The organism is Frigoribacterium sp. ME-P-080 (assembly GCF_030209595.1).
Taxonomy (GTDB): domain Bacteria; phylum Actinomycetota; class Actinomycetes; order Actinomycetales; family Microbacteriaceae; genus Frigoribacterium.
Genome location: NZ_JARVRR010000010.1, coordinates 56,842 through 170,259, shown reverse-complemented (window position 1 = coordinate 170,259; position 113,418 = coordinate 56,842). Strand labels below are relative to the sequence as shown.

Here is a 113,418-nt window from a genome sequence, read left to right as displayed (position 1 = left end):
AAATCACCCCCCGAACGAGAGGGTGAGCCCGTGCAGCGCCGAAGGGTTGAGGGCGGCTCACTCTTGCGGATGACTTCTCGTCACGGCCTGGTCACGGCGTGAGGATCCGTCGCCCCCAGTGGCTAACGTCGTGCTCGTCGGACCGGATCACCGGGACGGCGACCGGTCGCCCCGGGGTGGGTCAGGGCGACCGGTCCACCCTGACTCACTGAAGAGGACACCACTCATGAAGAAGACCGTGTCGACCGCCACCGCGCTGTCGACGGCCATCGTCATCGCCCTGGGGGGCATCGCGCTGAGCGGACAGGCGGCGTCTGCGGCGTCGGTTCCCGGGAGCGTCGAGGCGCAAGTCGCGACCGCCTCGCCCCGATCGGTGGGGGAACCCCAGGACGGACAGGGAAGCACGGAGCAGCCCGTTGCCACGGCCGGGCCATCGGCCGAGCCGGTCGACCAGGCCGCTCCGGTAGAGGGAGCCGCTCCGGTGGACGAGGCCGCTCCGGTGGACGAGGCCGCTCCGGTGGACGAGGCCGCTCCGGTGGATGAGACCGCTCCGGTGGACGAGGCCGCTCCGGTGGATGACGGGGCGCCCCTTGCTGCGCAGGCCGAGGCGTTTTCGCTCGTGAGCCCGGTCGAAGGCGCGGTGTACCCGACGCTCGGCTACGAACTGGTCATCGACACGACGGAGGACTCGATCGCCGTCGTCGTGTACGACGGGGCCGGACAGCCGATCGTCAACGAGCCCACGGTCGCGGGACCGCGTATGACGCAGACGATCTACCTGCCCGACGAGGCGCCGGCCGATCAGGCGATCACGGTCGTGGTGTCGGACGCGCGAGGGGCCCTGCTCGGATACGAGACACGGAACTTCCGGATCGACGTCCCGACGTCCCCGGCCGTGACGGTGAGCACGCCCCGAACCGGTGCGATCGTGACGGCAGACTCCGAGTACCCGGGTCTGGGTATGTTCGCGATCGCCGGAACGGGCGTCCCCGGATCGGCCATCGCCTTCACGGTCGAAGCCTTGAGCGGTCAAGAGGGGTGGGGTCACGACTACGACCCACCCCGCGTCGGCGCCGACGGTACCTACCGCTTCTTGGAGGTCCTGCCTCACGGGTCGTGGCGGCTGCTCGTGAGTCAGTACGTGCCTCGCGGTGACGGCCTGGCCGGTCTCGAGGGTCCGCCGTTCAGCCGCATGTCCGTACCCGTCGTGGTGGAATTCGCACTGGTCGCTCCGGCTGCGACGGCTCCGGAGGTGCCACCGGTCGCTCCCGCCGTCATCCCGGTCGTCTCGCGGCCCGTGAACCCGGTCGGCGTGGATGTCGTCCCCGTGGCGCACCGCTCCGACCTCGCCTACACGGGCTCCTCCGAGACGACTCCGTGGGCGGGTCTCGCCGGCATGGTCCTCGTGGGTCTGGGGGCGGCGACCGTCCTCGTCACGCGGCGCCGCGCCTCCCGGGGCTGATCCGCAGCGCGGCCGTCAGCGACGAGCCGGGTCGGACGCCCTCCGGGGCGTCAGGCTCGGCTCGTCCGGCGTCGAGAGGGTGAGCACGGCCTCCTCGACGGCGTCGTGGTCCTCGAGCTGCCGCTCGACGCGGCGCAGGGCGACGGCGACGTGCTCTTCGCGGTCGTCGCCCGTCATGTCGACGGCGGCGACCAGGTAGAGCCGGCCCGGACCGACGAACTCGGTGTGCAGGTAGGTGACCCGCTCGATCTCGGGGCGCGCGAGCAGACGTTCGAGCACGGTCGACTCGAGCTCGTCCGAGGGGCTCTCGCCGACGAGGAACCGCCGGTTGCGGTCGATCAGCACCAACGCGACCACCCCCAGGAGCACGCCGACGGCGATGGACCCGATCGCGTCGAACACCGCCGAGCCGGTGACCTGGTGCAGGAAGATCCCGAGGAAGGCGATCAGCAGGCCGATCAGGGCCGCCGCGTCCTCGGCGAACACCGCCCGCAGGGTCGAGTTCGAACTGCGCAGCACGTGCCGCAGCGTCGGCACCTGCCGTTCGGCCGCCGATCCGCGGGCCTGACGGAACGCCTGCAGGAAGGACGTGCCCTCGAGCACGAAGGCGATGGCCAGCACGACGTAGTTGATCAGGTAGTTCTCGGCCTCCTCGTCGGCGGTCAGCTGGGAGATGCCGTGCTGGATGGACACGACGGCGCCGACGGTGAACAGGCCGAACGCGGCGAACATCGACCAGACGTAGGTCTCCTTCCCGTAGCCGAGGGGATGCGCGTCGTCCCGTCGCTTGACGCCCCGTTTGTCGGCGACGAAGAGGAAGATCTCGTTGCCCGTGTCCGCCCACGAGTGCGCGGACTCCGCCACCATCGACGCGGAACCGGTGAGGAAGGCGGCGACCGTCTTGGCGACGGCGATCAGCAGGTTGGCGACGAACGCCACGATCACGGTGACCGTGCTCTCTGGCTTGACCGGGGGGTCGGACGGGGTGGAGGACATGGCCTCGATCCTGCTCCTCGGGACGGCCTCGCGCCTCCTCGGCTCTGACGGTAGGATCGAGCACGCATCGATCCGGCCATCACCGGGGAGCACCCGGAAGAAAGCGAGCGGCGGGCCCAGGCCCGGTGGTCGTCGGTAGAACCGGGCGGGGCAGGCCCGTCACAGCCGCAGCAGAGCGGTCGCGGTCGCCGTCCGAGAGGACGACGACGGCGGCAAGCGGGGTGGTACCGCGCCACCCGGGTCAGGCACCCGGACGGCGTCCTCGTGGTCAGAAGGTCCCTCGGCCAGCGCAGCGGGGGCGACCCACCGCACGACCTGGAGAACCGATGACCTACCCCAAGGGTTCCGACGCCACCGGCGTCCCCGCCTCCCCGCGATTCCCCGAGATCGAGACCGGCGTCCTCGCCTTCTGGAAGCGCGACGACACCTTCGCCGAGTCGATCCGTGCACGCGAGGGTTGCGACGAGTGGGTCTTCTACGACGGCCCGCCGTTCGCCAACGGCCTGCCGCACTACGGACACCTCCTGACGGGCTACGCCAAGGACGTCTTCCCGCGGTACCAGACCATGCGCGGCAAGCAGGTGCACCGCCGCTTCGGCTGGGACACCCACGGCCTGCCCGCCGAGCTCGAGGCGATGCGTCAGCTCGGGCTGACCGAGAAGCACGAGATCGACGACATGGGCATCGACGTGTTCAACGCCGCCGCCCGCCGATCGGTGCTGCAGTACACCGACGAATGGCAGCGGTACGTCACCCGCCAGGCGCGCTGGGTCGACTTCGACCACGACTACAAGACCCTCGACGTCGACTACATGGAGAGCGTCGTCTGGGCCTTCAAGCAGCTGCACGACAAGGGACTCGCCTACGAGGGCTTCCGTGTGCTGCCCTATTGCTGGCACGACCAGACCCCCTTGTCCAACCACGAACTGCGCATGGACGACGACGTCTACAAGAACCGTCAGGACCAGACGGTCACCGTCGCCTTCCCCCTCGTCGGCGCCAAGGCCGAGGCGCTCGGCCTGACCGGCGTCGAGGCGCTGGCCTGGACGACCACCCCGTGGACCCTCCCGACCAACATGGCGCTGGCCGTGGGACCGGCCATCGACTACGTCACCGTGCCCCACGCCCTCCTGCCGGGCGAGCGCACCGGCGACCAAGAGCTGTTGACCGGCAGCGTGTTCCTGCTCGCGGCCGACACGCTCGGCGCCTACGCGCGCGACCTGGGCTACGAGTCCGCCGAGTCCGCCCAGGCCGCCGTCACCGCGACCTTCACCGGCGCCGAGCTCGAGGGCGTCGAGTACGACCGCATCTGGGACGTCTACGCCGACACCGAGGCCTGGGGCACCGAGAACGCCTGGCGCGTGCTGGTCGCCGACTACGTCGCCACCGGCGAGGGCACCGGCATCGTGCACCAGGCCCCTGCCTACGGCGAGGACGACCAGCTGGTCTGCGCCGCCGCGGGCATCCCCGTGATCGTCTCGGTCGACGACGGTGGGCGCTTCCTGCCGATGTTCGACGAGCTGGGGGTCGCCGGTCTCCAGGTCTTCGAGGCCAACAAGCCGTTGGTGCAGCGCCTCCGCGCCGACGGTCGCCTGGTGCGCCTCGCCAGCTACGAGCACAGCTACCCGCACTGCTGGCGCTGCCGCAACCCCCTGATCTACAAGGCGGTGTCGAGCTGGTTCGTGCGCGTCACCGAGTTCCGCGACCGCATGGGCGAGCTGAACCAGCAGATCACCTGGGTGCCCGACAACGTCAAGGACGGCCAGTTCGGCAAGTGGGTCGGCAACGCCCGCGACTGGTCGATCTCGCGCAACCGCTACTGGGGTTCACCGATCCCGGTGTGGAAGAGCGACGACCCCGCCTACCCGCGCGTCGACGTCTACGGCTCGCTGGCCGAGATGGAGGCCGACTTCGGCCGCCTGCCGCTCAACGCCGACGGCGAGCCCGACCTGCACCGCCCCTACATCGACGAGCTCACCCGACCGAACCCCGACGACCCGACCGGGCAGAGCACGATGCGCCGCATCGAGGACGTCCTCGACGTCTGGTTCGACAGCGGCTCGATGCCGTTCGCACAGGTGCACTACCCGTTCGAGAACCAGCAGTGGTTCGACGAGCACAGCCCTGCCGACTTCATCGTCGAGTACATCGGCCAGACCCGTGGCTGGTTCTACACGCTGCACACGCTCTCCACCGCGTTGTTCGACCGCCCGGCCTTCTCGAACGTGGTCAGCCACGGCATCGTGCTCGGCTCCGACGGTCAGAAGATGTCGAAGAGCCTGCGCAACTACCCCGACGTCAGCGAGGTCTTCGACCGCGACGGGGCCGACGCCATGCGCTGGTTCCTCATGTCGAGTTCGGTGATCCGCGGCGGCAACCTCGTCGTCACCGAGGAGGGCATCCGCGAGGGCGTCCGGCAGTTCCTGCTGCCGCTCTGGAGCACCTGGTACTTCTTCTCGCTCTACGCCAACGCGGCGTCCGGAGGCGCGGGTCGTCACGCCGCCCCCGGTTACGACGCGCAGTGGCGAACCGACTCGGGCGACGTCCTCGACCGCTACCTGCTGGCGAAGACGCGCCTCCTGGTCACGGACGTCGAGGCGGCCCTCGACGCCCTCGACACGCCGCGGGCCACCGCGACGCTGCGCGACTTCGCCGACGTCCTGACCAACTGGTACGTCCGACGCTCGCGTGACCGGTTCTGGTCGGGCGACGACGTCGACGCCTTCGACACCCTCTTCACGGTGCTCGAGACCCTCACCCGGGTCGCGGCCCCGCTCGCGCCCCTCGTCGCGGACGAGATCTACAAGGGACTCACCGGGGGTCGCTCGGTGCACCTGACCGACTGGCCCGACGCCTCGGCGTTCCCGGCCGACGACGCCCTCGTGGCCGCGATGGACGCCGTTCGCGCGGTCGCGTCGAGCGGCCTGGCGCTGCGCAAGGCCCAGGGGCTGCGCGTCCGCCTGCCGTTGGCCCGTCTGACCGTCGTCACGCCCGACCCCGCGGGCCTTGAGGCGTTCGCCGACATCGTGCGCGACGAGCTCAACGTCAAGCAGGTCGTCGTGACCCGCCTGACCGAGGAGAGCCTCGGAGAATACGGCGTCACCCGCAAGCTCACCGTCAACGCCCGGGCGGCCGGTCCGCGCATCGGGAAGCAGGTGCAGCAGGTCATCCCGGCGGCGAAGAGGGGCGACTGGCAGCCCGCGGGCGAGAACGTCGTCGTCGGCGGCGTCGAGTTGCTGCCCGGCGAGTTCACGCTCGAGCTGGCCGTCGCCGACGCGTCGAGCGCTCTCGCCTTCGTCGGCGACGGCGGCTTCGTGCTGCTCGACACCGCGACCACGCCCGAGCTCGAGGCCGAGGGCCTGGCCCGCGACGTCGTGCGTGCCGTGCAGCAGGCCCGGAAGACCGCCGACCTCGACGTGTCCGACCGCATCGTGACGACGCTCACGACCGACGCCGTCGCGGCGGTCGCCGTCGAGGCCCACCGTGAGCTGATCTCCCGCGAGACCCTGACCACCGAGCTGATCGTCGACGTCCAGGAGGGCGTCGGCGAGCGGCCCGAGAAGACCGTCGTCGGATCGGGCTCCGGCTCGGCCGTCGTCGTGGAGGTACGACGCGCATGACCCCGAAGAAGAACGACCGTCAGGGCGACCCCGCCGACGAGCAGGGAGGCGAGTTCTCGGCCGGCGCGCAGCGCGTCCACGACGAGCTGCTGGCACGCATCGGCGAGCAGGCGCCGCAGCCGCGGCTCGAGCCGACCCGGCGGGCCGTCGAGCTGTTGGGCGACCCGCAGCGGGCCTACCCGGTGATCCACCTCACCGGCACGAACGGCAAGACGTCGACCAGCCGGATGATCGAGAGCATCCTGCGGGCGCACGGCCTGCGCACCGGGCTCATGACGAGCCCGCACCTCGTGCACCTCAACGAGCGCATCGTGGTCGACGGCGAGCCGATCAGCGACGAGCGCCTGGTCGCCAACTGGGACGACATCCAGCCCTACCTGACCATGGTCGACACCGATCTCGAAGCGTCGGGGGAGCCCACCCTGACCTTCTTCGAGGCCCTGACGGTGCTCGCCTTCGCCTGCTTCGCCGACGCTCCCGCCGACGTGGTCGTGCTGGAGGTCGGCATGGGGGGCGAATGGGACAGCACGAACGTGGCCGACGGCCAGGTCGCCGTCTTCACCCCCATCGCCCTCGACCACCAGAACCGTCTCGGCTCGACCGTGGCCGAGATCGCCCGCACCAAGGCCGGGATCGTCAAGCCCACGGCCGCCGTGGTCTCGGCGTCGCAGACCCCCGAGGCCCTGGTCGAACTCGAACGCGCCGTCGAGTTGAGCGAGGGGTCGCTCGCGGTCGAGGGCACCGCCTTCGGCGTCGAGTCCACCACCGTCGCCGTCGGCGGCCAGGTCGTCACGATCCGCGGGCTCGCGGGCCGGTACGACGACCTGCTCCTGCCGCAGTTCGGTGACCACCAGGCCCAGAACGCCGCCGTCGCGGTCGCGGCCGTCGAGTCCTTCCTCGGCGGCGGGTCGCAGCCGCTCGACCACGAGGTGCTCGCCGAGGGACTCGCGAGTGCGACGTCGCCCGGCCGCCTGCAGATCGTCGCCAACGAGCCGACGATCCTGGTCGACGCGGCGCACAACCCGCACGGCGCCCGCGCCCTGGCCAAGGCCCTCGACGACTACTTCCAGTTCGGCGGCGTCGTCGCGGTGCTCAGCGTGTTGGCCGACAAGGACGCCGCGGGCATCGTCCGCGCCCTGGCGCCCACGGTCACCCAGTTCGTCGTGACGAGCTCGAAGTCCGACCGGGCGATCGACGCCGACGAGCTCGCCGCCATCGCGGTGGGCGTCGTGGGTGCCGACCGCGTCGTCGTCGAGACCGACCTCGTGGCGGCCCTGCGCACGGCGCGCGACCTGGCCGACGAGGTCGAGGGCGACGAGCCCGGCGGCGTCGTCGTGACGGGGTCGATCACGCTGGTCGGCGACGTCATCGCCCTCTCGCAGCAGCCCGAGGGGCTCTCGTGACGACGCCACCGCCTCCCGCCGGAGCCGGAGCCGGAGCCGGAGCCGGCGGGCGCGCGCCGCGCCCCCGTCGACGTCGTGGGGCGGCCGAGAGCCTGCTCTCGATCGTCCTCGTGCTCGAGGCCATGACGCTGTTCTTCGTCACCCTCGTGGTCTTCGGGCGGCAGTTGCTGCCGGCCGGCGTCGCCTGGGGCGGAGGCCTCGCCGCGATCGTCCTGACGCTGCTGATCTCGCAGACCCTGCGCTGGCGGTGGGGCGTCGCCCTCGGCTGGCTCGTCCAGCTGGGTCTCGTGGCCTGTGGGTTCCTCGATCCGGTCATGTTCGTCGTGGCCGCCTTGTTCGTGGCCATCTGGACCTACTGCCTCGTCAAGGGCACACAGCTCGACCGCATGAACGCCGCCCGGCTGCGCGACGCGCCCGGTGACGTGGCCTGAGCCGACACCCACCGACCCGTCCTCCGGGCGCCCGCCCGCGAGCCATCCGCCACCCACCGAGCCATCCGCCACCCACCGAAAGAGGAGCAATGTCCGATCTCGAAGAAACCCTCGTCCTCGTCAAGCCCGACGGCGTCGCCCGCGGCCTGACCGGCGAGATCCTGCGCCGCATCGAGGCCAAGGGGTACTCGCTCGTCGACGTCCGCCTCGTGCAGGCCGACCGCGACCTGCTCGCGAAGCACTACGAGGAGCACGTGGGCAAGCCGTTCTACGAGCCCCTCGTCGAGTTCATGCAGAGCGGCCCGACCGTCGCGCTGCGCATCGCGGGCGACGCCGTCATCGCGGGCTTCCGCTCGCTCGCCGGCACGACCGACCCGACGACCGCGGCCCCCGGAACGATCCGTGGCGACCTCGGCCGCGACTGGGGCCTGAAGGTCCAGCAGAACCTGGTGCACGGCAGCGACAGCCCCGAGAGCGCCACGCGCGAGCTGGCCCTCTGGTTCTGAGCCGCCGACCGGCGTGACGCCGGAGACCACCGAGCCCGCGCCTCCTGAGTCCATCAGGAGGCGCGGGCTCGGTCGTGTCGACGGGTCGCGTCGTCAGGGGGCCGGCGTCGCCGTCGAGCCCTCGGTGTCGCCCGTGCTGGTGTCACCGGTCGGGGCGCCGTTCTGCACCTCGGCGACGAACTGCGCGAAGGTGCTCGCGTCGGTCAACGAGCCCTGGTACTGCTGGCCGTTCACCAGGACGAGCGGGGTGCTCGCGAGCTTGTCGAGCGACGAGTTCGGGATCGGGTCGTTCAACGCCCGCTGGGTGGCCGAGGCGACCCAGTCCTCGAAGTCGCCCGCCTTGATGCACGACGGGATCTGGTCGTCGGTCGCCCCGGCACCCTGCACCAGGGTGACGAGCTCGTCGTTCGTCAGGCCCCGGGTGTTCTCCTCGGGTTGCTGCGCGAACAGGGCGGTGTTGACGTCGAGCGCCTTGTCGGGCTCGTGGTTCGCGACGCAGGCGAAGGCGTTGGCGGCCCGCGTCGAGTACCGGCTGCCCTGCGAGGCGTTGTCGAGGAACCCGATGGGGTGGATCGCCAAGGTGGCGGCACCGCTCGAGACGGCTTCGTCGAGCTGCTGGGCGTTCGTCGTGTCGAACTGGCCGCAGAACGGGCACATGTAGTCGAGGTAGACCACGATCGACGGCACGTCGCCCGAGGCGCTCGGGGCCGGGGTCGGGGTCGCGTCGGCGGCGAGGGCGCCACTCGGCACGGCGGTCACCGCCCCGTTCGAGCCCTCGAGCACCAGGCCGTCGCTCGCCATGTTCGCAGGGCCGGGACCGGCCGGCTTGATCGACTGCGTGATGACGAGCGCGACGATCGCGAGCACCGCCACGACGCCCACGACCAGGCCGCCCTGCAGGAGCCACTTGTTGCGTCGTCGACGTCGGGCCTCGGCCTCGCGCGTGACGCGGGCCTTCTCGCGGGCTGCTTCTCGGCGTTCCTTCTTGCTGGCGGGGGAGTCGGTGGGTGGCGTCATCAGTCCTCGTCGTGGCTCGGGGGTCGTCGGTCAAGACTGGCGAGGCCGACCCTGATTCGGCTGGGAGCGACCTGAGTGCGACTGACGGGGCGGGTGGGCCCGAGCCGGGGACGCGAGGAGGCGCGGCTCACCCGAACAGCGTCGGCAGCAGCAACGGGAACACGACGACGATGGTCGTGGCGACGACGATGTAGTTGAGCACCGGCAGCACCCACGAGTAGGGGAGGAAGCGTGCCGCCGCACGTCGGAGCGGCCCGTCGGGGACGGTTACGCCGCGAGCCGCGCCCCACACCGTGAAGACCCAGAACAGCGGGATGGTGAAGAGCCAGACGAGCATGCACCACGGGCAGAGCGCGCCGATGACGAACACGGTCTGGGTGAAGAGCCAGGTGATGAAGATCCAGGCGAGCAGCAGCCCGAGGTTGAAGGCCAGCCAGAACCACCGGGCGAAGCGCGCACCGGCGAGCAGGCCCAGGCCCACCGCCACGGGGGCCGCGAAGCCGATCAGGCCGAGGATCGGGTTGGGGAAGCCGAAGAGCGAGGCCTGCCAGCTGTTGATGACGGGTGAGCAGCCCACGAACGGGTTGACGTCGCAGCCGAGCGCCGCGCCCGGGTTCTCGAGCAGTCGGAACTTGTCGAGGGTCAGGGCGAAGGCCCCCACGAGTCCGCCGAGACCGGCGACGACGAGCAGCACGGCCGCGACGAACGGGGTGCGGCCGGTGGGCAGGGTCACGGCCCGAGGCGTCTCGACGGTCACGTCCAGCAGTATCGCACGGGCCGTCGGGGCGTCCGCTTTGACCCCGGACCGACGTGGGCGTGCGATAATCGAGCCAGTCGTGGGGCCCAGGCCCCGAGATCCAGGCTTACCGGGCAGTGCCGGCCGTCGTCGTCACGCGAGAGATCGCGTGGTCGACCAGGTCGAGCGGAATCCGGGCCAGAGCGCAGGCGCTCATCGTCGGATGGCCAGTTCCGAACCAGCAAGGCGACACGAAGAACAGCACGTCGACGAACGACATCGAGGGCGACGACCGCAGGTCGGTCGACACCCCCGGGTGACCGAACGTGACGTGTCCGACAAGGCGCGCCGTGAGAGGGCGCGGTGGTCAGGGGCAGGTGCCACGTCACCGCCCGGCCACGACACGAGAATTCCTGCCGACGGCATGGCCTCGGCGGGGCGAGGAGCGCACCGCAAGTGGTGAACGACAACACAGACAACGACGGACGTCCGAAGAAGAGAAGGGGATTGTTCGCAGGCCTCAGGGCTCGCCAGGCGGCGGTCGACGCCGCCCCGGCGACGGCCCCCGCCAGGCAGCAGGCAGCACTCCCTTCACCCGTCCGGACGACAGACGACGCCCAGGAGGCATCACCCGTGACCCACGAGACCGAGACCACCGACGAGCAGGTCGCGGCCCAGGCCCCGACCTCCCAGCAGAGCGAGACCGACGCCGTCGCCGAGGCGTTCGTCGCCGCGGCGACCCAGCCGTCACGGGCCGCCGACGCGACGGCCGACGACGAGACGACCGACGGGGCGTCGCCGATCCCGGCGAACCTCACGACGACGTCGTTGATCTTCCACGCACCCGAGATCACCGTCCTTCCGGCCCGCCCCGGTCGACGACAGCGCGACGACCGTGACGACCGGTACGACCGCGACGACTCGTGGGACGACGACCCCGAGGGCGACGACGACGACCGCGACGACCGTGACGACCGCGACGACCGCGAGCAGCAGCCCGCCTCGCGTCGCCGCCAGCGCGGCCGCTCGCAGGACCGCGAGGAGCGCGACTCCGAGCCCCGTGGTCGCGACCGCGACCGTGCCCCGCGTCAGGCCGAGCTCATCACCGAGCCGCAGCGCATCAAGGGCTCCACGCGTCTCGAGGCGAAGAAGCAGCGTCGTCGCGACGGCCGGGACGCCGGACGCCGTCGCACCGTCATCACCGAGGCCGAGTTCCTCGCCCGTCGCGAGAGCGTCGACCGCAAGATGATCGTCCGCTCGTCGGGCGACCGCATCGAGATCGGCGTCATGGAGGACGGCACCCTGGCCGAGCACTACGTCGCCAAGGCGCAGAACGTGTCGTTGATCGGCAACGTCTACCTCGGTCGCGTCCAGAACGTGCTGCCCAGCATGGAGGCCGCCTTCGTCGACATCGGACGCGGTCGGAACGCCGTGCTCTACTCGGGCGAGGTCGACTGGGACTCCCTGTCGACGGGCAACCAGCCCCGTCGCATCGAGCTGGCCCTCAAGCCCGGTGACCGCGTGCTCGTCCAGGTCACCAAGGACCCCGTCGGCCACAAGGGCGCCCGTCTCACGAGCCAGATCTCGCTGCCGGGCCGCTACCTCGTCTACGTGCCCAACGGCTCGATGAACGGCATCAGCCGCAAGCTGCCCGACACCGAGCGCGCGCGTCTGAAGAAGATCCTCAAAGAGGCCCTGCCGGAGAACACCGGTGTCATCGTGCGCACGGCGGCCGAGGGCGCGACCGAAGAGCAGCTGACCCTCGACGTCAAGCGCCTCACCAACCAGTGGGCCGACATCGAGAAGAAGGTCGCGGCGGGCAACGCCCCGAACCAGCTGCACTCCGAGCCCGACCTGCTGATCAAGATCGTGCGCGACGTCTTCAACGAGGACTTCCACGAGATGGTCATCGACGGCGACGAGGCGTTCGAGACGCTGCAGTCGTACCTCTCGGCCGTGGCGCCCGACCTCATGGACCGCGTCAAGCGCTACGAGGGCGACAAGGACGCGTTCGACGAGTACCGCCTCAACGAGCAGATCGAGAAGGCGCTCGACCGCAAGGTCTGGCTGCCCTCGGGCGGTTCCCTCGTCATCGACCGCACCGAGGCGATGACCGTCGTCGACGTCAACACCGGCAAGTTCGTCGGTTCCGGCGGAAACCTCGAAGAGACGGTCACGAAGAACAACCTCGAGGCCGCCGAAGAGATCGTCCGTCAGCTGCGCCTCCGCGACATCGGCGGCATCATCGTCGTCGACTTCATCGACATGGTGCTCGAGTCCAACCGTGACCTCGTGCTGCGTCGCCTGGTCGAGTGCCTCAGCCGCGACCGCACCAAGCACCAGGTGGCCGAGGTCACGTCGCTCGGGCTCGTCCAGATGACGCGCAAGAAGCTGGGCCTCGGCCTGGCCGAGTCGTTCTCCGAGGCCGGCAGCGCCGCGCGCGTCCAAGAACAGCAGCCCCGCAAGGGCGGCCAGCAGGGCGACCGCCGACGTGGCGGCCAGGCCGGCGGGTCCGGCAAGTCGGGCGGCAACGGCCACAACACGGGCGCCGGTGCCGGCACCGCGCCGCAGTCCGGTCGCGGCGGCCCCTCGGCGCCGACCGGTGGGGCTCACCCCACGACGGGTACGCACGCCATCACCGACGACGTGAAGAACGCCCTCTCGCGCATCGCGGCGAGCACCATCGCCCATGCCGAAGAAGGCGGCGCCAAGGACGACGGCGCGGCCAGCCAGGCCGCCGCGGCGGTCGAGGCCGCCATCGACGCCGCCGCCGCGAGTGCCACGAAGGCCGAGCCGGCCGCCGAGGCAGCCGGTGACCAGGCCGACGAAGGCCGTCGCGGGCGTTCGGGCCGCAAGGGCCGCCGTGGATCGTCACGTGCCGCGCGCGAGACCGGCGAGGACGCCGCCGAGTCGGCTCCTGCCGAGTCGTCGCCCGCCGAGTCCGCTCCTGCCGACTCGACCGCCGGTGTGATCGAGGTCCCCGCGGCCGCCCCGGCCGAGCGGTCGGCTCCGGCCGCCGCCGTGGCCGCACCCGTCGACGAGCCCACGGAGGCGCCGGTCGCCAAGGCCACGGAGCGTCGCCGGTCGTCGGCCACGGTCTCGACCCCGGACGCCACGGTCGCGATCCTCGACATCCCCGTCGCGACCACGCGTCGCGAGCCGCGTCGCATCAGCAGCCAGGACGCCGAGCAGCTGCTCGACTCGGTGCTGGGTGCGCTGCCCGAGCCGAAGCAGCCCGGGCAGGGGCGTTCGCGTTCGCGCCGCGCCTCCAGCCAGGGCACGACCGCAGCGGCTCCGGCCGAGCCGACGACGACCGGCGAGTCCGGTCCGTTCATCCTCGGCGTGGGGGTCAGCTCCGACGATCTGTAGGTCGTCTAGGGTGACTGCGTGCCTCTGACCCAGCCCGGACCCCCGACCGTCAGGTCGAGGCTCCGGGCTGCGTCCGTCTCGGCCTCCGGGCCGGAGGGACGCGAGCGCCTGCTCGTGGCGGCCACGGCCCTGGTCGTCGTGCTGGTGGCGCGTTTCGCCCTCGGCCTCGTCGCGCTCGTCGGTTCGGCGGTCGGCTTCTCGGTGACGGCGTTCCCCAGCGGGTTCGTCGCGACGCCGGTCGGGCAGTTCCTCGGCAGCTTCGTGCTCTACCCGTTCCCGTTCTACGTCGCCTCGTTCGTCGTGCTCGCCACGATCAGGCCGCTGACGCCGCGGTCCGACCTCCGGACGGTCGTCCGCCACGCCGTGGTCGCGGGCGGCGCGGGCACCCTCGCGCTGGCCGTGGTCGGGATCGTGCCGGGCATCGTGCTCTCGATCGACGGCGGCACGTGGGTGAACCTCGCGCTCTACCTGACGACCATCCCGCTGTCGGCGGGCATCGTCGACACCGCCCTGCTCGTGGCCGGGGCCGTCCTCGCCCGGCTGTGGCTGGGCGGCGGCCACGGCGACGAGGTCTGGGCGGTCGAGCCCACGCCCCGGGTCGCCGAGGCCGGGGAGGGTGACGACGCGGGCGACGTCGAGGACGACGTCGCGCCTCCTGCCGTCCGGGGCGATCGCTCCACCCGCCTCCCGACGACCGTCGCCGCGGCGCCGTCGGCCCCCGTCGTCCCGCCCGAGCGCCCCGTCGTGCCGTCGCACCCGGCCCCCGCACCGGACGACTGGTCGCGCTTCGCGCCCCCGGCCGGTCCGAACGAGGACGACCGGTGAGCGCTCCCGTCCGGGAGCGCACCGACCACGCCGGGCACGGCGCGGGACGGCGTGCGCGTCGGGCACCGTCGCGCGTCCCGCTGCTCGTGGCCGGTGGGCTCGTGCTCGCCGTGCTCGTGGCGGTCCGCCTCGCCTCGCCCCTCCTCGGCCCGGGCCTGCTGCCGAACGCGCTGCAGGACTTCGTCACGCTGACCATCAGCGTCATCGTCGAGTCGATGCCGTTCGTCCTGCTCGGCATCGTCCTGTCGATCATCGTGCAGGAGTGGCTGCCGCAGGCGTTCTTCTCGTCGTGGCTGCCGAAGCGGGGGCTGCCCCGTCGCGCGGTCATCTCGTTCCTCGGCATGTTCCTGCCCGTCTGCGAGTGCGGCAACGTGCCCTTGGCGCGGGGGCTCGTGCTCAAGGGCTTCACGGTGTCCGAGTCGATGACCTTCCTGCTCGCGGCGCCGATCCTCAACCCGATCACCATCATCACCACGCACCAGGCGTTCGGGTGGGACGACGGCATCCTCGTGGCCCGGTTGATCGGCGGGTTCGTCATCGCGAACCTGATCGGCTGGCTGTTCAGCAAGCACCCGAACCAGCAGAGCCTGCTGACCTCCTCGTTCGCGGCCGAGTGCCGGGTCGACGACGGCCATGCGCACGGCCGGGGTCGCACGGCGAAGAGCGTCGACCTGTTCCGCCGCGAGATGTCGACCATGATGCCCGCGCTGTTCATCGGCGCGGCCATCGCGGGCGCGATCCAGACGATCGTTCCGCGGTCGGTGCTCGTCGCGCTCGGCAGCAACCCGGTCTGGTCGGTGCTGGCGATGATGGTGCTGGCCTTCGTCATCTCGATCTGCTCGAACGTCGACGCGTTCTTCGTGCTGCCGTTCGCCTCGACGTTCATGCCCGGCGGCATCGCCGCCTTCCTCGTCTTCGGCCCCATCATCGACGTCAAGATGCTGGCCCTGCTGCGGACGACCTACACACCCAAGGTGCTCGGGCAGGTCACCCTCGTGGTGGCCCTGACCAGTGCCGCGATCGGACTGGTGGTCAACTATGTCGCCTAGCCCTGCTCCTCGCCCCTGGCGCCGACTGCTCGACCGGTGGCAAGGGGTGCTGCTGACGCTCGTCGTCGGCGTCGCCACCCTCTGGCTCGCCGCGACCGGGCAGCTCGTGCTGTACATCCACCCCCGGTACGACGTCTTCACGGTCGTGATGATCCTGATCGGCATGACGCTGTCGTTGGCCACGCTGGCGTTCTCACCCGTCCGGGGCGACGACGCGCACGACGGCCACGACCACGATCCCGGGCACGACCACGACCACGACCACGACGGCCGCCTCGACGCGGCCGAGGTGCCCGCGGTCGAGGACGGCCTCCGGCCGCGCCGGCGTCGGCCGGTCGCCACCGGCGCCCGACGTCTCGCCTTCTCGGTGGGCGTCGCCGTCACCGCCGCCATCGCGATCGCCGTCGTCGCCCTGCCCCCGGCCACCCTCACCAGCGCCACGGCCGGCCAGCGCGACGTGAACTCGTCGACCGCGGCGCTCGACCGTACGACCGTGGCCGACGCGACCAGCGCCTCCTCGGACGCCTACCGGTCGTTCAGCGTCCTCGACTGGGCCGGCCTGCTGAGGCAGACGACCGACCTCGCCTTCTACGAGGGCAAGACCGCCGACGTCGTCGGGTTCGTCACGCCGTCCGACACCGACCCCGACGACGTGTTCTACGTGTCGCGCTTCGTGATCACGTGCTGCGCGGTCGACGCCCAGCCCGTCGGCGTGCCCGTCTACCTGCCGGGGTGGCAGGACCAGGTAGCCGCCGACGACTGGGTCGAGGTCACGGGCGGCTTCGACACCAACCGCAGCAGCTCGAGCCAGGACCCCGTCGCCCTCGTGCCCGACGACGTCACCACCGTGGGACAGCCCAGTGACCCGTACCTCTACTGAGGGCGGACGGGGCCGGGGCGCGACGGGAGGGGCTGCCACGCCCGATCCGTTCGCGTCCGACCCCGTGTTCCTCACCGAGCAGGACGCCCGTGAGGCCGGTGCCCGCTGGCGCACGCGATGGGTCGCCGTCGTCACCGTCCTCGCGGTGGTCTGTGCCGCCTTCGTGGGCCTGACCTACTTCCAGGGCCCCAAGGCGGGCGAGACGCAGGTCGACACGACGGCCGTGGTCGAGCGTCCCGGTCAGCAGCTGCGGGTGTTCGCCAACCAGGCGCTCGCGCACGTCGACGCCTCGCAGGTGGTCGTGACGCCCGCGGCCGCCTTCACGGTGCAGACGTCGGGTGACGTGGTCGCCGTGACCTTCACCGGCCGGCTCGCGTACGACACCGACTACCACGTCCGCGTCGACGGGGTCTCGAGCGTCTACCAGCGACAGACCTCGACCCTGGAGGCGCGGTTCAGCACGCCCCCGGCGACGGCGTACCGGCTCGTGCGCGGCACGTCCGGGGCCGACGACCGCATCGAACGGGCCGGGCTCCGGGGCTCGGACAGGACGACCGTCTGGTCCGCGCCGCGCATCCAGGCCTACGAGGTGTTCGACTCGGCCGTCGCGGTCGTGACGGACGACGGGACGCAGAGCAGCCTCAGCCTCGTGTCGCTCGACGGGGCCGCCGTCGAGACCCTGCCCGTGCCCGAGGCCCCCGGCCTGATCACCCGCTTCGCGGCCGACCGTGCCACGACCACGCTGGCGTTCTCGTTCCGTCCGACCGGTTCGGACGTCGAGACGTTGTACACGCTGCCGCTGCAGGGGGAGCGGGCGGTGGCCCCGGTCCTCGGCCTGTCCGGGCAGCCCGTCGAACCCACCGACTGGGCCTTCGTGCCGGGTGAGGACGACGTCGTCGTCCAGGCCGTCGACGACTCGGTGAGCGTCATCGACCTCTCGGGAGTGGACCCCGTGCGGCCCGTGGGGACGTACTCGCTGTTGCAGGGGGTGTCGCTCGACGGCACCACGCTGATCGCCGCGTCGGCGATCGCCTCCATGGTCGTCGACCTCGCCACGGGGGACGAGCGCCCCCGTGCCCCCGCCCCGGTCGACGGCGTCCTCCCGTTCGCCGGACCGCTGGTGGCCCTCGACCCAGGCCACGTCGTGCAGCAGGTGTCGGTCCCGTCCGACGACGGGCTCACGTACCGGACGCTCGTCGTCGCCGACGACGGTGCCACGTCACGGACGCTCTGGCAACCCCCGAGCGCGTCCGGTGTGATCGAGGGCTTCGACGTCTCCCCGAACGGGCAGTACCTGGCGGTCCAGTCGGTCGGGGACGCGACGACGCCGACCGACTACTCGTACACGATCGACCCCGTGGCCGACGGGGTCACGACCACCATCGTCGAGATCGCCTCGGGCGCGGTCGTGGCCAGTTACGAGGGCTTCGACACGAGTTGGTGACCGCGCCTGCGGCCGGGGCGGACGGAACCGGTCAGGCCGTGAGGCCGCGTTTCACCCGCTGGGACACCCGCAGCCCGCTGCGTTCGAGACGGCGGGCGAGGTCGAGGCCGGTCACGGCGACGGCCCCACCGGCGATCAACTCCGCCCGTCGGGACTCGGGCACGTCGTAGTGGTCGTGGTCGAACCCGCGGCGGGGGATGCCGTGACGGGCGGCGAAGGCGTGCAACTCGTCGTACGAGTCGTCGCTCACCAGGTGTGCCCACAACGTGTCGTGGGCCGGCCACACGGCCTCGTCGATCAGGATCACGCCCTGGATGCTAGTCGTCGGTCCGCCTGCCGGTGCGGGGGTCGTGGACGGAGGAGGCGCGGCGCCCGTCGGAGGACGCGTTGACGGCCCCAGCGGCCCCCTGTACGATGGGCGGTTGGTGCGCGCTGGCTCGAGGCCGCGTCGTGCCGGACACCCCAACTCTTAAGGAACAGACATGGTCTACGCAGTCGTGCGCGCCGGTGGTCGGCAGGAGAAGGTCGAGGTCGGCACGATCGTCACCCTCGACCGCCTCAAGGCCGCCGAAGGCGACTCCATCACCCTCCCCGCCGTGCTGCACGTCGACGGTGACACCGTCACCTCCGCCGCCGACGCCCTGGCAGGGATCACCGTGACCGCCGAGGTGCTGAACGACCTGCGCGGCCCGAAGATCGTCATCCAGAACTACAAGAACAAGACCGGCTACAAGCGTCGCATGGGCTTCCGTGCCGACCTGACCCGCGTCAAGATCACCTCGATCAACTGAACCAGGGGCTGAGAACACATGGCACACAAAAAGGGCGCATCGTCCACCCGCAACGGTCGTGACTCGAACGCACAGCGCCTCGGCGTGAAGCGCTTCGGCGGCCAGGTCGTCCTCGCCGGCGAGATCATCGTCCGCCAGCGCGGCACCCACTTCCACCCCGGCGTCAACGTCGGCCGCGGCGGAGACGACACCCTCTTCGCCCTCGCCCCCGGTTCGGTCGAGTTCGGCGCCAAGGGCGGCCGCAAGGTCGTCAACATCGTCGCCTCCGCGACGGCGACGGTCTAGCACCACCACGCGGCGTCGGCACACGACCCGCATCGGCGGCCCCTCGCGGGTCGCACCGTCTGGGGCGAGCATCCTGCTCGCCCCAGACGTGTTTGACCCGGGCAGCTCGCACCGGCACGCACAGACAAAGAGATCAAGCACCTCATGGCCACATTCGTCGACCAAGTGACCCTCCACCTCCGCGCCGGCAACGGCGGCAACGGCTGCGTGTCCGTCAAGCGCGAGAAGTTCAAGCCGCTGGCCGGCCCCGACGGCGGCAACGGCGGTCACGGCGGCGACGTCGTCATCGTCAGCGACAGTGGCGTCACGACGCTGCTCGGGTTCCACCGCGCACCGCATCGCTCCAGCGACAACGGCGGCTTCGGCATGGGCGACCACCGAGCCGGCACCAACGGCGAGACCCTCGAGCTCGTCGTGCCGGTCGGCACCGTCGTGAAGTCCGCCGACGGCGTCGAGTTGATCGACATGGTCGAACCGGGCATGCGCTACGTCGCCGCCGAGGGCGGCATCGGGGGCCTCGGCAACGCGGCCCTCTCGTCGACCAAGCGCAAGGCGCCCGGCTTCGCCCTGCTGGGCACCCCCGGCTGGGCCGGAGACGTCCTGCTCGAACTCAAGGTCGTCGCCGACATCGCCCTCGTGGGCTACCCGTCGGCCGGCAAGTCGAGCCTCGTCGCCGCCCTCTCGGCCGCCAAGCCGAAGATCGCCGACTACCCCTTCACGACGCTGCACCCCAACCTCGGCGTCGTCGAGTCGGGTGACACGCGCTACACGGTCGCCGACGTGCCCGGGCTGATCGAGGGAGCCAGCGAGGGCAAGGGCCTCGGGCTCGAGTTCCTCCGCCACGTCGAGCGCTGCTCGGCCCTGCTGCACGTGCTCGACTGCGCGACGCTCGACCCGGGCCGCGACCCGTTGACCGACCTCGACGTCATCCTCCGCGAGCTCGAGGCGTACCCCGTCCCCGACGGTCAGAAGCCGCTGCTCGACCGCCCGCAGCTGATCGCGCTCAACAAGGTCGACGTGCCCGACGGTCGCGAGCTGGCCGACTTCGTCACGCCCGAGCTCGAGGCCCGCGGCTACCGCGTCTTCGAGATCTCCGCCGTGAGCCACGAGGGCCTGCGGAACCTGTCCTTCGCCCTGGCCGAGGTCGTCGAGGCCAGCCGCGCCGAGATCGCGGCGCGACCCGCGCCTCCTCGCATCGTCATGCGCCCCCGCGCCGTCAACGAGAAGCCCTTCGTCATCAGGGTCGAGGGCGGCACCTACGGCAATGTGTACCGCATCCTGGGCCAGAAACCCGAGCGGTGGGTCGTGCAGACCGACTTCAACAACGAGGAGGCCGTGGGCTACCTCGCCGACCGGCTCAACGCCATCGGCGTCGAGGACGCCCTGTTCAAGGCCGGTGCGCAGGCCGGTTCGACGGTCGTCATCGGCCCCGAGGGCGGCATCGTCTTCGACTGGGAGCCCACCCTCACCTCGACGGCCGAGCTGATGACCAGCGCCCGCGGCACCGACCCGCGCCTGATCCAGAACGACCGCCCGACCCGCAACCAGCGCCGCGAGGAGTACTTCGAGCGCATGGACGCCAAGGCCGAGGCCCGCGCCGAACTGCAGCGCGAACGCGCCGCCGGCCTGTGGACCGACGACGAAGGGTTCCTCGTGAAAGAGGGCGACGACGTCGAAGGCGACGAGCGGGCGTGACCGGGGGCGTCGTCGACCGCGCCGGCCTCGGCACGGCCCGCCGCATCGTGGTCAAGGTCGGCTCGTCGTCGATCAGCGGTGAGAACGCCGGACAGATCGAGCCGCTGGTCGACGCCCTCGCCGCGACCTACGGGCGGGGTGCCCAGGTCGTGCTCGTCTCGTCCGGGGCCATCGCCACGGGCCTGCCGCACCTGCGCGTCGACTCCCGCCCGACCGACCTCGCGACCCAGCAGGCGGCCGCCGCCGTCGGGCAGAACGTCCTGATCTACCGGTACCAGCAGAGCCTGCGCCGCTACGGCATCGTGGCGGGGCAGGTGTTGCTGACCGCCGGGGACATGCAGAACCCGACGCACCGCAGCAACGCCCAGCGCGCCATGGAGCGCCTGCTCGAGCTGCGCATCCTGCCGATTGTCAACGAGAACGACACGGTCGCCACCCACGAGATCCGCTTCGGCGACAACGACCGGCTCGCGGCGCTGGTGTCGCAGCTGGTCGGTGCCGACGCCCTCGTCCTGCTCAGCGACGTCGACGCCCTGTACACCCGCCCGCCGCACGAACCCGGCGCCGTCGCCCTCGTCGACGTGCCCTTCGGCGACGACCTCGCCGGGGTCACCTTCGGCGCGGCCGGTGCGGCCGGCGTCGGCACCGGAGGCGCGGGCACGAAGGTCGCGGCCGCCCGGTTCGCGGCCGAGGCCGGCACCCCCGTCCTCGTGACGAGCGCCGCCAACGTCGCCCGGGCCCTCGCGGGCGAGCAGGTCGGCACCTTCTTCGAGGCGGCGGGAGCCGCGGGGTCGGGACCTGCGGCGGGGGACTCCGGGAGCGCGGGCGGGCGACCGGACTGACCCGCGCCTCGTCGGGGGCGTCCGCGCCGCCGCGGTGACCGCCGGAGCGGTCTCGCGGGACGGGGGAGCGGCGCATAGGCTTCGTGCATGTCGCTCATCGATGCCCCGGCCCCGTCGCTCACCGACAAGCTGACCGCCGCGAAGGCCGCCTCCCGCGTGCTCGCCACCGCGACGGCCGACCGCAAGGACGCGGGTCTGCGCGCCGTCGCCGCCGCCCTGCTGGCCAACGTCGACCGGATCGTCGCGGCGAACGAGCTCGACCTGGCGAACGCGCGCGAGAACGGCGTCGGCGCCTCGCTCCAGGACCGCCTGAGGCTCGACTCCGGACGACTGGCCGGGCTCGCGGCCGCCACCGAGCTGGTGGCCTCGCTGGTCGACCCGGTCGGCGAGTCGGTGCGGGGCAAGGTGCTGCCGAACGGGCTGCGCCTCGACCAGGTCCGCGTGCCGTTCGGCGTGGTGGGAGCCATCTACGAGGCCCGGCCCAACGTGACGGTCGACATCGCCGCGCTCGCCCTGAAGAGCGGCAACGCGGCCGTCCTGCGCGGCGGCAGCGCGGCACAGCAGTCCAACCGCGTGCTGGTCGAGGTGATGCGCGAGGCCCTCGCCGAGGTGGGGCTGCCGGCCGACGCCGTCGTCACCATCGACGAGTTCGGCCGCGAGGGGGCCGCCGACCTCATGCGGGCCCGAGGGCTGGTCGACGTCCTGATCCCCCGGGGCAGCGCCGAGCTGATCGACACCGTGGTCCGCGAGTCGACGGTCCCCGTCATCGAGACCGGTGCCGGGGTCGTGCACGTCTTCCTCGACGCGAGCGCCGACGAGGGCTGGGCCGTCGACATCGTCCAGAACGCCAAGGTGCAGCGTCCGAGCGTGTGCAACGCCCTCGAGACGTTGCTCGTCCACCGCGAGGCGGCGGAACGCCTGCTGCCGCCGGTGCTGGGTGCCCTGCGAGCCTCGGGGGTGACGATCCACGGCGACGAACGGACGCTCGAGGTCTTCCCCGACGGGGTCCCGGCGACCGACGACGACTGGGCGACCGAGTACATGGGGCTCGACCTCGCCGTCCGGGTGGTGGCCGACGTCGACGAGGCCATGGCGCACATCGCCCGGTGGTCGACGCACCACACCGAGTCGATCGTGACCAACGACCTGGTGACCGCCGAGCGGTTCCTGGCCGAGGTGGACAGCGCCGTCGTCATGGTCAACGCCTCGACCCGCTTCACCGACGGCGGCGAGTTCGGCTTCGGGGCCGAGGTCGGCATCTCGACCCAGAAGCTCCACGCCCGCGGACCGATGGGGCTCGCCGAACTCACGAGCACCAAATGGGTCGTGCGGGGTCAGGGACAGGTCCGCGGGTAGACTTACCGACGATCGTCACCGCCTGAACGGGAGAACCCATGCTCGACGCCTCGCTGCTGCTCGCCGAAGCCCACGAAGAACTCGCACCGCTGATCGCGCCGGCACCCGTCATCGCCGGTGTCTTCGCCGTCGCGTTCCTCGTCCTCGGCTACGTGGTGTTCAGCTACCGCGACGTCGCCAACCGTTCGCTGCGCAAGGCGAACAAGCTCGACCACCACGACGGTCCGATCGACGAGTTCGGTCACCCCGAGAACCACTGACCGCCGAGGTCGGCGAGATGGTCGTGGCGGGCGCCACCGTGCCCGACGGCGAGGGCGTCAGGCGACCCCGCGTCGGCATCATGGGCGGCACGTTCGACCCGATCCACCACGGGCACCTGGTCGCGGCCAGCGAGGTCGCGCAGTCGTTCCACCTCGACGAGGTCGTCTTCGTGCCGACCGGTCAACCGTGGATGAAACCCGAGGTCAGCGAGGCGGAGCACCGCTACCTCATGACGGTCATCGCCACGGCGTCGAACCCGACCTTCACGGTCAGCCGCGTCGACGTCGACCGCGAGGGGCCGACCTACACGATCGACACCCTGCGCGACATCCGACGCCTCCGTCCGACGGCCGAGCTCTTCTTCATCACCGGCGCCGACGCCGTCGCCCAGATCCTCGACTGGAAAGACGTCCAAGAGCTCTGGGACCTCGCCCACTTCGTCGCCGTGTCCCGGCCGGGGCACGACCTCAGCGTTAGCGGTTTGCCCGAGAGCGACGTAAGCTTGCTCGAAGTCCCCGCACTGGCCATCTCGTCGACCGATTGCCGCGCCCGGGTGGGTCGAGACTTTCCGGTGTGGTACTTGGTCCCCGACGGCGTCGTCCAGTACATCTCCAAGCACCATCTGTATCGGAGCGTTTCATGAGCACGTCCGACGGTCAGCCGCCCCTCACCCGGCGACAGATCCGCGACCTCGAGCGAGCCCGCGAGGCCGGTCAGGCCATCACCGGTGCCGTGCCCGTGGTGCCGGCCTCGACGTCCGCTCCCGCCCCGCGGCCCGCGACCACCCCCACGGGTGACGTGTCGATGCCGACTCCCGTGCCGTCGGCTGCCGCCCTGCGCGACGTGCCGCCCCCCGCACCCGGCTCGGTCGTCGACCCCGGCACCGGCCTGACCCGCCGCCAGATGCGCGCCCTGCGCGACGCGAGCCAGAGCCGCGACGCCTCCCCGGTGCCTCTGCAGGCACCAGCTCCCGAACCCCGTCGTCCGTTGGCCGACGCGCTCAACACCGTCGACGAGATCGCCCCGGCCGCCGACCGGCCGGCCTCTGCGCCCGGTGCGTCCGCGCCGGCCTCGGCGGCCCTCCGTCCCGCCTCGGCCCCGGTGCCGTCCGCCGTGTCGGACGTCACCCCGTCGGACGACGACGACGACTCGTCGGACGACGTCCCCGGGCCCCGACGCACGGGTGCGACCGGCGCGGCGACCCCGGTGTCCTCGACCCCCACCCCGACGTCGACGCCGACGGTGTTCCCGTTCGCCCTGTCCGACGAGCAGGACCGCAGCGGACAGGACTCGCCGAGTGCGCCTCCTGCCCCGTCCCGTCCCGTGTCGTCGGCGCCGCGACCGTCCGGCGTCGGTCCGTCACGCGACCAGCGCGACGACTCGTCCGACGCCGCGCCCGTCGTCCCGTCCGGCCACTGGTCCACCCAGTCCGACGAGCCCGACGCCGAGTCCGTCCCGGGCCGCCAGCTCGGCACCAGCACCGGTCAGCAGAACGCCTTGATCCTCACCGACGCGCAGGTCGCCGACGTGACCGGTGCGCTGAACGCGACCGGCGAGATCATCATCACGGGCTCGATCGACCTGCCGCGCAGCCTGGCGTCGACCGGCTCGCAGGCACGCATCGACAACTCCGACATGGACCGCATCCTCGAGCAGGGCGACGCCGAGCAGGCGTCGAGCGACGCCGAGCCCGTGCGCGCCAGCCGGGCCATCAGCACGCACACGTCCACCCGTGCGGTCGTGCTGGCCGCGTCGCAGCCCAAGGGCAACCACCTGCCGCTGATCCTCGGCATCTCGGGCGGCGTCGTGGGCCTCGGTATCATCGGCTTGATCATCGGTGGCTTCGCCACCGGGGTGCTGGGCTGAGGCCCGACCCACCCGAACCGACCCCGGTCGGCCCGCATCACCACCTACCCCCTAAGGAACACGTGACAGCCACCCCTCGTGCCATCGAGCTGCTGCAGATCGCCGCACGCGCGGCCGACGACAAGCAGGCCGACGACCTCGTCGCCCTCGACGTGTCCGGCCCCCTGCCCCTGACCGACGTGTTCCTGCTGGCCACCGGCCGCAGCGAACGCAACGTGGTCGCCATCGCCGGCGAGATCGAGGACAAGATGCTCGAGGCCGGCGTCAAGACCCTCCGTCGTGAGGGTCGTGCCGAGGGCCGCTGGGTCCTCCTCGACTTCGGTGACGTCGTCGCCCACGTCTTCCACGACGAGGACCGTCAGTACTACGCGCTCGAGCGCCTCTGGAGCGATTGCCCGACCATCCCGCTCGACGTGCTGACCGAGTCGGCCACCGCTCCGGCCGAGGTCGGAGCCGACGCACCGGCCGAGGCCTAGCCTCCCTGCGCCTCCTGGGCCCCGCCGTGTCGGCGGGGCCTCATGACATGCCGCTCACCTCCCGAGGTGAGCGGCATGTCGTGTCTTCTCGGCCGCGCTCGAGCAGGGTCGAGGGCGGGTGAACGTGCGCGGTCGAAAAGTGTAGTAATATAGACGAGTTGCTTCGGACGGGGTGAAAACCTCCGAAGGGCAACAGTTCTGGGTCTGTGGCGCAGCTGGTAGCGCACCTGCATGGCATGCAGGGGGTCAGGGGTTCGAGTCCCCTCAGATCCACCAGAACCACCGAAAGCCCCTCCTCGCGAGGGGCTTTCGTCGTTGTCGGGCCGTCTGTTCGAAGGCCATGGCCCCGAAGCCGCCACGAAGTAAACACTCCGCCACGAGATGTCGTGGCGGAGTGTTTACTTCGTGGCGGGTCGCGCGGGTCGTGCCCTCACGCCGACGGGCACAAGAGGCGCAGGAGGCGCGGGTCGCGTCAGACTCGGGCGCGCAGCTCCGCCGACGCCCGGGCCGCGCCCTCGGCGAGCAGACCCTGGTCCGCGTGGACGAGTTCGCCGTCCGCCACGACCGCGACGCCGCCGACCCAGAGCCGGGCCAGCGGCGGCATCGAGGCGAGCCCCAGGGCGGCCACCGGGTCGGCGATGCCCGCGAACTCGACCCCGTCGACGCGCCAGAGGGCGAGGTCGGCGAGCTTCCCGACCTCGATCGAGCCGAGGTCCGCGTCGCGTCCGAGCACGCGGGCACCGCCGATCGTCGCCAGGCGCAGGCCCTGCCGGACCGAGAACGTATCCGCCCCGGAGCGCAGGCGCCCGAACAGCACCGCCTGCCGGATCTCGGTGCCGAGCTGGCCGGACTCGTTCGACGCGGCACCGTCGACCCCGAGCCCGACGGGCGCCCCCGCGCGCAGCAACGACGCGATCGGGGCGATGCCCGCGGCGAGACGACCGTTCGACGACGGGCAGTGCGCCACACCGGTCCCGGTCGCGGCGAACCGTCCGATCGCGTGGTCGTCGAGGTGGACGCAGTGGGCCATCCAGACGTCGTCGCCGAGCCAGCCGAGGTCCTCCAGGTACTGGGTCGGCGTGCGGCCGAACCGCTCGAGGCAGAACGCGTCCTCCTCCACGGTCTCGGAGCCGTGGGTGTGCAGCCGGACCCCGAGCTGCCGCCCGAGGACGGCGGCCTCGCGCAGCAGGTCGGGCGTCACCGAGAACGGCGAGCAGGGCGCGATCGCGATCTGCACCCGCGCGTCACCGGACGGGTCGTGGAACCGCGCCACCGCCTCCTGGCTGGCGCGCAGCGCGGCGTCCGTGGTCTCGACGGCGAAGTCCGGGGGCAGGCCGCCCTGCGACCGACCGAGGTCCATCGAGCCGCGCGTGGCGTGCAGACGGACGCCGACGGTCCCGGCGGCCCGGACGATGCCGCCCAGCAGGTCGCCGGCACCGGCCGGGAAGACGTAGTGGTGGTCGCCGACGGTCGTGCACCCCGACCGGGCGAGCACGGCGATCGCGGCGGCGGCCCCGGCCTCGACGAGCGGCTCGTCGATGCGCGCCCAGGTCGGGTAGAGCGCGACGAGCCAGTCGAACAGGATGGAGTCCTGCGCGATGCCACGGGTCAGCCACTGGTAGAGGTGGTGGTGCGTGTTGACCAGGCCGGGGGTCAGCAGGTGTCCCCGGCCGTCGACGCGCTCGACCGCGATCGGTGCGGCATTCGGCCCGGCTGGCTCAGAAGCAGGCCCGCCCGCCCCGGGAACCGACCCGGCCGCCGGGCCGGGCGGGGCCAGCCCGGCGGTGCACCACGCGGGGGCGGGTCCCGGCCCGACGGCGACGATGCGCGATCCGTCGACGACGACGTGCCCGCCGGCGTGCTCGGTGTCCTGGGAGTCGACCGTCGCGACGTGGGCGCCCTCGACGACCAGGCGCCGGATGGGCGGGGTCACGCCGCCAGCCACGCCGCGATCTCGCCGGCCGCCCGCTCCTTGAGCCCGTCGCTCGCCCCCGAGCACTCGATCGAGCTCAGCGCGCACGCGGCGAGCTGCTCGTCGGAGAGGCCGAGGGTGGTCCGGGCCAACTCGTACTCGGCGAGCACGCCCGGCCCGAACAGGATGGGGTCGTCGGCGTTGATCGAGCACCGCACGCCGGCCTCGACGAGGCGCTTCAGCGGGTGGTCCTCGATGGTGGGGATCACCGAGAGCAACACGTTCGAGGTGAGGCACACGTCGAGGCAGACGCCCTCGGCGGCCAGCCGGGCCATCAGCGGTGCGCTCTGTACGGCCGTCACGCCGTGCAGCACACGGTCGGCACCGAGGACGTCCAGCGCCTCCTCGATCTGGTCCGGGCCGGCGAGCTCGCCGGCGTGCGGCGTCGAGAGCAGGCCCGCGTGCTTGGCGATGCGGAACGCCTCCTCGTAGCGCGCCGCCGGGTTGCCGCGCTCGTCGTTGGCGAGGCCGAGCGAGACGACGCCGCGGTCGGCGTAGGCGGCGGCCAGGTGGGCCAGCTCGTTCGCGGCCTCGACGCTCTCGGTGCGGTCGACCGTGATCATCAGGCCGACCTCGACGCCCCACCGCTCGCCGCTCTCGGCGCATGCCGCGAGCATCGCCCGCAGCGAGGCGTCGAGGGACCCGAAGGTGGCGACGTAGAACTGCGGGCTCGCCCCGAACTCGACGTAGGCGACGCCCTCGACGGCGCAGTCCTCGACCGCCTCGTCGATCAGGCGGAAGAGGTTCTCCCTCTCGGCCAGGACCACGAGCATGCCCTGGTACGTCGCACTGAACTCGCTGAAGTCGCCGAAGCTGGTCGGCATCGGCACGACGACGCCCGACGCCGCCGCCATGTCGGCCAGCGAGTCGGGGCGGATCGCCGCCTCCATGTGCAGGTGCAGGTGGCCCTTGGGCAGGGCGCGCAGGTCGCGCACGACGGCGCCGGCGGGTGAGGGGGCGGCAGCCGAGGAGGCGCGGGTCGCGTCGGCGGGGGAGGTGGTGGTCACGAGCGGGCTCCGTGGATCAGGGCGTCGACGAACGACGGGAGGAAGAGGTCGGTGTGGACGGCGGTGACCGCCGTCGTGGGGGTCGACGGGTCACCGGTCGGCACGGGGCCGTCCGGGTGCCAGTCGACCTCGGCACCGTCGGCCGTGCGCAGCACCCGGCCGCGGGTCGCGAAGCCGTCGTTCGTGATGCCGACGGGGCCGGTGACGCTGTCGGCGATCCACTCGGGGTGGACCATCAGCGCGGCGGCGAGTCCGTCGTGCACGGGGCTGACGCGGCGGCCCCAGGCGTTCCGGTAGAAGTCCAGGTAGGTCGCCAGGACGTCGGCGGCGAACGTGCCGGTCGGCGTGCCCGAGTCCCGGAGCGCCGCGACGTGCGACTCGTCGGTGATCACCTGCGACGTCGCGTTCACGCCGACCATGAGGCGCGAGGTCGCCGGGGCGGCGAAGACCTCCCGCGCGGCCACGCCGTCGTTCTGCACGTTCGCGTCGACCATGTCCGTGCGGCCGAGGGGAGGGAACGGCCCGCTGCCGCCCATGATCGTCACCGACCGGAAGAGGGTCAGGAGGCGCGGCTCGGCCCTCAGCGCCAGGGCCACGTTGGTCAGCGGCCCGAGGGTGAGCAGGTCGATCTCGCCCGGGGACTCCCGGGCGACCTCGACGAGGCGTCCGGCGGCCGGGGTGTCGAGCAGCACGCGCGGGAGCGGCCGGTCGGCGACGACGTCACCGAGACCGTCGTGACCGTGGACGTAGTGCGCGATGTGCGCCTCCGCCTCGAGGGGGCCCTCCGCGCCCCGGGCGACCGGGACGTCCTCGAGCCCGACGAGCCGCAGCACGTGTCCGACGTTCCGCAGGGCGTCGTCGACGGCGCAGTTGCCGTAGACGGCGGTGATGCCGACGATCTCGACGTCGGGTTGTGCGGCGAGCCAGAGCAGCGCGAGGGCGTCGTCGATGCCGGTGTCGGTGTCGACCAGCACGCGGCGCGTCACGAGGCGGTCGCCTTGCCGGCGTTGGGGCCCCACTTCGCGAGCACCGCCGTCTCGACGAACGTCGTGACCGTGTAGAGCACGATCGAGACGAGGGTGATCAGCACGACGATCGCCCAGATCTCGCCGTACTGCGACTGCGACTTGGCGGCCGTGATGGCGGCACCGAGGCCCTCGTAGGTGAACAGCCACTCGTAGAGCATCGCGCCGGTGATGGCTCCCGGCACGGCGATGCGCATCGAGGCGAAGAAGTACGGCAGGGCGGTGGGGAACGCGACCTTGCGCATGATCGTCCACCGGCTCCCGCCGTAGACCCGGATGAGGTCGACCGACTGGGCGCTGACCGAGCGGAAGCCGAGGGTCAGGTTCACCAACAGCGGGAAGAACACGACCACCCCGCCGATGAAGCCGGCGGTGACGATGCCGTTGCCCAGCACGAGGTAGATCACGGGCGCCATCGCGAGCAGCGGGACGGTGCGCAGCAGCATGGCGATCGGCATGAACATGAACTCGACCGGGCGGATCAGGGTGAACACGATCGCCACGACGAGGGACCCGCCGACGCCGAAGACGAAGCCGATCGCGGCGTGCCACAGGGTCACGCCGAGCAGGCCGGCGATGTGCACGCGGTTCTCGGCGGCCGTGGTCCGACTGAGTTCGGAGTCGACGAAGAACCAGCGGAACACGTCGGCCGGGGTCTTCGCGATGAACGCGTTGGCCTGCAGCACGACGATGGCGAGGTTCCACAGGATGCCGAGGATGATCGCCGAGATCGCGATCGTCAGCACGGTGCGGCCGATGCGCCGCAGGACGAACCGGGCGGTCGAGGAGGCGCTGGTCGAGACCGCGGGGGCGGTGACGCGGGTGCCGGTGCCCGTGGGCAGGGTCGTGGCCATCAGAACCCCTCTCCGGCGCGGCTGTCGCCCGCCGACCAGGGCGTGACCAGTCGGCTGATCCGCCCGATGACGAAGTAGGCGATCCCGGCGATGCCGCCCGAGATCAGGGCCAGCGCCCAGAGCTTGACCGACGCCGCCGTGGCCTGCGCTGCGAGCAGCAGGATGCCGAGGCCCTGGTCGACGCCGATGAGGAAATACTCGCCGAGCACCGCCCCGAGGAACGCCGCGGGGGCCGCCAGCTTCAGCGCCGCGAGGATGCTGGGGAGGGCGGCGATCAGACGGACCTTGACCAGCTGCGTCCAGCGCGAGCCGCCGTAGGCCGTGATCACGTCGAGCTGGGTCTCGCTCGCGGCCCGCAGGCCGAGCAGGGTGCCGATGACGGTGGTGAAGATCACGCTGAGCGCGGCCAGGAAGATCGACGTCGTCCGGCCGCCGGCGGGCGACATGAGCGTGACGATCGGCGCGATCGCCGTCAGCGGGATGCACGAGCAGACCACCGCGAGCTGGGTCGAGAGGCCCTCGAACCACGGCACGAGCAGCACGGCGAAGGCCAGCGCGAACGCGATGAGGTTGCCCCAGAGGAAGCCCCACGCCGCGCTGCCGGCGGTCGCGCCGATGGCACGCCAGTAGACGAGGTCGCTGAGGTCGGTGACGAGCTGGACGAGCACCTGGCCGGGTGGGGGCACCGAGCCCGTCACCGAGAAGAGCGTGACGGCCACGACCTGCCAGATCGCGACGATGAGCACGATGCCGACTAGGGCGCCGACCCACGGCGGGGCAGCGGCCATCGAGCCGAGCACCGACCGTCGCTCGCGACCCCGGACGGTCTCGGCCTGGAGCGCCACGCTCTGGCCCAGCTCCGCCTCGACCTCGCGCTCGGCCGTCTCGCGGGGCGAGGTGTGCAGATCAGTCATCGGCGGCCGCCCCGTGCGAGCCGAACAGGATCTCGGAGATGCGGTCGACGTACGCGTGGAACTCCGGCGTGCGGGTCAGCTCGGGCAGGCGCGGTCGGGGCAGGTCGATCTCGACCACCTCGGCGATGCGGCCGGGCCGGGCGCTCATCACGGCGACGACGTCGGACAGGAACACGGCCTCGGCGATGCCGTGCGTCACCATGAGCGTCGTGGCGGGCTTCTCGCCCCAGATGCGCAGCAGCTCCACGTTCATGCGCTGCCGCGTCATGTCGTCGAGCGCGCCGAAGGGCTCGTCGAGCAGCATGATGGTCGGCTGCACGGCGAGGCAGCGGGCGATCGAGACGCGCTGGCGCATGCCGCCCGACAGCTGCGCCGGCTTGGCCTTCTCGAAGCCCTTCAGGCCGACGAGGTCGATCAGGTCGTCGATCAGGCCGGCCGGGGGAGTCAGCCCGGCGACTTCGAGCGGCAACCGGATGTTGTTCTCCACGCTGCGCCAGGGCAGCAGGGCCGAGTCCTGGAACGCGATGCCCGTCTCGTGCCCGCGCTGCACCTCGGCCGCGGTCTTGCCGTTGATCACGACGCTGCCCGAGGTGGGCGTCTCGAGCCCGGCCAGGATGCGCAGGATGGTCGACTTGCCGCAGCCCGAGGGGCCGAGCAGGCTGAGGAACGAGTCCTTCTTCGTGCCCAGGTCGATCTGCGTCAGGGCCTGCACGCTCTTCCGGCCGAGCTGGAACGACTTGGTCAGCCCCTGGATGTTGATGCCCGTGGCGAGTTCGGGTCGGCCGGCGGGGTCGCCCGTGGCCGTCGTGAGCGGCAGCGTGGTGCGCGCGGTCGTGGTGCCGTCCGTCATGGTCATGCCGTGGGGATCTCGAAGGTCGTGACGAGGTCGGGGTTCTCCTCGTAGACCTCCTTGATGATGCTGAGGTCGAAGAGGTCGTCGGCCGACACGTCGGTGCCCATGGCCTTGAGCGAGGCGATGTTCTCGGCGACCAGCTCGTCGGTCATCGTGAACAGGCCGTTGGCGTTGACGTCCTCGGTGAGGATCAGCGTGTTCTGCGCCTCGGCCTCGGCCGTCTGCTCCTCGACGTCGAGGTCCTGGTCCTTGCCGTACTTCTCGGCGGCGTACTTCGCGCTCTGCTCCGGGTCCTTCACCGCGTCGGTCCAGCCCTTGATCTCGGCGACCAGGAAGGCCTTGAGCATGTCGCGCTCGTTGTCGATGGTGTCCTGCGTGACGGTGAAGGTCTCGGCGACGAAGGGAAGTCCGTTGTCGGCGAAGCCGAGCACGACCGGGGTGAAGCCGTCCATCTCGGCGAGGATCGGCTCGTTCGTGATGTACGACATGTGCGCGTCGTAGGCGTTCGTCTCGAGCGGGGCGATGTCGTACTGCGTGGCGACGAGCTCGACGTCGTCCAGCGTCATGTCGTTGGCCTTGAGGAAGCCCTCGAAGATCGTCTGGTTGCCGCCGGACTGCACGCCGATCTTCTTGCCCTTGAGGTCGGCCAGGGTGCGGATCGGCTCTCCCTCCTCGAGCGAGAGCAGGCAGAACGGGTTCTTCTGGAACGTCGTGCCGATGACCTTGAGGGCGGCGCCCTGAGCGACCGAGGGGCCGGTGAGCGAGGCCGACGACAACCCGACCTTGGCCTGCCCGGCGAGCAGCGCCTCCTCGGCTCCGGTCTGCCCGCCGCCCGCGAGCAGCGTGACCTCGCTGAAGCCGGCGTCGGTGTAGTAGCCCTTCTCCGTGGCGAAGTACTCGCCCGCGAACTCGATGTTCTTGATCCACGAGAGCTGGACGGCGATGGTGCCGAACGACCCGCCGGACGCGGCCCCGCCGGTCGCCGCGCCCGTCCCGGCCGACGAGTCGGTGCAGGCGGCGAGCAGGGCGGTCGTGCCGACGACGAGGGCGGCCGACCCGCCCAGGCGCAGGAACCCGCGGCGGTCGAGGGAGGTGGAGCGGAACGCGGGAGGAACGGAGAGAGGGCTCATGGGGGAACTCCTGAGGTTCGTTCGGGTGAGGTGTCGAAAAGCTAGACCCGGACTGTTTCATCGTCGTTTCGGTCGTGTTGCCGTCGTCGCCGACCTCGCGAGACGTTAGTTTCGGGGTCATGGCCACGCGTGAGTCGTCCGACAAGAGGGCCGAACTGCTCGAGCGCGTCGTCGACCACGTGCTCGAGAACGGCGTCGGCCAGCTCACCCTGCGCGCCCTCGCGACGGCGGTCGGCTCGAACAACCGCATGCTGCTGTACTACTTCGGCAGCCGCGAAGAACTGGTCGTCACGGCGCTGCACGGGGCCGAACGGCGGTTCCCGGGCATCGTCGGGGTCGTGGACCACCTGGCCGGGCCGGACCTGCCGCTCGACCAGCGCCTCCTCGCCGTCTGGCGGACGGTGTCCGATCCCGTCAACCAGCCCTTCAACCGCCTGTTCTTCGAGGTGTTCGGCCTCGCGAGCTTCGATCGCGAGCGCTACGCCTCGCTGCTCGGCGACATCGGCTCCGAGTGGGTGGGTCAGGTGGCGGCCGCGTACCGCGCCGAGGGCGTCGAGGAGGCGCGGGCCGAGTCGCTCGCGCACGAGACGGTCGCGCTCTGGCGCGGTCTCCAGGCGACGCTGCTCAGCGCCGGGGCGAGCGCGGCCGTCGACCGCGCGGCCGTCGACGCGACCGCGGCGCTCGTCGCCCGCGTCCGCGCCGCCGCCGTCCCCGCCTGAGGGGAGCCCCGTGTTAAGACCTTGTTTCGGGGCTGGACTCTGGGTGAACCATCCGGTTCACTGACGGCATGAAGCAGATCCGTCTCGGTGTGTTCGAAGTCGCCGGCCCCCAGGTCGGCGGCACCCTCAGCTGGTCCCACCCGCGCAGCGACTCGCTCGGCTACCACGGGCTCGACCTGTGGATCGGCATGGCGAAGCTGCTCGACGCGGCCGGCTTCGACTTCCTGTTCTTCGCCGACGGGTTCGGCTACCCGTCGGTCGACGGCGACCTGCCCGAGACCGCGGCGCGCGGCGGCATCAACTTCCCCGGCATGGACCCGGCCCTGCTGATCCCGACCCTGGCCCGCGAGACCGAACGCCTCGGCTTCGTCGTCACCTCGTCGACCGGCCTCGACCACCCCGTGCAGTCGGCCCGCCGCTTCGCCACGCTCGACCACCTGACGGGCGGCCGCATCGGCTGGAACATCGTCACGGGCGCCTCGCAGAACACCGTCGCCGAGCTGTTCGGCCACGACCAGATGCGCGGTCACGACGCCCGCTACGACCAGGCCGACGAGTACGTCGACCTCGCGATGACGCTCTGGGAGGGCTGCTGGGAGGACGGCGCGTTCCGCGGTGACGCCGAGGCGGGCGTCCTCGCCGACCGAGACCGCATCCACCGGGTCGAGTTCGCCGGCGAGCACTTCCGGTCGTCCGGCTACTTCACGGTCGCCCCGTCGCCGCAGCGGACCCCCGTCCTGTTCCAGGCCGGCACGTCCGACCGGGGGCGCGCCTACGCCGCGCGCAACGCCGAGTGCGTCTTCGTGCAGGGCACGACGGTGCCGAAGACGGCCGCGAACGTCGCCGACATCCGCGCGAAGGCGGCCGCCCTCGGCCGCGACCCCGAGTCGGTCAAGATCATGGTCGGGCTGACCGTCACGGTGGCCCCGACCCACGACGAGGCCGTCGCGCTGCGGAAGGAGTTCGACGACCTCCAGACCGACGAGGTCGTCGCCGTCCTCTACGCGGGCAACACGGGCATCGACCTGCTCTCGCTCGACCCGTCCCGCGACCTGACGCAGCTGCAGGACGACGGAGGCCCCGTCGGGCAGATGGGTCAGAGCAACATCGACCGGTTCCTGCCGAAGGACGGTTCGCCGGCCCCGACCGTGCGCGAGATCCTCGACGACCTGCGAGGCAAGGGCACCCGGGGGCTCCAGCTGGTCGGCGACCCCGTGGAGGTCGCGGACGAGCTCGAGCGGCTCGTCGACGAGACCGACCTCGACGGTTTCCTGATCGAGCCGATCTTCGGCACGGCCGACCTGGCCGACTTCGCCGACCTCGTCGTGCCCGAACTGCGTCGCCGCGGCCGGATGCCGGCCGAGCCGGCCACGGGCACGCTGCGGGAGCAGATGCTCGGCCGTCCCGGCGCACACCTCTCGGCCGACCACCCGGGTGCCCGCTTCGCGGTGGTGCGGGCGACGGTCTGACGCCGACGCCGACGCCGCCGGGTGGTGCGCCTCCCCGGGGACCGTGTCCCGGCGGCGCGGGCGGCTCAGGGCGTGCGGCTGGTCCGGGGAGGCGCGGCTCGGCTCAGGAGGCGCGTCCCGCCCAGGCGCGGATCGCCGGGTACAGCTCGGGCAGCGTCCCCGCGCGATGCGTCGGCCGGGCGTCCGCGGAGGGGAACCGCTCGACCAACGCGGTCGGCGAACCCTGGGCGGCGGCCGGTTCGAGGTCGTTCGGCCAGATGTCGCCCACGCTGAGCAGACGGTCGGGGCGGCCGGCGAGACCCGCGTCGGCGCGGAGCCGGTCGAGAACGGCGGGCAGCCCGGACGGTTTGCGCGCGTCGGTGACGATCTCGTCGACGCGGTCGGCGAGGCCCAGTCGTTCGAGGGGCTGGACGACGCCGTGCTCGGGGGAGTTCGTCACGAGCACGACGTGCACGCCGTCGGGCAGCGAGTCGAGCAGTTCGGCGAGTCCGTCCGGCGCCTCGATCTCGAGGCGGCCGTCCGCGAGGGCCGCCCGGGCCCCGGCGTACGCGGCCGAGCGGGCCGCGTCGGCGACGCCGAGGGCGCGCGAGACCCGCTCGGCGACGACGTACCCGTCGGGCGATCCGTCGGCCTCGGCCAGGGCGGCCTCCACCCCGGCGGGTTCGTCGGCGAGCGGGCTGCCGACGAACCGGGCCAGCGCCGCTTCGACCAGCCGGGGTGGGTGCCGCTCGTCGGTCGCCGCGAGGGCCTCGTCCAGGAGGCGCGCGTAGGTCAGGACGGCGCCGTCGCCCAGGCAGACGGTCCCGTCGAAGTCGAGCACGAGGACGTGGGTGGTGGTCATCCGTCGATCCTGCCCCACCCGCCGACATCGGAGTGTGGGAGGGGCCGTGGCGCGGCCGGTGGGATTGGGAGCGCGCCAAGGAATGCTGTGGGCCGTCTGTGCATTCCCTCCGCGTCGACGCGGGCGCGATAGAACGGGAGCATGAGCAACGAGCAGGACACCACGCCCACCCCCGACGACCGCCCCCGCCCCGCGTACGGCGAGTACGCACCGCAGTCCGCCGGACAGCGGCCGGCAGGCGACCAGGGTCAGCAGGCCGGGCAGGCCCCGGGCCCGTCGGGCACGGTGCCGGGTCAGGGCGATCAGTCGGGCGCGCCGTACGGCCAGCCCGGCTACGGCCAGACCGGGCCGCAGGCCACGCCGACGACGGGCACCCCGGGCCCCGGCGGCATCGGCGCCTTCGCGGGTGCGGGCTACCCCCAGGTGCTCGCGTCGTTCACGAAGTACGAGGACGCCCAGTCGGCCGTCGACCTCTTGTCGGACGAGGGCTTCCCCGTCGAGAGCGTGTCGATCGTCGGGCACGACATCCGGACCGTCGAAAACGTGTCGGGTCGGTTGACCTCGGGCAAGGCCGCGGGACGCGGCGCCGGTGGCGGAGCGTGGTTCGGCCTGCTGCTCGGCTTGCTCTTCGGCATCTTCGCCCCGTCGGGTGCCTGGATCGGCGTGCTGCTCGTCGCCGTCGGCCTCGGTGCGCTGTGGGGAGCGCTGTGGGGCTTCGTCGGCCACAAGATGCTGCGTGGTCGTCGCGACTTCTCGTCGGTCCGCACCATGGAGGCCGGTCGGTACGAGGTGCTGGTCCGTGGCGAGCTCGCCGCCCGGGCGCACCAGACGCTGGCGCAGGGTCGCAAGGTCGCCTGAGCGACGCCACCCGCGCCTCCTCGGTTCCGCCGTTCCGCGCCCGCCCCGTTCGTCTGGGTGGGCGCGGTCGTGTCTCCACCGGCCGCAACCCTGTCGTTGGGGCACCAATCGTTGGTAGACTCACCATCATGACGAGACCCGAGCGGCACCACGACCACGGCAGCAGGTTCGGCGACCTGGTCGAGCGCATGAACGCCCGACTGCGTCCCTACATCGGCGGCGCGCAGCTGGGGTTGAAGAACGAGGCGCCGGCGGTGGCCCCCCAGCACGGTGGCGCCTGCCCGCTCTGCGGCGCCCCGATGGACGAGCACGTCGTCGACCGCACGGGCGTCCGCACCATGGTGCACTGCCCGGCGCCGCGGGCATGAGCGCCACCGGCGCCGATCCGCTCGAACTCGAGAGCCAGATCTGCTTCGCGCTCTCGGTCGCCTCGCGGGGCGTCGTGGCGGCCTACCGTCCGGTGCTCGAGCCGCTGGGGCTGACGCACCCGCAGTACCTCGTCATGCTGGCCCTCTGGCAGCACGCACCGCTGTCGGGTCGTGAGCTCAGCCGTCTGCTGCGGCTCGACCCGGGCACGCTCAGTCCGCTGCTCAAGCGGCTCGAGGCCCAGGGCATGCTCACCCGAGCGCGCCGGGCCGACGACGAGCGCGCGCTGTCGATAGAGCTGACCCCGGCCGGTGCCGCGTCGAGGCGTGAGGCCGAGAGCATCCCCGCCCGCATGATGGCGCGGCTCGGGGTGACGCCCGACGAGCTCGTCGTGCTGCACCGCACGATGACGAAGCTGATCGCGGCCGCCGACGCCGAGGGCGACTGACCCCCTCGGCTCCGCCGTGCCTCAGCGCAGCGGCGCGGGGACGCTCGCCGAGCGCGACCACACGACGTCGACGGTGCGCCCGAGGACGCGGGTCGCGATCTCGCCCGCCAGCGCCTCGCGGAAGTGCGACGCGGCCCGCTCGTCCGAGACCACGACGTCGACCCGCAGACCCGCGAGCTCGTCGGTCACCAGGGCGGGACCGTCGGCGAAGCGCACGAGGTACTGGTGGTCCGTGACGGGGACGTTCTCGTAGTGGTCGCGGAGGCTCTTCTCGAGCAGGCGGACCGAGTGGATTCCGTCCTTCGGCTTGACGAGGGCGCTGAGCGAGATCATGCGTCGATGCTCCACCCCGGGGGCGACCGGTGCGTGAACGGGATGTGACGGGCGCCTGTGCGTCCACCGCGCCTCCTCGGTGAGTCGGCCGTACGCGCCGACCGCACGGCCGGGACCGGGCGGGAGGCTGTGGCCGAGCAACGGCCACGGCCGGGCGGGCGGGCGGGCGGTCGGGGCTGATCAGGCGGCGGGGGAGCCGCCCGACTCGGCCACGAACTCGTCGACGGTCGTGTCGATCAGCCGCCACGAGCGGGAGAAGGCCTCGTCGGCGTCGCCGGCCCGGATCGCGAGGGCGAGGTCGAGGTGCAGTCCGGCCGCCGCGGGCGTGTACTCGGTGATGGTGAAGCGGCGTTCTTCGGTCCGGGTGCGCAGCAGGGCCTCGACGGTCGACGCGAAGTGGCCGATGACGTCGTTGCCCGAGCCGCGCAGCACGGCGGTGTGGAACGCGACGTCGGCCTCGAGGTAGGCGCGGCCGTCACCGGACGCGGCGGCGGAGACCATGGTGCGGGCGGCGTCCTCGACGGAGGAGGCCTGGTCGGCGGTGAAGGCGAGCGCGCTCAGTCGGGCCGCGACCGGCTCGAGCCCGAGCCGCAGCTCGAGCAGTTCGCGCATCTGGACGAAGTACTCGGGACTGCGGCCGCGCCAGAGGATGATCTGCGGGTTCATGAGGTCCCACGAGGTGCGGGGGAGCACCTGCGTGCCGATGCGCTGACGCGGCTCGACCATGCCGAGCGACTGCAGCACGCGCAGGGCCTCGCGCAGCACCGAGCGGGACACCGTGAAGCGGACGGCCAGGTCGTCGAGGTTCAGGATGGAGCCCACGGCCAGTCGACCGTCGACGATCTCGCTTCCGAGGACGTCGACCACCCGGGCGTGCAGGCCGCGTTCTCGTGATGCTGCGAGGCCGGGGGTCATCGACGACTCCTTGATCGAGGGGGGTGGGCAGGCAGGTGGCGGGGTGGTGCCGACTGTGGCACACTCCATAAGTCTGATTATTCACACTAATCAGATTCGTCCGTGGGACAAGACTGCCAGACATCCGTCCGGCGCCGACGGACGACAACCCCCCGGGCTCCGGCCCACGACGAAGAGGTCGCAGTGAAGCGTCCTCGGAAGGACGCGACGGAATGCACCTCCTCGCAGCGGCCACGGCCGCCCCCACGCCCTCGGGCACCGACGCGCAGTTGATCATCGCGGCCCTCGTGGGCATCGTCGTGATCGTCGGCCTCATCACCTGGCTCAAGGTCCACCCCTTCCTGGCGCTGCTGCTCGGCGCCGTCGGGGTCGGCATCGGCGCCGGCCTCGCCCCGGGCGACGCCGTCACGAGCTTCGGCACGGGCTTCGGATCGACCATGACGAGCGTCGGCATCCTGATCGGGCTCGGCGCGATGTTCGGCAAGCTGCTCAGCGACTCGGGCGGAGCGGACCGCATCGTCGACACCCTCATATCGCGCTCGTCGCAGAAGGCGCTGCCCTGGGTGATGGCCCTGATCGGTGCGCTGATCGGCCTGCCGATGTTCTTCGAGGTCGGCCTCGTGCTGCTGATCCCCGTGATCGTGCTCGTCGCCCGCCGGTCGGGCCTGCCGCTCATGCGCATCGCGATCCCGGCGCTCGCCGGCCTCTCGGCGATGCACGCCCTCGTGCCCCCGCACCCCGGCCCGCTGCTCGCCGTCTCGACCGTGGGCGCCGACCTCGGCCTGACGCTCGGCCTCGGCGTGCTCGTCGCGATCCCCACCGTGATCGTCGCCGGCCCGCTGTTCTCGACGCTCGCCGCGAAGTGGGCGCCCGTGCCGGTGCCCGACCTCTTCGTCTCGAAGGAAGAGGACGGCGGCGAGGGCTCGGCCCGCAGGCGCCCGAGCTTCGTCAACGCCCTGATCGGCATCCTGTTGCCGGTCGTGCTCATGCTCGCCCGTTCGATCCGCGAGGCGGCGCTGCCCACGGCGACCGGCACCTGGGTCGACCTGCTCGAGTTCCTCGGGACCCCGATGGTCGCGCTGACCGTCGCCGTGCTCTACGCGATGGTCTTCTACGCCCGCGCCGGGGGCATGGACAAGGCCGCCGTGTCGAAGACGCTCGGTTCGTCGCTGCCCGACGTCGCCGGCATCCTGCTCATCGTCGGCGCCGGTGGCGGGTTCAAACAGGTCCTGATCGACACGGGCATCGGGACCGTGATCGGTGACGCGGTGTCGGAGTCGGGCGTGAGCGTCCTGCTCGTCGCCTGGGTGGTCGCGGCGCTCGTCCGCGTCGCCACCGGGTCGGCCACCGTCGCCACGGTCACGGCCGCCGGCATCATGGCCCCGCTCGCCGCCGACATGTCGACCCCCGAGGCGTCGTTGCTGGTGCTCGCCATCGGTGCGGGCTCGGTCTTCCTGTCGCACGTGAACGACGCCGGCTTCTGGCTGATCAAGGAGTACCTCGGCACCACGGTCGGCCAGAACTTCAGGACCTGGAGCCTGATGGAGTGCGTCCTCAGCCTCACGGCCCTCGCCGGGGTCATGCTCGCGAGCGTGTTCATCTGATGACCGTCCTCGAGAACGCGGACCGCGCCTCCTCGGCTGCCGCGCCGGATGCGGGAGGCGCGGTGCCGGCGGGCGGTCCGTACGCCGCCGACCCCGTGCTCGTCGTCATGGGCGTGTCGGGTTCGGGCAAGTCGACCGTCGCGGCCCTGCTCGCCGAGCGGCTCGGCTGGGACTCGTACGAGGGCGACGACCTGCATCCCGACGAGAACGTCGAGAAGATGGCGGCCGGCACCCCGCTCGACGACGACGACCGGGCACCCTGGCTCGACACGGTCTCGTCCTGGATCGTCGAACACGCCCTGGCGGGTGTGCCCGGCGTGATCACCTGCTCGGCGCTGAAACGGAAGTACCGCGACGTGCTGCGCGAGCACAACGTCGTCTTCGTCTACCTGCGCGGCAGCCGCGACCTGCTCGGCGACCGCATGGCCGCCCGCGAGGGCCACTTCATGCCGACCGCCCTGCTCGACTCGCAGGTCGCGACGCTCGAACCGCCCGAGGCCGACGAGCGGCACGTCGTGGTCGACGCCGGCCGGTCGCCCGAGGACGAGGCCGACGACGTGATCCGGGCGCTGGGGCTGACGCCGGTCGCCTGACCCGGGCCGCGCCTCCGTCACTCCTGCCGGTGCCGTGACCGGGGCCCGAGCGGGCTGGAGATGCTGGCCACGGGGTGGGTGACGGCATCTCCTGCCCACACGACCGTGCGACGCGTTCACCGGGTGGACGCCCGCGGTTCGCCGGACCGCCACCCGCCCTGCCTAGGGTCGTGGCGTGCGCCGGAGGCGTGCGCCGGAGGCGGGTGCGAGGGGTGGGGGACGATGTCGAGGGCGACGCAGGCGGGGCGGCCGCGGGTCGACCCGATGCGTCCCGTGCTCGACGGCCACGACGTGTGCCTCGACCCGCCGGCGTCGGCACAGGTCTGGCTCGGCACCGGGGTCGGAAGCGGACACGGCTTCAGCGAGATCGCCGTGCCCGGGGTGCGCCTCGCGCGCGGGGACGCCCTGATCGCCGTCGAGCTCACGGCCGTCCGCCTCGACGTGGTGCGCTCCCTCGGCGATCGGGGGGCGGCGTGCCTGCCCGTGGTGCCGGGCGGCTCGGCGGTCGGGCAGGTCGTCGAGGCCGACGAGCACGCCCGCGCCCACGACGGCCGACGGCTGCGGCCCGGCATGCGCGTCGTCTGGTCCGGCACGGTGGCGTGCGGTCGGTGCGTCCCGTGTCATCGGGGTCTGACCTCGGCCTGCGTCTCGGGGGAGCGGTACGGCGAGGAGCGCACGCGGCGCAGCTGGCAGTTGTCCGGCACGGTCGCGAGCCACGTGCACCTGCGCCGGGGGACCACCGTGGTGGTCGTCGCCGACGACGTGCCCGCGGCCGTGCTCGCCCCGGTGGCGGGCGTGACCGCGACGGCCGCGGAGGTGCTGCACCGCGCCTCCTCGGTGCTCGGACTCTCGGGGGTGCCGTCACTCGCGGGCCAGGTCGTCGTCGTGTCGGGGGCGGGTGCCGTCGGACTGGTCGCGACGGCGATGGCCACGGACGCCGGGGCGCGCGTCGTGGTCGTCGACCCCGAGGAGGCGCGGCGCGAGAGGTCGCGCGCGTTCGGCGCCGTCGCCGTGGCCGACCCCGGGGCGGCGACCGGGCCGCACGCCCTGTCTCGCGTGCTCGCGTCGGTCGACCGGTCGGGGCGTCACCGCACGGTGGGGCTCGCCTTCGACGGGGTCGCGGCGGCGTCGGCCCTGGTCGAGCGGGTGGCCGTCGGGGGAGTCGTGGTGCTGGCGGGGGCGGCAGCGCGCGGCGGGGAGGTCGGCGCGAGCGGTGCCCGACTGGTCGAGGGGCTCGTCACGGTCGGCGGCGTGCGCGAGGCGGAGCCGGAGCGTCTCGACTCGTCCGTGGCGTGGGCGACCGAGGCGTGGCGACGGTGGCCGCTGGAGTCGCTCGTGGGCGGGACGATCCCGCTGGCGGAGGTGGGCACGGTGCTCGCCGCGGCGGACGTGGACGACCGCCTGGTCGGGGTCGAGCCCGGGTAGGCCACAGGGTGGGGCCGGTCGCGTCTCGCGTGCCCCCTGCCTCGGCGGTCCGTCGCCCGGAGCGGCGTCGCCGGTGGCGCGGGTCAGGAGGCGCGGCTCAGGCGGTACAGCACGTGCGGCCGGAGTGCGTGGCTCGGTGGGAGGGCGGGGTGCTCGAAGTCGTCGGCGGGGTCGTGCGTCATGCCGAGGCGGCGCATCACGCGGCGGGACGGGTCGTTGGTCGCCGCCGTGAAGCTGACGAGGGCGGGCAGGTCGGCGCCGGACGGGTCGAACGCGAACCGGACGACCTCTCGGGCGGCCTCGGTGGCGACGCCCTGACCCCAGGCCTCACGGGCGAGTCGCCACCCGATCTCGACCTGCCCCACGAGCGCGGGGTCGAACGAGGGACGGGACAGCCCGACGAAGCCGACGAACGCACCCGAGTCGCGACGCTCGACGGCCCACAGCCCGAAGCCGTCCGCCTCGATCGCGGCGTCGAGCCGGTCGACCAGGGCGTCGCTCTCGGCACGCGTGCGGGTCGAGGGGAAGTACCTCATCACCTCGGGGTCGGCGTTGAGGGCCGCGAACGGCGCACGGTCGGCCTCGTGCCAGCGGCGCAGCAGCAGGCGGTCGGTGGTGAGCACCCCGTGACGCTAACAGCGGCTGCGCTCAGGTGACGCAGTGCCGACGCGACGACGAACCCCGTTCCGAACGATGCACCCGGAAGAAGCGGGGTGCATCGTTCGAGACGGGGTTCGTGGGGGAGGCGCGGTGCGGCGGGGGCGCGTCAGCCGCGGTCGCGAGGCCGACGCAGCCGCAGGGCGACCCCGAGCGCCACGATCAGGAACGCCGCGAGGGCGATGCCGATCCACTCGCCCGAGCCGGTCCAGGCGAGCCCGACCGGCGACGCCACGACGGTGCCGCCCGAGCCCGAGCCCGAGCCCGAGCCCGTGCCCGAGCCCGTGCCGCCGCCACCCGGCGTGCCCGGCGTCCCGCCACCCGGCGTCCCCGGGTCGCCCGGCACCGCCGCGGCGAGCACCGTCAGGGTGGCCCGGGCGATCTGTCCCGTCCCCTCGAGCTCGACGACGTGCGTCCCGGGTTCGAGGTCGGCCGGCACGACGAACCGCAGCACGCCGACCCCGGCCGCCGTGGCCGTCGTGGCGCCGATCGACTGCGGCGCCGAGAACACGGTGCCCGCGAGGTCCTCCCCGGCGACGAACCCGGTGGCCGTGATCGACACCGTGTCGCCCGGGCGGGCGGTCGCGGGGTCGAGCGTGCCGGGCACGACGACCTTCGTCGGCTCGACGACGTCCAGGTCGATGCCGAGCACCGTCGCGAAGCCGGCCAGTGCCACGTCCGGCAGACCGCGCTGCAGCGCGTTCTCGGCGTCGGCCGTCAGGGCCGCCGACCCGTCGACCGCCGTGCCGTCCACCATCGCCTGCTGGGCGAGGTCGCGGGCGACCGACACGAGGGCGTCCGACGTGGACATCGCACCGAGGTCGGTCCCGCCGACCGGGGCGACGGCGGCGAGCAGGAGGCGCAGCGCGGCGGCGGCGTCCGTCACGGCACCGTCGCCGTCCCACACGTCGGCGTCGAGCACGGCCTGCCCCGCCGCTCGGGAGGCGCCCTCGGGCAGGGAGGCGACCAGCGCCTCCAGACGCTCGCGGGCACCGTCGGTGCGCAGGCCCCAGCCGTACGGGTAGAGCGGCTCGTAGTCGGCGTCGCCCACGTTGATCGGCACCTGGTCGGCACGGGCCGCCCAGGTCACGGGCAGGCGACCGGTGAACGGTCGGTCGCCGAACAGCACGTCGGCGACGCCCGCACCCTCGGAGCCCGGCAGCGACGACGCCACGACCGCGTCCGCGACGCTCACGACGTCGCCGAGCAGTTGCGGTCGGCCCGAGACCACGAGCACCACGCACGATGCGGCAGCGGCGCAGACCTCGTCGACGATCGCCTGGTCGGAGGCCGTCAGCGACAGGCTCGAGCCGTTGTTCGGCACGTCGCCCTGACCCTCGGCGTACGGACGTTCGCCGACCACGACGACGCCGGTCTGACCGGCGCCGATCGGTGCCGAGGCGTCGGGGCTGAGGGTGACCGAGGCGCCGGGAGCGACCTCACGGATGCCCTCGGCGATGCTCGTGCCCGTCGTCGTGTCGCCCGATCCGCCCTGCCAGCTGATCGTCCAGCCGCCCATCTGGCGGCCGAGGTCGTCCGCGCTGGAGCCGGCCACGTACAGGTCGGCGTCCGCGGCCAACGGCAGCGCGCCTCCGGCGTTCTTCAGCAGCACCTGCGACTCGCCGGCGGCCTGACGGGCGACGGCGCGGTTCTCGGCCGAGCCGACGCCGTCGACGTTGGTGCGGTCGGCGAACGGCTGCTCGAACAGGTTGAGGTCGAACTTCTGCGTGAGGATGCGACGCACGGCGTCGTCGACCCGCGACTCGGCCACGTCACCGGAGCGGACGGCCGCCACGATCGCATCGATGAACGCGCCGTAGTTGTACGGCGCCATCGCCATGTCGAGCCCGGCGTTCACCGAGCGCACGGCCTTGTCGGCGTAGCTGCCGCCGGGCAGCTTGTCGATGCCCTCCCAGTCGCTGATGAGGAAGCCCTGGAACCCCAGGTCGCCCTTCAACAGGTCGTCATTCAGTGCCGCGTTCTCGTGCATGCGCACGGGCCCGTCGCCCAGGTCGACCGCCGAGTACGACGGCATGATCGTGCCCACGCCCGCCTCGAGTGCCGGCAGGTACGGGTCGACGTGCAGCCGGGTGAAGTCCTCGAGCGAGTCGGCGTGCGTGACGCCCTGGTCGATCGGGTACGCACCCGTGCCGGCCACGGACTCGTCGTAGCTCGTGCCGCCGTCTCCGGCCCAGTGCTTGGCCGTGGCCAGGACCTCGTCGGCACCGCCGATGTCGGTCGGGTCCTCACCCTGCAGGCCGATCACCGACGGGGCGGCGAAGGTGCGCACCAGGTCGGGGTCCTCGCCGAACGACTCGTAGCTGCGGCCCCACCGCTCGTCGCGGGACACGCAGAGGCACGGGGCGAAGGTCCACGGCACGCCCGTCGCGCGCACCTCGGTCGCCGTGACCTCGGCGATCCGCTCGACGAGGGCCGGGTCGCGGGTCGCGCCGAGGCCGGTGTTGTGCGGGAAGATCGTCGCGCCCACCACGTTGCTGTGGCCGTGCACGGCGTCCACGCCGTAGACCATCGGGATCTGCAGGCGAGTCGACAGCGCCTCGCGCTGGTACGCGTCGACCATGTCGGCCCAGGCCACCGCGGTGTTGCCCTCGGGCACCGACCCGCCACCGCTCAGCAGCGAGCCGAGCGCGCGTCCGCTGACGTCCTGCGGCGACGACAGCCCGAGCCGCTCGGCCTGCGCCATCTGGCCCACCTTCTCGTCGAGCGTCATGCGGCCGAGCAGGTCGGCGACGCGGTCGGCCGTCGGCAGCGACGGGTCGAGGTACGGCAGGTCGTGCGCGCCGATCACGACGCGCGGACCGTCACCGACCTTCGCCGTGGTCGAGGCCAGCGCGATCGCGAACTCCTTCGACTCGGCGGCCCCCGAGGAGGCGCGGGTCGACACGGTCACGGGTTGCGCCGTCCCCGATGCGGTCCCCGCCGCGAAGGTCACGGTGCCCGAGGCCGCGTCGTAGTCGGTGCCCTCGACGGCCGTGCCGTCGGCGGTCGACCAGTCGACCGACACGTCCGACGCCAACGGCTCGTCACCCGCGGTCGTCACGGTCAGCGGGATCTCGACCGAGCCGCCGGCGTCCACCAGGTAGACGTCCTGCGACGGGTCGACCGTGACGGACGCGGCGCTCGCCGGGGTGCCGTAGAGCTGCGTGTCGTCGAGGGCGTAGCCGACCGGGGCGGGCGTGCCCGGGGTGAAGGTGAACGAGTAGCCGAACGCGCTCGTCAGGTCGAGGGTGCCGTTCGTCGTCGCGGCGTCACCCGGCTGGTAGCCGGACGGCGTGAACGCCGAGAAGGGCAGCTCGACGAGCTTCCAGCGGTTGGTGCTGCTGCCCCAGTTGTCCTTGAAGGTCGTCGCCCACAGCTCGCTGGTCTCGGCGCTGTCGCCGCCGGCCGGGTCGCCGTCCTTGAGCTCGACCTTGATGTCGGCGCCCGCCGTCGGGGAGGCCGGGTTGTTCGCCTGCGAGGCGTACCACCAGAAGCGCAGGCCCTGGTAGCTCGACCAGTCCTGGCTGTCGGCGAGGTTGTGGCTGAGGCCGCCGTAGCCGCCGGCCGGGATCGACGAGGTGCCGCTCAGCACGTGGTTGTCGGCGCGGCCGTCGCGCTCCTGCACGGTGACGTCGCGGCTGATGGTGGGCTCGAGCGGCGCGGGTGAACCCCAGGTGAAGAAGCCGAGCGGGTCGGCCGTCGTGCCGAGCGGGACGTCGCCTTCGAAGTCCTCGATCATCGTCGCGCGCTCGAAGAGGGCGACGTCGTCGACCTGCCAGGTGCCCGCGCCGAGGCCGGTCAGGGTCACGGCGAAGCCGGTCGACGCCGACGGGTCGAAGCGCAGGTCGCTGGACGGCTGGCCCTTCTGACGGAGGTCGGCGAACAGCACGCTGACCTGCTTCCAGTCCGCGCTGTCGTCGACGACGGTCTGCTCGAAGAGGGCGCCGTCGCCGTTCTTCAGCTCGTAGCGCAGGGGCAGGCCCGAGGCGGCGCCCTTGAACCAGAACGAGAAGCCGTCGTGGTCGCTCCAGTCCGTGGCGGGGACGTCGTGCGAGAAGCCGAACCAGCTCTCGGCGGTGGTCGGGCCGGCGACGGTGACGCGCAGGGCCTGGACGCCGGTCGCTCCCTCGCGCTGCGCCTCCCCGGTCTCGAGGGTCGGGGTGACGGCGGGGCTCTGGCCCCAGCCGAAGTAGCCGCTCGGCACGCCGCCCTCGAAGTCGTCGAGCACCGTGGTCGCGCCGACGTTCGGCAGGGTGCCCGTCGGGGTGAGCGCGACGGTGAGCGTGGCCCGCGTGCCGACGACCGTCGGGTCGCTCGGCTCGGACGCGGTCAGCTCGATCGACCTGCGGGGCGTGAGGGCGCCCGTCGAGGTCGTGACGAGGTCCACGGAGGCGCTGGTCTCGCCGGGCGCGAAGGTGACGGTCTCGTCGAGCGCCGTGTAGTCGGTGCCCGCCACCGCCGTGCCGCCGGTGGAGCGCACCCGGACGGTGACCGGCTCGTCGCTCGGACCGGTCAGGCTGAGGCCCGCGGTCAGGGTCTGGCCGGCAGCGACGGTCGCGGTCGACCGGTCGAAGGTGACCGAGCGCGTCTCGGCCTCACCGAAGACCTGCAGGCCGAAGGCCGAGTAGCCGTAGAAGTGGGGGCGCGCCGGGTCCCAGGTCGCGGCCGAGCGGTGCAGCATGCTGACGCGCACGTAGCGGGCCTCGGTGGGCGTCGACAGGGTCACGTCGTCGCGGCCGCCGTCGCTCGCGACGGTCTGCGCGGTGGTCCAGCTCGCGGGCAGGGTCGGGTCGCCCGACGTGACGTCGACCGTGTAGTCGGTCGCGTACGAGGCCTCCCAGTCGAGGCCGATCGCGTCGACGCGGGCGGTGCCGCCGAGGTCGACGATCACCGACGCGGTGAACTCGACGTCCTCGTCGGGCCCGTTGCCGCTCGCCCAGCGGGTCGCCGGATCGCCGTCGATCAGGGCCTCGGCGGGGAACGTGCCGTCGCCGTCGGCCTGGCTCGCCGAGGCGGTCACCGTGCCGAAGCGGGCGAGGTCGACCGGTGCGGCCTGCGCGGCGATCGCGGGCAGGCCGCTGAGCAGCAGGGCCGCGGCGGCGGTGCCGGCGGCGAGCGCGAGACCGCGGCGCGGACGGCGCGGGGCTCGCGACCGAGGGGTCGAGGAGGAGCGGGCAGGGGCAGCGGACACGATTACTCCTTTGTAATCACGGCTGTCTCACGACAGAGCTGGAGCCACCCCCGAACGAGGGCGGCTCACGTCTGGCTCATCGTAGGGTCACAGGCGACTCGAGGGCAATGGGGCCCGTGGGGGCTTGACGCGACCGGCCGACAGCGCACCGCGTCCCGTGCACGGCACCTCGTCTCGACCGGGTGCGGTGCACGACACGCGGTGCGGTGACGGACGCGGCGCGGCGGGGCGGCACGCGGCGTCAGGCCGACGCGGCGCCGGGGGTCCGGCCGCTCGCGGCCCGGGCCCGCGCGGTGTCGCTGCGCGGACCGACCGGCACCGACCTGGTCGCCCGGGCCAGCCCCGACGGTGCCATGCCGACGTACATGCTCTCGGCGCGCTCGACCACGAAGGTCTCGTGCCAGATGCCGACGGCCCCCGGGGCCTTGCGTGCCCGACGGTTGAACGCCGTCCAGGCCGGCCGGTGCGCCTGCTGCGGCGAGCTGGCATAGGCGTAGAGCTTCTCGAGCGACGTCCAGTACTGCACGAGCACCGGCCCGCCACGTCCGAGCGTCAGCCTCATGCCCGCGAGCCCGCTCTCGGGATCGCTGAACAACTCGGTGAGCATCGGTCCCATCGCCGCGAACACCGGCCCCCACTGGTCGGGCCGCCACCAGCGGTTGACGGTCATGCCGATCAGGAAGACGACGAGTTCGCCGTCGTGCTCGTGCGTGGTGCGGCCCGGGTTGACTCTCGACATGATGTCTCCTTAGATGGATAGTGGCGCTCTCCAATATTGGAGAGTCGCGCTATCCAATGTCAAGGGGCAGTCCGTGCGCATCTCCCAGCTCGCCGAGACGACCGGGGTGCCGGTCGCCACGATCAAGTACTACCTGCGCGAGGGGCTGCTGCCCGAGGGCGAGCGCACCAGCGCCACGCAGGCCCGGTACGGCGACGACCACGTGCGCCGGCTGCGGCTCGTCCGGGCGTTGCTCGGCGCGGGCGGGCTCAGCGTCGCCGGCGCGCGCGCCGTCCTCGGGCAGCTCGACGGTGAGCACGAGACGGTCGCCGAGGTGCTCGGCGTCGCCCAGTCGGCCGTCACGACGACGGCCCCCGAGGGCGTCGACCTCTCGCGGGCCGAAGCGCTCGTGGCCGGGTGGGGGTGGACGATCGATCCGGGGTCGGCCGACGTGCTCGCCGCCCTCGAGGTCGCGGTCGACGGACTCGAGGCCGCGGGGTTCGAGCTGCCCGACGGGACGCTCGACGGCTACGCGCGGTCGATGGCCGAGGTCGCCGAGGCCGAGATCGCGGGCATCCCGGTCGATTCGGTGGACGCCGCGGTGCAGTACGTCGTGCTCGGCACCGTGTTGGTCGAGCCGCTCCTGCTGGCGCTGCGCCGCCTGGCCCAGCAGGACGCGTCCTGGCGCCGCTTCGGGCCATGACGCCGCGCCTCCTGCTGGTCGCGCGCGGCTGGTCGCGTCCGGCTGGTCTCCTCGCGCCGGCGCCCTCAGGAGGCGCGGGTGCGGTCGCGCAGACCGACGAACGACACCAGGGCGCTCACCCCGAGCAGCACGGCGACCACGATCACGACGCGATGGAACCCGCCGACCGTGAGCGCGCCTCCGGCGATGACCCCGAGGAACGCGACCGCGACGAGCCCGGCGACGCGCGAGATGGCGTTGTTGACGGCGGAGGCGATGCCCGACTGGCCGGCCGGGATCTGCGACAGCACCGTCGAGGTGAGCGGAGCCACGGTCACCGACAGGCCGAAGCCGAACAGGACCACGCCGGGCACGACCTGCCACCAGACGTCGATCGGATCGGCGACCAGCAGCATCCAGAGGAACCCGCTCGCCGTGATGAGCGGCCCCACCGTCATGAACGGGCGCGGGCCGTGGGTGGCGGCGAGCGTGCCGAACAGGGTCGAGAACAGCAGCGACACGATCGTCGTCGGCAGGGTGACGAGCCCGGCCAGGGTCGCCGTCAGACCCGCCAGCTCCTGCACCACCAGGGGGATGGTCAGGGTGCCGAGGCTGAGGGCCGCGTAGATGCCGACGGTGGCCAGGTTGCCGACGGTGAAGGTGCGGGTCCGGAACAGCGTCAGCGGCATCATCGGAGCGGGTGAGCGGCGCTCCCACCAGACGAAGGCGGCGAGCGCGGCGAGGCCGACCACGAGCGGCGTGACGACGAACCAGGTGCCGAACCCGACGCGCTGCCCCTCGATGAGCGCGAAGACCGGTCCGGCGAGGCCCACCGCGGCCAGCACGGCGCCCACGACGTCGACCCGCGGGGGAGCACCGTCGCGCCCCCGGTGGGCGTCGCCGGGCAACCGGGTCATCAACACGAGGGTGAGGACGACCGGCACGACGACGACGGCGAACACCCAGCGCCAGCCGAGCGTGTCGACGAGCGCGCCCCCGGTCAGCGGACCGATCAGGAACGCGACGCCGGTCCAGGCCGTCCAGCTGCCGATGGCCTTGCCCTGTGCCGGGCCGCTGAAGGTCGAGGTGATGAGGGCGAGGCTGCTCGGCACGAGGAGGGCCGCGGTCACGCCCTGCAGGGCCCGGGCGGCGATCAGCAGGCCCGGGTCGGGGGCGAGGGCGGCGAGCACGCTCGTCACGGCGAAGCCGATCAGGCCCGCGCGCAGCACCCGCACCCGGCCGAACGTGTCGCTGAGCGAGCCGGCCACGAGCATGAGCGATCCGAGCGTCAGCAGGTAGGCGTCGACGACCCACTGCTGCAGGGCGAGGCCCGCGCCGTCGTCGGCCGTCGCGCCGCCTCCCGTGCCGGTGCCGAGTTCGCGGGCGATCGCGGGTAGCGCCACGGTGACGATCGAGCCGTCGAGGAACGCCACGAACGAGGCCAGCACGGCGACCACGAGGACGACCCGCCTGCCGCGCAGGGTCGCGGCGTCGCTCGGGGCGGGGGGAGGTGTGCTCATGCTGCACTCAACACCCGACGGGCGCCGATCGATGCCCCGTCGTCCGACGGCCCGGCCTCAGCCCTCGCGGACGACGTCGTCCGGCGACTTGTCGGGCCGCCACCCGCGCCAGCTCGGCTGCCGCAGCCGCCCGGTCGAGGTCCACTCGGCGATCGACACCTCGCCCACCCGCGACGGGGTGACCCAGTGGGCGCCGCGGGCGTCCACGGCGGGCACACCCACCAAGGGGCTGGTCTTCCGCTCGGCCGCGCGCAACGCCGGCAACAGTTCGTCGAGCTCGCGGTCGGTGAACCCCGTGCCGACCCGGCCGACGTAGTGCAGCCCGTCCTCGCCCGGGACGCCCATCAGGAGTGAGCCGACGCCGTCGGCCCTCCGGCCGGCACCGGGGCGCCAGCCCGCGATCACGACCTCCTGCGTCTGGTGGTGCTTCATCTTGATCCAGGCGCGGGACCGTCGACCGGCGCTGTAGGTCGCGTCGCGCCGCTTGGCGACCACGCCCTCGAGTCGCAGGCGCTTCGAGGTGGCGACCGCCGCCTCCAGGTCCCCGTCGAACGCCGGGGGCACGTCGACGGCCCCGCCGCTCTCGACGATCCGCTCGAGCACCTCACGCCGGTCGTCGTACTCGTCCTTCACGAGCGAGCGCCCCTCGGCCCGCATGACGTCGAACAGCAGCAGCTTCACCGGCGCGCCCGCGGCGGCTCGCGCCACGTCGCGCGAACGCGTCAACCCCATGCGCGTCTGGAGCAGGCCGAAGTCGGGGCAACCCTTCTCGTCGACGGCCACGATCTCGCCGTCGAGCACCGCGCCTCCTTCGCCGTCGACCCGCTCCGCCAGCACCTGCAGCTCGGGGTAGGCCGGGGTCAGGTCGTTGCCGTTGCGGCTGGTCAGCGTGACCGCGCCGTCGTGGACGACCGCCACGGCGCGGATGCCGTCCCACTTCATCTCGAACGCCCAGCCGCCCTCGGAGACGTCGTGCGCGTCGCCCGTCGTCGCCAGCATCGGCGCGACCGGGTCGGGTGCCGCGAACTCCTGCTTCCCGTCGCGAGCCGAGGAGGCGCGGCCCGACCCTCCGGGGGAGCCGCCGGTCGCGTGCGCCGTGCGTGAGGAGTTACCGGCGTCGCCTCGCCGATTCGCCCGCGCGGACGGCGGCAACTCCGGAGAACGCGCGTCTTCGGTCGTCTTCCGGGCTCGATGCGGTCGTCCTCCTGAATTGCCGACGGAAGCGCCGTCGTGCGAGCCGACGTCGCCCGCGTCGTCCTTCATGCGGTGGATGAGCCAGTTCGATTCCGCCCGCCCACCGCCGTGGCCGGTGTGGATCAGCGCGACGCGTCGGGTGCCGCGCTGCTCGCCGTGCAGCACGACGATCACCTCCTTGCCCTCCCGCCACTTCTCGAGCTCGTACTCGCCGGAGTCCCAGATGGTCACCTCGCCGGCGCCGTACTCGCCCTTGGCGATCGTGCCCTCGAAGGTGCCGTACTCGAGCGGGTGGTCCTCGGTCTGGACGGCGAGGTGGTTCGTGCCCGGGTCGTCGGGCTCGCCCTTCGGCAACGCCCAGCTGACCAGCACGCCGTCGTGCTCGAGGCGGAAGTCCCAGTGCAGCGAGCTGGCGTGGTGCTCCTGGATGACGAAGCTCGTGCCGTCGGTCGAGGCAGGGGCCTCGGCGGGCACGGGCTCGGCGGTCTTCGACGCGTCGCGCTTCGAGCGGTAGACCTCGAGGCGGTCGCGCACCTTCTCGGAGGGGTCGTGGTCGGGGGCCTCGGTGTTGCGGAAGTCCTCGCCCAGCTCGCCCGAGGGCACCGGCACGTGCGCCGAGACGTCGGCCAGGGGGTCGCCGCGCCGCTTCAGGCGCGAGAGCACGTCGGTGTACTCGAGCTGCGCCAGGGTCTTCGACGCGAGTTCGCGCCAGGTGCGAGGCATCGCCACGGTCGGCCGGGACCGACCCCGCAGCGAGTACGGGGCGACCGTCGTCTTGTTGCCGTTGTTCTGCGACCAGTCGAGCAGCACCTTGCCCCGGCGGTCGGCCTTGCCCATGGTGCTGAGCACGAGGTCGGGGTGGTCGGCCTCCATCGCACGGGCCAGTTCGTGGGCGACCTCGCCGACCTGGGCACTGGTCTGCCTCCCGTCGAGCCGGGCGTACAGGTGCACGCCCTTGCTGCCGCTCGTCACGGGCATCAGCTCGAGGCCCATGCCCTCGACGATCGGCTTGAGCAGCTGCGCCACGGCGACGCACTCGGCGAGGCCGACGCCTTCACCCGGGTCGAGGTCCAGCACCAGTCGGTCGGGGTTGCGCTGCGCCCCCTTCGGGCCGAACCGCCATTGCGGCACGTGCACCTCGAGCGCGGCGACCTGCGCCAGCCAGGTGAGCGTCGCGACGTCGTTCACCATCGGGTAGACGTTGGCGTGGTCCTTGTGCTCGAGGGTGTGCCGGGCGACCCAGTCGGGCGCGGAGTCGGGCAGGTTCTTCTCGAAGAACACCTCGCCGTCGACGCCGTTCACCCAGCGCTTGCGGGTGGCCGGCCGCCCCTCGACGTGCGGCAGCATCCACTCCGCGACGGCGGCGTAGTAGCCCAGGACGTCGGCCTTGGTGGTGCCGGCATCTGGGTAGAGCACCTTGTCGAGGTTCGTCAGCTGCAACCGGTGCCCGCCGACCTCGACCGTCTCGCCGCGTCCCTTGCCCGCCATCGCGCGCCTCCCTGTCTCGTGTGTTCCTCGTTCTACCCGGGCGTGGGTCCGTGTCGTCGGCGGCGGGTCGGCGCCGACCCGCCGCCGACGACGGGGACCCGCCGGATCGACCACGGCCCGCCTCCCCGCGGGGCGGGACGACGGGCCGTGGCGTCGTCGGGACGACGGAGCCGAGGAGGCGCGGATCAGACCGCGGGCATCGCTCCGGCGATCGTGATGGTCGCGCCCGAGGTGTAGCTCGACTCCGGGCTCACCAGGTGCACGTACGCGGCGGCGAGCTCGGCGGGCTGGCCGGGGCGACCGAACGGCGCCTGGCCGCCGAACTCCGACACCGTCTCGGCGTCGTCGGAGCCGGGCTGCAGGGGCGTCCAGACCGGGCCGGGGGAGACCTGGTTGACGCGGATGCCCTTGGGCGCGAGCTGCTGCGCGAGCCCTGAGGTGAAGACGCCGATCGCACCCTTGGTGAGCGCGTAGTCGATCTTGTCCGGGCTCGGCTGCGTGCCCTGCACCGAGCCGGTCGTCACGATCGACGAACCGGGCTCGAGGTGCGGGATGGCGGCCTGGGTCAGCCAGAACAGCGAGTAGACGTTGGTCTTGATGGTCGAGTCGATGTCCTCCGTGGTGAGCGTGAGGATGTCGTCGTTGCTCTTCATCCGGCCGGCCACCATGACGAGGGTGTCGAGCCCGCCGAACTCGTCGACGGCCTTCTGCACGAGGTCCTCGCAGTACTGCTCGTCCGAGATGTCGCCGGGGACGAGGACGGCCTTGCGCCCCTCGCCCTCGAGCAGGTCGCGCACCTCCTCGGCGTCCTTCTGCTCGCTGGGAAGGTAGCTGAGCACGAGGTCGGCGCCCTCGCGGCTGAGCGCGATCGCGGCGGCGCGACCGATGCCCGAGTCCGCGCCGGTGACGACGCCGCGGAAGCCGGTGAGGCGCTCCTTGCCGACGTAGCTGGTCTCGCCGTGGTCGGGCTTGGGGTCCATCTTCCAGGCCTCGCCCGGCAGCGACTGCTCCTGCTTCGGGAACGGCGGCGCGGGGTAGAGGTCGACCGGGTTCTTCTTGTCGTATTGGCTCATGACGTCCACGGTGCCCTCGCCGCGCCTCGGCCGCTCGGGGGTCTGTACCCCACCGGTGGTCATTCGGAGCGCACGCGGAGAAAGATGAGCGTCATGCGATCGATCTGGAAGGGCGCGATCACGTTCGGGCTCGTCAACGTCCCCGTCAAGTTGTACAGCGCCACCGAGGACCACGACGTGTCCCTGCACCAGGTGCACGACGCCGACGGTGGCCGCATCCGGTACCAGCGGAAGTGCGAGATCTGCGGCAAGGTCGTCGACTACGAGCACATCGACAAGGCGTACGACGACGGCGACCGCACCGTGGTGATCACGGGTGACGACCTGAAGTCGCTGCCCGAGGAGCGCTCGCGCGAGATCGACGTGCTCGAGTTCGTCCCGAGCGACCAGGTCGACCCGATCATGCTCGACCGCAGTTACTTCCTCGAGCCGGACGGCACCTCGCCCAAGGCCTACGTGCTGCTGCGCCGGACCCTCGAGGAGACCGACCGCACGGCCATCGTCCACTTCTCGCTGCGGCAGAAGACCCGGCTCGCCGCCCTGCGCGTCCGCGGCGACGTGCTGATGCTGCAGACCCTGCTCTGGGACGACGAGGTGCGCGAGGCACGGTTCCCGGCGCTCGAGAAGCAGACGCGCGTCAGCGACAAGGAACTCGACATGTCGTCGTCGCTCGTGGACTCGTTGAGCGACGACTTCGAGCCCGCGGACTTCAGCGACGACTACCAGGAGCAGTTGCGACAGCTGATCGACGCGAAGCTGGAGGAAGGCGAGTCGCTCGACACGGACGCCACCTTCGGCGAGAAGCCGGAGGACGACGACGAGGGCGGCGAGGTCATCGACCTGATGGAGGCGCTGCGTCGGTCGGTCGAGAAGAACCGGTCGGGCGGACATCCGAAGCCGACCAAGAAGGCCGCGTCGACGTCGGCGACGAAACCCGCCGCGAAGAAGTCGCCTGCGAAGAAGGAGCCCTCGAAGAAGGAGTCCTCGCGGTCGACGTCCGGAGGGTCGGGTTCCGCGGCGAGGAAGAAGCCCGCCTCGTCCGCCTCCGGCAAGAAGGCGGCCCCGAAGAAGAAGGCCGGCTGACCGCGACGGTCAGTGTTCGCGGAGCGCCTCGATCAGGTCGGCCTTCTTCAGGTCGGAGTAGCCGGTCACGCCGAGTTCCTTCGCGCGTGCCTTGAGTTCCTCCACCGTCCAGTCGTCGTACGACCCGGACTTCCCGCCCTTGGCGGCCACCTTCTTCTCGCTGTTGCCCTTCTGGGCGGCGGCGTTCGAGATGCGCGCGGCCTTCTCCTTCGACGCCCCCTCGTCGCGGAGTGCCTCGTACATGTCGGGGTTCTTCAGCTGCGGGGGAGTCTCGTCCTTCGGCGTCATGCGCCCGACCGTACGCCCGGCGCGGCGGCTTGTCGCACCCCTAGGCGCCGAACTGCCAGCCGGTGACGTCGGGGTGGTCCTCGCCGTGCTCGTAGGCGTACGCCCGGGCCGCCTCGCGCCGCGACTCGACGTCCGCCACCAGCTCGGGGTGCTCGTCGGCCAGGCCCGGTACGCGGTGGAGCACGTCGAGCACCAACCGGTAGCGGTCGATGTCGTTGAGCATGGCCATGTCGAACGGCGTCGTGGTGGTGCCCTTCTCCTGGAAGCCGCGCACGTGCAGGTTCGCGTGGTTCGTGCGGCGGTAGGTGAGCCGGTGGACGAGCGACGGGTAGCCGTGGAAGTCGAAGACGATCGGCTTCGAGGTCGTGAAGAGTGCGTCGAAGTCGTCGTCCGTGAGGCCGTGCGAGTGCTCCCTCGCGTCCTGCAGCCGCATCAGGTCGACCACGTTGACGACGCGCGTGGTCAGGGACGGCAGCACCTGACGGAGCAGGTCGGCGGCCGCCACGGTCTCGAGGGTCGGCACGTCGCCCGCGCAGGCCAGCACCACGTCGGGGTCGACCCCGTCGACGGGAGTCCCCTCGGTGCCTGCCCACTCCCAGATGCCGACGCCGCGTCGGACGTGCTCCTCGGCCTCGGGCAGCGACAGCCAGGCGGGGGATTCCTGTTTGCCGGCGACGATCACGTTGACCGTGTCGGTCGTGCGGAACGCGTGGTCGGCGACGGCGAGCAGCGTGTTGGCGTCGGGGGCCAGGTAGATGCGCACGAGGTGCGCCTGCTTGTTGACGACGACGTCGAGGAACCCGGGATCCTGGTGCGAGAAGCCGTTGTGGTCCTGCCGCCAGACGTGCGACGACAACAGGTAGGTGAACGACGAGATCGGCGCGCGCCAGTCGATCTCGTCGGCACTCTCGAGCCACTTCGCATGCTGGTTGAACATCGAGTCCACGATGTGCACGAAGGCCTCGTAGGTGTTGAGCAGCCCGTGGCGCCCGGTCAGCAGGTAGCCCTCCATGAGTCCCTGCAGCAGGTGTTCGCTCAGCACCTCCATCACGCGGCCGCTTCGGGCCACGTGCTCGTCGTCGGGCCAGATGTCGGCCGCCCACACCCGCTCGGTCACGTCGAACACCGGGTCGAGTCGGTTGGACACCGTCTCGTCGGGCCCGAAGAGACGGAAGGTCGACGGGTTGTCGCGCACGATCTCGGCGAGCCACCGGCCGAGGACGCGTGTGGCCTCGGCCTGGGTGCGGCGATCGTCGGAGGTCTCGACCGCGTGCGCACGGTAGTCCGTGAGGTGCAGGTCACGACGCACGAGACCACCGTTGGACGCCGGGATCGCGCTCATGCGCTTCGCTCCCCGCGGGCGGAGTCCGTCGAGCCAGGCCACCGGCCGACCCGTCTCGTCGAAGAGCTCGTCGGCGCCGTACGACCGCATCCAGTCGTCGAGCTGCGCCCGGTTACCGTCGTCCTCGCGCACGCCGCTGAGCGGCACCTGGTGTGCGCGCCAGGTGCCCTCGACGCGCTCGCCGTCGACGACCTTCGGGCCCGTCCACCCCTTGGGGGTCCGCAGCACGATCATGGGCCACCGCGGGCGTGCGGTGCCGTCGCCGTCGCGGGCCTCCCGCTGCAGCTCGTCGATGCGGAGGAAGGCGTGGTCGAGGGCGGCGGCCATGCGCTCGTGCACCCGCATCGGGTCCTCGCCGTCGAAACCGCCCGCGACGACGAGCGGCTCGTATCCGTAGCCCCGCATCAGCTCGAGCAGTTCGCCCTCGGGGATGCGCGAGAGCACCGTCGGGTTGGCGATCTTGTAGCCGTTGAGGTTGAGGATCGGCAGCACGGCCCCGTCGTGTCGGGCGTCGAGCAGCTTGTTCGCGTGCCAGCTCGTCGCCAATGGCCCGGTCTCGGCCTCGCCGTCGCCGATGACGCAGACGGCCACCAGGTCGGGGTCGTCGAGCACCGCACCGTAGGCGTGGCTCAACGAGTACCCGAGTTCACCGCCCTCGTTGATCGACCCCGGGGTCTCGGGTGCCGCGTGCGACGGGATGCCGCCCGGGAACGAGAACTGCGTGAAGAGCTTCTGCAGTCCCGCCGCGTCTTGCGTCACCTCGGGGAACAGCTCGCTGTAGGTGCCCTCGAGGTACGTGTTGGCGACCATGGCCGGCCCGCCGTGCCCCGGGCCGCAGACGTACAAGAGGTCGCGGTCGTCGCGCCGGATCACGCGGTTGAGGTGCGCGTAGACGAAGCTCAGCGCGGGCGACGTGCCCCAGTGGCCGAGGAGGCGCGGTTTGATGTCGTCGCGCGCGATCGGCCGCGTGAGCAGCGCGTTGTCCATCAGGTAGATCTGCCCGACGGTCAGGTAGTTGGCGGCCCGCCACCACGCGTCGACGAGAGCGAGGTCGTCGGGGGTCGCCGGTGGCATCGGCGTCGAGTGGTCGTTCGTCACTGGCCCTCCATGTCGTCGGTGGTGCCCTCACGGCTCATCTCGTCGATGGTGATCGCCGCGTTGACGAGGGCGAGGTGGCTGAGGCCCTGCGGCACGTTGCCGAGGAACTGCCCGTCGTCGGCGCTGATCATCTCGGTCAGCAGGCCCACGTCGTTCGGCTGCTGCACGAGCTGGTCCATCAGCTCGACCGCTTCCTCCTGACGGCCCACGCACGCCAGGGCGCTGGCGAGCCAGAAGGCACAGGCCACGAACGTGCCTTCCTCCTGATCGACCTCGCTGTAGCGGAACAGCAGGGGGCCGGCCGAGAGCCCGCGCTGCATCGCGTCGATGGTGCGGGACATGCGCTCGCCGCGGTCGAAACCGCTGGGGGCGTGCAGCAGCACCGACGCGTCGAGCTTCTCGCTGCCCGGGTACATGACGTACGAGCCGATCTTCTCGTTCCAGCCGTGCTCGGCGACCCAGTCCTCGATCAGGTCGCGGTTCTTCCGCCAGAAGACGACGTCCTCGGGGTCGGGGTGCATCTGGCCGACCTCGGTGAGGTGCAGGGCGGCGTCGATGGCCTGCCAGCAGCCCATCTTGCTGCTCACGTAGTGCTGCTCGTCCGGCAGCTCCCACATGCCCGAGTCCTTCTCCTGCCAGCGGCGGCAGGCGTCGTCGGCGAAACCGGCGAGCAGGTCGCCGGTGGACTCGTCGAGGATGTTGCCGTCGGCCGCGTACTGGCTCATGATCGCCAGGATGTCGGCGTAGGTGCCGAGCTGCAGCTGCTCGCCCGCCGGATTGCCCTTGTAGACCGGGCCGATGCCGCGCCAGCCCTCGGACCCCGTCTCGTGGGTGCCGTCCGGCACCGAGCCGTCGAGGTTGAGGAAGATGTGCATCGTGCGGCCGTTGGCCTTGAGCGCCGAGAGCAACCACGAGACGGCTGCCTGGGTCTCTTCTCGCAGGCCGAAGCGGACGAGCGCGTTCACCGTGTAGGCCAGGTCGCGTACCCAGGCGAAGCGGTAGTCCCAGTTCTTGTCCCCGGTGAAGTTCTCGGGCAGGGCCGCCGTGGCGGCTGCCGCGATCGCGCCGGTGGGGCTGAAGATCAGCAGCTTGAGCGCGAGGGCGCTGCGCTGCACGGCGTCGGACCACGGGCCGTCCCAGTTGAACTCGTCCGACCAGGTCTGCCAGTTGCGGACCGTGCGGTCGATGCCCTGGTCGACCACGTGCGGGTCGGGCAGGTGCAGGGGTTCGTCCTCGACGCCGCAGAGACAGATCAACGAGCGCGACCCCTCGTGGGTGGTGAACTCGCCCCAGAACCGGTGCGGCCCGCCGTGGGCCTCTCCGTCGCCGGGTTCGACCGAGTCGAGGCGGCCGTGCTCGAAGCCGACGAGCGCCAGGTTGATGTCGGCGGCGCGCAGGACCGGCCCGTGCAACGTGTCGACCCGGCGAATCGGGTGCGTGCCGAACGTGTTGCCCGGGATCACCGCCCAGCGCATGGCGACCGACCCCGTCACGCCCTCGATGCGGCGGGCGAGCTCGGCCCAGGGCAGCCGACCGGCGATGCCCGTGACGAGGGCGTCCGTGATCTCGACGACGCCCGTGGAGGTGCGGAAGCGGGTCACGAGGACGTTCGTGTTCTCGACGTACTCGCGCTGCACCTCGAAGTCGTCGTCGACGGGACGCAGCTCGATGCGTCCGCCCTTGCCGGCGTCGACGATGCCGGAGAACACCGGGTCGCTGTCCATGTCGGGCATCGGCAGCCAGTCGATCTGGCCGTCGCGGGCGATGAGGGCGACGGTCCGACCGTCGCCGATCGCCCCGTAGGAGCGCAGCGGCACGTAGCCGTCGTCCCGGGGGTCGGGGCGGTGCCATTCGCCGGCGGCGGCCGTCGTCGCGCCGAAGTGGTCGGCCTGGATGTCGTCGGTGGTCTCGAGGGTGTCCGTCACGCCTCCTACGGTGGCCCAGCGCGCCTCCTCGTGCCCGTCCCTCGCAGTGTTCTGTGTGCCAACAACGGCCTCCGTACCCCTGGGGGCGAGAAAAGGAGCCGGTGGACATGTCGGGCGGGTAGACCGGTCGGATGCCTCTTCCGACCGGAACCACGTCCGAGCCCCGCTTGTTCTTCGACGCGAAGGCCACGCTCGGCGAGAGTCCCGTCTGGGACGTCGACGCCCACGAGCTGGTCTGGACCGACATCACGAACGGCCTCCTGCACCGCACGTCGGCCGACGGCACGAGGGACACGACCGTCGTCGTCGACCCGCCCCTGCCGAGCTTCCAGCGTCGGCGCGGCGGTGGCCTGATCGCGGCCCTCGACGACACCGTCGTCGTCATGCGGGACGACGGGACCGAGCAGCGGACGATCGCGACCGTCGACCACGCCGACGAGCGCCTGCGCCTCAACGAGGGCAAGTGCGACCCGTTCGGCGCCTTCGTCGTCGGTGCGACCGACCCCGAGGGCAGCCCCGTGGCCGGTCTCTACCGCGTGGCCCCGGACGGCACGCTCACGCAGCTCCGCGACGACTTCGCCACGACCAACGGGTTCGAGTGGAACGACGACGGCAGCGAGATCTACCTCACCGACACCGGCGACGACACGATCTACCGAGCCTCGTGGGATGCCGACGGCACCCTGGGCGAGCTCGTCCCGTTCTCGTCCCAGGGCGCCCACGACGGCCTGGCCCGCGACGAGCGGGGAGAGTTCTGGGGTGCCATCTACGGCGAGGGCAAGGTGGTGCACCTGGACGTCGACGGTGGTCTCGTCGACGAGATCACCCTCCCGGTGCCGAACGTCACCGGCATCGGCTTCGGTGGTGACGACCTGCGGACGTTGTTCGTGCTGTCGGCCCGCGAGGGGCTGAGCGACGAACAGCTCGAGGAGTTCCCGCTGAGCGGCGGCATCTTCGCGCTGGACCTCGACCGGGCGGCTCGCCCGCCGTTCCTGTTCGGCTGAGACCGCCGCCCGTGCGGGCGGGCCCCCCGGGGACGCCCGGCCCGTCGCCCCTGCGACGACCCTCCGACGCGACGACGCCCGCCCGGTCAGCCGATCGGGCGGGCGTCGTCGTGCCGACGGCGCGTCCTCAGATGCGCCCCACGAGCTCGTCGCGCGGCACGACGCCCGCCGCGATGACGGTGCGGGCCGCGTCACGCGCCTCCTCGACGTTCCAGAGCAGCACGCCCTCGACCGCGCCGTCGTCGCCCAGGTAGTACGCCACGGCCTCGCCCTCGCCCTTGTCGTCGACGATCGTCTCGAGCGACGCGTCGAGCGTGCCGACGGCCTCGTACGAGAGGTCGAAGACCTTCGAGTAGTAGTACGGCGTGTGGTCGTAGACCTCGTCGGCGCCGGTCATGTTGCGACCGACGACGGGGCCCTGCGACTTCGCGTTGTCGACGTGCTCGACGCGGCGGCGCCCGAGGATCGCGTCCGGGTACGAGGCCACGTCGCCGGCGGCGAACACGTTCGGGTCGCTCGTCCGCAGGTGCTCGTCGACCACGATGCCGTCGTCCACGGCCAGACCCGCGTCGGCCGCGAGCTGGTCGTCGACCGAGATGCCGAGCCCCACGACGACCGCGTCGGCGTCGAGGGTCGAGCCGTCGTCGAGCCGGAGGTGGACGCCGGCGTCGTCGGCCGTGCCGCTCTCGACGCGACGTCCGCGCGCCAGCTCGACCCGCGCCTCCTCGAATCTCTTCTCGAACGACGAGGCGAGGGACGCGGGGAACACCGATCCGCCGAGCACGTCGTCGGGGAAGACCAGCGTCACGCGGGTGTCGTTCTGCACGAGGGCCGCGGCGAGCTCGGTGCCGATGTAGCTGCCGCCCACGACGACGACGTGCCGGCCGCCGCCCGAGAGCGAGCGGAGTCGGCGGTAGTCCTCGGCGGTCCGGAAGTACACGACGCGGTCGTCGTCCGGCAGGTCGAGGGCGACGGGGCTGCCTCCGGTGGCGAGCAGCAGGGCCCCGTAGCCGATCACGTCGCCGCGGTCGGTGGTCACGGTGCGGGCCTCGCGGTCGATCGACTCGACGAGCGTGCGCAGCCGGATCTCGGCACCCGAGTCGGCGACGGTGCCGAGAGCGTTGTCGGCCTCGGTGTAGTCGGGGTCGGTCCAGAGCTTCTTCGACAGCGCCGGGCGCGTGTACGGCGCGTCGACGTCGGCGCTGACGATCAGCACCGACGCGTCCGGGGTGGTGTCGTGGATGGCCTTCGCGGCGGCGTCGGCGGTCATGCCGCCGCCCACGATGACGTGGTCGAACGATTCGGTCATGGGGTCGTCCTCTCGACGAGAGAGGGCACCGCCCGGGAGGCGCGGGTGGCGCGCTCCCGGACGGTGCCCTCGTGAGGTGGTCGGGTCAGTTGGCGACGGCGCCGACGCGGTCGAGGCCCTCGGCCGCGGCGTCCTCGTCACGCTGACGCGTGTCGTCCTGGCGGGCGTCCTTCTCAGGGTGGCGGTTCTCGGCGCCGGTCATCCAGGCGAGCTGCTCGAGGCGCTCGAGGATGCTGTGCAGCACGTCGGCCGTCGTGGGGTCCTCGTCGTCGACGTCGTCGTGGACCGTGCGCATCGTGCCGGTGACGGCGTACATGCGGTCGACGATGAGGTCGACCACCGCGGTGGTCTCGACGGGGCCCGCGGGGAACTCGGGCAGGCTCGTGCCGCGGGTGACGGTCGAGGTGCGGCCGTCGGGGATCAGGTAGACGGCGCGCATGCGCTCGGCCACCTCGTCGCTGAACTCGCGGGCCGCGTCGACGATCTCGTCGAGCTGCAGGTGGAGGTCGCGGAAGTTCGAGCCGAGCAGGTTCCAGTGCGCCTGCTTGCCCTGGACGTGCAGCTCGATGAGGTCGACGAGGACCTTCTGCATGTTGTCGCGGAGTTGGTCGGATCCCTGGAACATGATGTCTCCCGTTCGTCGTGGGTTCGTGCGGAGTCGTCGCACCGGTGGGTGCGACGTGGACGGTAGACCGTGGGCCCGGGCGACGGCTCAGCCTTCGGGGGACAGCTCGACCGACGACGGGTGGGGACGCCGGGGCGCGTCGGCCCGAGGGGTCGCCGGCGCAGGCCGTCCCGAGCCGGTCCAGGGGGTCGCTCGCCGCCGTGATCCACTCGTGATCGAGGGTGCTGGAGCCCGGACCGTACTGGATGGTATGTTCGCCTGCATCGGCACCGAAGCCGACGCCCGGCCGTGGGTACCCGATCCGTGGCCATGCTCTGAGGGGGGCTGACATGGCACGAGCGGTACCCGGACGCGCCGACCGTCACGGTTTCGACGCGGTCGAGATCACGAGGCTGCGACGAGAGATCGAGAGCGCCTGGGGGGCGTTCGACGACATCGAGCAGATGGACTTCGCCCACCGGGTGAGGGTCGTCCACGGGCTGACCGACTCCCTGCCGGACGCGGCGAGCGCGGCGGCCCGCGCGGGGCTCGGGCGACTCGCCCTGGCGCTGCTCGACGACGCGTCGGAGTTCCCGCCGCCGTGGGCGTCGATCTGCGGCCGCTGGGACGTCACGCTCGAGATGGCCCGGGCCGCGGTCGAGTCGATCGCCTGGCCGGAGGGCGAGCCCTGGGGCGAGCTGCCCCTGGTGGGCACCGCCGCCTGACGTCGCCTAGCGTGGCGGCATGAGCTCCACACCGTCGCGTGGCCACGGACGTCGCCGGGTCGGCCTCTGGCGCTTCGTCCGCACGGTCGTGCTCGACTACCGGTACGTCTGGTGGGTGCACCTCGTCCCGCGGTCGGGCCGGGTGGTGCCGCGTCGCTACCGTGACGGCGACCGTGAGCCCGTCCTGCTGCTGCCCGGCGTCTACGAGACCTGGCGCTTCCTCCGACCCGTGGCCGACCGGCTGAACGATCGGGGTCACCCGATCGTCGTGGTGCCCGGCATGGGCCACAACCGTCGTCCGATCGCGGCCACCGCCGAGGTGGCCCAACGCATCCTCGACGCCCACGACCTGCGGGACGTCGTCGTGCTGGCCCACAGCAAGGGCGGGCTCGTCGGCAAGACCATGATGGTCTCGACCGACGCCGAGCGACGCATCACCCGCATGGTGACGGTCAACAGTCCCTTCTCGGGGTCGCGCTGGGCGAGGGTGCTGCCGGTCAGGGCGCTGAGGCCCTTCTCGCCCCGGGACGCCGACCTGTTGCGGCTCGCGGGACAGCGTGAGGCGAACGGGACCATCACGTCGATGGCGTCGCGGTTCGACGCCCACGTCACCGAGGGCAGCGTCCTGCCGGGGGCCGTCAACCTCGAGTTCCCGGTCGACGGCCACTTCCGGCCGCTGGGCCACGCGCGGTGCGTCGCGATGATCGTGCGCGAGGTCGAGGCCGGGGCGGGCTCGGCGGCGTCGGCCGAGGCGTCCTAGCCCTCGACCCAGCCGAGGGCCCGCAAGGTCTCGTGGGGCCGTTCGACGTGGGCGAAGTGCCCGCAGTCGGCGAGGAGGGTCGTCCGGGCGTGCCGCACGACGTCGGCCAGGCGGTCGAGGTCGGACGACCGGGCGAAGACGTCGTCGGCTCCGCTGACGGCGGCGACGTCGCACTCGATGCCTCGCCACCGGGTCGCGTCGTACCCCTGCCCCGACCTCGACGCCGCCAGGAAGCCCCGGGGCCTGAGCTCGGCCACGAACGCCTCGAGCACCGAGCGTGGGACGCGGTCGACGTGGCGGAAGACGGGTGACGACAGTGTTCGCAGCAGTCCGATGCGGGCCGCGCCGCGCAGCAGGGACGCGGAGGCGCGGGGCAGCACCCCGAACGCCGCGCGCAGCAGCGTGAAGGCCGGCAGCCGCACGAGGCCCCGCACCGGGTGCGTCACGGCGTCGATCGCCGAGAAGGACGTGGCCGACACGACCGAGACGCTGAGCACCAGGTCGGGTCGGACGGCCGCCAGGTGCAGGGCGACGAACGCGCCCATCGAGTGACCGACGAGGTCGAACTCGGTGACGCCCAGCGCCTCGGCGACCTCGACCACCACGGCGGCGGCCGACTCGACGTCGAGGCCCGGGTCCGGCTCGGGCGAGGCGCCCCACCCCGGCAGGTCGATGAGCACCGGGCGGGAGACGACCGCGTCCACCTCGCGGGCGGCCTGCAGCAGGGGGGTCCACGTCGTCCACGAACCAGCCGCCCCGTGCAGCAGGACGGTCGCCCGGCGGCGCGAGGACCGGTCGGCCGACGCCGTCGCGTGGTGCACGACCGTCCGGCCGTGTGCCGTCTCGATCGTCGAGCGGGTGAGCCCGAGGGCACCGGGCTCGGTCACCAGCGCGAACGGGGCGTAGCGGTCGAGGGTCGGGTCGGCCACCCCTGTCGCCCGGCCCCGTCGCATCGTCGGATGCTACCCGATGATCTCCTCGCGCACGCGGCGCAGGTCCTCGAGCAGCGACCCGACCAGCACCCAGTTGTCCGGGTCGGGGCGCAGCACGCTCACCGGCGACGTGAGCGCCGGGCCGTCGTCGTGCCCGGTGCCCGTCGCGGGACCGCCGGTGGCGTCGGGGAGGCGGGAGGCGCGCCCGGCCGGCAGCGCCTCCTCGGTGGTCCGCGCCAGCAGGCGCACGTCGTGGGCGGCTCGTCGGAGGTCTTCGGCGATGCTCTGCACCACGGGGTCGTCGGACAGCCCGGGGTCGTAGTTGTCGTGGACCGACCGCACCATGCCGACCACCCGGTTGACGAGCACGGTGAGGCGCCGCAGCAGCGCCGCGTCGGCCTCGAGGACGCTGCGGTTGCGGCTCGCACGGGGGTTGAGCTGGAGGCTCTCCTCGCCCGCGGTGACCGCGTCGACCGCCCGGGCCTGGGCCACCCTGAGCTCGCGGGCCCTGGTCAGGCCCGTGGCGAGCCGCGACCCGTCGACCGGTTCGTCGAGCACGGCGGCGGTCTCGTCGAGCACGGACGCGATGTCGCGCGCGAGCCGTCCGACGGCGAGGTGCGCGGGGGCGAGGGCGACGGGAGGCACGATCAACGCGTTGATCGCGAGCGCGATGGCCGCACCGATGATCGTCTCTAGCACCCGGTCGAGCGCGTAGTCGGGGGTCTGGGCGCCGATCGCCAACACGAGCATCGCCGAGATCGGCACCTGGTTCGCCGAGCTCGGCGTGAGCCGGAAGGCCCAGGCCACGAGCAGGCTCACCACGACGATCGCCAGCACGATCCAGGTCGCGTCGCCGAACAGCTGGCCGGCCGCGAAGGCGATGAGCACGCCGGCGATGACGCCGACGCTGCGCTCGAGGCCGCGCACGAACGACTGGTTGACGCTCGGCAGCACCACGAGCAGGGCCGCGATCGCGGCGAAGATCGGCAGGGGCTGCTGCAACAGGGCCACCGAGGCGAACCAGGCCGCCATCACCGCGACGCTCGTCTTCACCACCTGGAGCAGGGGCGTGCGCTTCGTCTGCCGGATGCGCGAGACGACCTTCACGCCCTCCAGGGTAGACGGGGAGGCGCCGCCCGCGTCGCTACGTCGCGACAGGTCACGAAACGGTCACCCCGCCCGCGCCTCCCCACCGATCGGTCCGGCTGCTGGTTGACTGCGTCCTCGTGTGGCCCAACTCCGCCGAGGTGCTCCCCGCCGCGTTCGCGAACTCGGGGCTGACCGTCGTCGCCTTCCGACCCCACTCGGTCGAGCCCTCGGGCGCCGGGTTCCTCTACGGCTACGAGGTCGACACGGTCGACCCGGTCGGCGCGACCTCGACCGTGCTGACGTTCATCGACACCGACACCCGGGCCGCCGACGAGTCCTCGGTGCTCACCCGCGACCCGACCACCGGTCAGCCGCTCGCCGTCTGGGCCTACCCGGCCGACCCGATGCTGCCGGCGCTCGCCGGGGCCACGTATCCCGACCGGGTGGCCGACGCGCTCGCGGCGCTCGGCGTCGTCGTCACCGAACCGCGGCTGAGCGTCGCGGCGTACCGACCCGGCAAGCGCGCCGTCATCCGACTCGATGCCGCCGAGACCACCGTCTTCCTCAAGGTGGTCCGCCCCGACCGGGTGGCACCGATCGTCGCCCTGCACGAGGCGTTCCGGGCGCAGGGGCTGCCGGTGCCCGCCGTGCTCGCCTCGCGGGCGGACGGCCTGCTCGTCCTCGAACGCGTCCCGGGGGTGCCGGCCGGGCAGCGCGTCGTCGAGCTCGTCGACGACCCGCGGTTCGTCGAGCAGATGGTCGACCTCGGCACGCGCATCGCCCGCGTCGACGTGGTGGCGCGGGCGCAGTCCGACGCCCTCGACCACGGAGCCTGGCACCGCTCGACGCTGCGCGCCGCGCTGCCCGACCGGGCGACCGAGATCGACGGCCTCTACGACGAGATCGACCGGCGCCGCGCCTCATCCGCCTCGGACGCCCTCGCCGTGATCCACGGCGACCTGCACCTCGAGCAGCTCTTCGTGCACCCGTCCGAGCCGTGGCGGGTCACCGGTCTGCTCGACGTCGACACCGCGGGGCTCGGGCACCCGGCGCGCGACGCGGCGGCCCTCGTCGCCCATCTGGTCGTGACGGGACAGTGGCACCGGGGCAACGGCGACGAGGCCCAGGCCCGGGCCTGCGAACGCCTCGCCGACGACGTGACGCGCGCCTGGGTCGAACGCCTGCCCGGCCTGGCCGACCGGCTCGCGCCGGGCGTCGCGTCGCAGCTGCTCGCCCACGCCGGCGGACAGGCCACGCTCGGCACCGACACGGGCCGCCGCAAGGCCGTCCAGCTGATCGGTGCCGCCGCGGGCACCCTCGCCCGCCCCGCCTGACAGCCCGCCCCTCCGCCGCCCACCCACGGACGGGTCCGCCGCGCACCCACGGACGGGCGGACGGGCCTACCGTGGCGCGCAGCACCCACCCGCGCACCCGGAGGCCCCCATGCCGTCACCCTGGCTCGACGCCGCTCCCGACGTCACCACCGACAGGATCGACCCCGAGACCGTCTACGACGACGTGATCGTCGGCGGGGGCCTGACCGGACTCGTCACCGCCTTGCTGTTCGCGCGTCGCGGTCACCGGGTCGCCGTCCTGGAGGCGCGCACGGTCGGCAGCGTCGCGAGCGGCAGCGGGTCCGCGTCGATGTCGCTGCTGCAGGGCAGGCAGCTCCAGCGCATCCGCACGAACACCTACCAGAGCGTCGTCGACGCCTACGTCGCGGCCAACCGGGCGGGCTTCGACTGGATGGTCGACTACCTCGACGAGGCCGGCGTCGAGGTCGAGCGCCGGGACGCCTTCAGCTACGCGACGACCCGGGCCGGGCTCGCCACGGTCGACGACGAGTACCTCGTCGCGAGGAAGGCCGGCCTCCCCGTCGTCAAGGAGTTCGGCCTCGACCTCCCGTTCGGCACGACCGGCGGACTCCGGTTGCCCGACCAGGCGCAGTTCGACCCCGTGCAGGCGATCGTCGCGCTGGTGGCGGACGTCCGGGCGCTCGGTGGCGTCGTCGTCGAGGGGGTGCGCGTCACCGGCGTCGACGCGACGAATCCGACGGTGACCCACAGCGACGGTCCCGACGTCCGCGGCCGCCGCGTGCACGTCACGACGGGCAGCCCCGTGCTCGACCGCGGCCTCTACTTCGCCAAGCTCCGCAGCGAGCGCTCCTACGGCCTGGCCTTCGAGGGCGTCGACGACCTGCCGGACGGCATGTACCAGGCGGTCGACGGCCCCACCCGGTCGTTCTCCGCGGTGGGCGACCGCCTCGTGACCGGCGGCAACCGGCACCCGGTGGGTCGCGCCTCCTCGACGATCGCGATGGTCGACGACCTCGCCGAGTGGACGACGCGCCACTGGCCGGGTGCGCGGCCGACCCACTCGTGGAGCGGTCAGGACTACGGCACGCCGCACCACGTGCCGTTCGTCGGCTGGCTGCCGCGGGGTCGGGGCCGCATCTACCTCGCGACCGGCTACGAGCACTGGGGGCTGACGAACGCGGTCCAGGCCGCGATGACCCTCGTGTCGGACGTGCTCGGCGACCCGCAGCCCTGGATGACCACGCTGCACGGGCGGGTCACGACGCCGATCGCCATCGCGTCGGGGATCGGCATCAACGCGGCCGACGCGTGGTGGGCGGCCAAGGGCTGGGCCGGCGCGATGACCCGCCGTCTGGTCGCCGTCGCCCCCGCCGAGGGCCAGGGCGAGGTGGGCCGCTCGGGTGGCTTCGCCCCCGTCGCGCGCTCGACCGTCGACGGCGAGGTGTGCACCGTGTCGGCTATCTGCCCGCACCTCGTCGGCATCGTCACCTGGAACGACTCCGAACGGTCGTGGGACTGCCCGCTGCACGGGTCGCGGTTCGCCGCCGACGGCAGCGTGCTCGAGGGGCCGGCGACCCGCGGCCTGCGTCGTCGCGGCTGACGCGTCGTCGGCCCGTCGGGACCGGGCCCCGAGACACGAGGAGGCGCTGGTGGCGTACCGGCGCGTCGTACGCGTAAACTGTCCCCAGCTTCACCGCCCGGGTGTTCTCCGGTCCGCGCCTCCTCCGGTGCGAGTCGACACCTCGGCGTGACGGGGCTTCGGGGCACGTGCCGTCGTCGGACTGCCCGCCACGAAGGTCGCCCGTCGCGAAGCCGGTACAGCTGTCCATCGCGCGGCACCCCGCCCCGCACGCATCCGGCGCGACCCTCTCGGTCGTCGTCCGTCCGGGTCGCCGAGCCTCTCGGCGTCCCGCGCAGCACCCTCCGCCGACACGGCGGCACAGCACCGTCGACGTCCCGCGTCGACCACGAGGAGGAGCCTTGGCTCGACCAGGCCAGCGTCAATCGGGTGGTACCCGCACCGCCCAGCGTCCGAACCGTCGCCGCGAGGTCGACAACGACGGGCTGATCCCCGTCCTCGCCCGTGCGGTGCGCGAGGTCGAGGCCGCCGCGCAACGCGGTCAGGTGAAGCCCTCGAGCCGCACCAAGTTCCAGGTCATCGCCCTGCTCATGCGCGAGGAACGCGCCCGGGTCAAGGTCGACAGGGCCATCAGCGAGTCCGAGCGCGCCGAGCAGATGAAGCGCCTCGACGGCGTCGCCCAGATCCTGGCCAAGACCGCCGCCCGCGACACGTCGCTGATCACCCTGCTGGGCGACGCGGCCACGGTCAGCGAGGCCGCCAAGACGCTCAAGCGCGACATGCAGATGTCGGCCGGGCTCGAGCTCGAGCCCGAGCAGCAGATCATCGTCACCGAGGCGGCGCCGGTCGCGCCGACCTCCGAGCGACAGGTCGTCCCGCAGTCGGTCATCTCGCGGCAGCTGGCGAACCCGTTCCTGCCGCCCGACTTCGCGCTCGCCGAGGTCGCCCGCGAGGCGCACCCGCGCCGGCTCGCGAACTGGGAGCTCTTCGGCCCCCTGTTCAAGTCCTTCGAGTACGGCGCCGGGGGAGGCTCGGCCTGCATGCCGCTGCCCGAGCCCACCACGGTCGACGCCCCCGCGGGCGCCACCCTGATGCACCACCAGGCACAGCTCGTCGAGTCCGCCCGCCAGGGCCACCGCACCTACCTGCTCGCCGACGAGCCCGGCCTCGGCAAGACCGCCCAGGCCCTGCTCGCCGCCCAGGCGGCCGCGGCGTACCCGCTGCTCGTGGTCGTGCCCAACGTCGTCAAGACGAACTGGGCCCGCGAGGTCCAGCTGTGGACGCCGACGCGCACGGCGACCGTCATCCACGGCGACGGCGAGAAGCTCGACGCCTTCGCCGACGTGGTCATCGTCAACTACGAGGTGCTCGACCGTCACGTCGGCTGGCTCGGCGAGCTCGGCTTCAAGGGCATGATCGTCGACGAGGCCCACTTCATCAAGAACAAAGAATCGCAGCGGTCGCGGCACGTGCTGCAGCTCGCCCAGCGCATCCGGTCGCGCACCGCCCACCCGCTGCTCATGGCGCTGACCGGCACCCCGTTGATCAACGACATCGAGGACTTCCGCGCCATCTGGGAGTTCCTCGGCTGGATCGGCGACAAGAAGCCCGCCGCCGAGTTGATGGAGCGCCTCGAAGAGGTCGGCCTGACCCCCGCCGACCCCGGGTTCTTCTCGTCGGCGCGCGAGATCGTGATCGACCTCGGCATCGTCCGTCGCAAGAAGGTCGACGTCGCCTCCGACATCCCCGCCCGCCGCATCGCCGACCTTCCGGTCGAGCTCGACGACGAGGTGGGCCGGTCCATCCGCGACGCCGAACGCGAGCTGGCCCGCCGCATGGTGCAGAAGTACCGCACCGCGCTCACCACCCGCACGTCCGGCGTCCGCGTCGAGGGCATCGATCACGACCTCGTCCGCCAGGTCGCCAAGTGGGAGCTCGAGGACGCCAGCGCGTCGAGCACGGGTGAGAACGTCTTCAGCATGGTGCGCCGCATCGGTCAGGCCAAGGCCGGCCTGGCCGCCGACTACACCGCCCAGCTCGCCCGCAACGTCGGCAAGGTGGTGTTCTTCGCCAAGCACATCGACGTCATGGACGTCGCCGAGGCCACCTTCGCCAAGCGGGGCATCAAGTACTCGTCGATCCGCGGCGACCAGACCCCGGCCGTCCGTCAGCGCCAGATCGACGCCTTCGTGAACGACCCCGAGGTCGAGGTCGTCGTCTGTTCGCTGACCGCGGCCGGCGTGGGGCTCAACCTGCAGGTCGCCTCGAACGTCGTGCTGGCCGAGTTGTCGTGGACGGACGCCGAGCAGACGCAGGCCATCGACCGCGTGCACCGCATCGGCCAGGCCGAGCCGGTCACGGCGTGGCGCGTCATCGCGGCTCAGACGATCGACACGAAGATCGCCGAGCTGATCGACAGCAAGGCCGGCCTCGCCGCCCGGGCACTCGACGGCGACGACTCCGAGGTCGTCGACTCCGTCGACGTGCAGCTCTCGGCCCTCGTCGCCCTGCTCACCGAGGCCCTCGAAGCCTGACCCGCCCTCACCGCGCTGCACCTCGACGCACCGCGCCGCACCGTGCCGCACCGCGCCGCGCCGCGCCGCGCCGCACCGCGCCGCACCGCGTTTCGTGCACGGCCCCCCGACTAGTCACGGTGCCGTGCACGATTCGCGGTGTGGACGCGCGGGAGGCCGGCTCGCTCGAGCCGTGTGACGATCCGCTGCGGACGCGCGAGATCGCGCCAGACGGTTCGTGTCACCCGGTTCACGTAGGGCAGCCCCCTCAGCCGGTCTTCACGGACCTTCTCGAGGACCACGATCTCCTCCGCCGTCAGCCCGTGCCGCATCTCGCGGTCGAGGTACTTCACGAAGCCGTCGAACTCGTCGTACACGCCGTAGGCCTCCCACCCGAAATCGGTGAACCCGATGAGCCCTTCGTCGTCGACGTGCCGTTCCTGGAGACGGGGTGCCGGGAATCCGAGACCGTCCAGGGCGACCCGGTAGACCGATTCACCGGCGGAACCGGCCAGGGGGCTGGCGAACTCGGCGACCCAGGAGGCGCGGGTCGAGCCCCGGACACGGTCTCGTCCCAGCAGGCACGCCTGGTACTCGGCCAGCGTGCACAACCGACGTCGCAGGCAGTGGTCGAGGACGGCCACGGCCTGGCTGCGTGTCCCGCTCAGAGCGACGTCCACGGCCGTCCGGGCCGGCGTGGTCACGAGGAGACCCCGATGAGGGGTGATCTCGTCCGAGAGCAGCGGTGCCGCATGTCTGGTCACGTGCGCACCCGTGTGGGTCCGGGCGCGCGCCGGGTCGGTCGTCGAGACGCGGGCGAGCGGCGGGCCGAGCACAGGCATGCCCCACACCGCGGCCGCCGAGGTGTGGGAGACGACGACCGCGTCACGCATCCGGCCGACCGCGGCCGCCGTTCGGACGGCGTGGCGTTCCTCGCGGCGCAGGCCCCGCCAGGCCGCCGACTCGACGTAGCGTCCGGGCGCGACGCGCACGAGTTCGCCACGCGCGTGGGCTCGGCGTTCCGACGGATCGTCGAACCGCGAGCGGATGAGGAGGGAACGAAGGTCTCGTTCGTGGGTGGTCACGCGTCGATCGTCTCGGGCTCGAGCGGACTCCGGGATCGGATCTCGCCACCCTGTGGAGGGATGCGGGGGACGGCGGAGCGCGGGACGAGAGGCCGTTCTCAGTCGAGGCGAGTTCGGTGGGTCGGAGAACACCCGACCACCGAAGGAGCACCCCATGCCCGAACTCTCCGGCTACGCCCACGTCGCCATCACCGTCTCCGACCTCGACACGAGCCTCGCCTTCTACGAGAAGCTGCTCGGCGCCGGCCCCGTCGGCCGCATCGAACTCGACGGCCTCGATCGCCGCATCTTCTCCGTCGGCAACGGGCAGATCCTCGGGGTGACGGCCTACACCGGGGGATCGAGCGCGGCCTTCGACCCGACCGTCCCCGGGCTCGACCACATCGGCCTGGCCGTGACCGATCGTGACGGCGTCGTCGCCTGGCAGGAGCACGCCACGTCGGTCGGCATCGAGTCCGACCTGCAGGACGCGGACTTCGGCCACGCCCTCATGATCAAGGACCCCGACGGCAACCAGATCGAGTTCTTCGCCCCGCCCGCACAGAGCTGACACGGGCCGCCTGCCGCGACGGCACCGCGTTTCGTGCACTGCACCGCGACTAGACGGTGTGTGGCGCACGAAACGGGGTGCGGAGGCGCGGGGGCCTTTTACCCAGGACGCGCCGGACCGGGCCGCCTGCCGGCATCGCACCGCGTTTCGTTCACCGCACCGCGACTAGAGGGAGCGTGCTGCACGAAACGCGGTGCACTGCATGGCGGGTGCGGCGGGCGGTGCGCGAGGCGCGGGGCGCGGCTTGCAGAGACCGGCAAAGAGTGGCAGAGCGGGGGTCGGCCTCAGCGGTCGCGGGCGGCGGTGAGCAGCTTGCGTTCGTCGGCGGGCTCGAGCCCCGCGCCGTGGGGGCCCGCCGGGCCGGGACGCGAGAGTTCCCACGCGAGGACGTCGCGCAGCGTCTCGTCCACGGGGCGCGGCACGAGCCCGGCGGCCCGGCCCGCGCCTCCTGACCGGGCGCCGAAGCCCGCGTGCGTGGCGACGGGCACCCAGAGGGGCATCGACCGGGGCCCGGCCCACGGCCCGACCCCGTGTGCGTCGAGCCAGGGCTCGTCGACCGGTACGACCTCGCCCGTGTGGCCGGCGACCCGGCGCGCCACCGCGAGGTGGTCGGCCAGCGACTGCCGATCACCCACCGCGTCGAACGTCCCCGAGAGACCTCGCTCGACGGACGCGACGATCCAGCTCGCCAGGTCCCGGACGTCGACCGGCTGCACGTCGAGGCCGGGCACGTCGGGCACGAGCACGGGATCGGGCTCCGAGGACGCGGCGGCCAGGGCGAAGCGCAGCGGCCACCAGCCCGTGCGGCCCGTGTGGTCGCCCGGTCCGCCGATGAGGCCCGCCCGGACGAGCAGTGACCGGTCGGCACCGAACGCCTCGACGACGGCGCGCTCGCCCGCGACCTTCGACCCGCCGTAGTCCGACTCGTCGGCGTCGACGAGGGCCGCCGTCTCGTCCGCGCCGGTGGTCGCGGTGTCGGCGTAGACGCTGACGCTCGAGACGAAGACGAAGGAGGCGCTGGCGGGTTCGAGCACCGAGACGGCGTCACGCACGTGCGACGCGTCGCGGCTCAGGTCGACGACCGCGTCCCAGCGTCGTCCGCCCTCGAGCACGGCGTCGTACGCCCCGGGCGTGCGACGGTCGGCCCGGACGAACGCCGCGCCCTCGGGGACGTCGCCGGACGACCCGCGGGCGAGACACGTGACGTCGTGGCCGCCGGCGAGGGCGGCCTCGACGATCGTCCGACCGAGCCAGGCGGTGCCGCCGAGGATCAGCAGCCGCAGGGGGCGACGTGCCGAGGAGGTCGTGCCGGTCGGGCCCACGACGGCGTCAGAGACCGAGCTTGGCCTGGACGTCGGCGAGCGAGGGGTTCGTGGCCGTCGAGCCGTCGGGGTAGACGATCGTCGGCACGGTCTGGTTGCCGCCGTTGGCCTTCTCGACGATCTCGGCCGTGCCGGGGACCTCTTCGATGTTGACCTCGGTGAAGGCGATGCCCTGCTTGCCGAGTTGCTGCTTGAGGCGGGCGCAGTAGCCGCACCACGAGGTGCTGAACATGGTGATGGTGCCGGACTCGGGGACGTACGTGCTCGCGATGTCGCTCATGACCCCAGGTTAAGCCCGGTCGGCGGTGAGCGCCGGGGGAGTTGTCTGGGAGGCGTACCGGCACGCACCACGAAGGGAACACCATGGCAGACACGGTCGCCGACCAGATCATCGCCCAGCTCGTCACCGCCGGCGTCCGCCGGATCTACGGCATCGTCGGCGACAGCCTGAACCCGATCGTCGACGCCGTGCGTCGCACGGGCGGCTCGGCGAAGGGCGGGATCGACTGGATCCACGTCCGCAACGAGGAGGCCGCGGCGTTCATGGCCTCGGGCGACGCCCAGATGAGCGGCGAGCTCGCCGTCTGCGCCGGGTCGTGCGGCCCGGGCAACCTGCACCTCATCAACGGGCTCTACGACGCCAACCGCAGCCGTGCCAAGGTCCTGGCCATCGCCAGCCACATCCCGAGCACGATGATCGGCTCGGACTACTTCCAGGAGACCCACCCCGACCGCCTCTTCGTCGAGTGCTCGGGCTACAGCGAGATGATCTCGTCGGCCGAGCAGTCGCCGATGGTCGTCGCCAGCGCGATCCGGCACACCCTGGCGGGCGAGGGCGTCAGCGTGATCACGCTGCCGGGCGACATCGCCGAACTCGACGCGGGCGGCAAGGTGCCCGCCTACGTCAGCGTCCGCCCGCCCGAGCTCGTGCCCGACCGGCACGACGTGCAGGCCCTGGCCGATGCCGTGAACCAGGCCGACACCGTCGCGTTCTTCGTCGGCGAGGGCGGTCGTGGGTCGCACGACGAGATCATCGCCCTGGCCGACCTCGTCGGTGCCCCGATCGGGCACAGCCTGCGGGGCAAGGACGTCATCCAGTACGACAACCCGTTCGACGTCGGCATGACCGGCCTGCTCGGCTACGGTGCCGCCCACGCGGGCATCCACGACGCCGACCTGCTCGTGCTGCTCGGCACCGACTTCCCGTACCCGCAGTTCCTGCCGGACGCCTCGACGGTCACCATCGCCCAGGTCGACGTCGACGCCGCCGTGATCGGTCGTCGCGCCGACGTGCAGGTGCCCGTCCACGGGGCGATCGCCCCGACGCTCCGGGCGCTCATGCCGCTCGTGAAGCGCAAGAAGAACCGCAGGTTCCTCGAGAAGACCCTCAAGAAGCACGAGAAGTTGATGACCGGTGCGGTCGGGGCCTACACGAAGAACGTCGAGAAGATGCGGCCGATCCACCCCGAGTACGCGGCCTCGCTGCTCGACGAGGTCGCCGCCGACAACGCCATCTTCACGGCCGACACGGGCATGGGCAACGTCTGGGCCGCGCGCTACGTCACCCCGACCCCGCGGCGGCGCATCTTCGGCTCGTACCTGCACGGCTCGATGGCCAACGCCCTGCCGCACGCCCTCGGTGCGCAGATGGCCTACCCCGATCGCCAGGTCGTCTCGATCTCGGGCGACGGCGGGCTGTCCATGTTGATGGGCGAACTCGTCACGGCGCAGATGTACCAGCTGCCGGTGAAGATCGTCGTGTTCAACAACTCGACGCTCGGCCTCGTCAAGCTCGAGATGCTCGTCGACGGGTTCCCCGACTTCGGCGTCGACGTGCCCTACACGGACTACGCCGCGGTGGCGCGCGCCATCGGCATCCACGCCGTCCACGTCGACGACCCCCGCGACCTCCGGGCGGCCTACGAGGCAGCCTTCGAACACGACGGTCCGGCGCTCGTCGACATCGCGACCGACCCGAAGGCACTCTCGCTACCCCCGACGATCACGGGCGCCCAGGTGAAGGGCTTCTCGCTCGCCATGTCGAAGATCGTCATGAACGGCGGCGCGGGCGAGGCCGTGGCCATGGCGCGGTCGAACCTGCGCAACGTGCCGCGTCCCTGAGGTCGGCGCCGCGCCTCCTGCCCCCTCGCTGTCGAGGGGTCAGGAGGCGCGGCGCGCACGCGGGGGACGCCTCGCGACCCTGCCCGCCCGGCTCAGCCGGCGGCGGGGGCGCTGCGTGCGGCGAGCCGGGCGACGGCCGCGAGCGGGATGTCGATCCAGTCCGGCCGGTTGCGGCTCTCGTAGATCGCCTCGTACACGGCCTTGTCGATCTCGAACGCGTCGAGCAGGGCCCGGGCGGCCCGGACGTCGACGCCGGACGAGGCGACGTACCCGTCGACGAACGCGCGGCGGGCGTCGTGCGCCCAGGCCGCGGCGTCCACCGGGACGGCCTCCTGCGCCAGCGAACCGGCCACGTAGTCGAACGACCGCAGCATGCCCGCGATGTCGCGGATCGGCAGGTCGGGGCGCGAGCGCTCGGGCATCGGCCGCAGGGGCTCGCCCTCGAAGTCGATGAGCATCCAGCCGCGCTCGGGCGAGAGCAGGGCCTGACCGAGGTGGAGGTCGCCGTGGATGCGCTGCAGGTCGGGCCAGTGCAGGTGCTCGGCCGCGTCGTAGACGGCACCGATCGCGGCGGCGTGCTCGGCGATCTGCGGCACCTCGCGCGACGCGGTCGTGATGCGTCGACGCATGCTCGTCAGGGCCCCGGCGATCTCGTCGTCGCCCGCGGGGACCGTGCCCAGGTCGGCGGCGAGGGTCGCGTGCACCTCGGCGACGGCGACGCCGAGCGCGTGGGCATCGGCGGTGAAGTCGGTACCGTCGGCCGCCGCCGTCAGGGCCACGCGCCACGCGTCCTCGAGGCCGGGGAGGAACTCCTGCGAGAAGGCGAGGTGGCCGGTGGCCGTCCCGCCCTCGCGCCCGACGTCGGGCCAGGTCGCGCGCAACGAGCCGAACGACGAGGGGACGTGCGTCGACCCGCCACGGGTCAGGGCGGCCTGGGTGGTGACGTCCGGGTTGTCGCCGTGGTGCAGCACCCGGAAGACCTTCGCGATGACCTGGTCGACGGGGCCGCCCTCGACGTCGTAGACGATCGAGGTGTTCGACTGTTCGCCCGAGAGCACGCGCGAGCGACGCACCTGCCCGGGGTCGACGATGCGCGTGCCGTCGACCGTGACGTCGGCACCCGCCACGTGCGCCTCGGCGGACATGGTGCGCAGCAACTCCCGGGCGTAGGCCGGGTCGTGGGGACCGTCGTAGAGGTAGCGTCCGTCGGCCGAGCCGATGAAGGCCGCGTCGCCGCCGGGCAACGGGGTCGCGCGGCTGACGAGGGGCACCTGGTAGAGGACGGGGACGTCCGCCGCCTCGTCGATGATCAGCAGCGTCATGGTGAGGGCGTCGTCCACCTCGGCCTCGAACGATCCGATCACCCGCAGGGCGGGCGTTCGTCCCTTGGTCGCGTACCAGCGCTGACGCGCCATCCATCCGGCAAGAATCGGTGCCACATCGCTCATGCGACGACCCTACGCCGGGCCGCCCCGCGGGGTCCGGAGGGCCGGCCACCGGGCCTCCCGACTAGAACGGAGGCATGAGCCCCGCATCACCGCACCGCACCGAACAGACCGAGATCGAGCGCAAGTACGACGTCCACGAGAGTGCCGGGGTGCCCGACCTTGTCGGGGTGGGGGGCGACGCCGCCGAGGCGCTCGTCGTCGACGGCGTGGGGCACGACGACCCCGTCGAGCTCGCCGCGACCTATTGGGACACCGTCGACCACACGCTGCTCGGGGCCCGGACCACCCTGAGGAGGCGCGAGGGCGGTGGCGACGCCGGATGGCACCTCAAGCTGCCGCCGTCGGCCGGCACGACCGGGCGCCGCGAGGTCCACTGGCCGCTCGGCGACCCGGGCGAGCCCGTGCCGGACGTCCTGCGCCGGCTGGTCGAGGCGCGGCTGCGGGGCCGACCGGTGCACCCCGTGCTCCGACTCGAGACGACGCGCACCGTGACCCGCCTGCTCGACGGCTCGGACCGCGAGCTGGCCGAGCTCGCCGACGACGTCGTGCGGGCGTCGAACCCCGACACGGGCGTGCTGCGCACCTGGCGCGAGTGGGAGGTCGAGCTCGCGCCAGGTGTCGACGGCGACGAGGGCGAGCGGCTGCTCGACGCGGTCGCGGAGCGGCTGGAGGCGGCCGGTGCGTCGCTCTCGTCGTCGAAGTCGAAGCTGGCCAGAGGGCTGGGTTCGGAACTCGCGGTGCCGGCGGCGTCGGGCGACGGCACCGGCGGGGCCGCCTCGACGGTCGTGCCTGCCCCGGCCACCCCGGCCCCGAAGAAGAAGTCGGCGGCGGCTTTCGTGGCGTCCGCTGCGTCGGGACTCCGTGACGAGCTGCTCGCGGTCGACGCCGCCGTGCGCGACGGCCGGCCGGATGCGGTCCATCGGCTGCGGACCACGACCCGGCGACTGCGCGCCCTGCTGACCGTGTGGGACGGCGTCCTCGACCCCGGGCTCGCCGCCGCCGTCGTGGCGGGGGCCCGCCACGTCGGCCACGTCTCGGGTGCCGCTCGGGACGTCGAGGTGGCGCGAGGCCGGGTGGCGACCCGCGCCTCCTCGGCTCCGGAGGGCTTCGTGGCCGCCCAGGTCACGGGGCGGATCGACGCCCGGCTCGGCGAACGACTCGACGAGGCCGTCGGTGACGTGCGTCGCCTGCTCGACTCGGGCGCCTGGTTCGACCTGCTGGACGCGGTCGACGCGCTCGTGGCGGCCCCGGCGACGGGGGAGCACGCCACCGACCCGGCCGCCGACCTCTCGGCCGCGCGGCTGCGGGCCGAGCGGAAGCGGACGAGGCGGGCCGTCCGGGCGGGGCTGGCGGCCGTGGACGCGACGGACCGAGCAGGCGCCGTGGACGCGCTCCCGGTCCTGCACGACGCGCGGAAGGCCGCCCGACGACTGCGGTACGCCCTCGAGGCCGACCGGGCCCGCAGCGGATCGGGTCGCGGCCGGGCCCGCCGGGCCGAGGCCGTCCAGGACGCCCTCGGCGAGCACCGCGACGCCCTCGCGGCGGTGCGTTCGATGCGCGAGGTCGCGACGCTCGCGAACCGGTCGGGCGAGGACGCCTTCGGCTACGGCGTGCTGGCCACCCTCGAGTCCGCCCGTGCCGACGACGCCCTCCGCCGCTTCCGCCGCGCCGCCGCCGACCTCTGACGTCGGGACGCCGACCTCTGACGTCGGGACGCCGACCTCTGACGTCGGACCTCGGGCGCGGAAGGGGTCAGGCGGAGCGGCGGGCGAGCAGCGCCTCGAGCTTGCGCACGGTCGCGTCGTTCCGGGCCGTGACCGGAGTCGGCAGCCCCCGCCACCAGGCGGCCGGCACCCGCGAGGCGAGCACGCCTGCCGGCAGCCACTGGCGGACGGCGTCGGGCGAGACCACGATCTCTTCGTCGCCCAGGTCGACGTCGGGAGGCGCCACCCCGTCGAGCGCGCCCGGCACCTCGGCGAACGCGACCGACAGCAGCTTCGGCTCGCGCTCCTCGCGTCGGAGGGGGTTCGCCACGGCCAGCCGCGTGAAGCGCTCGGCGTCGAGCAGCACCAGGTCGGCGTCGACGCCGGTGGCCCGGGCGATCGACGCCCGGAGCCCGGCGGCGTCGTCGGCACCGAGCCGCGACGACGCCCCGAACACCAGGTTGCCGCTGTTGAGCAGCGTCTCGGGGCGCTCGAAGCCGAGGTCGGCGGCCACGCGTCGCAGGTCGGCCATGGCCACCCGCTTGGCCGTGCCGACGTTGACGCCCCGCAGCAGGGCGACGTGGTCCACGTTCGTCAGGCCCGCCCGAGGACGTCGAGGATCCACGCGATCTCGAACGCCCGCTCGCGCCAGGACTCGTACCGTCCGCTGACGCCGCCGTGCCCGGCCGACATCTCGGTCTTGAGCAGCACGGGGGCGTCGACCTCGCGCAGCCGCGCCACCCACTTGGCGGGTTCGACGTAGAGCACCCGGGTGTCGTTGATCGAGGTCACGGCGAGGATGCGCGGGTAGGTCACGTCGTCGCGAACGTTCTCGTACGGGCTGTAGCCGCGCATGTACTCGTAGACCTCGGCGTCGTGCAGGGGGTCGCCCCACTCGTCCCACTCGATCACGGTGAGCGGCAGGTCGGGGTCGAGGATGCTCGTCAGGGCGTCGACGAACGGGACGGCCGCGACGATGCCGGCGAACCGGTCGGGGGCGATGTTCGCCACCGCGCCCATCAGCAGGCCGCCCGCGCTGCCGCCCTCGGCCACCATCAGCTCGGGGGTCGTGCGACCCTCGGCGATCAGGTGGTCGGCGACGGCGACGAAGTCGGTGAAGGTGTTCTTCTTGGTGAGCGTCTTGCCGTCCTCGTACCAGGAGCGTCCCAGTTCGCCGCCGCCGCGGACGTGGGCGACCGCGAAGACGACGCCGCGGTCGAGCAGCGACAGGCGGGCGACGCTGAAGCCCGGGTCGATGCTGTGCTCGTACGAGCCGTAGCCGTAGAGGTGCACGGGCGAGGGCCCCTCGGCGGGGACGGCGTCACGGCGCCAGACGAGCGAGACGGGCACGCGGGTGCCGTCGGTCGCCGTGGCCCACTCGCGGGCCTGGTCGTAGTCGGCCGGGTCGTAGCCGCCGAGCACGTTCTGACGCTTGAGGAGGTGACGCTCGCCCGTGCGGACGTCCAGGTCGTAGACCGTCGACGGCGTGACGAACGAGGTGTACCCGAAGCGGACGGTCGGCTGGTGGAACTCCGGGTTGCCGCCCGCGCCGGCGGCGAACAGCGGCTCGTCGAAGCCGACCTCGGAGACCTCGCCGTAGCCGTCGGGACCGAGCGGCACGACCGCGAAGCGCGGCAGCGCGTCGCGGCGGTACTCGACCACGAGGTGGCCGGAGAACGCGTCGACGGACTCGAGCCGGACGGAGGCGCGGTGCTCGACGATCACGCGGCGGTCGGTCGTCGAGGTGGGGTCGTCGGCCGGCACGTCGACGAGCTCGAAGTTCTCGGCGCCGTCGTTGTGGACGATGAGCAGGCGGTCGCTGCCCGCGACGATCGCGTGCTCGACGTCGTACTCGACGCCCTCGCGGCGCGGCCAGACGACCCGGAACTCGCCGGTCGGGTCGGCCGCGTCGAGCAGCCAGGTCTCGCTCGTGATCTTCGACCCGACGTCGACGACGAGGTACTGGCGGCTGCGCGTGAGGCCCACCCCGATCCAGTAGCGGTCGTCGGTCTCGGTGAACACCGTGACGTCGTCGCCGGGCTGCCCGACCTCGTGACGCCAGATGGTGTCGGGCCGCCAGGACTCGTCGACGGTGGGGTAGAAGACGTATCGGCCGGTGGCGTCGAACAGGGCGCCGGCGGCCGTGCCGGTGACCACGTCGTCGAGGTCGCGGCCGGTCGCCAGGTCGCGGATGCGCAGCGTGTAGCGCTCGTCGCCCTCGACGTCGACCGCGTAGGCGAGCAGGGTGCCGTCGGGCGAGACGTCGAAGCTGCCGATCGAGAAGAAGTCGTGCCCCTCGGCCTCGGCGTTGCCGTCGAGCAGCACCTGCTCGCCCTCGGCGGCCTCGCCCGCCTCGATCGACGGGGGATTCCAGTCGTCGGGCCCGGTGATCGGTGCGCGGCAGTGGATGCCGTACTGCTGCCCCTCGGCCGTGCGCGAGTAGTACCACCACGAGCCCTCACGGACCGGGACGCCCAGGTCGGTCTCTTGCACCCGGCCCTTGATCTCCTCGAAGACCGTCTGCCGCAGACCGGCGAGGTGGGCCGTCTCGGCCTCGGTGTGCGCGTTCTCGGCCTCGAGATGCGCGACGACCTCGGGGTCGTCCTTGGCACGGAGCCACTCGTAGTCGTCGACGAAGTCGTGGCCGTGGTGCGACCGGGTGACGGGCTTCTGGGGGGCACGGGGAGCGGGAACGGAGGCCATCACCCGAGCCTAACGGCGGCTCAGACGGAGCGGTCGCTGGCCGTGATGCCGTTGAAGGCCGGCACCTCGGGGTACTCGTCCGAGGCGACGTGGACGTCGGCCGGGTCGGGCGCCTCGCCCTCGCGGGCCTCGTCGATCGCCTGCTCGGGGGTGCCGGCCTTCTCGGCGGCCGACTCGGAGTGCGTCCCGGGGACCGTGTACGTCGCGTCGACGTCGTGCCCGGCCGGGTCGACCGTCTCGCTCGCGCCGGACGCGTCGTCGCGGGGGGTGGTGTCGGGGGCCGGGGTCTGGTCGCGGACGCTCATGCGGGGGACGGTACCCGCGCCTCCTCGGTGACGTCCGGCCAGGCCGTCGGTCGTCGGCCGGCCCTGACGCGGGTCGGCGTCCGACCCGGCGGCGGTCAGTCGTCGACGGGCAGGGCCGTGGTGGGCGCGCTCAACCCCTGGACGGTGGCGCCGAGGTGCGCCTCGCCGGGTTCGAGGTCGGAGATGGACCGACGGTCGGACCTCAGTCGTCGGACCGAGGCGTTGAGCCGGGCGTGCAGCTGCATGAGGTGCAGGCGGTAGCGCTCGGGGGCGTCGTCGCTGTCGTCGAGGAAGGTGTTGCACGCCAGCGTCATCTCGTTGAGCACGGGCAGGGCCGACGAGCGAGGACGGAGCGCCCGTCGCGCCCGCCGGATCTCGCCCCGCAGGGCCGAGATCGAATGACGGGCCTGCTCGTAGACGGGGTCGAGGGCGCGGGGGTTGGGGCTGAGCCTCGGTGCCACCCGGCGCAGTACGCGCCGGAAGTGGATCTCGGTGATCAGCTCGTTGAGGGCCGACGCCTCGCGCCGGCGCGACTCGATCAGCCGCACGAGCAGGTTCGACGCGAACGCCGCCCCGGCACCCACGAAGGCACCCACGGTCACGGTCACGACGTCCCACCAGCTCATGGGGCCACGCTACGGCGGACCACCGACAGCCGGGTCGGGCGAGGCGCGGTCAGCGAGAGGCGTCGTCGAGCCGCCCCATGAGCGACCAGACGGCCCGTGACAGCTCGGGGTGCCACAACGCGATGGTGCGCAGGTAGCCGAGCTCGTCGGCGAGACCGAGCCCCGTCGCGGTCGGCACGCCGTCGGTGCCCAGGGCGTCGGCCCGCAGCGAGATCACGACCTGCTCGTCGACGGTGGGGAGCCCGGGGATGACGTCCCAGGGGTCCTCGCCGTTGCGGCAGCGCAGTTCGATCAGGGCGGAGAGCTCGTCGTGGGCCTCGGCGCGCAGCACCTCGAGGCTCCGGCCGGCGCCGCGGAACTCGGGCCCGGGGCGTCGCCTCCCGCTCGATCGTGCTTCGGACATGCCGACGAGCCTACGCGCGAGGCGTCGTGCGGTTCCCGGGGACGCGGCCCGCGCCTCCTGCCGTCAGCCCTCCTGCCGTCCGCCCTCCTGCCGTCCGCCCTGTGGGCGGGACGACAGCCGGTAGCCTTCCGGCATGCCGGTCTACCGCGTCTGCGTCGCCTACCTGTTGCGGGAGCACGAGGGGCGTCGGCAGGTCCTGCTGGGACGCAAGAAGCGCGGACTCGGCACGGGGCACTGGGTGGGCCTCGGGGGCAAGCTCGAGCCGGGGGAGGGCGTGCAGGAGGCGGTGGTCCGCGAGATCGCGGAAGAGAGCGGCGTCGAGGTGCTCGCGTCGGACCTCGACCGGAGGGGCGACCTGCTCTACCTCTTCCCGCACCGTGAGAGCTGGAGCCAGCGGTCGACGGTCTTCGTCGTCACCGCGTGGCGCGGCGACCCCGCCGAGAGCGACGAGCTGGTGCCCCGGTGGTTCGACCTCGACGAGCTGCCCCTGGACGAGATGTGGGACGACGCGTCGCACTGGCTGCCCGGTGTGCTCGCCGGGGGACGGGTCACCCGGACGTTCGTCTTCGCGGCCGACCTCGCGACGGTGGCCTCCGACGCTCCGCTGCCGGCGGAACACGCCGGCCCCTGAGGCGTTCCGGCCCGGACGCCTGGCCCTCGCAGAGGGGGGCGCGGTGGCGCCGTGCTCCGCTTAGGGTCGGTTCCGAGACGGATCACGGGGAGATCCCCGCCGTCGGACGGATCTCACGGGGAGCGACATGACCAGCTACGACGGCCTGACCACGACCACGCTCCGGAGCCCGGCCCGCACCGCCGTGGCGCCCCGCCAGCTGTCGTTGCCGCTCTGGCTGCCCGCGGTGGCCTGGGCCCTCGGCCTCGTCGTCGTCGTGGTGGGGGCCGCCTTCGGCGGCGTCCTGCTGGCGCTCTCGAGCCTCGGCGTGGTCGCCCTCGTCGCGGGCATGGCAGCCACGGCCGCGCGGTGGCAGCGCATCGAACGCCTCGCGGCGATCGAGCTGGCCGAGCGACGTGCCTCGACCGCCGAGGCACGACTCGTCTGAGCCCGACACCCCGTCCGGGCGGGTCAGCGTCCGCGTCGGGTCCCGGTGCGCGACAGACCCGCGCGTACGAAGAAGTCGACGACGCCGGTGAGCACGGCACCGACGACCGCGAACCAGGCGTAGCCGACGAAGCGCGCCGCCACGTCGGGACCGCCCTGTGGTGCCAGCGTCACCGAGAGGACGTAGAGGGCCCCGGCCGCGACGAGCAGCAGGACGGCGAGGGCGACGAGCAGGCGGTGCAGGGTGGTCGTGGTCACGAGCGTCGAGGGTACCGCCTCAGCGCGCGACGCCGTCCTCGCGCCCGGGGTGCCCCGACCCGATCCGGTCGCTCGGGACGACGCGCACGGGTCGCGTCGCGAGCTCGTCGTTCTCGAGCCCGCCGGGTGCACCGAGGAACATGTCGCCCCGCTCGCCGGGGTCACCGAGGTCGTCGCGTTCGTCCGCCGGGATCGTGTTGATCGTGCCCGTGTCCGTCGCCACGAGGCCGTGTCGGGCGAGCACCTCGTCGCGCTCGGCGACGAGGAACTCGCGGTTCGCGTTCTGGGCGTCGGCGAACATCGTCGTGCGGCCGGACACGATGCGGGCGATGCGGCGGCTCTCCCACCAGCGCTTGCCGACGAGCATCAGCACGATGCCGAGAGCGGCGTAGCAGAGCATCATCGTCACGCCGCGGCCGTAGCCGGGGCCCACGCCGTAGAGCACGCGCTTGAGCATCTCGGTGATGCCGCTCCCGACGACGACGGCGTTGAGCCACGCGAACGGTTGGGGCATGAACCATGCGGGGTAGGCGGCACCCGAGGACGGCATGGACAGGAAGACGAACACGATCATCGCGGGCAGGGCGACGAACCGTCCGACGAAGTAGCTGATGCCGTTGACCGCGAGGCCGATCGCGATGATCCAGGCCCAGGCGATGAAGAAGAGCGGCACGAAGTGCCCGTCGACGGCCCCGATCACCGGCCCGGCGAGGACGTTCGTCACGAGCGAGATCACGCCGCCGCCGACGCTGATCACCGTCATCCGGGTGCGGTGGCGGAGCGGGGCGCCCATCAGCCCGATGAACATCGCCACCATGTAGCCGCCGATGCACCACGAGAGCATGAGGTACATCGACACGGTGCCGTACTCGTCGTTCGCGGGCAGCGGTGCCAGGTCCGTGACGGTGGGCGTGACCCCCTGGGCCTCGAGCACGGGGGTGATCGTCGCCGGGATGAGGGCGGCGACCTGGTACTGGTGGGCGCTCGCGGTGTAGATCGTGGTCTCGGCCGGGTCGTAGGCGACGGCGACGCGTCCGGCGAGCACCGCCTCCTCGGCCTCGTCGGCGGAGCCGTAGGCGCGCACGTCGATCACGCCGGGGCGGGCGTCGTCGAGGCCCGTCTGCAGGTCGGCGGCGGCCGACGAGGACCCGACGACCGCGACGGGGACGTCGTGCGGGTGGGGGGCGTGGAAGGCCGCGATGTAGCAGAGGCAGAAGCCGACGATGAAGAATAGCGGCAGCCAGAGCTGCAGGCCGATCAGCTGCAGCGACGGGTGGAGGGTCGAGTACCAGCGACGGTACCGTCCGAGCTCGGGCTTGGGCGGCCCTCCCGCGTCGTCCGTGGTCGTCTGGTTCGTCGTGGTCGCCACGGTGCCGCGCCCTCCTGCTCTCGGTCGTCTTCTCGTCTCGTCGCCGGTGCCGCTCACGATACGCCGCGGGCGCGTCACGACCTCGTGCTCGTGAAGGCCGAGGTGTCCATGGCCAGCTCCTCGGCGTCGAGCCCGAGCAGCACGCGCCTCATGACCTCCTCGTCGAGGGCCCCGGCGTCGCGCTCGCGCAGCACCACCTCGCGGCGTTTGGCGAGCAGCTCGCGTCGGATCGAGCCGAGCGCCTGGGGTGCCGCTCGACGGCGGGCGCGCTGGGCGGCCGTCGCCCCCGAGACGTCCCGTTCGTCGGCGTCGTCGACGGCCGTGCGCTGCAGCGCCTCGTTCTGGCGCAGCAGCCGCGTCGTCGCGAGCAGGACGGCGCGTTCGGTGAGCTCGGGCCCCCAGCGCTTCTCCCAGTCGGCACGCCGTTCCGCGACGTAGGCCATGGTCTCGTCCGTGCTCGTCGCGAAGACCGCCAGCTCGGCGGCGAGGTCACGGTCGCGCTGGGTGTCGTCCCGGACGCCGAGCACCCTGATGACGACCGGCAGCGTGAGCCCCTGCAGCAGCAGGGTGCCGACCGTGACGATGAACGCGATGAGGAACATGGTGTCGCGCGCCGGCACGGGGATGCTCGACTCGGTGACGGCCGGGATCGACACGGCGGCGGCGAGGGTCACCACGCCCCGCATGCCGGTCCACGAGATGACGCTCAGCTGTCGCCAGTCCATGCGGGGTTGCGGGTGGTAGCGCACCGTCCGCAGAGCCGGCGCCCGCCGCAGCCGGCGGAGCGCGGGCACCCGGCGGAGCTTCCGCAGCACCGTCGAGAGGAAGAGGTACCGGCCGGCACGGGCCGCGTGGTAGGTGCCGAACACGAAGACCGGGCGCACGAGGACGACCACGGCGAGGACGGCGAGGGCGACGCCGACGCTCTGTCCGAGGCCTCGCTCGCTCTCGCTGACGTCGAGCACGACGGCACGCAGCTGGAGGCCGATCAGGGCGAACACGAACCCTTCGAGCAGGACGTCGGCGGCGGACCAGAACGGGCGCTCCTGCAGCCTGGTCGCGTAGCCCGTGCGGGGCGAGTTGAAGCCGACGTAGAGGCCCGCGGCCACGACCGCCAGCACGCCGGAGCCGCTCAGCTCCTCGGCGGCGATGTACGCGATGAACGGCAGCAGCAGGCCGATGACGTTCTCGACCACGGGGTCGTCGATCCGCATGCGCACGCGGTGGGCGACGAAGCCGAGGACCAGACCGACCGCGACGCCGACGCCGATCGCGAGGCCGAAGATGCCGAGGTCGTCCCAGAGCGTGAGGCTGGCACCGCCCACGATCGCCAGGAACACCTTGACCAGGGTGAGCGACGCGGCGTCGTTGATCAGGCTCTCGCCCGACAGCACGGTCATCACCTTGCGCGGCAGGCCGAGCTTCCGGCCGATGGCGGCCGCCGACACGGCGTCGGGAGGCGCGACCACCGCCCCGACGAGGAGGGCGGCCGGAAGGGTCATGTCGGGGATCATCACGTAGGCGACGCCCCCGACGGCGAAGGCCGTCACGATCACGGCACCGACCCCCAGCCGGGCGATCTGCACGCGGCTCTCCCGGAAGTTCAGCAGCGAGACGTCGAGGGCGGCCGAGTAGAGCAGCGGCGGCAGGACCACGGTCAGGACGACCTCGGAGTCGATCTCGATGTCGGGCACGCCGGGGATCAACGACACGAGCAGGGCGACGCCCACCGTCAGCAGGGGGGCGGGCAGGCCGCGCCAGCGGGCGAAGGCGGTCACGACGAGCGACCCGGTCAAGATGATCAGCAGCTCGCCGAGTTCCATGTGAGCCGGGCTCCGTCCAGTCGTCGGGGCAGCCGTGCGATGTGCATCGACTGCAAAGTCCCGACCATCCTCCCAGGCACCCCCTAGGAGAACGTCGGGTGAACGGCCCCGGTCGACCGTCCGACCACCCGTAGCATCGCTCCGTGACCGCACAGCCCCGGGCGACCGTCCCGGCCCCCGACCTCGTCCGCACCACCCGCTCGGGCGAGGTCCGCGGCGTGCGGGAGCGCGGCGTGCTCGCCTGGCGCGGCATCCCCTTCGCCGCACCACCCGTGGGGCGCCTCCGTTTCCGGGCCCCCGAGGCGCCGGCGGCGTGGACGGGCGTCCGCGACGCCGGCCGGTTCGGACCCGCAGCCCCGCAGGACCGCGTGCAGTTCGTGGGCGTCGACGCCACCACCCCGCTCAGCGAGGACTGCCTGACGGTCAACGTGATCGCACCGGAGGGCACGGCACCGGGCGACGGGCTGCCCGTCCTCGTGTTCGTCCACGGAGGCGCGTACAGCGTGGGGTCGTCGAGGGAGTTCCCGAGACAGGGCGAGACGCTCGTCCGTGAGGGCGGCATCGTCTACGTGAGCCTGAACTACCGGCTGGGCGCCTTCGGCTACCTGGACTTCAGCCACTGGGCGACCGAGGACCGCCCGTTCGACTCGAACCTCGGGCTGCGCGACCAGGTCGCCGCCCTCGAGTGGGTCCGCGACAACGTCGCCGCGTTCGGCGGCGACCCCGGCCGGGTCACCGTGTCGGGCGAGAGCTCCGGCGGCAACGCCGTGACGACCCTCATGACGGTGCCGCGCGCTCGCGGCCTCTTCCGGGGGGTCGTCGCCCAGAGCGCACCGCCGAACGCCATCTACCCGCCGGACGTGACGCGGCGCTGGGCGGGCGAGTTCCTCGAGCTGCTCGCCCACGACCTGCGCGACGACGACCTCGAGGCCACGAGCGTCGACGACGCGGCGACGATGCTCGCCGAGGCACCGACGACGGCGATCGTCCGGGCCGCCAGCCGGTTGCAGTTGCGCACCCCGGACGAGGACCCGGGGACGATCTGCTTCAGCCCCGTCATCGACGGCGACTTCCTGCCCGAACGCCCGCTCGACGCCTTCAAGGCGGGCCGGGCCCACCCGGTGCCGCTGATCATCGGCACGAACGACCGCGAGGGGTCGGTGTTCACCGGCCGCCGCGACATCCTCGCCACGACGAAGCCCCGCATCCGGGCCATCTTCGCCGCGACCGAGAAGAAGGCCCGGAAGGCGATCAAGAAGCACTACCCGGGGCTGCCCGCCCGCCCGGCCGCCCTCGACTTCGGCGGTGACTACGCGTTCTGGTTCCCGAGCGTGAAGGTGGCCGAGCGGCACGCGGTCCACCAGCCGGTCCGGTTCTACCGTTTCGACGCCACGACGCGCATCCTCCGCACGGTCGGGGTCGACGCGTTCCACGGTCTCGAGCTCTGGGCGATCTACGACCGGATGGGCTCCGCGTTCGGGTGGGCGATGAGCCTCCTGGGCGGTCGTCGGGCGTTCCTGCGCACGGCGGCGCGGACGCGTTCCCGCTGGCTGGAGTTCGTCCGCACCGGGGCGGTCGCCGACTGGCCGACCTACGACCCGCACCGCCGACGCACCCTCATCATCGACGCCCGCGACCGCGTCGAGCACGATCCGCGGGGCGAACGGCGACGGGCCTGGCAGGACTTCGTCCCGCACGTGTGAGGCTCGCCCCGGCCGCGCGACGGTCCGCGTCACCCGCCGTTCACCGGGATGTACCCCGCAGGTCACCACCGAGTTGACCCGCGTCCACCCACCTGTGACACTCAGGCCGGTGGACATCACACTCATCGTCGTCCTGGTCATCGCGCTGGCTCTCTTCTTCGACTTCACGAACGGGTTCCACGACACGGCCAACGCCATGGCGACCCCGATCGCGACCGGCGCGATGAAGCCCAAGGTCGCCGTCACGGTGGCCGCGATCCTCAACCTCGTCGGCGCCTTCCTCAGCACCGAGGTCGCGAAGACCGTCTCCGGCGGCATCATCCGCGAGGGGGACGGCGGGGTGCAGATCACCCCCGAGATGATCTTCGCGGGCCTCATCGGCGCCGTCGTCTGGAACATGTTCACGTGGCTGCGAGGGTTGCCCTCGAGTTCCTCGCACGCCTTGTTCGGCGGGTTGATCGGTGCGGCGATCGTCGGTGCCGGCATGGGGTCGGTGGACTTCGGCGTCGTGCTGTCGAAGGTCGTGCTGCCCGCCCTGCTCGCGCCGTTGATCGCCGGCGTCGTGGGGTACACCGCCACGCGGCTCGCCTACACGATCACCCGACGCCGCGACGACAAGAGCGAGCGCGGCGGGTTCCGCTACGGCCAGATCTTCACGTCGTCGCTGGTCGCCCTCGCGCACGGCACGAACGACGCGCAGAAGACCATGGGCGTCATCACGCTCACGTTGATCGCGGGCGGGCTGCTCACGCCCGACTCCGGCCCGCCGTTCTGGGTGGTCGTCGTCTGCGCGTTCGCCATCGCCCTGGGCACCTACACCGGCGGCTGGCGCATCATCCAGACCATGGGCGGCGGTCTGACCGAGGTCAAGCCCACCCAGGGCTTCTCCGCCGAGGCGTCGACGACCGCGACCGTGCTGGCCTCCAGCCACCTGGGCTTCGCGCTGTCGACGACGCAGGTCGCGAGCGGCTCGATCATCGGTGCCGGGCTCGGACGCCGCGGCTCGAAGATCCAGTGGGGCACCGCCGGCAAGATCGTCGTCGCCTGGTTCATCACGTTGCCCGCCTCGGCGGCGGTCGGCGCCGTCGCGGCCCTGATCGCCACGCTCGGCGTCGCGGGGCTCGTGATCGACGCCGCCGTCGGTGCCGTCGTCATCGCGGGAATCTTCGTCATCTCCCGCCGCCGGCCGCACGACCAGGGCTCGGCCATCGAGGTCGACGTCGCCGCCACCTCGGTGCTCTCGCGCCGCCGTGCCCGACGCGCCGTCCGCAAGGGCCGCGTCGACACGCCCGCGTCCGGGGTCGAGGCCCCGTTCGTCCGCATGGACGACCCACCCGAGCCCGTCCCCGCCCCCCGGGGTCCGGTCCCGACCGACGACGAGGTGCGCTGATGATCGACTGGTCCGCCTTCCTCGTGGTCGCGCTCGTCGCGCTCTTCTCCGCGGCGGCCCTCGTCTCGCTCTACTCGCTGGGCCTGCGCCTCCTGACCGTCGAGGGCCGCACGCCCGTCCGCACCGCCGCGGGGTACGCCTGCTTCGTCGTCTGCGCCCTCGGCGTGCTGTACGGCATCTACCTCATCGTCCCGGGTTTCCACCGCTGACCCTCGGCCACCCCGGCTCGTCTCGTCCCCAGGGCGGGACCCCTCTCGGACGGCCGCCCCGCGCCTCCGCGGGAACGGCCCGTCCGCGGTCCCGCCGGTAGGCTCGACGGAAGCGTCCGGTCGACGACGACCGGGCCCCGACTGACGACGGAGGCTCACCACACGTGACGACCGAGACAGCAGCACCGACCCGCACCGAGACCGATTCGTTGGGCAGCCGCGAGGTGCCCGCCGACGTCTACTGGGGCATCCACACCGCCCGGGCGCTCGAGAACTTCCCGATCTCGCAGCGGCCGATCTCGGTCTATCCCGACCTCGTCACGGCCCTCGCCCTCGTGAAGCAGGCGGCGGCCCGCGCCAACGTCGAGATCGGCGTGCTCGACCCGGTCAAGGCCGAGGCCATCGAACGCGCCTGCGAAGAAATCCGCGGGGGCGCGCTGCACGACCAGTTCGCCGTCGGGGTCATCCAGGGCGGCGCCGGCACGTCCACCAACATGAACAGCAACGAGGTCATCGCCAACCGCGCCCTCGAGCTGCTCGGCCACGCCAAGGGCGAGTACCGCCACCTGCACCCGATCGACGACGTCAACCGCAGCCAGAGCACCAACGACACCTACCCCACCTCGATCAAGATCGCGATGGTGCTCACCCTGCGCCGCCTCCTGGTCGAGCTCGACCTGCTCGCCGACTCGTTCGCCGCCAAGGGCGCCGAGTTCCACGACGTGCTCAAGGTCGGCCGCACTCAGCTGCAGGACGCCGTGCCCATGACCCTCGGGCAGGAGTTCACGGGCTTCGCGCACACCCTGGCCGAGGACGTCCAGCGTCTGCGCGACGTCGTGCCGCTGCTCGGTGAGATCAACCTCGGCGCCACGGCCATCGGCACGGGCATCACGGCGGACCCGCTCTACGCCGACGCCGTCCGGCGACACCTCAGCACGCTCTCGGGCATGGACCTCGTCACGGCCCCCGACCTCATCGAGGCGACGAGCGACACCGGCGTCTTCATGACGCTGAGCGGTGCCCTGAAGCGCAGCGCGATCAAGCTGTCGAAGATCTGCAACGACCTGCGGCTGCTCTCGTCCGGTCCGCAGGCCGGCATCAGCGAGATCACGTTGCCGCCGCGCCAGGCGGGGTCCTCGATCATGCCGGGCAAGGTGAACCCGGTGATCCCCGAGGTGGTCAACCAGGTCGCGTTCTCGGTGGCCGGGGCCGACGTGACGGTCACGATGGCCGCCGAGGCCGGGCAGCTCCAGCTCAACGCGTTCGAGCCCGTGATCACCCACTCGGTCATGCAGAGCCTGCAGTGGATGACCTACGCCTGCCAGACCCTGCGGATCAACTGCGTCGACGGGATCGAGGCGAACCGCGCCCGCCTGACCCAGCAGGTCGAGACGAACGTCGGCAGCGTCACGGCGCTCACGCCCTACATCGGCTACACGGCGGCGGCGGCCATCGCCCACACGGCGCTGACGACCAACGCGGCGATCGCGCCGCTCGTCGTCGCAGCGGGCCTCATGACCGACGAGCAGGTGCGCAAGGTGCTCTCGCCCGCCCGACTCTCGGGGCTCGCGCCGATCACGAGCGCCATCACGGTCATCGACGTCGAGGACCCCGCCGCGGCGGTGGCCCGGGCGGCCAACACGACGGGCGCCCGCAACCCGGGCGACGAGACCGCCGGCTGACGCGACCACGTCGAGGAGGCGCGGTGTCGGACGACCGGCACCGCGCCTCCTCGAGTCACGGCCTCTACGACGTCGAGGGGGCGTGGGTGGTCGGGTCGACCTGGTCGGCGCGCTGGGCGGCCTGCGGCCGTTCGTCGGCCGGCCGGTCTCGATCACCGCGGAGGTGGACGCGCCGGAGTTCGTCGGGTTCGAGCACGCCGCCGTTCTCGCGCAGGGCACGCTCGCGGATCGCCCGGCCCACCCGGACGTCCCAGGCGAGGTTGCGAGCCAGGATGTGGTTGCGCGCCGTGTCGCGGAGCGGCAGGGGGATGACCTCTTCGGCCTGCACCCCGCGACGGAGCTGGCGCATCCGCAGGATCTCGCTGTCGAGCTCACCGCCGATGACGAGCACGAAGTTGCTGATGTACGCGTAGAGCAACACGACCACGACGCCGCCCACCCAGCCGTAGAAGCGGTCGTAGTTCGACACCGTCGCGACGTAGACCGCGAAGCCGACCGTGGCGAGCGCCCAGCCGCCGAGGGCGACCATGGCCCCGTACGACACCCAGCGCAGGCGCGGAGGCCGGACGTTGGGCGTGAAGAAGTAGAGCATCGCGACCGACAGCACGGCCAGGGCGACGAGCACCGGCCACTTGACGACGTCGTAGAGGTCGGTCCAGGGGCGGCCGATGCCGAACCGTGCGGCCACCGCGTCGCTCAACGTGGGCGTCACCAGCAGGATGACGGCGATGACGGCGAACGACACCATCAGGACGAGCGTGACGATCATCATGTGGCCGCGGAACTTCCAGATGCGGCGCCCCTCCTCGACCTCGTAAGCCGTGTTCATGGCCCGGCCGAACGCCGTCGTGTAGGCCGACAGCGACCACAGCGTGAGCCAGAGGCCGATGCCGAACGCGACGCCGGGGTTCGACAGGCTGAGCATCTGTTCGAGCGGCCAGCGCAGGGTGTCGATCGCGTCGGGGGTGAGGACGTACCGGGCCACCGAGAGGATCTCGTCCACGGCGTCACCGTCGTCGACGAACAGGGCGACCCCCGAGACGAGGGCGAGCGCGCCGGGCACCAGGGCGAGCATCGAGAAGAAGGTGAGCGACCCGGCCGCGTCGATGGTGCGATGGCGCAGGAAATCGTGCCAGACCCGCATCACCACGTACCGGACCAGCGACGGGTCCTCGGGCAGGGAACGCGTCGAGGCCATCCTGCGAGATTACCGGGCCGTCCGGCTCGTCGCGGCCCGCCCGCAGGCTGCGCCGACCCCGGCGTCAGGCTGCGCCCGCAGGCTGCGCCGATCCCGGCGTCAGGCTGCGCCCGCAGGCTGCGCCGACCCCGGCGTCAGCCCGTAGGGTCGGGGGATGACCTGGTCCGATCCCCGCGGCGTCGGACACGACGCGTACGGCCGCCCGCTGACGCCGTACGCCGACCCCTCCTCCGTCACCCCGGCGGGCGCTCCCGGATGGTCGGCGCATGCTCCCGCGGCCAACCCCGAGCCGGTCTGGTACCCCGTGCAGCCGGTCTTCGCCCAGCCGACGCCTCGCCGCCGGGTGGCCAGTGCCGTGGCGCTCGCCGTCGGGTTCACCGTGATCGGCACCTTCGCCCTGGCCGTCGGCCTGTACTTCCTGATCTTCGTCCAGCCCGCCGTCCTGCTGGCCGGGAGCCTGCTCGCCTTCGTCCCGTTGGCCATCGTCCTGGTCGGCATCTGGTTGGTCGACCGCTGGGAGCCCGAGCCGCGCGTGGCGCTGCTCTTCGCCTTCCTCTGGGGTGCGGCGGTCGCGGTCGGCACCGCACTGATCGTCGACATCGCCCTCACGACGGCGCGGTCGGTGCTCGGGGTCCGCTCGAGCGGGCTCGAGGACGTGCTCGGGGCGGTGGTCCAGGCGCCCCTCGTCGAAGAGGGGGCCAAGGGGCTCGGCGTGCTGCTGGTCCTGTGGATCTTCCGACGCCACTTCGACGGCCCGGTCGACGGCATCGTCTACGCGGCGACGGTCGCGGCGGGCTTCGCCTTCGTCGAGAACATCCAGTACTTCGCCCTGCAGGTCGGGGAGGACCTGGCCACGGGAAGCCAGGGCCTCGCCTACGTCTTCTTCGTGCGGGCCCTGATGTCGCCGTTCGCCCACGTGATGTACACGGCCTGCACGGGCTTCGCCCTCGGTCTCGCGGCACGGCGGACGGGCCCGTACGGCGCGATCGGCTGGTTCTTCGTCGGCCTCGTACCCGCGGCGGGACTGCACGCGCTCTGGAACGGTGCCCTCTTCGTGGTCGGCGACGGCTTCTTCATCTACTACCTGCTCGTGCAGGTGCCGATCTTCGTGGCCATGGTGTTGCTCGTGGTGTTCCTGCGACGCAACGAGCGGAGGGTCACCCACGACCGGCTCGCGGAGTACGCCGCGGTCGGCTGGTTCAGCGCCGACGAGGTCGGCATGCTCTCGTCGAGCGCCGGTCGCCGCCGCGCGCGGTCGTGGGCCGCGTCACGGGGCATCCGACCCGCCATGAAGGTCTTCATCTCGAATGCGACGCGCCTCGCCTTCACCCGCCAGCGGCTGGTGAAGGGCCGCCGCGCGCTCGACGAGGCCGTCCAACGCGACGAGGCCGAGCTGCTGCAGGCGCTGACCGCGAGTCGCGTCGCCCTGCAGGCTCCACCGACGGCCTTCGTCGGGTACCCGCAGCACCCGGGGTGGCCGTCGCAGGTGGCCGGGCCGCCCGTGCCGCCGCAGTCGGGCCCCGGGTGGTGATGCGCGCCACGACGGCGACGGCGACGGCGGTGACGGCGGCAGCGGCGACCGTGGCCGCCGCCGCGGGTCAGGGCGTCGGCGCCTCCGCGTCGTAGCGCCCGAACGCGGGCGTCAGCCGGGCCACGAGCGCGACGAGGGCGACGACCACCAGACCGCCGAGCAGCGGCGGCCAGAAGACGGCGATGCCCGCGACGAGTCCGACGAACAGGTCGCCGACTCGCGGCCCGCCCGTGACCACCACGATGAAGATCCCCTGCAGGCGGCCCCGCATCGCGTCCGGCGCGGCCGACTGGAGGATGGTCGAGCGGAAGATCGAGCTGACGTTGTCGCTCGCACCCGCTCCGGCCAGCGCGAGGGCGGCCCCGCCGAGGGCGGCCAGGTTCGCCTGGTCGAGTCCGGCCGTGACGCCGCCGCCGTGGGCCGGCGTCACGAGCAGCACGACGCCGAAGGCGGCGATGCAGAGACCGTAGGCGGTGATGGCCCACCGCACGGCGACACCCTGTCGGCGCACGTGGCCGAGGCGTCCCGAGAACACGCTGCTCAGCAGGGCGCCCACCGCGAACGAGGCGGAGAGGACGCCGACCGTCACCGCGCCTCCTCCGATCACGAGCGTGCCGACCACCGGGTAGAGGACGCGGGGCATCCCGAACGTCATCGCGACTATGTCCATGACGAAGGTCGTCCGGATGTTCGGCGACCGCTTCAGGAACGCCAGGCCGAAGCGCAGCGACTCGAGCCCCGGACGTTGGGTCTCGCCCTCGGGACGGATCGGGGGCAGCGTGACGATCCCGAGGAACGCCGTCGAGAACAACACGACGTCGACCGTGTACGTCAGCGGGAACCCCACGCCCGCCACGAGCACGCCGGCCAGGGCGGGTCCGACGGTGAGCATCAGACCCATGCTGATGCCGCTCAGTGCGGAGGCGGCGGGCAGCAGCTCGCGGGGCAGGAGGCGCGGCACGATCGAGGCGCGGGAGGTCGCGATCATCGTGCCCGCCACGGCGTTGACCGTGGTCAACAGGTAGAGCAGCCACACCTCGTGCAGCCCGAGGTACGCGTGCAGCGCGATGGCCGCAGTCGAGAGCCAGGCGAAGACGGCGGCGACGAGCGCGACCTTCCGACGGTCGAAGGCGTCGGCGAGCATGCCGCCGTAGAGGCCGGCCAGGATCATCGGGACGAGCGAGACGACGCCGACGAGCGCGACGGCGAAGGTCGACCGGGTGATCTCGAAGATCTCGAGCCCGACGGCGACGAGCGTGAGCTGCGTCCCGATGCCACTGATCGCGCTGCCCGCGAAGAGGCGGGCGAAGGCCGGGCTCGTCCGCAGCGGGGTGACGTCGACGAACAGCGGGCGACGGGCGGGCGCGGCGGGGCCGGACGGCGGAGGCGGGGTGGCGGACAAGCTGCCATTCTTGCCGATCGTGCAGGTTTCCGCAGGCCGGCGGCGGCGGCAGCCGGTGCGGCTCCCGGCGCCGCCCGGGCCCCCGCCCCCGGCCGCGGCGCAGCCCGATCGATTTGGCGTCCCGTCACCGTCGGAGTAGCGTCCATGTGTTCGCATCGATGACGTCATCTCGGTGCGGATGTCGGGTCGGCTCCTCGAGCCTCGCAGGGAGGACGCGAGTGGCCGACCCGCCCCTCGGCCCGTCGGTGGTTGGATGGTCGGCATGACTCACGATCCCCAGACCAAGCCCGAGATCGACGCCCCGACCGGCCCCGCCCCCACCGAGCTGACGATCACCGACATCACCGTCGGCGACGGAGCCGAGGCGCAGTCCGGCTCGACCGTCAACGTCCACTACCTCGGCGTCGAGCACGACTCCGGCGAGGAGTTCGACTCGTCCTGGAGCCGTGGCGAGGCCATCAACTTCCCGCTGCAGGCCCTGGTCCGCGGGTGGCAGGAGGGCATACCCGGCATGAAGGTCGGCGGACGCCGCGAGCTCGTCGTGCCGCCCCACCTGGCCTACGGCCCCGCCGGCGGTGGACACCCGCTCTCGGGCAAGACGCTCATCTTCGTCATCGACCTGCTCGGCGTCAGCTGATGCCCGTCGCCCCCTCGGTCGGCCTCAACGACGGGCGCACCCTGCCGCAGCTCGGCCTCGGCACCTACGGGCTGAACGGCGACGAGGGCACGGCGCAGGTCGTCCAGGCGATCTCGTCGGGCTACCGTTTGCTCGACACGGCGCTGAACTACGGCAACGAGGCGGCCGTCGGGGCGGCCATCCGCGAGACCGACGTGGCCCGTGACGACCTGGTCGTCACGACGAAGCTTCCCGGCCGACACCACGGGTTCGACGAGGCCCTGGCGAGCTTCGAGGAGAGCCGGGCGAACCTCGGCCTCGACTTCGTCGACCTCTACCTGATCCACTGGCCCCTCCCGCGCATCGACAAGTACGTCGAGGCGTTCAAGGCCTTCGTCCGGTTGCAGGAAGACGGCCTCGTCGGCTCGGTCGGCGTCTCGAACTTCACGGCCGAGCACCTGCAGCGCGTCGCCGACGAGACGGGCGTGGTGCCCGCGGTCAACCAGATCGAGCTCCACCCGTACTTCCCCCAGGCCGAGCTGCGTGCCGTGCACGAGAGCATGGGCATCGTCACCGAGAGCTGGAGCCCGCTCGCGAAGCAGAGCGAACTCCTCACGGAGGCGCGGGTCACCGACATCGCGCGGGCCCACGGCAAGACGCCCACGCAGGTCGTCCTGCGCTGGCACGTCCAGCTCGGCGCGGTCCCCGTCCCGAAGTCGGCCGACGCCGGTCGTCAGCGCGAGAACCTCGACGTCTTCGACTTCGAGATCACGCCCGACGAGGTCGAGTCGATCAGCGGCCTCGAGCGGGGCCGGCTGTGGGACGGCGACCCGCTGACCCACGAGGAGTTCTAGGCCCGGCTCCACCGCGGCCACCCCAGGAGGCGCGCTCGTCCCCCCGAGGACGAGCGCGCCTCCTGCGTCTCGGGACGGATTCCCGGGCCTCGCCGTCGGTGGTCGGAAGCTAGACTGGCGTGCCGACTTTTCCCGAAGGGTACGAACACCTGTTGTCATCCGAGATCGACCGCGAACGCGCCTATGTGGGCACCCTCTACGAACGCCTCGACGAGCTGAAGGCCGACGCCCGCGTCCGTCTCGAACGGACCCGTCGCGAGACCGTCGGCGGCAACCACCAGAGCCGCAGCGAGCGCGACGCCTACGCGCGCCTGTACGAAGACACCATCGTCCAGCTCGGCTCGGTCGACGAACGGCTCGCGTTCGGTCGCCTCGAGCTCGAGACGCCCGACCTGCTCGGCCAGACCGGCGACGTCGACCGCCCGGCCGAACCGGGCGAGGGCGGGCGCTACCGCTACATCGGCCGCATCGGCCTGCGCGACGAGGCCCACCACCCGATCCTGCTCGACTGGCGCGTCCCCGGGGCCAGCGCGTTCTACCAGGCGACGGCCGCGACTCCCATGGGCGCCCGGGCCCGTCGTCACCTGACCCTCGACGGTCGCACGGTCACCCGCCTCGAGGACGAGGTCTTCGACCCCGATCTGCTCGATCGCGACGACGTGCAGCTGCAGGGCGAGGGGGCGCTCATGGCCGCCCTGACCGCCCAGCGCACCGGCCGCATGACCGACATCGTCGCCACCATCCAGGGCGAGCAGGACCGGATCATCCGCTCTCAGCTCGACGGCGTGCTCGTCGTCCAGGGCGGCCCCGGCACGGGCAAGACGGCCGTCGCGCTGCACCGGGCCGCGTACCTGCTCTACTCGCACCGCGACCGGCTCAAGGGTTCGGGCGTGCTCGTCGTCGGGCCGTCGCGGTCGTTCCTGCGCTACATCGAACAGGTGCTCCCGTCCCTCGGCGAGAGCGGCGTCGTCCTGTCGAGCCTCGGCGGCCTGTACCCGGGCGTCGAGGCCCAGACCGACGACGCGCCCGACGTCGCCGCCCTCAAGGGGTCGGCCGAGATGGCCGAGCTCATGCGTCGCGCCGTCCGGTCGCGGCAGGTCCGCCCGGCCGAGCCGACGACCATCGACATCAACGGCGAACGACTCGTGGTGCGACCGGAGCTCGTCGGCGAGGCCATGCGCAAGGCCCAGGAGCGCGGCAAGCCCCACAACGTGGCCCGGGTCACCTTCAACAAGGCGGCCCTCTCGGCCCTGACGCGCCAGCTGGTCGACCAGATGCGCGAGCACGGCACGACCGTCGACGAGTCCGACGAGGCCGTCCTCCGGGAAGACATCCGGCAGTCGTACGACGTGCGCGTGCTGCTCAACACGGCCTGGCTGCCGCTCAGTGCCGAGAAGCTCGTCGAGGACCTCTTCGCCCGGCCGAACTGGCTCGCGTCGATCACCCCGCGCTGGACGCCCGAGCAGCGCGCCCTGTTGCGGCGTGAACGCGGAGCGGGCTTCACGGTGTCCGACGTGCCGCTGCTCGACGAGGCCGCCGAGTTGCTCGGCGAGTTCCAGACCGGTGTCGACCCCGAGCGCCTGGCCCGCAAGGCCCAGCGCAAGCGCGACATCGAGAACGCCGAGCGGGCGATCGAGAACATGGGCGTCGAGGGCATGGTCAGCGCCGAACAGATCGCCGGCGGCTTCGCCGAGCGGGCGGCGTCGATGACCACGGCCGAGCGGGCCGCGGGCGACCGTGCCTGGGCGTTCGGCCACGTGGTGGTCGACGAGGCGCAAGAACTCTCGCCCATGCAGTGGCGACTGCTCTCCCGGCGCTGCCCGCTGCGGTCGTTCACCGTCGTCGGCGACATCGCCCAGGCGTCGAGCCCGGCGTCGGCGACCTCGTGGGACCGCGCCCTCCAGGCCCTGCTCGGCCGTCGTCGCGGCGGAGGCGCCCAGGGCACGTCGGCTCCGTGGCGGCTCGAAGAACTGACCGTCAACTACCGCACGCCGGCGCAGATCGTCACCTACGCCGAGGGCGTCGCGACGGCGAGCGGTCTGCAGATCACCCCGAGCCGATCGGTGCGCTCGAGCGAATGGCCGGTGCGCGAGGTGACCGGCGCCTCCTCGAAGGACGACTTCGTCCGTGCCACCGTCGACGCCGTCCGGGCCGACCGGGCGATCGACTCCGAGGGCACGCTCGCGGTGATCGCCCCCGAGCAGGCCGTCTCGACGCTCGTCGAGGCCCTGTCGGCCGAGTTCGACGGTCTCGTGGCCGCCGGCACGGCGTCGTTGACCAAGCCGATCTCGGTGCTGAGCCCGGCGACGTCGAAGGGTCTCGAGTTCGACTCGGTCGTCGTGGTCGACCCCGAGCGCGTCCGACTGGCGAGCCGACGCGGCAACGCCAGTCTCTACGTGGCGATGACCCGGCCCACGCAACGCCTCACGGTCGTCTCGTAGGCCGGGTCGTCTCGCAGGCCGGGTCGGGGCGCCGGGGCCGGCCAGCTCGGCCTGTGCCGACTCGGCCTGTGCCGGCTCGGTCCCCGCGCCGGCTCGGCCCCTGACCCGGTCAGGCCCCGGCCACCCCGAACTCGTCGTCGAGGGCCGCCAACTCCCGGTCGACGCGTGCCCTCAGGGCGTCTTTCTCGACGGCGGGCAGCCAGCTGGCGTCGACGCCCGCGGAGGCCATCGAGCGCACCTGGTCGGCGGTGGCCCCGATCTTTTCGTGCACGATGCGGTACTCGGCGGCGAGGGTCGTCGGGAACATGCCCGGGTCGTCGGAGGCCGGCACGACGTTCAGGCCCGCCTCGAGCATGGCCTCGATGGAGGCGCGGCGCCAGGGACGCCACGACCGTCGCGAGGTCGTCGACACGACGGTGAACGCCACCTGCTCGTCGCGCACGCGCGCGACGACCTCGTCGTCCTCGAGCACGTAGTACCCGTGGTCGATGCGGTCGCAGCCGAGCTGGTCGAGGCACGTGATCGTGTTGACCGCCGTGGGGGAGTGCTCGGACGAGTGCGCCGTCCGGCCCAGCCCGGCCTCGCCCGCGAGTCGGTAGGCATCCACGAACCGCTCGGGTGGCCCGCTCGTCTCGAGGTTGTCGAGACCGATCCCGGCCACGTACTCGTGCGGGTGGTCCACCACCTGACGGACGAGCTCGAGGGCGTGCTCGCCGCTCCTGCTGCGGTCGATGCCCTGGATCATGCGCCCGGTCATGCCGAAGTCGCGCTCGGCGAGCCGGATGCCCTCGGCGTAGGCCTCCACCGAGCCGGTGTAGCCGAGCGACGCGAGGTGCGGCGGGACGGCGTCGAAGAACAGCTCGAGATGCCGCGTCGCACTCGCGTGGTGCGCGTCCTCGAAGGCCTCGTAGACGATCCGGGTGAGGTCGTCCGCGTCGCGGAGCACCTCGACGACCCAGTTCGAGGCCTGGAACAGCGAGTACGACACCTCGGGCTCGTCGACGCTGCGCCCCTGCGGCACGGGGATGCGCGTGTCGCGGTAGAGAGCCGGGTCGGGCGGGAGCGAGTTGATGTCGGCGAAGATCCGCTCGGGCTCGTCGGGCAGGTCGAGACCCTCGCGGCGGGCCAACTCGGCGAAGGTGCTCGCGCGGACCGTCCCGATCAGGTGGCAGTGCAGGTCCACCTTGGGCATGCGGTCCAGGTAGGCCGGGGGCAGGGTGGTGTCCGTCACCGCGAGGTCACCTCGCGGGCGAAGCGGTCGACCCAGTCCGAGCGGGTGGGGACGAGTTCGGTCGGGTCGAGGGTCGAGTAGCCCGCCGCGACCGGGTCGGCGGCGATGTCTCCCACGACGGCCTCGATCGTGTCGGGCACGGTGGCGCCCGGGGCGACCGGCAGGTCGCCGACGATCTCGGCGGACGAGGTCTGCGCCTCGACCGAGAGCAGGTAGTCGATGAACTGGTTCGCACCGTCGACGTTCTCGGCGCCGGTCGGGATCATCGCGCGGTTGGTGGCCATGTAGCGGCCGGTCGCGGGGGCCGTCCAGGCGATCGGTTCGCCGGACTCGACGAGGTCGGTCGCGAAGCCGCTCAGGGAGTCCGCGGCGACGATCTCGCCCTGCGTCAGCAGGTTGGTCACCTCGGTGGAGGAGCTGTAGAACTGCAGCACGCCGGGGGCCCACTCGCCGAGCCGGTCGAGGGCCGCGTCGATGTCGTAGGGTCCGTCGCCGTACTCCTCCGCGACGCCCGAGACCATCAGCTGGCCGGCCGTCACCGAGATGTCCGGCAGGGCGACCTTGCCCGAGAGCTCCTCCTCGCCGTACAGGCTCCACTGCGCGGCCTCGTCGGCGGTCAGCTCGTCGGTCGAGTACATCGTCCCGTTGAGCTGGTAGCTGTAGGCCGGGCCGAGGTACGAGTCCTCCTTCGCGAAGTCGGCGATCTCGTCGAGCGACGGCACGGCCGAGGCGTCCACCTGCTGGAAGAGGTCGTCCTCCTGGCCGAGTGCCGCGTAGTAGTCCGAGATCAGCATGACGTCCACGTCGGGCTGCCCGCCCGCGACCTGCAGCTGGGACAGGCGGTCGGAGTTCGATCCGGTGTCGACGACCACCTCGATGCCGGTCTTCTCGGTGAACGGGTCGATGACGGCTTCCTGGAACTCCTCGACGCCGAACGGGAACGTGCTCACGGTGATCGTGTCGGCGTCGGGCTCGCCGCCGCCGTCGGCGGAGCAGCCGGCGAGCACGAGGGTCGTCGCGGCGACGCCGGCGACGATCGCCAGGCGGGTGCGGAGGGTGGAGGTCATGGTCGTGTCCTTTCGGGGCGGTCTCGGCGAGACCGGGCGGTGTGGAACGCGGGTGGGTGGGACGGTGGAGGGGAGACCCGAGGAGGCGCGCGCGGCTCCGCGCACCGGGCGGGTCAGTCGGCGAGGGCCACGAGTCGCGACGCCGGCGCCGAGACGGTCACCCGGTCGCCGATCGCGACCGTCTCGGAGCCCGTGCTGCGGACGTCCGACAGCAGGCGCACCTCGGTACCGGCGGCGTCGACGGCCTGCACGGTGACGAGCAGGTCGACCCCGCGGTACGCGACGTCGGTGACGACCCCGGCGAGCTGCAGGCCGTCGGGCACCGCGCCTCCTGCGGGGGTCCCGGGGACGACCCCGAGGTGCTCGGGGCGGATCGCGAGCAGCGTGCCGTCGGCCGCCGTGACGAAGTTCTCGTAGCCGAGGAAGTCGGCGACGAAGCGGTTCGCCGGGTTCGGGAACACGTGCTGGGGCGAGCCCTGCTGCATGATCCGGCCGGCCCGCATGAGGACCATGTCGTCGCTCATCTCGAGCGCTTCGTCCTGGTCGTGCGTGACCAACACGACGGTGAGGCCCGTCTCGCCCTGGATGCGGCGGATCTCGGCGCGCATCTGGACGCGAAGGCGCGCGTCGAGGTTCGACAGGGGTTCGTCGAGCAGCAACAGCTTCGGCCGGATGGCGATGGCGCGGGCCAGCGCGACGCGCTGTTGCTGGCCGCCCGAGAGCTTCTTCGGCTTGCTGCCGGCGAGGTGGGCCAGGCCGACCAGGTCGAGGGTCTCCATCACGCGACGGCGGCGCTCGGCGGTGTCGACGCCGCGCAGCTTCAGGCCGTAGCCGACGTTGTCGGCGACGCTCAGGTGCGGGAACAGCGCGTAGGACTGGAACACCATGCCCAGGTCGCGCTTCTCGGGTGGGGTGCGCGTGCTGTCGACGCCGGCGATGCGGATCGTCCCCGACGTCGGGGCGGCGTAGCCGGCGAGCATGCGCAGGCTCGTCGTCTTGCCACATCCGCTCGGGCCGAGCAGCGTCGTGAGCTTGCCCTCGGCGATCGACAGGTCGATCGAGTCGACGGCGGTGAAGTCGCCGAAGACCTGGCTGACGGCGACGAATTCTGCTGCGGTGCTCATCTGTTGATGCCTCCGAAGATCTTGGCGAAGCCGACGGTGCGTTCGGCGATGACGGCGATGACGACGGTGCCCGCGAGGATCAGCGTGGCCATCGCCGCGACCATGGGGTCGTAGCTCTGCTGCACGTAGTCGAGCATCGTGACGGGCAGGGTGCGGAAGTCGCGGCTCTGCAGCAGCAGCGACAGGGGCACGTTGTTGAACGAGGTGACGAAGCTGAGCAGCGCCGCCGAGAAGATGCCGGGCCGCAGCAGGGGCAGGGTCACCGTGACGAAGGCCCGCAGGGGAGACGCGCCGAGACCGCGGGCGGCCTCCTCGAGGGCGGGGTCGGCCAGTGCCAGGGAGGCGCCGGTCACGCGGACCGCGTAGGGCAGCATCAACACGGTGTGCCCGATCAACAGCACGGGGAAGGCGTCGAGCCGGAACCCGATGACGAGCTGCTGGTAGAGCGCGAGCCCCACCACGAGCTCGGGGACGATCAGGGGCGACAGGAACAGCGCCTCGACGAGGCCCTTGCCCGGCAGCCTGCCGCGATGGATCGCCAGGGTCGCGGGGATGCCGACGAGCAGGGCGAGCACGGTGGCGATCAGGGCCAGCTGGAGGCTCGAGACCAGGGCCTGGGTGAACGGGTCGTAGCCGAAGGCGGCCTCGAACCAGCGCAGCGAGAACCCCTGGGGCGGGAAGCGCAGGGTGCGTTCACTCGTGAACGCGGTGGCGACGACGAAGAGGATCGGGACGATCATCACGACGTAGCCCGCGACGGCGAGCGTGCCGGCGACCGGGCGGCGAGTGGTCACGAGGTGGCTCCCTTCCGGGCGACGAGCGACGACAGGCCGGAGACGACGAAGACCAACACGGTCATGATCAAGGCGGTGGCCGAGGCCCCGGCCCAGTCGATCGTCACGCTCGAGTACGAGAAGAGCTGGGTGGCGAGCATGCGTTGGCCCGAGCCGCCGAGCAGGTACGGGGTCGTGTAGGCGGTGACCGAGCCCGCGAAGACGAGGGTGGCCGCGACGACGACGCCGGGCAGAGAGAGGGGTACGACGATGCTCCAGAAGGTTCGGGTGCGGCTCGCGCCGAGTCCGCGGGCGGCGTCGTCGAGTCCCGGGTCGACCTGGGCCACGGCCGAGTAGCACGAGATGATCGCGAGCGGCAGGAACAACTGCGTCAGACCCAGGACGATCGCCAGCTCGGTGTAGAGCAGTTGCGGGGCCTCGTCGACCAGGCCGAGCGTCGTGAGCAACTGACCGATGGCGCCGTTCTTGCCGAGCACCACGAGCCACCCGAAGGTGCGGACGACGTTGCTGAGCAGCAGCGGGAAGATCGCCAGGGCGAGCAGGACGCCCGACCAGCGCGAGGTCGAGCGCGCCAGCAGGTAGGCGACGGGGAAGCCGAGGGCTACGCAGATCACGGTCACGACGAGGCCGAGGCCCACGGTCCGACCGATGATGCGCAGGTCGAACGGGTCGGTGAGCATCTGGCCGAGGCGGCCGACGATCTCGCCGGCGGTCACGCCGGGTGGGGCGAACAGCATCGCGAGCGACGGCACCGCGAATCCGATCAGCAGGAAGGCGAGGCCCGGCAGCAGCAACAGCAGCGCGGGTTTGCGGGACGTCACGGGTTGTCCTCCGATCGGTGTGGCCTCTGGGGGGATGCCGACCCCACCTCGGGTGAAACCGGTTACATCGACCCTAAGGGCGCTGGTCGCCTGCGTCGGCCCCGCCGTGTAAACACCTTGTTACAAGCGTCGGACCACCGCGCGGGACCGGTTTCACGGAGGCCCTAGGGTGGTGGGCATGACTGGGGCAGGGCGGCTCGCGACGCTGGCGGACGTGGCGACGCTGGCGGGCGTGTCGAAGGCCACCGCCTCTCGCGTCCTCAGCCGCCCCGAGCTGGTGTCGCCCGACACGGCCGGACGCGTGCTCGCCGCCGCCGAGAAGCTCGGCTTCGTGCCCAACCGGGCGGCCCGTCAACTGGCGAGGGGGCGCACGGGCGTGGTCGCGCTCGTCGTGCCGACCCTCGACAACGCGTTCTTCACGCCGATCATCGCCGGGGCCCAGGCCGCGGCGGGCGAGGCCGACCTCCAGCTGACGGTCGCCGTCCACCCGCTGGCCGAGGCGGGTGAGCTGGCGGCGTTCGAGCGGCTGTCGCACCAGGTCGACGGGTTCATCGTCGTCGCCCCGCGCGGGGCCGACGACGTCGTGCGGGCCGCGACCGGCCACAAGCCGACCGTGCTCGTCGACCGCGAGGTGGCCGGGGTGTCGTCGGTCGTCGCCGACACGGCTGCCGCCTTCGGCTCGCTCGTGTCGCGCTTCGTCGCCGAGGGGCACGAGCGCGTCGTCTACCTCGGCGGGCCCGACGGCTCGTGGCAGAACACCCAACGCACGGCCGCGGTGGTCGACGCGGCGGCCGGCCGGGCCGAGCTCACGGTGCTGGGTCCCTACCCGTCGACCTTCGAAGCCGGCGTCCGGGCGAGCGACCACGTCCTCGCCTCCGGGGCGACGGCCGTCGTGCCCTACGCGACGGCCATCGGGCTCGGCCTGATGTTCGTCCTCCGGGCCGACGAGCACCGCGACCGCTCCGTCACGGTCAGCTCGGAGCGCATGGTCGTCGACGCCCTCGGTCTGGTCGGCGTCCCGGCGATCGACGTCGACGGCGAGCACCTGGGGCGGGTCGCGGCCGGCCGCCTGCTCGAGCTGCTGGCACCGGGTGGGCCGTCCGAGCCGACCTCCACGCGCCTCCCGGTGCCGGTCCGCTGGCCCTGACCTCGCCGACGGGCTGCGGAGCCCGACGCGGCTCGGCTGGAGGCGGCCGGGCCGGAGGAGGCTCGGCGGTGGGCGCCGGGCGTCGGGCGTCAGGCGTCGGGCGTCGGGCGCCTCAGCGGGAGGCGCCTCAGCGGTAGTCGGCGGGCCAGGCGAAGGCCGGAGGCGCGGTGACGGTCTCGCCGATCGGCGCGAGCACGAGGTCGATGCGTTCGAAGTCCCGCAGCGGGATGCCGGCCGGGTCGGACGTGTAGGGGCTGCCGCCGACGAAGGTGTGGAGCTCGAGCCCGTCGTCGTGCCCGAGCGAGCCGACCCCGCGTCCGTCGAGGGCGACGTCCCACTCGCTGAACAGTTGGCCCAGTACGAAGGTCTCGCGGGTGGGGGACTCGACGTGCACGATGCCGCTCGTGTCGTGCGTGTGGATCTCGGCGGCGAACTTCGCGTCCGAGTCGTGCCCGATGTCGCCGGGGACGGTCACCGCCTGCCCGTCGACGGTGATCGAGAGGTGCGTGTGCACGTGCATGGCGAGGTCCTGGCCCCAGACGTTCTCGAGACCGGCGGCGGCGGCCCGGGTCTCGAGCCGGTCGGTGGCGGGTCGACCCCACGGAGGCGCGGTGACGGCCCCTCGGACGTTCAGCGGGTTGCCGCTCTGCACCACGGCCACCCCGACCCCGCCCGCCACGAGGACGACGAGGGCGAGCAGCCCCGCGAGCACCTCGCCCGAGAGACGCCGACGAGGTCGGCGCGTACGGTCGCTCATCGGGTCGGACCGGCCTCGGCCTCGGAGGTGCTGCGGACGCGGTCCACGAGCTCGCGCCACGGCCCCGTGACCTGCTGCTCGGGCAGTTTGGCCTTGCGGGTGGGCCGGGTCTCGGCCGTGATGACCCAGACGAAGCGATCGGGCTGCACGGCCTGCGCGGCGGCCGGGGCCTGCGACCAGGGCACCTGGTCGATGAGGACGAGCCACGACTCGGTGTCGGGCTCGGAGTCGACGTCGACCGTCCAACTGCGGGTGAGACCGGCGAAGCCACCGGAGCGCGACACGGTGACCTTCATGGGCGCGATGCTACCCCGGCCGTGTCCGGGGCAGCAGGGTCTCGTGCCGGTCGGCGTCAGCTGGCCGGGGTGACCCCGACGCCCGCCCACCCGGCCGACGTCGCGCGGGTCTCGTCGGAGTCCGCTCCGTACCGTGTGGTCGCCGCCTCGACGGTGGCCGCCGCGAACTGCGCGAAGGTCGCCTCGGTCGACAGCGTGCCGCCGGTGAGCGTGTCGTACCAGATCTGCCCGGCCCGCAACCAGGCCTCGCCGCCGAGCGCCTCGGCGACGAGGTAGAAGGCCCGGTTGGGGATGCCCGAGTTGAGGTGCACCCCGCCGTTGTCGTCGGTGGTCTCGACGTAGTCGTCCAGGTGGGCGGGTTGGGGGTCCTTCCCGAGGACGTCGTCGTCGTACGCGGTGCCCGGGGCCTTCATCGACCGCAGCGCCCGCCCCTGCACCTCGGCGGTGAAGAGCCCTTCGCCGATGAGCCACGTCGCGTCGTCGGCGGTCTGCCCGAACAGGTGCTGCTCGACGAGCGCCCCGAACACGTCGCTGACCGACTCGTTGAGCGCACCCGACTGCCCCTGGTAGGTGAGGTTTGCGGTGTACTGCGTGACGCCGTGGGTGAGCTCGTGCCCGATGACGCTGACCGAGGCCGTGAAGCGCCCGAAGACTTCGCCGTCGCCGTCGCCGAACACCATCCGCTCGCCGTTCCAGAAGGCGTTGTCGTAGTCCTGGCCGTAGTGGACGGTCGCGTCGAGCGGCAGCCCGGCGCCGTCGATCGACGAGCGCCCGTAGACCTCGTGGAACAGCGCGTAGGTCGCGCCGAGGGCGTCGTACGCCTCGGTGGCGGCGACGTCGTCGGTGGCGGGTTCACCCTCGCCGCGGACGCGGACGCCCGGCAGCTCTTCGGTGCCCTGCGCGTCGAACACCGAGCGCTCGAGCACGGACTCTGCGCCGAGCGCCCCCCGGACGACCGGGGGAGTCGCGTTGCGGTCGACGGCCTCCATCGCGAGCAGGCCGTTGCGCGCCGCCCGAGGTGCCCGGTGCAGGCGGGGCGAATCGGCTTCGGCGAGGTGGGCGAGCAGGTACGGGGGGACGATGAACCGCGACATGCGTGCACTCTCGCACGCGCCTCCGACATCGGGCCCGACTGTTCACACGATCGTGACGTACCGGTCGGTCGCGCGTCGCGGGGACGGACGCAGCAGGCCTCGAGGGGCGGGGGGGCGCCGTCCGCCCGACTACCGTTGAGGGCATGACCGTCACCGATGCCTCCTCGTTCGTCGACAGCAAGATCGCCGTCGTCCCCGACTTCCCGAAGCCCGGCATCCTCTTCCGCGACGTCACCCCGCTCTTCTCCGACGCCGACGCCTTCGCCACCGTGACCACGGCGCTCTCCGAGCCGTTCGACGGCGGGTTCGTCGCCGTCGCCGGCATCGAGGCGCGCGGCTTCGCGCTCGCCGGGGCCATCGCGATCGAGCAGGGCGTCGGCGTCCTCACGGTGCGCAAGGCGGGCAAGCTGCCCGGCGAGGTCCTCAGCGAGAGCTACGCCCTGGAGTACGGCGAGGCCACGCTCGAACTGCGTCCGAACCAGATCCCGGCGGGGTCGAGCGTCCTGATCGTCGACGACGTGCTGGCGACCGGCGGCACGGTCGAGGCGACCGTCACCCTGCTCGAACGAGCGGGTTACGTCGTGGCCGGCGTCGCCGTGCTGCTCGAGCTCGACGGTCTCGGTGGCCGGGCCCGCCTCGAGGGCCACGTCCCCGTGCACGCCCTGTCGTCCGCCCCCGCCTGACCTCTCGCGTCGGCCGCCGGGCGCCGGTGGCCGTCCGACCTCAGGCGAACGACCGAGCGGCCTCGAGCGCCCCGGGGAAGAGCAACCCCGCCCCGCCCAGCAGGCAGCCCAGGGCGACGAGCACGAAGACCCCGACCCAGACGACGCCCGGCACCCGGGTCAGCCCGGCGAGCTGGTCGGCGTCCGACGCGGTCGAGCGTGAGCGCCGCCGGCTGCGCTGCAGCTCGAGCGACGCCCGCAGCGCGCCGAAGCCGAGGACCGACGTCACGACGAGTCCGAACACCGCCTGCCAGGTCGGCGACGCGAAGAACGTCACGGCGACGACGAGGGCGGCGCCCAGCAGCACCACCCAGAGCCCGAACCAGTTGCGGATCTGCACGAGCATCAGCGCGAGCAGCAGCAGCAGGGCCCAGAGCAGCCCGGCCGCGTAGCCGGCCGACAGCAGCCACGCGGCGCCCAGGGCGGCGATCGCGGGTGCGGTGTAGCCGGCGAGCAACGTGATGACCATGCCCGCCCCGGTCCGCGGCCCCTTCGACACGGTCAGGCCCGAGGTGTCCGAGTGCAGTCGGATGCCCGTCAGCCGACGACCGGTCAGCACCGCGGCGAGGCCGTGCCCGCCCTCGTGCACGACGGTGACGGCGTGCCGCACCGTGTGCCAGGTGCCCGGCAGCAGCACGAGCAGCAGGCCGGCGGCGACGCTGCCGAGCAGCCACGAGCCGGGCAGCGGGGCGGCGAGCTGGCTGATCCGGGCCCAGAGGTCGGTGAGTGCGTCCACCCGACGAGCCTAGGAGGCGCGGTGCGCGGGGTCGCGCACCGCGCCTCCTCGGCCCTGCCGCGGTCGCCCCCGGGGCGGGTCGTCCTCCAGGCTGATCTTCGGCCGTTCCGGGCGTCCTCCCACCGACCGGTGCCGCACCATGGACGGATGCGTCGCGCCGTCCTCCTCCTGCTCACCCTCGTCTACCTCGCCGGGGTCGCCTGGATGACCCTGCGACCGAGCGTCTACGACGCGGACACCGGGGCGTTGCTCTGGCGGGCGCTCGACGTCTTCGCCCGGCACGACGAGACCTCGTGGATCACCTTCGCCCGGGTCGAGGCCGCGGCGAACGTGGCGATGTTCGTCCCGATGGGCATGTTCCCGGCGCTCCTGCTGCCGAAGCGCTTCTGGTGGGTCGGCATCGTGGTCGGGTTCGCCGCGACGGTGGGCATCGAGACCGTCCAGGCGACGTACCTGTCGGCCACGCGCTTCTCCGACCCGCAGGACCTCGTCATGAACACCCTCGGGGCCGCGATCGGCGCGGCGTTCGTCGGACTCGTCCTGCCCCGGCGGCGTCGGGGTCGGGGACGGGGCCGATCGCGACAGGGGTCGGCGGCGCCCGTCTGGTAGGCTCCTCAGGTTGCCGTCTGAACGGCCGCGGAGAAAGAGAGCTCGCACATCCGGTGACGAGCACCGCGCAACGAACTGAAAGGGGATCCCTCCATGGCACTCGCACCTGACGTCAAGACCCGGATCATCGAAGAATACGCGACCCACCCCGGCGACACCGGATCCCCCGAGGTCCAGGTCGCCGTGATGACGCAGCGCATCCTCGACCTGACCGAGCACCTCAAAGAGCACAAGCACGACCACCACTCGCGTCGTGGCCTGCTGCTGCTCGTCGGCCAGCGCCGTCGCCTCCTGGGCTACCTGTCCAAGGTCGACATCGAGCGCTACCGCACGCTCATCGGTCGTCTCGGCCTGCGCCGCTAGTCCTCGCGCTCCGGACGTCTCGACGACGGCCCCCTCGGCACCCAGCTCCGGCTGCACGCCGAGGGGGCCGTTCTCTCGTTCCGGGGGAGGGGCGGTGCCCGTGCCCGAGGGCAGGTGCGGCGCTCAGTACCA

104 protein-coding genes and 1 tRNA gene (1 of these 105 only partly in view) are annotated in these 113,418 nt (G+C 72.3%); 53 read left to right on the top strand and 52 right to left on the bottom strand.

The window, feature by feature from the left end:
* Nucleotides 1–226: 226 nt before the first annotated feature.
* Nucleotides 227–1,462 (top strand): LAETG motif-containing sortase-dependent surface protein, encoded by a 1,236-nt coding sequence (locus QRN23_RS14950; protein ID WP_285063969.1) that lies wholly within the window; start codon nt 227–229, stop codon nt 1,460–1,462.
* Nucleotides 1,463–1,477: 15 nt separating this feature from the next.
* Here the strand turns inward: QRN23_RS14950 and QRN23_RS14945 are convergent, their stop codons facing one another.
* Nucleotides 1,478–2,458 (bottom strand): cation diffusion facilitator family transporter, encoded by a 981-nt coding sequence (locus QRN23_RS14945; protein WP_123571849.1) that lies wholly within the window; start codon nt 2,456–2,458, stop codon nt 1,478–1,480.
* Nucleotides 2,459–2,784: 326 nt separating this feature from the next.
* Between QRN23_RS14945 and ileS the strand changes: the two genes are divergently transcribed.
* The 4 genes from ileS to ndk all read left to right on the top strand — a co-directional run bounded on the left by ileS (nt 2,785) and on the right by ndk (nt 8,418).
* Nucleotides 2,785–6,078 carry an isoleucine--tRNA ligase gene (gene ileS / locus QRN23_RS14940; RefSeq protein WP_285063968.1) on the top strand — a complete coding sequence of 1,098 codons (3,294 nt, stop codon included), beginning with the start codon at nt 2,785–2,787 and terminating at the stop codon, nt 6,076–6,078.
* Complete coding sequence (locus QRN23_RS14935; protein WP_285063967.1) at nt 6,075–7,481, top strand: bifunctional folylpolyglutamate synthase/dihydrofolate synthase; 1,407 nt, start codon at nt 6,075–6,077, stop codon at nt 7,479–7,481. Before ileS ends, QRN23_RS14935 begins: the two co-directional genes overlap by 4 nt.
* Nucleotides 7,478–7,912 carry a DUF4233 domain-containing protein gene (locus QRN23_RS14930; RefSeq protein ID WP_285063966.1) on the top strand — a complete coding sequence of 145 codons (435 nt, stop codon included), beginning with the start codon at nt 7,478–7,480 and terminating at the stop codon, nt 7,910–7,912. Before QRN23_RS14935 ends, QRN23_RS14930 begins: the two co-directional genes overlap by 4 nt.
* Before the next feature lie 89 nt (nt 7,913–8,001).
* On the top strand, nt 8,002–8,418 hold the full coding sequence (gene ndk / locus QRN23_RS14925) for a nucleoside-diphosphate kinase (protein ID WP_056048334.1): 417 nt from the start codon (nt 8,002–8,004) through the stop codon (nt 8,416–8,418).
* A 93-nt stretch (nt 8,419–8,511) separates the two neighbouring features.
* Here ndk and QRN23_RS14920 read toward each other — a convergent pair whose 3' ends face one another.
* From QRN23_RS14920 to QRN23_RS14910, 3 genes are all read right to left on the bottom strand, one after another.
* Nucleotides 8,512–9,435 carry a DsbA family protein gene (locus tag QRN23_RS14920; RefSeq protein ID WP_285063965.1) on the bottom strand — a complete coding sequence of 308 codons (924 nt, stop codon included), beginning with the start codon at nt 9,433–9,435 and terminating at the stop codon, nt 8,512–8,514.
* A gap of 127 nt (nt 9,436–9,562) precedes the next feature.
* A complete protein-coding gene (locus QRN23_RS14915) occupies nt 9,563–10,192 on the bottom strand; it encodes a vitamin K epoxide reductase family protein (RefSeq protein ID WP_233568524.1) in 630 nt (209 codons plus the stop codon).
* A gap of 106 nt (nt 10,193–10,298) precedes the next feature.
* Nucleotides 10,299–10,481, bottom strand: coding sequence for a hypothetical protein (locus QRN23_RS14910; protein WP_056048330.1), 183 nt, complete (start codon nt 10,479–10,481; stop codon nt 10,299–10,301).
* A 323-nt stretch (nt 10,482–10,804) separates the two neighbouring features.
* Here QRN23_RS14910 and QRN23_RS14905 point away from each other — a divergent pair, with 323 nt between their 5' ends.
* The 5 genes from QRN23_RS14905 to QRN23_RS14885 all read left to right on the top strand — a co-directional run bounded on the left by QRN23_RS14905 (nt 10,805) and on the right by QRN23_RS14885 (nt 17,738).
* Nucleotides 10,805–13,540 (top strand): Rne/Rng family ribonuclease, encoded by a 2,736-nt coding sequence (locus QRN23_RS14905; protein WP_350224706.1) that lies wholly within the window; start codon nt 10,805–10,807, stop codon nt 13,538–13,540.
* Nucleotides 13,541–13,558: 18 nt separating this feature from the next.
* The gene (locus tag QRN23_RS14900) at nt 13,559–14,365 is read left to right on the top strand and encodes a hypothetical protein (RefSeq protein WP_056048323.1); all 807 of its coding nucleotides are present in this window, start codon (nt 13,559–13,561) and stop codon (nt 14,363–14,365) included.
* Entirely contained in the window at nt 14,362–15,414 is a 1,053-nt protein-coding gene (locus tag QRN23_RS14895) for a permease (RefSeq protein ID WP_056048320.1), read from the top strand. Before QRN23_RS14900 ends, QRN23_RS14895 begins: the two co-directional genes overlap by 4 nt.
* Nucleotides 15,404–16,294 (top strand): TIGR03943 family putative permease subunit, encoded by an 891-nt coding sequence (locus QRN23_RS14890; protein ID WP_277959454.1) that lies wholly within the window; start codon nt 15,404–15,406, stop codon nt 16,292–16,294. The genes QRN23_RS14895 and QRN23_RS14890 overlap by 11 nt, the downstream gene beginning before the upstream one ends.
* 64 nt (nt 16,295–16,358) lie before the next feature.
* Nucleotides 16,359–17,738, top strand: a complete 1,380-nt coding sequence (locus tag QRN23_RS14885) for a hypothetical protein (protein WP_056048313.1) — start codon at nt 16,359–16,361, stop codon at nt 17,736–17,738.
* Between the two features lie 31 nt (nt 17,739–17,769).
* Here QRN23_RS14885 and QRN23_RS14880 read toward each other — a convergent pair whose 3' ends face one another.
* On the bottom strand, nt 17,770–18,045 hold the full coding sequence (locus QRN23_RS14880) for a DUF4031 domain-containing protein (protein WP_369794401.1): 276 nt from the start codon (nt 18,043–18,045) through the stop codon (nt 17,770–17,772).
* Nucleotides 18,046–18,220: 175 nt separating this feature from the next.
* Here QRN23_RS14880 and rplU point away from each other — a divergent pair, with 175 nt between their 5' ends.
* The 10 genes from rplU to QRN23_RS14830 all read left to right on the top strand — a co-directional run bounded on the left by rplU (nt 18,221) and on the right by QRN23_RS14830 (nt 25,586).
* Nucleotides 18,221–18,529 (top strand): 50S ribosomal protein L21, encoded by a 309-nt coding sequence (rplU, locus tag QRN23_RS14875; protein ID WP_056048310.1) that lies wholly within the window; start codon nt 18,221–18,223, stop codon nt 18,527–18,529.
* Between the two features lie 18 nt (nt 18,530–18,547).
* Complete coding sequence (gene rpmA / locus QRN23_RS14870; protein WP_123571842.1) at nt 18,548–18,814, top strand: 50S ribosomal protein L27; 267 nt, start codon at nt 18,548–18,550, stop codon at nt 18,812–18,814.
* A 144-nt stretch (nt 18,815–18,958) separates the two neighbouring features.
* Entirely contained in the window at nt 18,959–20,509 is a 1,551-nt protein-coding gene (gene obgE / locus QRN23_RS14865; protein ID WP_123571841.1) for a GTPase ObgE, read from the top strand.
* The gene (proB, locus tag QRN23_RS14860; protein ID WP_056048304.1) at nt 20,506–21,351 is read left to right on the top strand and encodes a glutamate 5-kinase; all 846 of its coding nucleotides are present in this window, start codon (nt 20,506–20,508) and stop codon (nt 21,349–21,351) included. The genes obgE and proB overlap by 4 nt, the downstream gene beginning before the upstream one ends.
* An 87-nt stretch (nt 21,352–21,438) precedes the next feature.
* Complete coding sequence (locus QRN23_RS14855; RefSeq protein WP_056048302.1) at nt 21,439–22,707, top strand: glutamate-5-semialdehyde dehydrogenase; 1,269 nt, start codon at nt 21,439–21,441, stop codon at nt 22,705–22,707.
* 38 nt (nt 22,708–22,745) lie between these two features.
* Nucleotides 22,746–22,967, top strand: coding sequence for a hypothetical protein (locus tag QRN23_RS14850; protein ID WP_056048301.1), 222 nt, complete (start codon nt 22,746–22,748; stop codon nt 22,965–22,967).
* Between the two features lie 17 nt (nt 22,968–22,984).
* A complete protein-coding gene (nadD, locus tag QRN23_RS14845; protein WP_082060195.1) occupies nt 22,985–23,611 on the top strand; it encodes a nicotinate-nucleotide adenylyltransferase in 627 nt (208 codons plus the stop codon).
* Complete coding sequence (locus tag QRN23_RS14840) at nt 23,608–24,834, top strand: hypothetical protein (RefSeq protein ID WP_285063960.1); 1,227 nt, start codon at nt 23,608–23,610, stop codon at nt 24,832–24,834. The genes nadD and QRN23_RS14840 overlap by 4 nt, the downstream gene beginning before the upstream one ends.
* Before the next feature lie 62 nt (nt 24,835–24,896).
* On the top strand, nt 24,897–25,310 hold the full coding sequence (rsfS, locus tag QRN23_RS14835; RefSeq protein WP_123571838.1) for a ribosome silencing factor: 414 nt from the start codon (nt 24,897–24,899) through the stop codon (nt 25,308–25,310).
* A gap of 200 nt (nt 25,311–25,510) precedes the next feature.
* Nucleotides 25,511–25,586: transfer RNA gene (locus tag QRN23_RS14830), tRNA-Ala, on the top strand.
* Between the two features lie 196 nt (nt 25,587–25,782).
* Here the strand turns inward: QRN23_RS14830 and QRN23_RS14825 are convergent.
* From QRN23_RS14825 to QRN23_RS14795, 7 genes are read right to left on the bottom strand one after another with little or no spacing between them, the layout of a single operon-like run.
* Nucleotides 25,783–27,243, bottom strand: a complete 1,461-nt coding sequence (locus QRN23_RS14825; protein WP_285063959.1) for an 8-oxoguanine deaminase — start codon at nt 27,241–27,243, stop codon at nt 25,783–25,785.
* A complete protein-coding gene (gene add / locus QRN23_RS14820; protein WP_285063957.1) occupies nt 27,240–28,289 on the bottom strand; it encodes an adenosine deaminase in 1,050 nt (349 codons plus the stop codon). The genes QRN23_RS14825 and add overlap by 4 nt, the downstream gene beginning before the upstream one ends.
* On the bottom strand, nt 28,286–29,275 hold the full coding sequence (locus QRN23_RS14815; RefSeq protein WP_159826898.1) for a nucleoside hydrolase: 990 nt from the start codon (nt 29,273–29,275) through the stop codon (nt 28,286–28,288). Before QRN23_RS14815 ends, add begins: the two co-directional genes overlap by 4 nt.
* Nucleotides 29,272–30,168, bottom strand: a complete 897-nt coding sequence (locus tag QRN23_RS14810; protein ID WP_159826896.1) for an ABC transporter permease — start codon at nt 30,166–30,168, stop codon at nt 29,272–29,274. Before QRN23_RS14810 ends, QRN23_RS14815 begins: the two co-directional genes overlap by 4 nt.
* The gene (locus QRN23_RS14805; protein WP_056048290.1) at nt 30,168–31,082 is read right to left on the bottom strand and encodes an ABC transporter permease; all 915 of its coding nucleotides are present in this window, start codon (nt 31,080–31,082) and stop codon (nt 30,168–30,170) included. Before QRN23_RS14805 ends, QRN23_RS14810 begins: the two co-directional genes overlap by 1 nt.
* On the bottom strand, nt 31,075–31,938 hold the full coding sequence (locus tag QRN23_RS14800) for an ABC transporter ATP-binding protein (RefSeq protein WP_082460547.1): 864 nt from the start codon (nt 31,936–31,938) through the stop codon (nt 31,075–31,077). Before QRN23_RS14800 ends, QRN23_RS14805 begins: the two co-directional genes overlap by 8 nt.
* Nucleotides 31,935–33,065 (bottom strand): ABC transporter substrate-binding protein, encoded by a 1,131-nt coding sequence (locus QRN23_RS14795; RefSeq protein ID WP_285063955.1) that lies wholly within the window; start codon nt 33,063–33,065, stop codon nt 31,935–31,937. Before QRN23_RS14795 ends, QRN23_RS14800 begins: the two co-directional genes overlap by 4 nt.
* 119 nt (nt 33,066–33,184) lie before the next feature.
* Between QRN23_RS14795 and QRN23_RS14790 the strand changes: the two genes are divergently transcribed.
* Together QRN23_RS14790 and QRN23_RS14785 are read left to right on the top strand one after the other, a co-directional pair.
* Nucleotides 33,185–33,784, top strand: a complete 600-nt coding sequence (locus QRN23_RS14790) for a TetR/AcrR family transcriptional regulator (RefSeq protein WP_056048284.1) — start codon at nt 33,185–33,187, stop codon at nt 33,782–33,784.
* Nucleotides 33,785–33,852: 68 nt separating this feature from the next.
* On the top strand, nt 33,853–35,253 hold the full coding sequence (locus tag QRN23_RS14785; protein ID WP_285063953.1) for an NtaA/DmoA family FMN-dependent monooxygenase: 1,401 nt from the start codon (nt 33,853–33,855) through the stop codon (nt 35,251–35,253).
* 103 nt (nt 35,254–35,356) lie between these two features.
* Here QRN23_RS14785 and QRN23_RS14780 read toward each other — a convergent pair whose 3' ends face one another.
* Nucleotides 35,357–36,094: an HAD family hydrolase gene (locus QRN23_RS14780; RefSeq protein WP_056048278.1), complete on the bottom strand. Its 738-nt coding sequence runs from the start codon at nt 36,092–36,094 to the stop codon at nt 35,357–35,359.
* Nucleotides 36,095–36,235: 141 nt separating this feature from the next.
* On the opposite strand from QRN23_RS14780, the gene QRN23_RS14775 reads away from it, so the two are divergent.
* The 3 genes from QRN23_RS14775 to QRN23_RS14765 all read left to right on the top strand — a co-directional run bounded on the left by QRN23_RS14775 (nt 36,236) and on the right by QRN23_RS14765 (nt 37,766).
* On the top strand, nt 36,236–36,952 hold the full coding sequence (locus tag QRN23_RS14775) for a YflT domain-containing protein (RefSeq protein WP_285063951.1): 717 nt from the start codon (nt 36,236–36,238) through the stop codon (nt 36,950–36,952).
* 128 nt (nt 36,953–37,080) lie between these two features.
* Nucleotides 37,081–37,320: a hypothetical protein gene (locus tag QRN23_RS14770; RefSeq protein WP_123520256.1), complete on the top strand. Its 240-nt coding sequence runs from the start codon at nt 37,081–37,083 to the stop codon at nt 37,318–37,320.
* Nucleotides 37,317–37,766 (top strand): MarR family winged helix-turn-helix transcriptional regulator, encoded by a 450-nt coding sequence (locus QRN23_RS14765; protein ID WP_285063950.1) that lies wholly within the window; start codon nt 37,317–37,319, stop codon nt 37,764–37,766. Before QRN23_RS14770 ends, QRN23_RS14765 begins: the two co-directional genes overlap by 4 nt.
* A 21-nt stretch (nt 37,767–37,787) precedes the next feature.
* Here QRN23_RS14765 and QRN23_RS14760 read toward each other — a convergent pair whose 3' ends face one another.
* Together QRN23_RS14760 and QRN23_RS14755 are read right to left on the bottom strand one after the other, a co-directional pair.
* Nucleotides 37,788–38,099, bottom strand: coding sequence for a hypothetical protein (locus tag QRN23_RS14760; RefSeq protein WP_056048270.1), 312 nt, complete (start codon nt 38,097–38,099; stop codon nt 37,788–37,790).
* A gap of 180 nt (nt 38,100–38,279) precedes the next feature.
* Entirely contained in the window at nt 38,280–39,014 is a 735-nt protein-coding gene (locus QRN23_RS14755; protein ID WP_158612929.1) for a FadR/GntR family transcriptional regulator, read from the bottom strand.
* A gap of 212 nt (nt 39,015–39,226) precedes the next feature.
* Between QRN23_RS14755 and QRN23_RS14750 the strand changes: the two genes are divergently transcribed.
* The 3 genes from QRN23_RS14750 (at nt 39,227) to QRN23_RS14740 (ending at nt 42,636) form a co-directional block, all read left to right on the top strand.
* Nucleotides 39,227–40,618, top strand: a complete 1,392-nt coding sequence (locus QRN23_RS14750; protein WP_123571828.1) for a GntP family permease — start codon at nt 39,227–39,229, stop codon at nt 40,616–40,618.
* A complete protein-coding gene (locus QRN23_RS14745; protein ID WP_082452443.1) occupies nt 40,618–41,211 on the top strand; it encodes a gluconokinase in 594 nt (197 codons plus the stop codon). Before QRN23_RS14750 ends, QRN23_RS14745 begins: the two co-directional genes overlap by 1 nt.
* A 264-nt stretch (nt 41,212–41,475) precedes the next feature.
* Complete coding sequence (locus QRN23_RS14740; RefSeq protein WP_285063949.1) at nt 41,476–42,636, top strand: zinc-binding dehydrogenase; 1,161 nt, start codon at nt 41,476–41,478, stop codon at nt 42,634–42,636.
* An 83-nt stretch (nt 42,637–42,719) separates the two neighbouring features.
* Here the strand turns inward: QRN23_RS14740 and QRN23_RS14735 are convergent, their stop codons facing one another.
* The 3 genes from QRN23_RS14735 to QRN23_RS14725 all read right to left on the bottom strand — a co-directional run bounded on the left by QRN23_RS14735 (nt 42,720) and on the right by QRN23_RS14725 (nt 49,223).
* A complete protein-coding gene (locus QRN23_RS14735) occupies nt 42,720–43,259 on the bottom strand; it encodes a GNAT family N-acetyltransferase (RefSeq protein ID WP_285063947.1) in 540 nt (179 codons plus the stop codon).
* A 143-nt stretch (nt 43,260–43,402) separates the two neighbouring features.
* Complete coding sequence (locus QRN23_RS14730) at nt 43,403–48,484, bottom strand: glycoside hydrolase family 3 N-terminal domain-containing protein (RefSeq protein WP_285063946.1); 5,082 nt, start codon at nt 48,482–48,484, stop codon at nt 43,403–43,405.
* Between the two features lie 241 nt (nt 48,485–48,725).
* The gene (locus QRN23_RS14725; protein WP_285063945.1) at nt 48,726–49,223 is read right to left on the bottom strand and encodes a DUF4188 domain-containing protein; all 498 of its coding nucleotides are present in this window, start codon (nt 49,221–49,223) and stop codon (nt 48,726–48,728) included.
* Nucleotides 49,224–49,296: 73 nt separating this feature from the next.
* Between QRN23_RS14725 and QRN23_RS14720 the strand changes: the two genes are divergently transcribed.
* A complete protein-coding gene (locus QRN23_RS14720) occupies nt 49,297–49,905 on the top strand; it encodes a MerR family transcriptional regulator (RefSeq protein ID WP_173152436.1) in 609 nt (202 codons plus the stop codon).
* A gap of 65 nt (nt 49,906–49,970) precedes the next feature.
* On the opposite strand, the gene QRN23_RS14715 is transcribed toward QRN23_RS14720, so the two are convergent.
* From QRN23_RS14715 to QRN23_RS14705, 3 genes are all read right to left on the bottom strand, one after another.
* Nucleotides 49,971–51,404 (bottom strand): MFS transporter, encoded by a 1,434-nt coding sequence (locus tag QRN23_RS14715; protein WP_173152434.1) that lies wholly within the window; start codon nt 51,402–51,404, stop codon nt 49,971–49,973.
* Nucleotides 51,405–51,461: 57 nt separating this feature from the next.
* A complete protein-coding gene (locus QRN23_RS14710) occupies nt 51,462–54,086 on the bottom strand; it encodes an ATP-dependent DNA ligase (protein WP_285063943.1) in 2,625 nt (874 codons plus the stop codon).
* A 185-nt stretch (nt 54,087–54,271) separates the two neighbouring features.
* Entirely contained in the window at nt 54,272–55,159 is an 888-nt protein-coding gene (locus QRN23_RS14705) for an SDR family oxidoreductase (protein WP_285063942.1), read from the bottom strand.
* A 93-nt stretch (nt 55,160–55,252) separates the two neighbouring features.
* On the opposite strand from QRN23_RS14705, the gene ku reads away from it, so the two are divergent.
* Nucleotides 55,253–56,242: a non-homologous end joining protein Ku gene (gene ku / locus QRN23_RS14700; RefSeq protein ID WP_192122652.1), complete on the top strand. Its 990-nt coding sequence runs from the start codon at nt 55,253–55,255 to the stop codon at nt 56,240–56,242.
* Between the two features lie 9 nt (nt 56,243–56,251).
* Here ku and QRN23_RS14695 read toward each other — a convergent pair whose 3' ends face one another.
* Genes QRN23_RS14695 through QRN23_RS14685 form a run of 3 tightly spaced genes read right to left on the bottom strand, consistent with a single transcriptional unit; the run spans nt 56,252 to nt 60,787 of the window.
* Nucleotides 56,252–56,530, bottom strand: coding sequence for a DUF7218 family protein (locus QRN23_RS14695; RefSeq protein ID WP_056048240.1), 279 nt, complete (start codon nt 56,528–56,530; stop codon nt 56,252–56,254).
* Between the two features lie 40 nt (nt 56,531–56,570).
* Entirely contained in the window at nt 56,571–58,946 is a 2,376-nt protein-coding gene (locus QRN23_RS14690; protein ID WP_285063996.1) for a phosphoketolase family protein, read from the bottom strand.
* Between the two features lie 20 nt (nt 58,947–58,966).
* Nucleotides 58,967–60,787 carry a glycoside hydrolase family 15 protein gene (locus QRN23_RS14685; protein WP_233568530.1) on the bottom strand — a complete coding sequence of 607 codons (1,821 nt, stop codon included), beginning with the start codon at nt 60,785–60,787 and terminating at the stop codon, nt 58,967–58,969.
* Between the two features lie 239 nt (nt 60,788–61,026).
* Here QRN23_RS14685 and QRN23_RS14680 point away from each other — a divergent pair, with 239 nt between their 5' ends.
* Complete coding sequence (locus tag QRN23_RS14680; RefSeq protein WP_159826868.1) at nt 61,027–61,899, top strand: SMP-30/gluconolactonase/LRE family protein; 873 nt, start codon at nt 61,027–61,029, stop codon at nt 61,897–61,899.
* 127 nt (nt 61,900–62,026) lie between these two features.
* Here QRN23_RS14680 and QRN23_RS14675 read toward each other — a convergent pair whose 3' ends face one another.
* Nucleotides 62,027–63,208 carry an NAD(P)/FAD-dependent oxidoreductase gene (locus QRN23_RS14675; RefSeq protein ID WP_123571819.1) on the bottom strand — a complete coding sequence of 394 codons (1,182 nt, stop codon included), beginning with the start codon at nt 63,206–63,208 and terminating at the stop codon, nt 62,027–62,029.
* Nucleotides 63,209–63,293: 85 nt separating this feature from the next.
* Complete coding sequence (locus QRN23_RS14670) at nt 63,294–63,833, bottom strand: Dps family protein (RefSeq protein WP_082460542.1); 540 nt, start codon at nt 63,831–63,833, stop codon at nt 63,294–63,296.
* A 329-nt stretch (nt 63,834–64,162) separates the two neighbouring features.
* Between QRN23_RS14670 and QRN23_RS14665 the strand changes: the two genes are divergently transcribed.
* Both QRN23_RS14665 and QRN23_RS14660 read left to right on the top strand, forming a co-directional pair.
* Complete coding sequence (locus tag QRN23_RS14665; protein ID WP_056048233.1) at nt 64,163–64,537, top strand: hypothetical protein; 375 nt, start codon at nt 64,163–64,165, stop codon at nt 64,535–64,537.
* Nucleotides 64,538–64,556: 19 nt separating this feature from the next.
* Complete coding sequence (locus QRN23_RS14660; RefSeq protein WP_159826866.1) at nt 64,557–65,297, top strand: esterase/lipase family protein; 741 nt, start codon at nt 64,557–64,559, stop codon at nt 65,295–65,297.
* Here QRN23_RS14660 and QRN23_RS14655 read toward each other — a convergent pair.
* A complete protein-coding gene (locus QRN23_RS14655) occupies nt 65,294–66,250 on the bottom strand; it encodes an alpha/beta fold hydrolase (protein WP_123571816.1) in 957 nt (318 codons plus the stop codon). The two genes, QRN23_RS14660 and QRN23_RS14655, sit on opposite strands and share 4 nt — an antisense overlap.
* 9 nt (nt 66,251–66,259) lie before the next feature.
* On the bottom strand, nt 66,260–67,336 hold the full coding sequence (locus QRN23_RS14650) for an FUSC family protein (protein WP_123571815.1): 1,077 nt from the start codon (nt 67,334–67,336) through the stop codon (nt 66,260–66,262).
* 119 nt (nt 67,337–67,455) lie between these two features.
* Here QRN23_RS14650 and QRN23_RS14645 point away from each other — a divergent pair, with 119 nt between their 5' ends.
* The 3 genes from QRN23_RS14645 to QRN23_RS14635 all read left to right on the top strand — a co-directional run bounded on the left by QRN23_RS14645 (nt 67,456) and on the right by QRN23_RS14635 (nt 72,747).
* Complete coding sequence (locus QRN23_RS14645) at nt 67,456–68,652, top strand: phosphotransferase family protein (RefSeq protein WP_285063940.1); 1,197 nt, start codon at nt 67,456–67,458, stop codon at nt 68,650–68,652.
* 109 nt (nt 68,653–68,761) lie between these two features.
* Entirely contained in the window at nt 68,762–70,234 is a 1,473-nt protein-coding gene (locus QRN23_RS14640; protein ID WP_123571813.1) for an FAD-dependent oxidoreductase, read from the top strand.
* A 380-nt stretch (nt 70,235–70,614) separates the two neighbouring features.
* Nucleotides 70,615–72,747 carry a DEAD/DEAH box helicase gene (locus QRN23_RS14635; protein WP_285063939.1) on the top strand — a complete coding sequence of 711 codons (2,133 nt, stop codon included), beginning with the start codon at nt 70,615–70,617 and terminating at the stop codon, nt 72,745–72,747.
* Nucleotides 72,748–72,857: 110 nt separating this feature from the next.
* Here the strand turns inward: QRN23_RS14635 and QRN23_RS14630 are convergent, their stop codons facing one another.
* Complete coding sequence (locus QRN23_RS14630; protein WP_200413509.1) at nt 72,858–73,811, bottom strand: hypothetical protein; 954 nt, start codon at nt 73,809–73,811, stop codon at nt 72,858–72,860.
* Between the two features lie 154 nt (nt 73,812–73,965).
* On the opposite strand from QRN23_RS14630, the gene QRN23_RS14625 reads away from it, so the two are divergent.
* Nucleotides 73,966–74,361, top strand: a complete 396-nt coding sequence (locus tag QRN23_RS14625; RefSeq protein ID WP_056048202.1) for a VOC family protein — start codon at nt 73,966–73,968, stop codon at nt 74,359–74,361.
* Between the two features lie 284 nt (nt 74,362–74,645).
* Here QRN23_RS14625 and QRN23_RS14620 read toward each other — a convergent pair whose 3' ends face one another.
* Complete coding sequence (locus QRN23_RS14620; RefSeq protein ID WP_285063938.1) at nt 74,646–75,683, bottom strand: NAD-dependent epimerase/dehydratase family protein; 1,038 nt, start codon at nt 75,681–75,683, stop codon at nt 74,646–74,648.
* 7 nt (nt 75,684–75,690) lie between these two features.
* The gene (locus QRN23_RS14615; RefSeq protein WP_056048200.1) at nt 75,691–75,963 is read right to left on the bottom strand and encodes a mycoredoxin; all 273 of its coding nucleotides are present in this window, start codon (nt 75,961–75,963) and stop codon (nt 75,691–75,693) included.
* An 83-nt stretch (nt 75,964–76,046) separates the two neighbouring features.
* Here QRN23_RS14615 and QRN23_RS14610 point away from each other — a divergent pair, with 83 nt between their 5' ends.
* A complete protein-coding gene (locus tag QRN23_RS14610; RefSeq protein WP_285063937.1) occupies nt 76,047–77,804 on the top strand; it encodes a pyruvate dehydrogenase in 1,758 nt (585 codons plus the stop codon).
* Between the two features lie 92 nt (nt 77,805–77,896).
* Here QRN23_RS14610 and QRN23_RS14605 read toward each other — a convergent pair whose 3' ends face one another.
* On the bottom strand, nt 77,897–79,252 hold the full coding sequence (locus QRN23_RS14605) for a maltokinase N-terminal cap-like domain-containing protein (RefSeq protein WP_123571808.1): 1,356 nt from the start codon (nt 79,250–79,252) through the stop codon (nt 77,897–77,899).
* A gap of 74 nt (nt 79,253–79,326) precedes the next feature.
* Here QRN23_RS14605 and QRN23_RS14600 point away from each other — a divergent pair, with 74 nt between their 5' ends.
* The gene (locus QRN23_RS14600) at nt 79,327–80,937 is read left to right on the top strand and encodes a CYTH and CHAD domain-containing protein (RefSeq protein ID WP_285063936.1); all 1,611 of its coding nucleotides are present in this window, start codon (nt 79,327–79,329) and stop codon (nt 80,935–80,937) included.
* Nucleotides 80,938–81,004: 67 nt separating this feature from the next.
* Here the strand turns inward: QRN23_RS14600 and QRN23_RS14595 are convergent, their stop codons facing one another.
* The 5 genes from QRN23_RS14595 to QRN23_RS14575 all read right to left on the bottom strand — a co-directional run bounded on the left by QRN23_RS14595 (nt 81,005) and on the right by QRN23_RS14575 (nt 84,992).
* A complete protein-coding gene (locus QRN23_RS14595; protein WP_056048188.1) occupies nt 81,005–81,544 on the bottom strand; it encodes a DUF1697 domain-containing protein in 540 nt (179 codons plus the stop codon).
* 5 nt (nt 81,545–81,549) lie between these two features.
* Nucleotides 81,550–83,658 carry a S9 family peptidase gene (locus tag QRN23_RS14590; protein WP_056048184.1) on the bottom strand — a complete coding sequence of 703 codons (2,109 nt, stop codon included), beginning with the start codon at nt 83,656–83,658 and terminating at the stop codon, nt 81,550–81,552.
* 20 nt (nt 83,659–83,678) lie between these two features.
* On the bottom strand, nt 83,679–83,963 hold the full coding sequence (locus tag QRN23_RS14585; protein WP_056048180.1) for a hypothetical protein: 285 nt from the start codon (nt 83,961–83,963) through the stop codon (nt 83,679–83,681).
* A gap of 95 nt (nt 83,964–84,058) precedes the next feature.
* Nucleotides 84,059–84,589 carry a hypothetical protein gene (locus QRN23_RS14580; protein WP_056048177.1) on the bottom strand — a complete coding sequence of 177 codons (531 nt, stop codon included), beginning with the start codon at nt 84,587–84,589 and terminating at the stop codon, nt 84,059–84,061.
* A 49-nt stretch (nt 84,590–84,638) separates the two neighbouring features.
* On the bottom strand, nt 84,639–84,992 hold the full coding sequence (locus QRN23_RS14575) for a hypothetical protein (RefSeq protein WP_043596433.1): 354 nt from the start codon (nt 84,990–84,992) through the stop codon (nt 84,639–84,641).
* 133 nt (nt 84,993–85,125) lie between these two features.
* Here QRN23_RS14575 and QRN23_RS14570 point away from each other — a divergent pair, with 133 nt between their 5' ends.
* Both QRN23_RS14570 and QRN23_RS14565 read left to right on the top strand, forming a co-directional pair.
* Entirely contained in the window at nt 85,126–85,623 is a 498-nt protein-coding gene (locus QRN23_RS14570) for an 8-oxo-dGTP diphosphatase (RefSeq protein ID WP_056048175.1), read from the top strand.
* A 127-nt stretch (nt 85,624–85,750) separates the two neighbouring features.
* Entirely contained in the window at nt 85,751–86,050 is a 300-nt protein-coding gene (locus QRN23_RS14565; RefSeq protein ID WP_056048172.1) for a hypothetical protein, read from the top strand.
* Nucleotides 86,051–86,073: 23 nt separating this feature from the next.
* Here the strand turns inward: QRN23_RS14565 and QRN23_RS14560 are convergent, their stop codons facing one another.
* The 3 genes from QRN23_RS14560 to QRN23_RS14550 form a co-directional block, all read right to left on the bottom strand.
* Nucleotides 86,074–86,307 (bottom strand): hypothetical protein, encoded by a 234-nt coding sequence (locus QRN23_RS14560; protein WP_056048171.1) that lies wholly within the window; start codon nt 86,305–86,307, stop codon nt 86,074–86,076.
* A 19-nt stretch (nt 86,308–86,326) separates the two neighbouring features.
* Nucleotides 86,327–87,676: an ABC transporter permease gene (locus tag QRN23_RS14555; protein WP_285063931.1), complete on the bottom strand. Its 1,350-nt coding sequence runs from the start codon at nt 87,674–87,676 to the stop codon at nt 86,327–86,329.
* A gap of 74 nt (nt 87,677–87,750) precedes the next feature.
* Complete coding sequence (locus QRN23_RS14550) at nt 87,751–89,499, bottom strand: cation:proton antiporter (RefSeq protein ID WP_285063929.1); 1,749 nt, start codon at nt 89,497–89,499, stop codon at nt 87,751–87,753.
* Between the two features lie 143 nt (nt 89,500–89,642).
* On the opposite strand from QRN23_RS14550, the gene QRN23_RS14545 reads away from it, so the two are divergent.
* The 4 genes from QRN23_RS14545 to QRN23_RS14530 all read left to right on the top strand — a co-directional run bounded on the left by QRN23_RS14545 (nt 89,643) and on the right by QRN23_RS14530 (nt 94,483).
* Nucleotides 89,643–91,202 (top strand): carboxylesterase/lipase family protein, encoded by a 1,560-nt coding sequence (locus tag QRN23_RS14545; protein WP_285063927.1) that lies wholly within the window; start codon nt 89,643–89,645, stop codon nt 91,200–91,202.
* A 109-nt stretch (nt 91,203–91,311) separates the two neighbouring features.
* A complete protein-coding gene (locus QRN23_RS14540; protein ID WP_123571804.1) occupies nt 91,312–92,592 on the top strand; it encodes an inorganic phosphate transporter in 1,281 nt (426 codons plus the stop codon).
* Nucleotides 92,592–92,801 (top strand): hypothetical protein, encoded by a 210-nt coding sequence (locus tag QRN23_RS14535; protein WP_056048161.1) that lies wholly within the window; start codon nt 92,592–92,594, stop codon nt 92,799–92,801. The genes QRN23_RS14540 and QRN23_RS14535 overlap by 1 nt, the downstream gene beginning before the upstream one ends.
* Nucleotides 92,802–92,965: 164 nt before the next feature.
* Nucleotides 92,966–94,483 carry an aspartate ammonia-lyase gene (locus tag QRN23_RS14530; RefSeq protein WP_056048158.1) on the top strand — a complete coding sequence of 506 codons (1,518 nt, stop codon included), beginning with the start codon at nt 92,966–92,968 and terminating at the stop codon, nt 94,481–94,483.
* 64 nt (nt 94,484–94,547) lie between these two features.
* Here the strand turns inward: QRN23_RS14530 and QRN23_RS14525 are convergent, their stop codons facing one another.
* Nucleotides 94,548–95,681, bottom strand: coding sequence for a YihY/virulence factor BrkB family protein (locus QRN23_RS14525; RefSeq protein ID WP_123571803.1), 1,134 nt, complete (start codon nt 95,679–95,681; stop codon nt 94,548–94,550).
* Nucleotides 95,682–95,835: 154 nt separating this feature from the next.
* Between QRN23_RS14525 and QRN23_RS14520 the strand changes: the two genes are divergently transcribed.
* Entirely contained in the window at nt 95,836–97,212 is a 1,377-nt protein-coding gene (locus tag QRN23_RS14520; protein ID WP_192122639.1) for a PrsW family intramembrane metalloprotease, read from the top strand.
* 67 nt (nt 97,213–97,279) lie between these two features.
* On the opposite strand, the gene QRN23_RS14515 is transcribed toward QRN23_RS14520, so the two are convergent.
* On the bottom strand, nt 97,280–98,614 hold the full coding sequence (locus QRN23_RS14515; protein WP_249407718.1) for an MFS transporter: 1,335 nt from the start codon (nt 98,612–98,614) through the stop codon (nt 97,280–97,282).
* A 262-nt stretch (nt 98,615–98,876) separates the two neighbouring features.
* Between QRN23_RS14515 and QRN23_RS14510 the strand changes: the two genes are divergently transcribed.
* The 3 genes from QRN23_RS14510 to QRN23_RS14500 all read left to right on the top strand — a co-directional run bounded on the left by QRN23_RS14510 (nt 98,877) and on the right by QRN23_RS14500 (nt 102,525).
* The gene (locus tag QRN23_RS14510; RefSeq protein WP_043596717.1) at nt 98,877–99,251 is read left to right on the top strand and encodes an FKBP-type peptidyl-prolyl cis-trans isomerase; all 375 of its coding nucleotides are present in this window, start codon (nt 98,877–98,879) and stop codon (nt 99,249–99,251) included.
* Nucleotides 99,251–100,084: an aldo/keto reductase gene (locus tag QRN23_RS14505; RefSeq protein ID WP_285063926.1), complete on the top strand. Its 834-nt coding sequence runs from the start codon at nt 99,251–99,253 to the stop codon at nt 100,082–100,084. Before QRN23_RS14510 ends, QRN23_RS14505 begins: the two co-directional genes overlap by 1 nt.
* Before the next feature lie 119 nt (nt 100,085–100,203).
* The gene (locus QRN23_RS14500; protein WP_285063925.1) at nt 100,204–102,525 is read left to right on the top strand and encodes a HelD family protein; all 2,322 of its coding nucleotides are present in this window, start codon (nt 100,204–100,206) and stop codon (nt 102,523–102,525) included.
* Nucleotides 102,526–102,634: 109 nt separating this feature from the next.
* On the opposite strand, the gene QRN23_RS14495 is transcribed toward QRN23_RS14500, so the two are convergent.
* The 5 genes from QRN23_RS14495 to QRN23_RS14475 all read right to left on the bottom strand — a co-directional run bounded on the left by QRN23_RS14495 (nt 102,635) and on the right by QRN23_RS14475 (nt 107,562).
* Nucleotides 102,635–103,756 (bottom strand): adenosine deaminase family protein, encoded by a 1,122-nt coding sequence (locus tag QRN23_RS14495; protein ID WP_233568519.1) that lies wholly within the window; start codon nt 103,754–103,756, stop codon nt 102,635–102,637.
* Complete coding sequence (locus QRN23_RS14490; protein WP_056048152.1) at nt 103,753–104,823, bottom strand: extracellular solute-binding protein; 1,071 nt, start codon at nt 104,821–104,823, stop codon at nt 103,753–103,755. Before QRN23_RS14490 ends, QRN23_RS14495 begins: the two co-directional genes overlap by 4 nt.
* 113 nt (nt 104,824–104,936) lie before the next feature.
* A complete protein-coding gene (locus tag QRN23_RS14485) occupies nt 104,937–105,947 on the bottom strand; it encodes an ABC transporter ATP-binding protein (protein WP_173152374.1) in 1,011 nt (336 codons plus the stop codon).
* Nucleotides 105,944–106,741, bottom strand: a complete 798-nt coding sequence (locus tag QRN23_RS14480; RefSeq protein ID WP_233568518.1) for an ABC transporter permease — start codon at nt 106,739–106,741, stop codon at nt 105,944–105,946. Before QRN23_RS14480 ends, QRN23_RS14485 begins: the two co-directional genes overlap by 4 nt.
* Nucleotides 106,738–107,562, bottom strand: a complete 825-nt coding sequence (locus QRN23_RS14475) for an ABC transporter permease (RefSeq protein WP_235472234.1) — start codon at nt 107,560–107,562, stop codon at nt 106,738–106,740. Before QRN23_RS14475 ends, QRN23_RS14480 begins: the two co-directional genes overlap by 4 nt.
* A gap of 178 nt (nt 107,563–107,740) precedes the next feature.
* Between QRN23_RS14475 and QRN23_RS14470 the strand changes: the two genes are divergently transcribed.
* Nucleotides 107,741–108,709, top strand: a complete 969-nt coding sequence (locus tag QRN23_RS14470; protein ID WP_159826838.1) for a LacI family DNA-binding transcriptional regulator — start codon at nt 107,741–107,743, stop codon at nt 108,707–108,709.
* A 127-nt stretch (nt 108,710–108,836) separates the two neighbouring features.
* On the opposite strand, the gene QRN23_RS14465 is transcribed toward QRN23_RS14470, so the two are convergent.
* The 3 genes from QRN23_RS14465 to QRN23_RS14455 are packed head-to-tail and all read right to left on the bottom strand — an operon-like array spanning nt 108,837 to nt 110,856.
* Nucleotides 108,837–109,466, bottom strand: a complete 630-nt coding sequence (locus QRN23_RS14465) for a hypothetical protein (protein WP_159826836.1) — start codon at nt 109,464–109,466, stop codon at nt 108,837–108,839.
* Nucleotides 109,463–109,762 (bottom strand): protealysin inhibitor emfourin, encoded by a 300-nt coding sequence (locus QRN23_RS14460; protein WP_056048144.1) that lies wholly within the window; start codon nt 109,760–109,762, stop codon nt 109,463–109,465. The genes QRN23_RS14465 and QRN23_RS14460 overlap by 4 nt, the downstream gene beginning before the upstream one ends.
* A gap of 56 nt (nt 109,763–109,818) precedes the next feature.
* The gene (locus QRN23_RS14455) at nt 109,819–110,856 is read right to left on the bottom strand and encodes a M4 family metallopeptidase (RefSeq protein ID WP_159826834.1); all 1,038 of its coding nucleotides are present in this window, start codon (nt 110,854–110,856) and stop codon (nt 109,819–109,821) included.
* 143 nt (nt 110,857–110,999) lie between these two features.
* On the opposite strand from QRN23_RS14455, the gene QRN23_RS14450 reads away from it, so the two are divergent.
* Nucleotides 111,000–111,539 (top strand): adenine phosphoribosyltransferase, encoded by a 540-nt coding sequence (locus QRN23_RS14450; RefSeq protein WP_054147222.1) that lies wholly within the window; start codon nt 111,000–111,002, stop codon nt 111,537–111,539.
* Nucleotides 111,540–111,579: 40 nt separating this feature from the next.
* Here QRN23_RS14450 and QRN23_RS14445 read toward each other — a convergent pair whose 3' ends face one another.
* Nucleotides 111,580–112,314: a M50 family metallopeptidase gene (locus QRN23_RS14445; RefSeq protein ID WP_123571797.1), complete on the bottom strand. Its 735-nt coding sequence runs from the start codon at nt 112,312–112,314 to the stop codon at nt 111,580–111,582.
* A gap of 147 nt (nt 112,315–112,461) precedes the next feature.
* On the opposite strand from QRN23_RS14445, the gene QRN23_RS14440 reads away from it, so the two are divergent.
* Complete coding sequence (locus tag QRN23_RS14440; RefSeq protein WP_056048134.1) at nt 112,462–112,923, top strand: VanZ family protein; 462 nt, start codon at nt 112,462–112,464, stop codon at nt 112,921–112,923.
* A 93-nt stretch (nt 112,924–113,016) separates the two neighbouring features.
* On the top strand, nt 113,017–113,286 hold the full coding sequence (rpsO, locus tag QRN23_RS14435; RefSeq protein WP_043596660.1) for a 30S ribosomal protein S15: 270 nt from the start codon (nt 113,017–113,019) through the stop codon (nt 113,284–113,286).
* 123 nt (nt 113,287–113,409) lie between these two features.
* Here the strand turns inward: rpsO and QRN23_RS14430 are convergent, their stop codons facing one another.
* Nucleotides 113,410–113,418, bottom strand: the 3' portion of a protein-coding gene (locus QRN23_RS14430; protein WP_285063922.1) for an aggregation-promoting factor C-terminal-like domain-containing protein. Its footprint extends 1,260 nt past the window's final position; 9 of the gene's 1,269 nt are visible here — the last part of the coding sequence; its start codon lies beyond the right edge, outside the window; its stop codon occupies nt 113,410–113,412.

Coding starts and splice junctions, on each gene's coding strand:
- QRN23_RS14950 (WP_285063969.1), top strand. CDS start 227: ATGAAGAAGACCGTGTCGACCGCCACCGCGCTGTCGACGGCCATCGTC.
- QRN23_RS14945 (WP_123571849.1), bottom strand. CDS start 2,458: ATGTCCTCCACCCCGTCCGACCCCCCGGTCAAGCCAGAGAGCACGGTC.
- ileS (WP_285063968.1), top strand. CDS start 2,785: ATGACCTACCCCAAGGGTTCCGACGCCACCGGCGTCCCCGCCTCCCCG.
- QRN23_RS14935 (WP_285063967.1), top strand. CDS start 6,075: ATGACCCCGAAGAAGAACGACCGTCAGGGCGACCCCGCCGACGAGCAG.
- ndk (WP_056048334.1), top strand. CDS start 8,002: ATGTCCGATCTCGAAGAAACCCTCGTCCTCGTCAAGCCCGACGGCGTC.
- QRN23_RS14920 (WP_285063965.1), bottom strand. CDS start 9,435: ATGACGCCACCCACCGACTCCCCCGCCAGCAAGAAGGAACGCCGAGAA.
- QRN23_RS14890 (WP_277959454.1), top strand. CDS start 15,404: ATGTCGCCTAGCCCTGCTCCTCGCCCCTGGCGCCGACTGCTCGACCGG.
- rplU (WP_056048310.1), top strand. CDS start 18,221: ATGGTCTACGCAGTCGTGCGCGCCGGTGGTCGGCAGGAGAAGGTCGAG.
- rpmA (WP_123571842.1), top strand. CDS start 18,548: ATGGCACACAAAAAGGGCGCATCGTCCACCCGCAACGGTCGTGACTCG.
- obgE (WP_123571841.1), top strand. CDS start 18,959: ATGGCCACATTCGTCGACCAAGTGACCCTCCACCTCCGCGCCGGCAAC.
- QRN23_RS14855 (WP_056048302.1), top strand. CDS start 21,439: ATGTCGCTCATCGATGCCCCGGCCCCGTCGCTCACCGACAAGCTGACC.
- QRN23_RS14850 (WP_056048301.1), top strand. CDS start 22,746: ATGCTCGACGCCTCGCTGCTGCTCGCCGAAGCCCACGAAGAACTCGCA.
- nadD (WP_082060195.1), top strand. CDS start 22,985: ATGGTCGTGGCGGGCGCCACCGTGCCCGACGGCGAGGGCGTCAGGCGA.
- QRN23_RS14840 (WP_285063960.1), top strand. CDS start 23,608: ATGAGCACGTCCGACGGTCAGCCGCCCCTCACCCGGCGACAGATCCGC.
- QRN23_RS14810 (WP_159826896.1), bottom strand. CDS start 30,168: ATGGCCACGACCCTGCCCACGGGCACCGGCACCCGCGTCACCGCCCCC.
- QRN23_RS14805 (WP_056048290.1), bottom strand. CDS start 31,082: ATGACTGATCTGCACACCTCGCCCCGCGAGACGGCCGAGCGCGAGGTC.
- QRN23_RS14800 (WP_082460547.1), bottom strand. CDS start 31,938: ATGACCATGACGGACGGCACCACGACCGCGCGCACCACGCTGCCGCTC.
- QRN23_RS14795 (WP_285063955.1), bottom strand. CDS start 33,065: ATGAGCCCTCTCTCCGTTCCTCCCGCGTTCCGCTCCACCTCCCTCGAC.
- QRN23_RS14790 (WP_056048284.1), top strand. CDS start 33,185: ATGGCCACGCGTGAGTCGTCCGACAAGAGGGCCGAACTGCTCGAGCGC.
- QRN23_RS14785 (WP_285063953.1), top strand. CDS start 33,853: ATGAAGCAGATCCGTCTCGGTGTGTTCGAAGTCGCCGGCCCCCAGGTC.
- QRN23_RS14780 (WP_056048278.1), bottom strand. CDS start 36,094: ATGACCACCACCCACGTCCTCGTGCTCGACTTCGACGGGACCGTCTGC.
- QRN23_RS14775 (WP_285063951.1), top strand. CDS start 36,236: ATGAGCAACGAGCAGGACACCACGCCCACCCCCGACGACCGCCCCCGC.
- QRN23_RS14770 (WP_123520256.1), top strand. CDS start 37,081: ATGACGAGACCCGAGCGGCACCACGACCACGGCAGCAGGTTCGGCGAC.
- QRN23_RS14765 (WP_285063950.1), top strand. CDS start 37,317: ATGAGCGCCACCGGCGCCGATCCGCTCGAACTCGAGAGCCAGATCTGC.
- QRN23_RS14760 (WP_056048270.1), bottom strand. CDS start 38,099: ATGATCTCGCTCAGCGCCCTCGTCAAGCCGAAGGACGGAATCCACTCG.
- QRN23_RS14755 (WP_158612929.1), bottom strand. CDS start 39,014: ATGACCCCCGGCCTCGCAGCATCACGAGAACGCGGCCTGCACGCCCGG.
- QRN23_RS14750 (WP_123571828.1), top strand. CDS start 39,227: ATGCACCTCCTCGCAGCGGCCACGGCCGCCCCCACGCCCTCGGGCACC.
- QRN23_RS14745 (WP_082452443.1), top strand. CDS start 40,618: ATGACCGTCCTCGAGAACGCGGACCGCGCCTCCTCGGCTGCCGCGCCG.
- QRN23_RS14740 (WP_285063949.1), top strand. CDS start 41,476: ATGCGTCCCGTGCTCGACGGCCACGACGTGTGCCTCGACCCGCCGGCG.
- QRN23_RS14725 (WP_285063945.1), bottom strand. CDS start 49,223: ATGTCGAGAGTCAACCCGGGCCGCACCACGCACGAGCACGACGGCGAA.
- QRN23_RS14715 (WP_173152434.1), bottom strand. CDS start 51,404: ATGAGCACACCTCCCCCCGCCCCGAGCGACGCCGCGACCCTGCGCGGC.
- QRN23_RS14710 (WP_285063943.1), bottom strand. CDS start 54,086: ATGGCGGGCAAGGGACGCGGCGAGACGGTCGAGGTCGGCGGGCACCGG.
- QRN23_RS14705 (WP_285063942.1), bottom strand. CDS start 55,159: ATGAGCCAATACGACAAGAAGAACCCGGTCGACCTCTACCCCGCGCCG.
- ku (WP_192122652.1), top strand. CDS start 55,253: ATGCGATCGATCTGGAAGGGCGCGATCACGTTCGGGCTCGTCAACGTC.
- QRN23_RS14695 (WP_056048240.1), bottom strand. CDS start 56,530: ATGACGCCGAAGGACGAGACTCCCCCGCAGCTGAAGAACCCCGACATG.
- QRN23_RS14690 (WP_285063996.1), bottom strand. CDS start 58,946: ATGCCACCGGCGACCCCCGACGACCTCGCTCTCGTCGACGCGTGGTGG.
- QRN23_RS14680 (WP_159826868.1), top strand. CDS start 61,027: ATGCCTCTTCCGACCGGAACCACGTCCGAGCCCCGCTTGTTCTTCGAC.
- QRN23_RS14675 (WP_123571819.1), bottom strand. CDS start 63,208: ATGACCGAATCGTTCGACCACGTCATCGTGGGCGGCGGCATGACCGCC.
- QRN23_RS14670 (WP_082460542.1), bottom strand. CDS start 63,833: ATGTTCCAGGGATCCGACCAACTCCGCGACAACATGCAGAAGGTCCTC.
- QRN23_RS14665 (WP_056048233.1), top strand. CDS start 64,163: ATGGCACGAGCGGTACCCGGACGCGCCGACCGTCACGGTTTCGACGCG.
- QRN23_RS14660 (WP_159826866.1), top strand. CDS start 64,557: ATGAGCTCCACACCGTCGCGTGGCCACGGACGTCGCCGGGTCGGCCTC.
- QRN23_RS14655 (WP_123571816.1), bottom strand. CDS start 66,250: ATGCGACGGGGCCGGGCGACAGGGGTGGCCGACCCGACCCTCGACCGC.
- QRN23_RS14640 (WP_123571813.1), top strand. CDS start 68,762: ATGCCGTCACCCTGGCTCGACGCCGCTCCCGACGTCACCACCGACAGG.
- QRN23_RS14625 (WP_056048202.1), top strand. CDS start 73,966: ATGCCCGAACTCTCCGGCTACGCCCACGTCGCCATCACCGTCTCCGAC.
- QRN23_RS14615 (WP_056048200.1), bottom strand. CDS start 75,963: ATGAGCGACATCGCGAGCACGTACGTCCCCGAGTCCGGCACCATCACC.
- QRN23_RS14610 (WP_285063937.1), top strand. CDS start 76,047: ATGGCAGACACGGTCGCCGACCAGATCATCGCCCAGCTCGTCACCGCC.
- QRN23_RS14605 (WP_123571808.1), bottom strand. CDS start 79,252: ATGAGCGATGTGGCACCGATTCTTGCCGGATGGATGGCGCGTCAGCGC.
- QRN23_RS14600 (WP_285063936.1), top strand. CDS start 79,327: ATGAGCCCCGCATCACCGCACCGCACCGAACAGACCGAGATCGAGCGC.
- QRN23_RS14590 (WP_056048184.1), bottom strand. CDS start 83,658: ATGGCCTCCGTTCCCGCTCCCCGTGCCCCCCAGAAGCCCGTCACCCGG.
- QRN23_RS14585 (WP_056048180.1), bottom strand. CDS start 83,963: ATGAGCGTCCGCGACCAGACCCCGGCCCCCGACACCACCCCCCGCGAC.
- QRN23_RS14580 (WP_056048177.1), bottom strand. CDS start 84,589: ATGAGCTGGTGGGACGTCGTGACCGTGACCGTGGGTGCCTTCGTGGGT.
- QRN23_RS14575 (WP_043596433.1), bottom strand. CDS start 84,992: ATGTCCGAAGCACGATCGAGCGGGAGGCGACGCCCCGGGCCCGAGTTC.
- QRN23_RS14570 (WP_056048175.1), top strand. CDS start 85,126: ATGCCGGTCTACCGCGTCTGCGTCGCCTACCTGTTGCGGGAGCACGAG.
- QRN23_RS14565 (WP_056048172.1), top strand. CDS start 85,751: ATGACCAGCTACGACGGCCTGACCACGACCACGCTCCGGAGCCCGGCC.
- QRN23_RS14550 (WP_285063929.1), bottom strand. CDS start 89,499: ATGGAACTCGGCGAGCTGCTGATCATCTTGACCGGGTCGCTCGTCGTG.
- QRN23_RS14535 (WP_056048161.1), top strand. CDS start 92,592: ATGATCGACTGGTCCGCCTTCCTCGTGGTCGCGCTCGTCGCGCTCTTC.
- QRN23_RS14525 (WP_123571803.1), bottom strand. CDS start 95,681: ATGGCCTCGACGCGTTCCCTGCCCGAGGACCCGTCGCTGGTCCGGTAC.
- QRN23_RS14520 (WP_192122639.1), top strand. CDS start 95,836: ATGACCTGGTCCGATCCCCGCGGCGTCGGACACGACGCGTACGGCCGC.
- QRN23_RS14510 (WP_043596717.1), top strand. CDS start 98,877: ATGACTCACGATCCCCAGACCAAGCCCGAGATCGACGCCCCGACCGGC.
- QRN23_RS14505 (WP_285063926.1), top strand. CDS start 99,251: ATGCCCGTCGCCCCCTCGGTCGGCCTCAACGACGGGCGCACCCTGCCG.
- QRN23_RS14490 (WP_056048152.1), bottom strand. CDS start 104,823: ATGACCTCCACCCTCCGCACCCGCCTGGCGATCGTCGCCGGCGTCGCC.
- QRN23_RS14485 (WP_173152374.1), bottom strand. CDS start 105,947: ATGAGCACCGCAGCAGAATTCGTCGCCGTCAGCCAGGTCTTCGGCGAC.
- QRN23_RS14470 (WP_159826838.1), top strand. CDS start 107,741: ATGACTGGGGCAGGGCGGCTCGCGACGCTGGCGGACGTGGCGACGCTG.
- QRN23_RS14465 (WP_159826836.1), bottom strand. CDS start 109,466: ATGAGCGACCGTACGCGCCGACCTCGTCGGCGTCTCTCGGGCGAGGTG.
- QRN23_RS14460 (WP_056048144.1), bottom strand. CDS start 109,762: ATGAAGGTCACCGTGTCGCGCTCCGGTGGCTTCGCCGGTCTCACCCGC.
- QRN23_RS14455 (WP_159826834.1), bottom strand. CDS start 110,856: ATGTCGCGGTTCATCGTCCCCCCGTACCTGCTCGCCCACCTCGCCGAA.
- QRN23_RS14450 (WP_054147222.1), top strand. CDS start 111,000: ATGACCGTCACCGATGCCTCCTCGTTCGTCGACAGCAAGATCGCCGTC.
- QRN23_RS14440 (WP_056048134.1), top strand. CDS start 112,462: ATGCGTCGCGCCGTCCTCCTCCTGCTCACCCTCGTCTACCTCGCCGGG.
- rpsO (WP_043596660.1), top strand. CDS start 113,017: ATGGCACTCGCACCTGACGTCAAGACCCGGATCATCGAAGAATACGCG.